Annotated in this window: 110 protein-coding genes and 1 pseudogene (2 of these 111 running past the window's edge); 60 read left to right on the top strand and 51 right to left on the bottom strand. The window is 59.4% G+C overall.

All coding sequences use genetic code 11. From position 1 onward, the window contains the following. Both PW789_RS00995 and PW789_RS00990 read left to right on the top strand, forming a co-directional pair. On the top strand, positions 1-373 hold the end of the coding sequence (locus tag PW789_RS00995; protein WP_299370338.1) for a LysR substrate-binding domain-containing protein. It extends 539 nt beyond the left edge of the window; only the last 373 of its 912 coding nucleotides appear in the window; the start codon falls outside the window, past its left edge; it ends in the stop codon at positions 371-373. A gap of 55 nt (positions 374-428) precedes the next feature. Further along, positions 429-1337, top strand: a complete 909-nt coding sequence (locus PW789_RS00990; RefSeq protein WP_299370336.1) for a M23 family metallopeptidase — start codon at positions 429-431, stop codon at positions 1335-1337. On the opposite strand, the gene PW789_RS00985 is transcribed toward PW789_RS00990, so the two are convergent. The 6 genes from PW789_RS00985 to PW789_RS00960 form a co-directional block, all read right to left on the bottom strand. After that, positions 1334-1969 carry a DUF4126 domain-containing protein gene (locus PW789_RS00985; protein ID WP_299370334.1) on the bottom strand — a complete coding sequence of 212 codons (636 nt, stop codon included), beginning with the start codon at positions 1967-1969 and terminating at the stop codon, positions 1334-1336. The two genes, PW789_RS00990 and PW789_RS00985, sit on opposite strands and share 4 nt — an antisense overlap. A gap of 68 nt (positions 1970-2037) precedes the next feature. Further along, a complete protein-coding gene (dgt, locus tag PW789_RS00980) occupies positions 2038-3180 on the bottom strand; it encodes a dGTP triphosphohydrolase (protein ID WP_299370332.1) in 1143 nt (380 codons plus the stop codon). Between the two features lie 93 nt (positions 3181-3273). Then, the gene (locus PW789_RS00975; RefSeq protein ID WP_299370330.1) at positions 3274-5343 is read right to left on the bottom strand and encodes a tetratricopeptide repeat protein; all 2070 of its coding nucleotides are present in this window, start codon (positions 5341-5343) and stop codon (positions 3274-3276) included. Between the two features lie 169 nt (positions 5344-5512). Continuing rightward, positions 5513-7129: a bifunctional phosphoribosylaminoimidazolecarboxamide formyltransferase/IMP cyclohydrolase gene (gene purH / locus PW789_RS00970; protein ID WP_299370328.1), complete on the bottom strand. Its 1617-nt coding sequence runs from the start codon at positions 7127-7129 to the stop codon at positions 5513-5515. Between the two features lie 23 nt (positions 7130-7152). Next, entirely contained in the window at positions 7153-8082 is a 930-nt protein-coding gene (locus PW789_RS00965; protein ID WP_299370326.1) for a dihydroorotate dehydrogenase, read from the bottom strand. After that, the gene (locus tag PW789_RS00960) at positions 8079-9767 is read right to left on the bottom strand and encodes an alkaline phosphatase family protein (RefSeq protein ID WP_299370324.1); all 1689 of its coding nucleotides are present in this window, start codon (positions 9765-9767) and stop codon (positions 8079-8081) included. The genes PW789_RS00965 and PW789_RS00960 overlap by 4 nt, the downstream gene beginning before the upstream one ends. Before the next feature lie 101 nt (positions 9768-9868). Here PW789_RS00960 and serS point away from each other — a divergent pair, with 101 nt between their 5' ends. The 3 genes from serS to PW789_RS00945 are packed head-to-tail and all read left to right on the top strand — an operon-like array spanning position 9869 to position 12310. After that, positions 9869-11194: a serine--tRNA ligase gene (gene serS / locus PW789_RS00955; protein WP_299370321.1), complete on the top strand. Its 1326-nt coding sequence runs from the start codon at positions 9869-9871 to the stop codon at positions 11192-11194. Positions 11195-11197: 3 nt separating this feature from the next. Continuing rightward, positions 11198-11590 (top strand): hypothetical protein, encoded by a 393-nt coding sequence (locus PW789_RS00950; RefSeq protein WP_299370319.1) that lies wholly within the window; start codon positions 11198-11200, stop codon positions 11588-11590. 54 nt (positions 11591-11644) lie between these two features. Beyond that, entirely contained in the window at positions 11645-12310 is a 666-nt protein-coding gene (locus PW789_RS00945; protein WP_299370316.1) for an outer membrane lipoprotein-sorting protein, read from the top strand. Positions 12311-12349: 39 nt separating this feature from the next. Here the strand turns inward: PW789_RS00945 and PW789_RS00940 are convergent, their stop codons facing one another. Both PW789_RS00940 and PW789_RS00935 read right to left on the bottom strand, forming a co-directional pair. After that, the gene (locus PW789_RS00940) at positions 12350-13729 is read right to left on the bottom strand and encodes an FAD-containing oxidoreductase (RefSeq protein ID WP_299370314.1); all 1380 of its coding nucleotides are present in this window, start codon (positions 13727-13729) and stop codon (positions 12350-12352) included. Positions 13730-13733: 4 nt separating this feature from the next. After that, a complete protein-coding gene (locus PW789_RS00935) occupies positions 13734-14075 on the bottom strand; it encodes a DUF4126 domain-containing protein (protein ID WP_299370312.1) in 342 nt (113 codons plus the stop codon). A 283-nt stretch (positions 14076-14358) separates the two neighbouring features. On the opposite strand from PW789_RS00935, the gene PW789_RS00930 reads away from it, so the two are divergent. Then, positions 14359-15318, top strand: coding sequence for a carbohydrate kinase family protein (locus PW789_RS00930; RefSeq protein WP_299370310.1), 960 nt, complete (start codon positions 14359-14361; stop codon positions 15316-15318). Positions 15319-15338: 20 nt separating this feature from the next. Here the strand turns inward: PW789_RS00930 and PW789_RS00925 are convergent, their stop codons facing one another. The 3 genes from PW789_RS00925 to pnp form a co-directional block, all read right to left on the bottom strand. Beyond that, on the bottom strand, positions 15339-15749 hold the full coding sequence (locus tag PW789_RS00925; protein WP_299370308.1) for a hypothetical protein: 411 nt from the start codon (positions 15747-15749) through the stop codon (positions 15339-15341). A gap of 40 nt (positions 15750-15789) precedes the next feature. Then, positions 15790-16449 carry a DMT family transporter gene (locus PW789_RS00920; RefSeq protein ID WP_299370306.1) on the bottom strand — a complete coding sequence of 220 codons (660 nt, stop codon included), beginning with the start codon at positions 16447-16449 and terminating at the stop codon, positions 15790-15792. A gap of 275 nt (positions 16450-16724) precedes the next feature. Then, positions 16725-19106 (bottom strand): polyribonucleotide nucleotidyltransferase, encoded by a 2382-nt coding sequence (pnp, locus tag PW789_RS00915; protein ID WP_299370304.1) that lies wholly within the window; start codon positions 19104-19106, stop codon positions 16725-16727. A gap of 35 nt (positions 19107-19141) precedes the next feature. Here pnp and PW789_RS00910 point away from each other — a divergent pair, with 35 nt between their 5' ends. Beyond that, positions 19142-19417, top strand: a complete 276-nt coding sequence (locus tag PW789_RS00910) for a hypothetical protein (RefSeq protein ID WP_299370302.1) — start codon at positions 19142-19144, stop codon at positions 19415-19417. A gap of 16 nt (positions 19418-19433) precedes the next feature. Here PW789_RS00910 and rpsO read toward each other — a convergent pair whose 3' ends face one another. The 3 genes from rpsO to PW789_RS00895 form a co-directional block, all read right to left on the bottom strand. Further along, positions 19434-19700 carry a 30S ribosomal protein S15 gene (gene rpsO / locus PW789_RS00905; protein ID WP_299370300.1) on the bottom strand — a complete coding sequence of 89 codons (267 nt, stop codon included), beginning with the start codon at positions 19698-19700 and terminating at the stop codon, positions 19434-19436. A 132-nt stretch (positions 19701-19832) separates the two neighbouring features. Then, the gene (locus PW789_RS00900) at positions 19833-20063 is read right to left on the bottom strand and encodes a hypothetical protein (protein ID WP_299370298.1); all 231 of its coding nucleotides are present in this window, start codon (positions 20061-20063) and stop codon (positions 19833-19835) included. 20 nt (positions 20064-20083) lie between these two features. Next, positions 20084-20494 carry a hypothetical protein gene (locus PW789_RS00895; RefSeq protein WP_299370296.1) on the bottom strand — a complete coding sequence of 137 codons (411 nt, stop codon included), beginning with the start codon at positions 20492-20494 and terminating at the stop codon, positions 20084-20086. A gap of 140 nt (positions 20495-20634) precedes the next feature. On the opposite strand from PW789_RS00895, the gene PW789_RS00890 reads away from it, so the two are divergent. The 3 genes from PW789_RS00890 to lysA all read left to right on the top strand — a co-directional run bounded on the left by PW789_RS00890 (position 20635) and on the right by lysA (position 23716). Beyond that, a complete protein-coding gene (locus PW789_RS00890; protein ID WP_299370294.1) occupies positions 20635-21879 on the top strand; it encodes a hypothetical protein in 1245 nt (414 codons plus the stop codon). Between the two features lie 171 nt (positions 21880-22050). Further along, entirely contained in the window at positions 22051-22359 is a 309-nt protein-coding gene (locus tag PW789_RS00885; RefSeq protein ID WP_299370292.1) for a PspC domain-containing protein, read from the top strand. 19 nt (positions 22360-22378) lie between these two features. Next, on the top strand, positions 22379-23716 hold the full coding sequence (lysA, locus tag PW789_RS00880) for a diaminopimelate decarboxylase (protein WP_299370290.1): 1338 nt from the start codon (positions 22379-22381) through the stop codon (positions 23714-23716). Positions 23717-23733: 17 nt separating this feature from the next. Here lysA and PW789_RS00875 read toward each other — a convergent pair whose 3' ends face one another. Next, positions 23734-24723 (bottom strand): hypothetical protein, encoded by a 990-nt coding sequence (locus PW789_RS00875; RefSeq protein ID WP_299370288.1) that lies wholly within the window; start codon positions 24721-24723, stop codon positions 23734-23736. Positions 24724-25079: 356 nt separating this feature from the next. On the opposite strand from PW789_RS00875, the gene PW789_RS00870 reads away from it, so the two are divergent. The 4 genes from PW789_RS00870 to PW789_RS00855 all read left to right on the top strand — a co-directional run bounded on the left by PW789_RS00870 (position 25080) and on the right by PW789_RS00855 (position 28679). Continuing rightward, positions 25080-25820, top strand: coding sequence for a YebC/PmpR family DNA-binding transcriptional regulator (locus PW789_RS00870; RefSeq protein WP_299370286.1), 741 nt, complete (start codon positions 25080-25082; stop codon positions 25818-25820). Positions 25821-25915: 95 nt separating this feature from the next. After that, the gene (locus PW789_RS00865; RefSeq protein ID WP_299370284.1) at positions 25916-26638 is read left to right on the top strand and encodes an acyloxyacyl hydrolase; all 723 of its coding nucleotides are present in this window, start codon (positions 25916-25918) and stop codon (positions 26636-26638) included. Positions 26639-26690: 52 nt separating this feature from the next. After that, entirely contained in the window at positions 26691-27611 is a 921-nt protein-coding gene (gene ftcD, locus PW789_RS00860) for a glutamate formimidoyltransferase (RefSeq protein ID WP_299370282.1), read from the top strand. 123 nt (positions 27612-27734) lie between these two features. Beyond that, the gene (locus PW789_RS00855) at positions 27735-28679 is read left to right on the top strand and encodes a hypothetical protein (protein ID WP_367182453.1); all 945 of its coding nucleotides are present in this window, start codon (positions 27735-27737) and stop codon (positions 28677-28679) included. Positions 28680-28763: 84 nt separating this feature from the next. Here PW789_RS00855 and PW789_RS00850 read toward each other — a convergent pair whose 3' ends face one another. Further along, positions 28764-29153, bottom strand: a complete 390-nt coding sequence (locus PW789_RS00850; protein WP_299370280.1) for a response regulator — start codon at positions 29151-29153, stop codon at positions 28764-28766. Between the two features lie 135 nt (positions 29154-29288). On the opposite strand from PW789_RS00850, the gene PW789_RS00845 reads away from it, so the two are divergent. From PW789_RS00845 to flgL, 9 genes are all read left to right on the top strand, one after another. Then, positions 29289-30044 carry a flagellar hook-basal body protein gene (locus PW789_RS00845; protein WP_299370278.1) on the top strand — a complete coding sequence of 252 codons (756 nt, stop codon included), beginning with the start codon at positions 29289-29291 and terminating at the stop codon, positions 30042-30044. Between the two features lie 29 nt (positions 30045-30073). Beyond that, entirely contained in the window at positions 30074-30862 is a 789-nt protein-coding gene (flgG, locus tag PW789_RS00840; protein WP_299370276.1) for a flagellar basal-body rod protein FlgG, read from the top strand. A gap of 33 nt (positions 30863-30895) precedes the next feature. Beyond that, a complete protein-coding gene (locus PW789_RS00835; protein ID WP_299370274.1) occupies positions 30896-31420 on the top strand; it encodes a flagella basal body P-ring formation protein FlgA in 525 nt (174 codons plus the stop codon). Next, the gene (locus PW789_RS00830; protein ID WP_299370272.1) at positions 31417-32229 is read left to right on the top strand and encodes a flagellar basal body L-ring protein FlgH; all 813 of its coding nucleotides are present in this window, start codon (positions 31417-31419) and stop codon (positions 32227-32229) included. Before PW789_RS00835 ends, PW789_RS00830 begins: the two co-directional genes overlap by 4 nt. A gap of 13 nt (positions 32230-32242) precedes the next feature. After that, a complete protein-coding gene (locus tag PW789_RS00825) occupies positions 32243-33379 on the top strand; it encodes a flagellar basal body P-ring protein FlgI (protein WP_299370270.1) in 1137 nt (378 codons plus the stop codon). Beyond that, the gene (locus PW789_RS00820; RefSeq protein ID WP_299370268.1) at positions 33376-33693 is read left to right on the top strand and encodes a hypothetical protein; all 318 of its coding nucleotides are present in this window, start codon (positions 33376-33378) and stop codon (positions 33691-33693) included. The genes PW789_RS00825 and PW789_RS00820 overlap by 4 nt, the downstream gene beginning before the upstream one ends. 40 nt (positions 33694-33733) lie before the next feature. Then, positions 33734-34042, top strand: coding sequence for a flagellar biosynthesis anti-sigma factor FlgM (flgM, locus tag PW789_RS00815; protein ID WP_299370266.1), 309 nt, complete (start codon positions 33734-33736; stop codon positions 34040-34042). A gap of 129 nt (positions 34043-34171) precedes the next feature. Further along, positions 34172-35581: a flagellar hook-associated protein FlgK gene (gene flgK, locus PW789_RS00810; protein ID WP_299370264.1), complete on the top strand. Its 1410-nt coding sequence runs from the start codon at positions 34172-34174 to the stop codon at positions 35579-35581. 32 nt (positions 35582-35613) lie between these two features. After that, positions 35614-36513: a flagellar hook-associated protein FlgL gene (gene flgL / locus PW789_RS00805; RefSeq protein ID WP_299370262.1), complete on the top strand. Its 900-nt coding sequence runs from the start codon at positions 35614-35616 to the stop codon at positions 36511-36513. A 38-nt stretch (positions 36514-36551) separates the two neighbouring features. On the opposite strand, the gene PW789_RS00800 is transcribed toward flgL, so the two are convergent. Then, positions 36552-36836, bottom strand: a complete 285-nt coding sequence (locus PW789_RS00800) for a tetratricopeptide repeat protein (protein WP_299371563.1) — start codon at positions 36834-36836, stop codon at positions 36552-36554. A gap of 657 nt (positions 36837-37493) precedes the next feature. Here PW789_RS00800 and PW789_RS00795 point away from each other — a divergent pair. From PW789_RS00795 to PW789_RS00775, 5 genes are read left to right on the top strand one after another with little or no spacing between them, the layout of a single operon-like run. After that, complete coding sequence (locus PW789_RS00795) at positions 37494-37955, top strand: SET domain-containing protein-lysine N-methyltransferase (RefSeq protein ID WP_299370260.1); 462 nt, start codon at positions 37494-37496, stop codon at positions 37953-37955. 54 nt (positions 37956-38009) lie between these two features. Beyond that, a complete protein-coding gene (dnaX, locus tag PW789_RS00790; RefSeq protein ID WP_299370258.1) occupies positions 38010-40013 on the top strand; it encodes a DNA polymerase III subunit gamma/tau in 2004 nt (667 codons plus the stop codon). Between the two features lie 26 nt (positions 40014-40039). Further along, positions 40040-40363, top strand: coding sequence for a YbaB/EbfC family nucleoid-associated protein (locus tag PW789_RS00785; RefSeq protein WP_299370256.1), 324 nt, complete (start codon positions 40040-40042; stop codon positions 40361-40363). A gap of 20 nt (positions 40364-40383) precedes the next feature. Next, on the top strand, positions 40384-40962 hold the full coding sequence (gene recR, locus PW789_RS00780; protein ID WP_299370253.1) for a recombination mediator RecR: 579 nt from the start codon (positions 40384-40386) through the stop codon (positions 40960-40962). A gap of 45 nt (positions 40963-41007) precedes the next feature. Next, complete coding sequence (locus PW789_RS00775) at positions 41008-42012, top strand: metallophosphoesterase (RefSeq protein ID WP_299370251.1); 1005 nt, start codon at positions 41008-41010, stop codon at positions 42010-42012. A 73-nt stretch (positions 42013-42085) separates the two neighbouring features. Here PW789_RS00775 and gpmI read toward each other — a convergent pair whose 3' ends face one another. From gpmI to eno, 4 genes are all read right to left on the bottom strand, one after another. Next, on the bottom strand, positions 42086-43702 hold the full coding sequence (gene gpmI, locus PW789_RS00770; protein WP_299370249.1) for a 2,3-bisphosphoglycerate-independent phosphoglycerate mutase: 1617 nt from the start codon (positions 43700-43702) through the stop codon (positions 42086-42088). Between the two features lie 39 nt (positions 43703-43741). Further along, a complete protein-coding gene (locus PW789_RS00765; RefSeq protein WP_299370247.1) occupies positions 43742-44452 on the bottom strand; it encodes an NAD-dependent deacylase in 711 nt (236 codons plus the stop codon). A gap of 8 nt (positions 44453-44460) precedes the next feature. Beyond that, a complete protein-coding gene (zwf, locus tag PW789_RS00760) occupies positions 44461-45909 on the bottom strand; it encodes a glucose-6-phosphate dehydrogenase (protein ID WP_299370245.1) in 1449 nt (482 codons plus the stop codon). A 156-nt stretch (positions 45910-46065) separates the two neighbouring features. Next, the gene (eno, locus tag PW789_RS00755; protein ID WP_299370243.1) at positions 46066-47358 is read right to left on the bottom strand and encodes a phosphopyruvate hydratase; all 1293 of its coding nucleotides are present in this window, start codon (positions 47356-47358) and stop codon (positions 46066-46068) included. Positions 47359-47403: 45 nt separating this feature from the next. On the opposite strand from eno, the gene PW789_RS00750 reads away from it, so the two are divergent. Next, positions 47404-47739 carry a hypothetical protein gene (locus PW789_RS00750; RefSeq protein ID WP_299370241.1) on the top strand — a complete coding sequence of 112 codons (336 nt, stop codon included), beginning with the start codon at positions 47404-47406 and terminating at the stop codon, positions 47737-47739. After that, positions 47736-48662 carry a hypothetical protein gene (locus tag PW789_RS00745; RefSeq protein WP_299370239.1) on the top strand — a complete coding sequence of 309 codons (927 nt, stop codon included), beginning with the start codon at positions 47736-47738 and terminating at the stop codon, positions 48660-48662. Before PW789_RS00750 ends, PW789_RS00745 begins: the two co-directional genes overlap by 4 nt. A 57-nt stretch (positions 48663-48719) precedes the next feature. On the opposite strand, the gene PW789_RS00740 is transcribed toward PW789_RS00745, so the two are convergent. The 3 genes from PW789_RS00740 to PW789_RS00730 form a co-directional block, all read right to left on the bottom strand. After that, positions 48720-51233, bottom strand: coding sequence for a protein kinase (locus PW789_RS00740; protein ID WP_367182452.1), 2514 nt, complete (start codon positions 51231-51233; stop codon positions 48720-48722). A gap of 250 nt (positions 51234-51483) precedes the next feature. After that, on the bottom strand, positions 51484-51732 hold the full coding sequence (locus PW789_RS00735) for a hypothetical protein (protein ID WP_299370237.1): 249 nt from the start codon (positions 51730-51732) through the stop codon (positions 51484-51486). A gap of 18 nt (positions 51733-51750) precedes the next feature. After that, the gene (locus tag PW789_RS00730; RefSeq protein ID WP_299370235.1) at positions 51751-53544 is read right to left on the bottom strand and encodes a sodium:solute symporter family protein; all 1794 of its coding nucleotides are present in this window, start codon (positions 53542-53544) and stop codon (positions 51751-51753) included. Between the two features lie 484 nt (positions 53545-54028). Here PW789_RS00730 and PW789_RS00725 point away from each other — a divergent pair, with 484 nt between their 5' ends. The 8 genes from PW789_RS00725 (at position 54029) to PW789_RS00690 (ending at position 60962) form a co-directional block, all read left to right on the top strand. Then, complete coding sequence (locus PW789_RS00725; RefSeq protein ID WP_299370233.1) at positions 54029-54463, top strand: response regulator; 435 nt, start codon at positions 54029-54031, stop codon at positions 54461-54463. A gap of 69 nt (positions 54464-54532) precedes the next feature. After that, complete coding sequence (locus tag PW789_RS00720) at positions 54533-56617, top strand: heme lyase CcmF/NrfE family subunit (RefSeq protein ID WP_299370231.1); 2085 nt, start codon at positions 54533-54535, stop codon at positions 56615-56617. Continuing rightward, entirely contained in the window at positions 56610-57095 is a 486-nt protein-coding gene (locus PW789_RS00715; RefSeq protein WP_299370229.1) for a cytochrome c-type biogenesis protein CcmH, read from the top strand. The genes PW789_RS00720 and PW789_RS00715 overlap by 8 nt, the downstream gene beginning before the upstream one ends. Further along, positions 57095-57388 (top strand): hypothetical protein, encoded by a 294-nt coding sequence (locus PW789_RS00710; RefSeq protein WP_299370227.1) that lies wholly within the window; start codon positions 57095-57097, stop codon positions 57386-57388. Before PW789_RS00715 ends, PW789_RS00710 begins: the two co-directional genes overlap by 1 nt. 42 nt (positions 57389-57430) lie before the next feature. Then, positions 57431-58738, top strand: coding sequence for a carboxypeptidase regulatory-like domain-containing protein (locus PW789_RS00705; RefSeq protein ID WP_299370225.1), 1308 nt, complete (start codon positions 57431-57433; stop codon positions 58736-58738). A gap of 35 nt (positions 58739-58773) precedes the next feature. Continuing rightward, positions 58774-59625, top strand: a complete 852-nt coding sequence (locus PW789_RS00700; protein ID WP_299370223.1) for a zinc metalloprotease HtpX — start codon at positions 58774-58776, stop codon at positions 59623-59625. Further along, positions 59625-60143, top strand: a complete 519-nt coding sequence (locus tag PW789_RS00695) for a DUF4149 domain-containing protein (protein ID WP_299370221.1) — start codon at positions 59625-59627, stop codon at positions 60141-60143. The genes PW789_RS00700 and PW789_RS00695 overlap by 1 nt, the downstream gene beginning before the upstream one ends. A gap of 90 nt (positions 60144-60233) precedes the next feature. Beyond that, positions 60234-60962, top strand: a complete 729-nt coding sequence (locus tag PW789_RS00690) for a ZIP family metal transporter (RefSeq protein WP_299370219.1) — start codon at positions 60234-60236, stop codon at positions 60960-60962. On the opposite strand, the gene PW789_RS00685 is transcribed toward PW789_RS00690, so the two are convergent. The 4 genes from PW789_RS00685 to PW789_RS00670 form a co-directional block, all read right to left on the bottom strand. Next, a complete protein-coding gene (locus PW789_RS00685; protein ID WP_299370217.1) occupies positions 60959-63331 on the bottom strand; it encodes an Ig-like domain repeat protein in 2373 nt (790 codons plus the stop codon). The genes PW789_RS00690 and PW789_RS00685 overlap by 4 nt on opposite strands. Before the next feature lie 123 nt (positions 63332-63454). Next, positions 63455-64300 (bottom strand): fumarylacetoacetate hydrolase family protein, encoded by an 846-nt coding sequence (locus PW789_RS00680; RefSeq protein ID WP_299370215.1) that lies wholly within the window; start codon positions 64298-64300, stop codon positions 63455-63457. Further along, positions 64297-65601: an L-fuconate dehydratase gene (locus tag PW789_RS00675; RefSeq protein ID WP_299370213.1), complete on the bottom strand. Its 1305-nt coding sequence runs from the start codon at positions 65599-65601 to the stop codon at positions 64297-64299. Before PW789_RS00675 ends, PW789_RS00680 begins: the two co-directional genes overlap by 4 nt. Positions 65602-65645: 44 nt before the next feature. After that, complete coding sequence (locus PW789_RS00670; protein ID WP_299370211.1) at positions 65646-66395, bottom strand: SDR family NAD(P)-dependent oxidoreductase; 750 nt, start codon at positions 66393-66395, stop codon at positions 65646-65648. A gap of 170 nt (positions 66396-66565) precedes the next feature. On the opposite strand from PW789_RS00670, the pseudogene PW789_RS00665 reads away from it, so the two are divergent. After that, positions 66566-68134 (top strand): annotated as a pseudogene (locus PW789_RS00665) (MFS transporter); the annotation flags it as partial. Between the two features lie 115 nt (positions 68135-68249). Next, the gene (locus PW789_RS00660) at positions 68250-68384 is read left to right on the top strand and encodes an MFS transporter (protein WP_299370209.1); all 135 of its coding nucleotides are present in this window, start codon (positions 68250-68252) and stop codon (positions 68382-68384) included. 169 nt (positions 68385-68553) lie between these two features. Here PW789_RS00660 and PW789_RS00655 read toward each other — a convergent pair whose 3' ends face one another. Continuing rightward, positions 68554-68760, bottom strand: a complete 207-nt coding sequence (locus tag PW789_RS00655) for a hypothetical protein (protein WP_299370207.1) — start codon at positions 68758-68760, stop codon at positions 68554-68556. Here PW789_RS00655 and PW789_RS00650 point away from each other — a divergent pair. Beyond that, a complete protein-coding gene (locus PW789_RS00650) occupies positions 68748-69284 on the top strand; it encodes a hypothetical protein (protein ID WP_299370205.1) in 537 nt (178 codons plus the stop codon). The genes PW789_RS00655 and PW789_RS00650 overlap by 13 nt on opposite strands. Positions 69285-69367: 83 nt before the next feature. After that, on the top strand, positions 69368-69979 hold the full coding sequence (gene yihA, locus PW789_RS00645) for a ribosome biogenesis GTP-binding protein YihA/YsxC (protein ID WP_299370203.1): 612 nt from the start codon (positions 69368-69370) through the stop codon (positions 69977-69979). Between the two features lie 16 nt (positions 69980-69995). Here the strand turns inward: yihA and PW789_RS00640 are convergent, their stop codons facing one another. Beyond that, positions 69996-70757, bottom strand: a complete 762-nt coding sequence (locus tag PW789_RS00640) for a hypothetical protein (RefSeq protein WP_299370201.1) — start codon at positions 70755-70757, stop codon at positions 69996-69998. Between the two features lie 82 nt (positions 70758-70839). Here PW789_RS00640 and pruA point away from each other — a divergent pair, with 82 nt between their 5' ends. After that, positions 70840-72441 (top strand): L-glutamate gamma-semialdehyde dehydrogenase, encoded by a 1602-nt coding sequence (gene pruA / locus PW789_RS00635; RefSeq protein ID WP_299370199.1) that lies wholly within the window; start codon positions 70840-70842, stop codon positions 72439-72441. A gap of 71 nt (positions 72442-72512) precedes the next feature. Here pruA and PW789_RS00630 read toward each other — a convergent pair whose 3' ends face one another. Continuing rightward, entirely contained in the window at positions 72513-73169 is a 657-nt protein-coding gene (locus PW789_RS00630) for a response regulator transcription factor (protein WP_299370197.1), read from the bottom strand. 276 nt (positions 73170-73445) lie between these two features. On the opposite strand from PW789_RS00630, the gene PW789_RS00625 reads away from it, so the two are divergent. The 4 genes from PW789_RS00625 (at position 73446) to PW789_RS00610 (ending at position 77503) form a co-directional block, all read left to right on the top strand. Next, complete coding sequence (locus tag PW789_RS00625; protein ID WP_299370195.1) at positions 73446-75092, top strand: response regulator; 1647 nt, start codon at positions 73446-73448, stop codon at positions 75090-75092. Between the two features lie 20 nt (positions 75093-75112). Further along, positions 75113-76570 carry an ATP-binding protein gene (locus tag PW789_RS00620; RefSeq protein ID WP_299370193.1) on the top strand — a complete coding sequence of 486 codons (1458 nt, stop codon included), beginning with the start codon at positions 75113-75115 and terminating at the stop codon, positions 76568-76570. 108 nt (positions 76571-76678) lie between these two features. Then, positions 76679-77008 (top strand): hypothetical protein, encoded by a 330-nt coding sequence (locus PW789_RS00615; RefSeq protein ID WP_299370191.1) that lies wholly within the window; start codon positions 76679-76681, stop codon positions 77006-77008. A 75-nt stretch (positions 77009-77083) separates the two neighbouring features. Then, positions 77084-77503 (top strand): VOC family protein, encoded by a 420-nt coding sequence (locus PW789_RS00610; RefSeq protein ID WP_299370189.1) that lies wholly within the window; start codon positions 77084-77086, stop codon positions 77501-77503. 3 nt (positions 77504-77506) lie between these two features. On the opposite strand, the gene PW789_RS00605 is transcribed toward PW789_RS00610, so the two are convergent. The 3 genes from PW789_RS00605 to gmd all read right to left on the bottom strand — a co-directional run bounded on the left by PW789_RS00605 (position 77507) and on the right by gmd (position 80637). Next, positions 77507-78277 (bottom strand): CAP domain-containing protein, encoded by a 771-nt coding sequence (locus tag PW789_RS00605; RefSeq protein WP_299370187.1) that lies wholly within the window; start codon positions 78275-78277, stop codon positions 77507-77509. Between the two features lie 304 nt (positions 78278-78581). Next, the gene (locus PW789_RS00600) at positions 78582-79550 is read right to left on the bottom strand and encodes a GDP-L-fucose synthase (RefSeq protein WP_299370185.1); all 969 of its coding nucleotides are present in this window, start codon (positions 79548-79550) and stop codon (positions 78582-78584) included. A gap of 1 nt (position 79551) precedes the next feature. Next, positions 79552-80637, bottom strand: a complete 1086-nt coding sequence (gene gmd / locus PW789_RS00595; RefSeq protein ID WP_299370183.1) for a GDP-mannose 4,6-dehydratase — start codon at positions 80635-80637, stop codon at positions 79552-79554. Positions 80638-81103: 466 nt separating this feature from the next. On the opposite strand from gmd, the gene PW789_RS00590 reads away from it, so the two are divergent. Next, positions 81104-81964, top strand: a complete 861-nt coding sequence (locus PW789_RS00590) for an ABC transporter permease (RefSeq protein ID WP_299371560.1) — start codon at positions 81104-81106, stop codon at positions 81962-81964. Positions 81965-81981: 17 nt separating this feature from the next. Next, a complete protein-coding gene (locus PW789_RS00585; RefSeq protein ID WP_299370181.1) occupies positions 81982-82440 on the top strand; it encodes a metallophosphoesterase family protein in 459 nt (152 codons plus the stop codon). On the opposite strand, the gene PW789_RS00580 is transcribed toward PW789_RS00585, so the two are convergent. The 6 genes from PW789_RS00580 to thrC all read right to left on the bottom strand — a co-directional run bounded on the left by PW789_RS00580 (position 82441) and on the right by thrC (position 88610). Then, positions 82441-83112, bottom strand: a complete 672-nt coding sequence (locus tag PW789_RS00580; RefSeq protein ID WP_299370179.1) for a hypothetical protein — start codon at positions 83110-83112, stop codon at positions 82441-82443. Positions 83113-83172: 60 nt separating this feature from the next. Next, entirely contained in the window at positions 83173-84123 is a 951-nt protein-coding gene (locus tag PW789_RS00575) for an ABC transporter permease (protein WP_299370177.1), read from the bottom strand. Then, entirely contained in the window at positions 84120-85526 is a 1407-nt protein-coding gene (locus PW789_RS00570) for a hemolysin family protein (RefSeq protein WP_299370175.1), read from the bottom strand. The genes PW789_RS00575 and PW789_RS00570 overlap by 4 nt, the downstream gene beginning before the upstream one ends. Before the next feature lie 120 nt (positions 85527-85646). Then, positions 85647-85979 (bottom strand): thioredoxin, encoded by a 333-nt coding sequence (gene trxA, locus PW789_RS00565; RefSeq protein ID WP_299370173.1) that lies wholly within the window; start codon positions 85977-85979, stop codon positions 85647-85649. Positions 85980-86283: 304 nt separating this feature from the next. Next, positions 86284-87219, bottom strand: coding sequence for a homoserine kinase (gene thrB / locus PW789_RS00560; protein ID WP_299370171.1), 936 nt, complete (start codon positions 87217-87219; stop codon positions 86284-86286). Then, positions 87216-88610 carry a threonine synthase gene (gene thrC / locus PW789_RS00555; protein ID WP_299370169.1) on the bottom strand — a complete coding sequence of 465 codons (1395 nt, stop codon included), beginning with the start codon at positions 88608-88610 and terminating at the stop codon, positions 87216-87218. The genes thrB and thrC overlap by 4 nt, the downstream gene beginning before the upstream one ends. Between thrC and modA the strand changes: the two genes are divergently transcribed. From modA to PW789_RS00540, 3 genes are read left to right on the top strand one after another with little or no spacing between them, the layout of a single operon-like run. Continuing rightward, a complete protein-coding gene (gene modA, locus PW789_RS00550; RefSeq protein WP_299370167.1) occupies positions 88595-89431 on the top strand; it encodes a molybdate ABC transporter substrate-binding protein in 837 nt (278 codons plus the stop codon). The two genes, thrC and modA, sit on opposite strands and share 16 nt — an antisense overlap. A gap of 33 nt (positions 89432-89464) precedes the next feature. Continuing rightward, positions 89465-90151, top strand: coding sequence for a molybdate ABC transporter permease subunit (gene modB, locus PW789_RS00545; RefSeq protein ID WP_299370165.1), 687 nt, complete (start codon positions 89465-89467; stop codon positions 90149-90151). Continuing rightward, positions 90141-90878 carry an ATP-binding cassette domain-containing protein gene (locus PW789_RS00540; RefSeq protein ID WP_299370163.1) on the top strand — a complete coding sequence of 246 codons (738 nt, stop codon included), beginning with the start codon at positions 90141-90143 and terminating at the stop codon, positions 90876-90878. The genes modB and PW789_RS00540 overlap by 11 nt, the downstream gene beginning before the upstream one ends. Here the strand turns inward: PW789_RS00540 and PW789_RS00535 are convergent. Then, positions 90875-91933, bottom strand: a complete 1059-nt coding sequence (locus PW789_RS00535) for a UDP-N-acetylmuramate dehydrogenase (RefSeq protein ID WP_299370161.1) — start codon at positions 91931-91933, stop codon at positions 90875-90877. The genes PW789_RS00540 and PW789_RS00535 overlap by 4 nt on opposite strands. Positions 91934-92110: 177 nt before the next feature. On the opposite strand from PW789_RS00535, the gene PW789_RS00530 reads away from it, so the two are divergent. The 5 genes from PW789_RS00530 to PW789_RS00510 all read left to right on the top strand — a co-directional run bounded on the left by PW789_RS00530 (position 92111) and on the right by PW789_RS00510 (position 97351). After that, complete coding sequence (locus PW789_RS00530) at positions 92111-92536, top strand: BrxA/BrxB family bacilliredoxin (RefSeq protein WP_299370159.1); 426 nt, start codon at positions 92111-92113, stop codon at positions 92534-92536. A 97-nt stretch (positions 92537-92633) separates the two neighbouring features. Beyond that, on the top strand, positions 92634-93656 hold the full coding sequence (locus PW789_RS00525) for a sigma 54-interacting transcriptional regulator (protein WP_299370157.1): 1023 nt from the start codon (positions 92634-92636) through the stop codon (positions 93654-93656). Between the two features lie 35 nt (positions 93657-93691). Continuing rightward, positions 93692-95497, top strand: coding sequence for a DUF885 family protein (locus PW789_RS00520; RefSeq protein ID WP_299370155.1), 1806 nt, complete (start codon positions 93692-93694; stop codon positions 95495-95497). Between the two features lie 27 nt (positions 95498-95524). Beyond that, positions 95525-96379: a pyrroline-5-carboxylate reductase gene (gene proC / locus PW789_RS00515; protein ID WP_299370153.1), complete on the top strand. Its 855-nt coding sequence runs from the start codon at positions 95525-95527 to the stop codon at positions 96377-96379. Between the two features lie 18 nt (positions 96380-96397). Next, on the top strand, positions 96398-97351 hold the full coding sequence (locus PW789_RS00510) for a COX15/CtaA family protein (RefSeq protein ID WP_299370151.1): 954 nt from the start codon (positions 96398-96400) through the stop codon (positions 97349-97351). A 59-nt stretch (positions 97352-97410) separates the two neighbouring features. Here PW789_RS00510 and PW789_RS00505 read toward each other — a convergent pair whose 3' ends face one another. From PW789_RS00505 to PW789_RS00490, 4 genes are all read right to left on the bottom strand, one after another. Beyond that, positions 97411-97794, bottom strand: coding sequence for a hypothetical protein (locus PW789_RS00505; RefSeq protein ID WP_299370149.1), 384 nt, complete (start codon positions 97792-97794; stop codon positions 97411-97413). A gap of 125 nt (positions 97795-97919) precedes the next feature. Beyond that, positions 97920-98093 carry a hypothetical protein gene (locus tag PW789_RS00500; protein WP_299370147.1) on the bottom strand — a complete coding sequence of 58 codons (174 nt, stop codon included), beginning with the start codon at positions 98091-98093 and terminating at the stop codon, positions 97920-97922. A 114-nt stretch (positions 98094-98207) separates the two neighbouring features. After that, positions 98208-98471, bottom strand: a complete 264-nt coding sequence (locus PW789_RS00495) for a hypothetical protein (protein WP_299370145.1) — start codon at positions 98469-98471, stop codon at positions 98208-98210. A 16-nt stretch (positions 98472-98487) separates the two neighbouring features. Continuing rightward, positions 98488-99060, bottom strand: a complete 573-nt coding sequence (locus tag PW789_RS00490) for a sigma-70 family RNA polymerase sigma factor (protein ID WP_299370143.1) — start codon at positions 99058-99060, stop codon at positions 98488-98490. Positions 99061-99193: 133 nt separating this feature from the next. Here PW789_RS00490 and ppk1 point away from each other — a divergent pair, with 133 nt between their 5' ends. Next, entirely contained in the window at positions 99194-101356 is a 2163-nt protein-coding gene (gene ppk1, locus PW789_RS00485; protein WP_299370141.1) for a polyphosphate kinase 1, read from the top strand. 20 nt (positions 101357-101376) lie between these two features. Here the strand turns inward: ppk1 and PW789_RS00480 are convergent, their stop codons facing one another. The 4 genes from PW789_RS00480 to PW789_RS00465 all read right to left on the bottom strand — a co-directional run bounded on the left by PW789_RS00480 (position 101377) and on the right by PW789_RS00465 (position 109755). After that, positions 101377-103947 (bottom strand): S53 family peptidase, encoded by a 2571-nt coding sequence (locus tag PW789_RS00480; protein ID WP_299370139.1) that lies wholly within the window; start codon positions 103945-103947, stop codon positions 101377-101379. A gap of 303 nt (positions 103948-104250) precedes the next feature. Further along, a complete protein-coding gene (locus PW789_RS00475; protein WP_299370137.1) occupies positions 104251-106056 on the bottom strand; it encodes an acyl-CoA dehydrogenase family protein in 1806 nt (601 codons plus the stop codon). Positions 106057-106071: 15 nt separating this feature from the next. After that, positions 106072-107253: an acetyl-CoA C-acyltransferase gene (locus PW789_RS00470; RefSeq protein WP_299370135.1), complete on the bottom strand. Its 1182-nt coding sequence runs from the start codon at positions 107251-107253 to the stop codon at positions 106072-106074. Positions 107254-107262: 9 nt separating this feature from the next. Beyond that, positions 107263-109755 carry a 3-hydroxyacyl-CoA dehydrogenase/enoyl-CoA hydratase family protein gene (locus tag PW789_RS00465; RefSeq protein ID WP_299370133.1) on the bottom strand — a complete coding sequence of 831 codons (2493 nt, stop codon included), beginning with the start codon at positions 109753-109755 and terminating at the stop codon, positions 107263-107265. A gap of 185 nt (positions 109756-109940) precedes the next feature. On the opposite strand from PW789_RS00465, the gene PW789_RS00460 reads away from it, so the two are divergent. Beyond that, a complete protein-coding gene (locus PW789_RS00460) occupies positions 109941-111128 on the top strand; it encodes an alginate lyase family protein (protein ID WP_299370131.1) in 1188 nt (395 codons plus the stop codon). A 62-nt stretch (positions 111129-111190) separates the two neighbouring features. Here the strand turns inward: PW789_RS00460 and PW789_RS00455 are convergent, their stop codons facing one another. Further along, positions 111191-112408, bottom strand: a complete 1218-nt coding sequence (locus tag PW789_RS00455) for a glycoside hydrolase family 88 protein (protein WP_299370129.1) — start codon at positions 112406-112408, stop codon at positions 111191-111193. A 16-nt stretch (positions 112409-112424) separates the two neighbouring features. Next, positions 112425-113600 carry an ROK family transcriptional regulator gene (locus PW789_RS00450; protein WP_299370127.1) on the bottom strand — a complete coding sequence of 392 codons (1176 nt, stop codon included), beginning with the start codon at positions 113598-113600 and terminating at the stop codon, positions 112425-112427. 286 nt (positions 113601-113886) lie between these two features. Here PW789_RS00450 and PW789_RS00445 point away from each other — a divergent pair, with 286 nt between their 5' ends. After that, a protein-coding gene (locus tag PW789_RS00445; protein ID WP_299370125.1) for a pitrilysin family protein crosses the window boundary here: on the top strand, positions 113887-115343 show its 5' portion. It continues 79 nt past the right edge of the window; only the first 1457 of its 1536 coding nucleotides appear in the window; its start codon is at positions 113887-113889; the stop codon falls past the right edge of the window.

Raw genomic sequence — 115343 nt, 5'->3', positions numbered from 1 at the left:
TGGCATCGTCGATCTTCTCGATCTGGCCGGAGAGTCCTTCGTCATCTCCTCACGAGAGATCTCGCCCGCGCTCTACGATAAAGTCATTGAACTCTGCTTCGAGGCCGGCTTCTCCCCTCGTATCGGAAGCATCTGCACCGTCTGGTCGACAGTCATCCTCATGGTTCAGGCGGGTGAAGGAGTGGCCCTCATGCCGCTCAATCGGCAACAGCATCGCACGCGAGAATTGATCTTCAGTCCACTCAAACAAAAAAATGCCTTCATCGAGTTCGTTATGGCCTGGTCCCCAAAGAACGATACGGCGCTCAGCCGCAGCTTTCGTGAGCTGGCCGTAACCATGGGGTCCTCGCCGCTGGATCTTTCGCCGGAGTGATCCCTGCAGTCACGCTATATTCGAGGCATCGGTTTTATACTCAGGAGCATTCTCCGTGCGCAGATGTCTCGCTTATTCAGCCATGCTCCCCCTGCTGTGGCTCTCACTCTGCTCGACGGCTCTTCGCGCGCAAGAGGTCTCCTGGCTGCCGGATTCCCTAAGTAACGGCTCCCCCTGCCTCTTCTCAGTCCATCTTCAAGGGGCGAATCATGTCACCGGCACATGGCAGGGGCATCCACTCACCTTCTTCCGCACCCACGACCCCGCCACTTGGGATGTGCTCGCCGGAATAGACGTCGCGGTCAAACCAGGAGTCTATCCACTACAAATCGAGGCAACCCTCGCGGATGGAACGACCCGGCACACCGAGCAATCAATCCGCATCGAAGAGGCTCCCTATCCCACAACGACACTCACCGTTCCCGAAAAATTCGTAGCTCCCTCGGCGGCTTCACTCAAGATCATCGCGGCAGACCGCGTCCTCAAAGAACAGGCGTTTGCAAAGACATCACCACAACCGCTCTGGTCCGGTCCATTCCGGCCACCCTTGGCCATCGCTCCGAAGACAGACTCCTTTGGAACCAGGCGCACATTCAACGGGACCCTTGCGAGCATCCATCGCGGCATGGACTATCGCGCAAAACCGCTGACACCAGTCAAAGCCGTGAATGCAGGCAGAGTGATTCTCGCCCACAAGCTTTATTACGAAGGCAACTGCGTCATCATCGATCATGGCCAGGGGCTGATGACGCTCTACATGCACCTTTCGCACTTCAGGGTCCGGCAGGGGGATAACGTCCGCCAAGGCCAACTGCTCGGTCTCAGTGGAGCCACAGGACGTGTCACCGGGCCACATCTTCATCTTGGAGTACGCTGGCAGGGCGCCTATCTCGACGCCTCCAAACTCTTCCAGATGGAACTCCCCGCAACGCCGACCGTACAAAAGGCAGTTCCGACTCCTTAGAGCAGAGGTCGCTTTCCTTCTATCGCCGGACTCTCTTCAGACTCGACACCAAAGAGCTTTCGAAGGAGACGCTGGATCGCACGCACCACCGCTCGAGCCGCAAGCAACGCGGCGATCAGCAGAACAATGGCGATCGTAGCGGCGATCATCGGATGGTGGGTGGCGAACCACGTCAGCCCAACCGCAAAGACATCTTCCGTAGTGCTCAACGCGATATTCGAGATCGGCTCCGGACTCGGAGTGACCGCTGCACGCACAGCGGTCTTCGAGCCATGTGCAATCATGGCGATCACGCCGCCGAGCCCAGCCGCGAAGATCTGCATCTGCGGCGAAAGCTGGGAACTTGCATGGTATGCAATCAGTCCAGCTACGGGGATGCGAACCACCGTCTGAAGCGCATTCCAGACCATGTCGAACCCGGGGATTTTGTCCGCGAAAAACTCCAGCACAAACAGCAGGCCGCAGGTAACCAGAACCCATGGGCTTCCGAGCCCGTCCAACCCGGGAGGAAGTGCAACCCAATGCGTTCGCGCGAGAAGCCCCAGCGTCAGCACTGTGGCATAGATGTTCAGACCGCCTGCGAAACTGGCAGCTACTATCAACGCCGCAATACTGGCAGGCGAAAAGCTCATCGTGGCGGAATTCTACTCCCTGTTCAACCAAGTGAGTGTTTCTTTTACTGGCCCGACGGCTAACGTCTCTATCGACGGACCGCGCGTTTGACCTGCGCGTACTGCTCAAGGATGAAGCTGTCTGTCATGCCCGCGATATAGTCCCCCACCACCCTCGCCAGCCCTTCCTGCTCAATTTCGCCGACATAGCTTGGGGGAAGCTCCTCTGGATACGCGATCCAGAAGTTGAACAGAGTCGTGACCACCTCTTCCGCTTTGTCGTGCTCCAGCTCCAGGGCATCGCAGGTGTACAGCGTGTCGTACAGATAACGTTTTTCTTCCAGACGCTCCGACTCCGCCTGCTCCGAGAAAACGGCCAGGCGTCGGCCGTGGCATCGGATATCCGCAAGCGTCTCTGCGCCCATCTCCCGCGTGTTCTTCAATGTATTGGCAATCAGGTCATCGGTCAGCGTGTTCTGCATCAACTGCAGCGCTTCATGAAAGAGGTACTTCTCCTCCACGCCGGCATGCTTCGCTTCGACCATGCGATAGCATCGGCCCAGGATCGTGACATGCTCCCGGATGTGCCCGATCTCAAGCAGACCCGACTCCACACCGTCATCAAGATCCGCCGTCAGATAGGCGATCTCATCCGCCAGATCAATCAGCTGAGCCTCGAGCGGCGGCCTCTCTGCCAGCAGGTATTCGGCTAACTCCGGGTGCTCCTCGGGACGATAGTCGCGCGAGTGCTTGATGATTCCCTCGCGAACGCCCAGCGTAAGATTCAGACCGCGATGAGCCGCATAGCGCTGCTCGAAGTGCTCCACGATTCGCAACGCATGGAGGTTATGGTCGAAGCTCCGGCCATGCTGGAGCAGGCAACGATCCAATGCACGCTCACCGGCATGCCCAAATGGAGGGTGGCCGATGTCATGTACCAGCGCCAGCGTCTCTGCCAGACTCTCATTGAGCCCCAGCGCCGTCGCCGCTGCGCGAGCGATCTCTCCAACCTCGATGGTATGGGTCAGCCGGCTGCGAAAGTGATCCGAAGAACGGCTGGTGAATACCTGAGTTTTTCCGGCGAGGCGACGAAAGGCACGCGACTGCACCACCCTCTCGCGATCGCGCTGAAATTCTGTTCTGCCAGACCGTGCCGGCGCCGGATAGACGCGCGCCGTCAGAGGATCATTGGAATCCCCAAGCACCGCACAGTAACTGAGATCGTTCCCCATCGCAAACCTGAGTGTAACGGATGCCTCTCTATGAAATAGCTGTGGCACGCCGTTTCTTAGCGGCGTGCCACAGTACCGTTCACGAAAGATTGTTTATTTCACCTGCGCCGCATTCAGCTTTGCCAGCTTCACCCGGGCCGTATCCAGCTTGTGCTGCACCTTCGCGACATCCTCCGGGTCAGCATCGGCAGGCAACGAGTTCGAGTATTCGGTCAGCGAACGCTCCCACTGCGTAACAGCCAGCTTCAGCTTGCCTGTCTTCTCATACACCTCGCCAAGATGATCGTGGATCGTCGGATCGCCGCTGTTCCGCTCATTGGCCTTGCGGATATTCTCCTCCGCAAGAGCGTACTGTCCCGTCTTGTAGTACGCCCACCCCAGCGAGTCCAGGTAAGCGTAGTTCTGCGGATCAAGCTCAACGGCCTTCTGAATCATGGTCAGAGCCTCGCTCAGACGAACACCGCGATCCGCGAGCATGTAGCCCAGGTAGTTCAGAATCGTTCCATTCTGTGGATCGATGGCCAACGCACGGCGGAATTGGGCCTCTGCTGCGTCGTACTGCTTCTGACGATCTGCCAGCGTCCCGCGCAGGAAGTAGACATACAGCTTCTCTTCCGGCTTCTCCGAAAGTGACTCGGCTGCGCCCAACTCGGCGTTCGCCTCCGCCCACTCCTTCATGCGAATGTAGATGTTCGCCATTGCCAGGTGGACCTCACGGTCGCCCTGCGCCTTGCCGCTCGACGACAGCTGCGACTTCGCCAGGGCAACCCCCTCTTTGACATTACCCGTATCCGCAAGCTGTCCCGCGTACATCAGAACCACACTCTGGTCCTTTGGCATCGCCTTCGCGGCATCGGCGGCAATCGCGGTCGCTTCCTTCCACATGTGAGCATCGCGGTAGCAGTCCACCTGCCCCTGGTAGCCGCTACGTGCAAAGTCGCCACCCATCAGCACCATCTGCTTGTAGACGTCCACGGCTTCTGTCGTCTTGTTCTGTTCCTTATAGATCAGGGCCATGCGCTCCAGAAAGATCGCGCGATTCCCCTTCTCTCCATCCGTATACTTGCCGTCAGTGTGAGCCGTACCCTCCAGCAGGTTACGCAGCGTCGCGATGGCTTCGTCGTACCGACCAAGCGTGTCGTAGATCAGCGCCTCGTTGTAATTCAGCTCAACGGAATCCTGGGCCAGCGGCTTGGCCTTCTCGATTGTTGCCAGTGCCTGATCGTAATGGCCCTGCTGGCGCTGGATATCCGCGATCTTGATCAAAGACTGCGCATCCTGCGGCTCTGCCGTCACAATCGTGTTGAACAGCTTGAGCGCCTCGTCCAGCTGGCCGTCCGACAACAGCGCATTTGCCAGTCCACGCTCGGTATCGACATTGTCTGGATCGTCATCGAGAGCGCGGCGATACGATGCAACGGCATCCTTCGGCTTGCGCAGCTGGTCGTACGTGGCGCCAAGCGCAAAATCAATCCGCGCGCTACGATCGTCTGCAGGAATCGACTTCAGAACATCGGCAGCACGCAGAAAATCGCCCTGCTCGGTGTAAAGGCGATACATGTTCAGAACGACATCTTCTGAACCCCCATCGATCTTCTGGGCCGCCTTGAACTCCGACTCTGCCTTCGCCGAATCGTGATTCAGCCCATACAGCTGACCGAGTAACAGGCGCGTCTCGACGTCATCCGGCTTCAACGCTGCGAGCTTCTCATATTCTGCGATTGCCATCTTCAGCATCTGCGTCGATTGCTGGCTCTGCATATCGCCAAGCGACCGCAGGTAGACCTTGCCTAGCAGCTCGTGGGCCGCGGTGTCATCCGGGTTCTTCTTCACTTGATCCTGAGCGGCACCCACCGCCTCGCGAATCCTGCCAATCTTGAAGTAAAGTTCCGCCAGACCGTCCTGCAACAGGCTCGACGTCGGATCCGCATCCAGCGCAAGCTTGTACTCCTCAACTGCCTGCGTCGCGAAGTCCGGCCGGCCTGCATTCACCGCCATGTCCTCGTACATGTGTGCGAGGCCGTAGTGGTAGTAAGCCGCTGACCGATCCACGGACTTTGTCGTATCCGCTGCAGGTGTGGTCTGAGCCGACACCTGAACCGCCGCCAGAAACGCTGCTGCGGGAATCAACCGGAGGATGGAGGCACGCATAAATGGGCTCATCGTCGATAACTTCCTGTGCCGCCTTGATTTGAGTGACTTCCACAAAACTACTGGGCCGCCGCCGTGGCGAATATGCCATTTAGACGGCGGCTCCATTCAATTGGCTGCAAACCGCCTTGCCGGAACCACAGCTATGGATGGCTTGGCGGTGATTATAACCATCTTTCCCTCACCCGTGCCGGAAATGGCGCGCCCCCGTAAAGACCATAGCGACCCCCAGACGGTTGGCCGCTGCAATCACGTCAGCATCCTTTACCGACCCGCCAGGCTGAATAACCGCAGTCGCTCCAGCGGCTGCAATCGTCTCCAAACCGTCCGGGAAGGGGAAGAAGGCATCCGACGCCGCGACCGTACCGGCCAGCGGCAGAACCGCCTTCATCGCACCAAATCGTGCTGCATCAACGCGACTCATCTGGCCAGCGCCGACTCCCACCGTCTGACCATGGCCGTCCGAATAACGCGCATACACAATGGCATTCGACTTCACATGCTTGCAGACGCGCCAGGAGAACAGCAGTGCACGCATCTCTTCCTGCGTCGGCGTCCGCTCCGTCACCACCTTCAGCTCGGCCTCGGTGATCCGCAGGCGATCGGCATCCTGCACCAGCAGACCACCCGAAACCTGCTTGATCACCCGCGGCGTCTCAGCCGGAACAATCTTCACCAGTCGAAGGTTCTTCTTTGCCGCAAACCGTTCAAGCGCCTCTTGTGTAAAGCCGGGGGCAACAATCGCCTCAACAAAAAGCTTGGCAATCTCCTCCGCCGCCGCACCGTCCACCTCTCGGTTGATTCCAATCACGCCACCAAACGCGGAGATCGGATCGGCCTCAAGAGCACGCTTGTACGCCTCGAGTACAGTCGCGCCAGTAGAAGCACCGCAGGGATTCGTATGCTTGATAATCGCGACGACGGCGTCTGCCGCCGCATCGAACTCACTGACCAGCTCCCAGCAGGCATCGAGGTCAACCAGGTTGTTGTAGCTCAACTCCTTGCCCTGCAACTGTTCGGCAGCTGCCACGCCCTTGCCACTACCATCTACGTAAAGAGCCGCCTTCTGGTGCGGATTCTCGCCGTAACGCAGCGTCTGGCTCCGACGATCGATAATCCGCAGCGTCTCCGGCAGTTCCATGGAAAAGGCTGCCGCGCCCAGAGGAGCCTCGATCGCCTCCAGGGCCGTCGCAATACCTGCGTCATACGCTGCCGTCACAGCAAACGCCTGCTTGGCCAGCCTCCAGCGTGTTGCACGCGAAAGACTTCCCTTCTGTGCCTCCAGCTCCTCCGACAACCGCAAATAGTCATCCACGGACGTGACAATCGCAACATCCTCGAAGTTCTTCGCCGCAGACCGCACCATCGACGGGCCGCCGATATCGATGTTCTCAATCACATCGGCAAAGTTGACGCCCGGCTTCTGCGCTGTCTTTTCAAAGGCATAGAGATTGACCACCACCATGTCGATCGGCTCGATGCCATGCGACTCCACCGCCGCCACATGCTCCGCATTGCCGCGCATGTGCAGGATGCCGCCATGAACCTTGGGGTGAAGCGTCTTTACCCGGCCGTCCAGCATCTCCGGAAATCCGGTCAACTCGCTGATGTCCTTGACCGTCAGGCCGGCGTCACGCAGCGCCTTGGCCGTACCGCCGGTCGAAACCAGCTCCACCCCATGGCTATCCAGCACACGGGCAAATTCAACAAGGCCGGTCTTATCCGTAACAGACAAAAGAGCACGGCGGACAGGACGAAGATCGACAGAGACAGAGGCTGGTGCACTATGAGAAGTCATCACCCTCTATTCTATGAGCCTTTTCAGGGCAGAACAATCGACCCCGTCAGCTCGCTCGCTCGCTCGACGCGATGCGCGCTGCACCACCGCAGCATTCCATTCGCAATGTTCTCTACCGCGCGCGGATCGGCATAGCTCGCCGTCCCCACCTGCACGGCGGTCGCTCCCGCCATCATGAACTCCACCGCATCCTCGGCACGCACGATTCCCCCCATCCCGACGACAGGAATCTTGACCGCCTTCCAGGCATCGTGAACCATGCGCACTGCAATCGGCTTGATCGCCGGCCCCGAGAGCCCTCCGGTTACGTTCGCGATCCGCGGCTTTCGCGTTTCAATATCGATTGCCAGCGACACGAAGGTATTCACCAGTGAAACTGCATCCGCCCCGGCTTCCTCGGCCACACGCGCCATGGCTGCCATACTCGTAACATTCGGCGAGAGCTTCACCATCAGCGGCCGCTTACACACGGCCTTCGTGCAGGACACCAGCTCCGTCAGCAGGCCAGGGTCCACGCCAAAGGCGATTCCTCCGTGGCTTGTATTCGGGCAACTCGCATTCAACTCGTACAGTGCGATGCCCTCCGCGTCGTTCAACACGCGGATCACCTCCAGGCAATCCTCCACCGTATAGCCGAAGATGTTGGCGATCACGACCGCGCCCTTCATCGCGCGAATCTTCGGGAGCTTCTCTTCGACAAAGGCTTTCACTCCCATATTCTGAAGCCCAATCGCGTTGATCATGCCCGACGCCGTCTCAATGATCCTCGGCGTCGGATTACCCTGCATCGGTTCGCGTGAAAGTCCCTTCGTGACAAAGGCTCCGATACGGTCGAAGGCAACGATCTCCTCAAACTCGACCCCATAGCCGAAGGTTCCGCTAGCTGCAATCACGGGTGACTGCAGCTCCACCCCGGCGATCTGGACACGCATGTCCGGCGCATTCGAGCTCATCGCTTGGCTGCCTTCCGCGACGTCGCGGGAACTAGTCCGGCACCCGTATCCGGCTTCATCACCTGCGTCAGCACATGGCCCTCAATACTCGAAGGCTGGTTCACCCGCAGAATCGAAGCGAAGGTCGCGGCGATATCCACCGGCGCAACCCGATCGTGATAGGTCCCCGGAATGAATCCCGCACCGTAAAAATCAAGTGGAACGTGACGATCGTAGGCATAGGACGAATAGTGCGTCGCGCCCATCTCGGAGCCTGGGAACTGGAAGGCGCTGAAGTTCACCCACAGTGCCCAGCCCACGTACGGCGAGTAGCTGTGCATGATGCGACGGCCCAGTTCCGTGTCCGGAATCTCGCCCAGACGCATCTTGGCGACCGGATAAACTGCTCCGATGCCAACCGGATCACTTACCCGGTCCGCAGGCATCGCCGCCTTCGAACTCTTGACCCCATACGCGGCGTCCTGAGCTGCCAATACGTCCTCCAGCGCCTCAGCCGCCGTACTCTCCGCTTCCATCTCGGAGACATGTGCCGCCTCAAAGGCCTTCTGGTTCAGCTGGATGTACGGATACTCTCCACCCAGAACGTACTTATCGCCCTTCTTCACCGGCCACTTCTTGTCCAGCGCCGCCTCCAGCGCCTTCAACACCGAACCGCTCTTGATCGCGACCGACGGCATCTGCACATCGTTGGCAGCGCGCATCGTGGGGGCCACGCCATGATCGCCGGTAAGCGCAATCACCACGTTCTGCAGACCGACCTGCTTATCCAGAAAGGTGAAGAAGTCGTTCAGCGATACGTCCACCGCATCGATCATCTTGCGCTGCTCCGGGGAATCCGGCCCAACGCGGTGGCCGAGGATGTCCGTGTTGCTGATCGAAAGCGTCAGCATATCTGTCACATCGCTATGCCCCAGGTTTTCGTTCTTCACCAGATCCTCGGTGAAGTCGATCAGATACTGCACCCCTGCCGGTGTGCCTCCCACACCTTCATAAAAGTTTCCGGTTGCAATCCCGGCAGCAGATCGCGCCTTCTTCCGCTCATCACTCGCGTTGAACGACTCGGCCCACGCCGGAAGCTTCGGCTCCCAGTAGCTCGAAGTAATAAAAGCTCCCGAATCGTGATCGGTCCAGTAAGCGCCCTTGGTGGAATGTCCCGAGGTCAGAATCGCTGCTCGGTCCTTGAACGACACGCCAAAGACCTTGGCGCGCCCCTGCGTCGCCAGTGTCAGCTCATCGCCCAGGGTCGAAGCCGCCTCGCGGTGAGGCGATGCTCCCGGCGACACCTCGCCTCCTTCGGGAACACCTACGAGCTTATAGCGCTTGTCGCTGACCGACGACACCAACTCGGGCTTGCCGTTCTCATCGTTCTGCCACCACTCGTTTATAGGGATCTTGTGCCCGTCCGTGTAGCTGCCTGTTCCAATCGTCGAATGCCCTGCCGCCGTCACCAGGTTGGCGTAATCGTAGTAGCAATCCGTGAAGTGAACGCCCTTCTTCAGAAACAGATTGAAGCCGTTAGGCGTCTTGAAGTCGTCGCGGTAGCGGTCCAGGTAGTCCCCACGAAACTGGTCGATTACCAGAACGACAACCAGCTTGGGAGTAGCGTGGTAAGCGTCAGCTCGCGCCGGAACAGCCCCGGGCAGAAGAAGAACAAGCAGGAGAAGGAAAGCAACAGCGTGGCGCATTGCATAAGATTACCGCGTCCGACTCTTACAAATCCTTACATTTGCACGCAGAAGACCCTCCCCCTGCCACAAGGCCGAAAGCTCGCTAAAATAGGAAAGAAATGATCGACTTAGCATTTGTCCGGGCCAATCTGCCCATCGTTGAAGAAAAACTTCGCTCTCGCGGGATGAATCCTGCAACCGCCCTGGGCGACTTCGCAGCCATCGATCGCGAGCGTCGCGAGGCGATCACCGAAGTGGAATCGCTGAAGGCGCGCCGCAACAAGCTCACCGAAGAGATCGCTCGCCTCCGTAAAGCCGGTGAAGACGCTACCTCGGCCACCGAAGAGACCCGTTCTCTGAAAGCCGATCTCGAGACCCTCGAAGCCCGTGCCACGGCCGCGGACGAACGACTCAGAACCATCCTTCAGACCATTCCCAATCTCCCCCAGGATGGGGTTCCCGTCGGCTCTGACGAACACGGCAACAGCATCGAGAAGCTCTGGGGCGAGAAGGCTCAGTTCCCTTTCACGCCAAAGCCACACTGGGAGATCGGCGAAGCGCTCAACATCCTCGACTTCAACCGCGCGGCGAAGGTCTCCGGCTCCCGCTTCGTCGTCCACTTCGGCGCCGGTGCCCGCCTTGAGCGAGCGCTCGCTAACTTCATGATCGACCTGCACACCCGCGAGCATGGCTACACCGAGGTGCTGCCGCCCTACATGGTCAACTCCAAGAGCCTCTTCGGCACCGGCCAGCTGCCCAAGTTCGCAGAAGATCTCTTCCACTGCGATGACAAGGGAGCCTACGTTGCCGGCGAGCTACAGGATGGCGATCACTGGCTCATTCCCACAGCCGAAGTCCCTGTCACCAATCTGCTGCGCGACGAAACCCTCGACGAGGCACAGCTCTCCGTCTCCTTCTGTGCCTACACCCCCTGCTTCCGCTCCGAGGCGGGCAGCTACGGCAAGGATGTCCGCGGCATGATCCGCCAGCACCAGTTCCAGAAGGTTGAGCTGGTCAAGTTCACCACGCCGGCCAAATCCAGTGAAGAACATGAAGCCCTCACCCGGCACGCAGAGACCGTACTCGAGCAACTCGGCCTTCCCTACCGCCGCATGCTCCTCTGCACCGGCGACATGGGCTTTGCCTCCTCGAAGACCTACGATTTGGAAGTATGGCTTCCCGGTCAGGGGCTCTATCGAGAGATCAGCTCCTGCTCCAACTTCCTCGACTTCCAGGCACGTCGCGCCAACATCCGCTATCGTCCCGCGGGAGCCAAGAAATCCGAATATCTCCACACGCTCAATGGGTCGGGCCTCGCCGTCGGCCGCACCTATCTTGCGGTCCTCGAAAACTATCAACAGGAGGACGGCTCCGTGCGCGTTCCCGATGTCCTCGTCCCATACATGAACGGTCAGACCGTCATCACCCGGCAGGAGCCCCTCTAACCCATGTTTAAACTCCTCCGTTCTTACTTCTGGTGGACCTACGAACGCGGTAGCATTCACTACGACGTCATGGTCTCGGTCATCCTGCTGTTCCTCTTCGTCGGTCCCCGCTTCATCGACTTCAAGGATCGTCCCGTCGAAACCGTCGCCATTCACTCCTCCGAAGTCCTCGTCAAAGAGGCTGGCATCAATGGCGACATCAGCCGCTTCATGTACCAGATCCGGGCCGACGACATCCAGAAGACCGCTGACGGCGACACCAGCGACTCCGCTCTGCGCAACGCCATCCTTCGCGTCATCGAGCCGATCGCCGGCGAAGTCAGCCTCGAACGCTATGAACCGGTCCGCGACGCCCAGGGCAACATCATCGCCTACGATGCCTGGATCACCCGCTGACCCAAACCAATTCGCCAAAGCTGCATCTAACATCGGCGGAGAGTGAAACGACGAATGAAGAAGATACTGATTGCCCTGCTCCTCGCCGCCGCCCCCATCGTCTCGTTCGCCCAGCCAAAACCCGGCGAACTGGATCAGGTGCTTCGCCAGATGGACACCGCGAGCACGAAGTTCAAGTCTGCAGAAGCAGACTTCCAGTGGGACTTCTACGAACGCGTTGTTAAGCAGACGACATCCGAGCACGGCAGCATTTACTTCAAGAAAAATGGCGCCAATCTCGAAATGGGAGCCAAGGTGAATCCTCCCGCCGCCAAGTTTCTCTCCTTCAAGGATGGCAAACTGGTGGTCTTCGATCCCAACACGAAAGACTTGAAGGTCTTCGCTTCAGGCAAGAACCGCGCTCAGTATGAGAGCTTCCTGACCCTCGGCTTCGGCGGCTCCGGCTCCGAACTCGCCAAGGCATGGACCGTCACCTATCTCGGAACCGAGCCGCTCTCAGATGGATCGTCAACCATCAATACCGCGAAGCTCGATCTCGTCTCCAAGGATGCCAATGTCCGCAACATGTTCACCCACATCACCATCTGGGTCGACACGAATCGCGGTATCTCGCTCAAGCAGCAGTTCTTCACGCCGTCAGAGGACTACCGCACGACGATCTACTCCAACATTCGCTATAACCAGCCCGTGAACACCAAGCCATTTGAGTACAAGAAATAAGCACGACGGTCCATCGTTGCGCACGGCGGACCGTCTTTCCTACTCCAGCGGCTTCAGCCCCTCAAATACCGTAGGGATCAGCTCCGACACCGTCGGATGGATGTGGACCGAATGCGTCAGCAGCGTATACGGCTGCTTTGCATACATTGCGGTCAGAATGCAGTGAACAGCCTCATCTCCGCCATTGCCCAGGATTGAGGCTCCAAGGATCATCTTCGACTCCGCATCGACCAGGACCTTCATAAATCCCTGGCTCTCGCCCTTCTCGACGGCACGATTCACCTTGGTCATCGGCCGTATTCCCATCAGGGCCGGTTTTCCGTTCTTACGAACTTCTTTTTCCGTCATCCCCACCTGACCAAGAGGAGGATCGATGTAGAGACCATGCACCTGGATGCGATCGCTCACCTTGCGCGGCTCATGATCAAGCAGGTTTGCAGCGACGATCTCGAAGTCGTTGTACGAAGTGTGCGTAAAGGCTCCCCTTCCGTTACAGTCACCCATCGCCCAGACTCCCGGAACGGCCGTCTCCAGAGTGTCGTTGACGGAGATAAAGCCATGCTTGTCCGTTGCGATTCCAATCGTCTCCAGCCCGAGATCGTCCGTATTTGGAATCCGCCCCATAGCCAGGAGAACGTGGCTCCCCACAACATCCCGGCTCTCCGAACCGCAGTCCATATGCACCACCGGCCTGCCGTCCCTGTTCTCCAGCCGGATGCAGTCCGAGCCTAACTCAACCCGCACCCCCTCCGCTTCGAGAATCTTCTTCACCTCATCGGCAACATCATCGTCCTCATGGCCCACCAGCCGCTGAGCACGCTCGACGACCGTCACCTCGGAGCCGAAGCGCCGGAACATCTGCGCAAACTCAAGGCCAACATAGCTCCCACCCACGACGATCAGGTGTTCCGGCAGAGTCTCCATCTCGAGAATCGTCGTACTCGTCAGGTAAGGCACCTCGTCGACCCCGGGCAGCTGAGGAATGAACGGTCTTGCGCCAACATTGAGAAAGATCTTCTCTGCCTTCAGAACATCGTCATTGACCTGCATCACTCCCGGGCCGGTAAACTTCGCGGTGCCGTGAAACACAGTGCAATTCTTCATACCGCCCAGCCAGCTCTCGAGACCGCTGCGTGACTTTTCCACGATCGCGTCCTTACGCTTCTTCACCTGGGCAAGGTCGATCGCGGCCAGTGTCTGCCCAGGCAGGCCATATTCCTTCGCGCGCTGAATCGTCCTTGCAGCGTACGCGCTGGCGACCATTGCCTTGGTGGGCGTACAGCCTGCATTCACGCAGGTCCCGCCAATCAGCTTGCGTTCCACCACTGCAACCGTCCACCCGGCATCGGTCAGGCGTCCCGCAAGCGAAGGCCCCGCCTGCCCGGCTCCAACAATAATCGCGTCAAACGTATGCTCCATCGCGCTATAACCTCGTGACGATAAGAATAGACAACACGATCGCCACAGCATCTTCGATCAACGCAGCGGGTAGATCGTTGCCCAGCGCCTTCGCCATCGCGCCACGCAGCGCCGATCCGCCAAGCGTTCCGGCCACAGCTCCAAGGGCGCCGATCAGAACACCCACCCAAAGCATCCCCGCCGAAGCGCCGATCGCACCGCCCGATAGAGCGCCTGTCACTACACGTGTAATGAACTGTGGGGGAATCTTGCGGCTCGGCGTATTGGGCAGCTTGTCGTTTACAAGTTCGCCCAATGCCAGCACGGTGAGGATATACGGCGTCGCAGCGTATCCGAGAAATGCCAAAGGCGTCCCCGCAAGCTTCAGGAACCCTAATCGAGCTGCCCAGCTCATCGCTGTTGGAGCCGTCAAGGCCCGCAGGCCGCTTACACAGCCAATCATAAAAGCAAGAACGAGAATCATCACCGAATCACCTCGCTGCATCAGGGCTATTAAATTTTGGACCGGGAGTAGCTGCTTCACTATAGCGGCTCCGGCGGCTTTTCCCTCCAGCCTTCGGGGTGATTCCTCTCCACCCAATTCGGGTTGAGTCCTCACATCGTGCCTCATCTTCAGTTACCATAAAGTTATGGCCAATACGTCGAAGGTCGATCTGGTCGGCGTAGGGTTGAATGCCACAGACACTGTCATTCCCCTTCCCCACTTTCCCGCCGCCGGCTCCAAGGTTGAGTTCGGCGAACTGAAGACCCTCCCCGGAGGTCAGGTCGCCTCTACCGTTGTGGCCTGCCAGACATGGGGTCTTTCGACCCGTTACATCGGCAAAATCGGCGACGATTCAGCTGCAGACCTGCATCGCGCTGCGTTTGAACAGGCTGGCGTCCAGGCCGAGCTGTTGACCGTCCCCCACTGTGCCAGCCAGCAGTCCATCATCCTCGTCGACCGCGATGGAGAGCGTACCGTCCTGCACCGTCATGATGATGCCCTCTCGCTGCACCCCAGTGAATTAAACCGCGAATGGATCGTCAACGCCCGCGCCCTGCACGTCGATGGATGGGACACCGAAGCAGCCACCCTCGCAGCCACCTGGGCCCGCGAAGCCGGTATCCCGGTCATTGCCGACCTCGATGAGCTCTATCCCGGTCTCGACCAGCTGCTACACAAGATCGATTACCTCATCGTCAGCCGTGACTTTCCCACCCGCCTGATGCAGGAGCCCGATCTCGAGACTGCTCTACGCCTGATGCAGAACCGCTACGGCGCGACCCTCACCGCCGCCACGCTCGGCCACGAAGGTGTGCTCGCATTCGATGGCACCACCATGCATCACTCCAATGCCTATCGAGTTCCCGCCGCCGACACGACAGGTGCAGGCGACATCTTCCATGCTGGATTTATCTACGGCCTTCTCAATAACTGGCCTCTGGACCGGCAACTCGACTTTGCCTGCGCCGCGGCAGCGCTGAATTGCACCGTCGTCGGAGCCCGTGGAGGCATCAAGCAGGTCGCAGAGATCGAGCGCCTCATCAACACCGGAACCCACTACCCTTCCGAGTTCGCAACTCGCACTGCCGGATCAGCTACCGTTTAGATCTCTGCTTTGGAAGGCGCTTAGCGCCAGCTGACCGCAAGGTGCCAGCGTAGCTTTCGGTCTTCCGTCTTCCTCAACACCCGGCGGTACTCCACAAGTTCGGAGAGCACCTGCTCACCGTCGGAGCCCAGTTGCTGAGGCTCATCTTCCAGGGCCGCCATCAGCGCCTCGACCGTAACCAAACCCTCTGACGGCGAGTACCACTGTGGCGGTGGAAGTCGCTGCATCAGCTCGCGGTTTCCCGCGCCTTCCTCGATCAGCAGCGACATCGAATTCTCATCCGCCGAAAAGAACTCGATCAGCGGCCTCACCTCCAGCCGCAGCGCCAGTTTTTCGACCGCATCTTCGTTTCTCGCCAACGCACGGCCATTTACGAAGATGTCGAATCCCGGGTCTTCCCCTTCGACCACGATGTACATGGAAGCAGCCATCGAAGGAAGTTTACCCCTCATCGCCTGTGCGAAAAAAGCCCTACCTTAGCGAAAGAACCTCATCGTCTACCTGTGTCTCGGCTCGCAATAGCCACACAGATGCCACCAGGAGCAGTCCAACTCCAGCGAAAAGCCTCCACGTAAGCTCCGGACGCACCAGCGCCAGCCCCTCAAGAATCGTTACCAGCGGGATCACAAAAAAACGAGTCGAGAACCGCACAACGTCCATCTCCCGCAACAGCCAGATCGTGAAGCCAATCCCGATTGCGCCTATAAACACAGCGGCCAGTAACCCCATGCTCCATCCATGCCAGACAAGCTCTCTCCGACTGCTGCCCCAGCCCAGTAAAACCAGCGCATTCACCGCACACGCGACGCCAAGAGTTATCGCCACGTCGACTCCCTGAAGCAGACGGTGCAACTGCACGCTTGCCACGCTAACGAAAAGCATCGCTACCGCAGCCTCCGCCAGAGCAACTCCACCGTGTACTGAAATCGGCGCTTCAAACGAAAGAAGGAGTAGCACTCCCGCCACCCCGGATAACGCTGGCACCAGCAGTCGCATCGTCACCGGCATATCGCTCGTCACGCCCCAGGCAAGAATCGTAACCACGGGAGCTAACGCGAACACAGTCGACGTATTCGTCTCGGAACCATACACGGCGGACAGCTCCAGCAGGATCGCCGGAGCCGCAAACATCAGCAGGCTCCACCACACTACTGGCCAGCATACCTTCGCATGACGTTTCCTTCTCAAGGCAATAGCACCCAAGCCTGTGGCAAGGAGTAGGAGTCCTCCCGACAGAGTTTCCATCACAGGAGACCCTTCAGGCATCGGCGGAATCAACCACCTGGAAGCCTGCCAGACACACAGCACCGCAAACCCGATCCATGCCTGCCAACGCATTCACACTCTCCGCCAAACAGAAAAGGGCCACGCGCTTGGCGTGACCCTCTCTGCTGTCTTGTTTCTGGTTACTGATTGCCCTGGCTATTACCGCCGCCCTGGGGCGAGCCGCTACCGGGGCGACGACCGCCGCGACGACGACGTCCACGCCGTGCAGCGCCGCCTGCCGGGCGAGGTGCCCCAGCCGCTGCCGGTGCGCCCTCTTCGCCGTTCGGTTCGTCCGTTCCTTCTTCCTCATCGCCGTCCTCGAAGTCATCATCCTCTTCGAAGTCGCCAGCGGGAGCAGGAGCAGCTGCCTGCGATCCGTGGTCATTGCCTTCACCTGCAGGTGCCGGAACCGGATCAGGCAGACCCAGCTTGGCGCGTTGCTCTCGCAGCACAGCCTTGCGGGAGAGCTTGATGCGGTTGCCCTCGATCGCCAGGACCTTCACCAGGATCTGATCGCCATCGCGAAGCTCGTCCTTCACTTCCTTCACGCGGTGTTCCGCGATCTCGGAGACGTGCAGCAGGCCATCGGTGCCGGGGAAGATTTCGACGAACGCGCCGAACTCAGCCAGACGAACCACCTTGCCCAGATACGTCTTGCCGACTTCAGGCACAGCCGTCAGATCGCTGATCATCTGGATCGCGCGTGCCAGACCATCGGCATCGCTCGAAGCCACATTCACGCGGCCCGAATCGTCCACATCGATCTTCACGCCCGTCGCATCGATAATGCCGCGGATCACCTTGCCGCCAGGTCCGATCAGGTCGCGGATCTTGTCCGTGGGAATCTGCAGGGTGTGGATGCGCGGAGCGAACTTCGACTTCTCTTCGTTCGCACCGGCAATCACAGCGTCCATCTTGTCCAGCAGCCACATGCGACCCTGGCGAGCCTGCTCCAGCGCCTCACGCATGATCTGCGGCGTGATGCCCATGATCTTGATGTCCATCTGCAGCGCGGTAATTCCGTTGCGGGTTCCGGCTACCTTGAAGTCCATATCGCCGTAGTGGTCTTCTGCGCCGGCGATATCGGTCAGGATGGCGTACTTGTCGCCCTCCTTCACCAGTCCCATCGCCACACCGGCAACCGCGCCCTTCAGCGGAATGCCAGCCTGCATCAGCGAGAGCGATGCGCCGCAAACCGTCGCCATCGACGACGATCCATTCGACTCCAGGATGTCCGACACCACGCGCAGCGTGTACGGCGACTCATCCTCAGCCGGAAGCACAGCCTCGATCGCACGCGATGCCAGAGCACCGTGGCCGATCTCGCGGCGGCCAACGCCCGTCATACGGCCAACCTCGCCCACCGAGAACGGCGGGAAGTTGTAGTGCAGCATGAAGCGACGCTTCTGCTCGCCCTCATAGGTCTCGATGCGCTGTGCATCGTCCGTCGTTCCCAGCGTCGCCGAGACCAGAGCCTGCGTCTCGCCACGGGTGAACAGAGCCGAACCGTGTACGCGCGGCAGAACGCCCACCTCGATCGAGATCGCACGGATCTCGTCGAACGCGCGGTGATCCGGACGGATGCGGTCATTCAGCACCTGCTCGCGGAAGATGCCCTCGCGCAGAAGCTCGAAGTACTTGCTCAGCTTCTTCGCCTCTGCGGCATCGCCCTCCGGCAGGTCCTTCTTCAGCTCGTCCTTGATCGCCTTCACCAGCGCGTAGCTCTCGAACTTGGGGTGCTTCTGCGTGTCCAGAGCATCGGCCAGCTTCGCGCCGATCTTGTTCTTCAGACCGTCCAGATACTCCGTGTCCAGCTCGGCCGCCGATACCAGGCGCTTCGTCTTGCCTGCACGCGAGACCAGGTCCTCGATCGCCGCACAGATCTTCTTGATCTCGCCGTGAGCGAACTCGATCGCGTCGACCACACGGCCTTCTTCAATCTGCTTCGCGCCCGACTCGATCATCACGATGCCGTCCTTGGTGCCGACGACCATGATGTTCAACGTGCTCTTCTCGCGCTCCGCGTAGGTCGGGTTCACGATGAACTGATCCTCGACGATACCGATACGCACCGCGCCCACCGGGCCGTGGAACGGGATATCGCTCAGGGCCAGCGCGCAGCTCGCGCCGTTGATGCCGAGCACGTCGGTGTCGTTTTCCTTGTCGGCCGAGTACACAAATGCAACCACCTGCGTCTCGTTGCGGAAGGTCTCCGGGAACAGAGGACGAATCGGGCGGTCGATCTGACGGCTGGTCAGAATCTCCTTCTCGCTCGGACGTCCTTCACGCTTGATGAAGCCGCCGGGAATGCGTCCGCCGGCATACGTAAATTCGCGATACTCAACCGTGAGCGGGAAGAAGTCGATTCCTTCCTTCGGATCGGGGGAGGCCACTGCGGTCGCCAGAACTGCGTTATCGCCGCTCGTCGTAAACGCGGCGCCGGAGGCCTGCTTGGCCATGCGTCCCGTCTCAAATTTGATCTGCTTGCCGCCGGCAAGCTCTACAGTCACATCCTGCTTCATAGTGTTCTCTCTCTTCTCTCGTCGTTGAAACTTGTATGCGCTTCATCCGCGGTGGCACTCAAAGCTGCGTGCGCGAAAAAGAGCGCAACTCTCCTGTAGGCCTGTACGTTCAGACCTGGAGAAGGTTGCGCTCTTGTGAAGCGTTCATGGAACAGCTCGGCACGGCCGGAGTCCGGCCCGAGATCATGGCAATCGTTTTGCTTGCCACGAGTGACCTCATCATCGGCTCCAGCCACAAGGCCATTTCAGACCCTGCATGGAACCTGCAGCCGGAATCATACGGCCCGAGCGTGCTTCCATGGTGTGAATGATGTCTCCGGGATTCGTTTACTTGCGGATACCCAGCTTACCGATGACCTCGCGATAGCGGTCGGCGTCGCACTTCTTCAGGTAATCCAGCAGACGACGGCGCTTGCTCACCAACATGAGCAGGCCGCGACGCGACCCATGATCCTTCTTGTGCGCCTTGAAGTGCTCGGTCAGTTCGCCGATACGCTCGCTCAGAATCGCGATCTGGACCTCAGGGCTGCCCGTGTCCGAGTCGTGGGTGCGAAATTTCGCAATGATGTCAGTCTTCTTTGCAGGTGCTAGCACAGCTTTCGTTTACTCCTGATTCGTTCAATCCACTTAGTGTTCCTAAAAGGATAGCATTGCTGCACGCAAGGGGCAATTTCCCGCACCAAACTTCATCGCGTGCAGACATCTGTTTCGGTTAGCCCGGAAATCTTAACGCCGAGGGCCATGCTCGGAGAGATCACGCATCTCGCCAACCCAGCGCAGAAAACGAAGAGCCTGCCATTTCTCTCCCCAGGCCAGCGCCCAGAAGTCTTTCAACGTCAATGACTCCGCCCATTTGCCGGAGTAGGTCTCCAGCCGCCAGCGCAGGTAAGGACTTCGCCAGGGCTGCAGACGATAGCCACGCGTGGCCTGCCAGAAAAATCGGATGGCTTCGATCACCTTTCCAGTGTAACCGCCACCTAGCCTTCTTCGGAGAGATCGTCCTCCACCCTCAGATAGCGGCGCATGTAGCGCAAAGGCTCCTCAGCCATCGCCAGCTCTCTCAGGTGATATCTCCAGGCGTCATCCCTCACGCTTCGCCGCGTATACGCTTTCCTGGTTACTGTTCCGATACTGCCGTCAGCCATGCGCCTCTTGAAGGTCTGTGTAGGAACCTCGAAGGTCATCCGCTCCCCGGGCTTCCAGAAGTGCGATGCAAACTCATGAGAAAAAAGCAGTGAGTAATAACGCCGTTCCACCGACAACATCTCGAGCGCCTGCCGGGAGTCTACCCACGGAAGCCCCAGCTTGCTCACATACCACTTCCGAAATGAAAAGCCGTTTGACCGTGCCTGGCCCACGAGCAACTGCAGCAACTCAAACCGTGTCATCGAAGTCCTTCAACCCAAGATGCATCAAGAACGCTGAAACTGGTTTGCTGCCGATCATCACCACAGGCCGGCCCCGAAGCTATAGTTCGACGCGGCCTGCGTCTAACATATGAGGAGTTATACACCGAACACCCTACGGAATGATGCTGACCAAAACCTGCGTTTCCCGAATTGCTCCTCTCCTGCGATCGACAGCACTCCTGCTGCTCGCTGCTCTCTTCTGCACCGAAGCTCTTTACGCGCAGGCGAATCTGCACACCGACCCGCTGAATCTCACGCCCGAGGTGCGTGAGGCCCACGTGTACTTCTACAACCTCGATTACGAAGGCGCTCTCTCACGCTTCGAGGCCATCCAGCGCGCCAATCCGCAGAATCCCATGGCGTCGAACTACATCCTGATGACCCTGATCTTTCGCGAGCTCTATCACCAGGACCTCCTCGACACCACCTACTATGCGCACGACTCCTTCCTCAGCTCCAAGCGTGATGTACCCGTCCCGCAGGCGACCCGCGACCGCATCGAGCAGCTCACCAATTCGGTTGTCAGCATGTGCGACAACCTCGTCAAGCAAAACCCCAGCAACGCGAACGCCTACTTCGCGCGGGGTTACGCCAGGGGCATGCACGCCGCCTTCATCACTCTCGCCGACCACAGCTTCGTCGGCGCTGCCCGCCAGGGTCTCTCCTCGCGACAGGACAGCGAAGAGGTCCTCCGCATCGATCCTGGCTATGCCGACGCCAAGATGGCCATGGGCATCCAGCAGTTCGCCGTCGCCTCGCTGCCCCGCATCCTGCGCATCATGATCGGCATCACCGGCGTCACCGGCAACAAAGAGAAGGGCCTCGACCTCCTCCGCCAATGTGCCGCTCAGGGCATCGTCAACCCCGTCGAATGCCGCACCGCCCTCTCGCTCTTTCTGCGCCACGACGGCCGCTACCCCGAGGCCCTAGCCGTGCAGCGCGGACTCGCCGAACAGTACCCCCACGACTATCTCTTCCGCCTCGAGGAGGCCAATCTCACCAAGGACAAAGGAGACGGTCCCGGCGCCATCGCCACCTACAAGCGCCTCCTCGACGACGCCCGCAAGCCCGGCTACTTTATTGACCCACGCCTGCAGATGACCTACTTCGGCCTGGCAGACACCCAGCGCGGCCAGAACATGATCGCCGACGCCGCCCAGGACTACCTCCACGCGGCCGAACAACCCAAATGCAGCGAGTGGCTCAAGCGCCGCGCCCAGCTCAACGCCGGAGAGATGTTCGATCTCCTCCATCAGCGCGACAAGGCCGTCGAGCTTTACAACATGGCCTCCGCCGGTGGTGGCGATCAGTCGCAGGCCGACGCCGCGAAGAAATACCTCAAAACGCCCTATACGGGAACCTAGACACCGCCTTCCGGCCAGCTCACCCGAACGATTTATCGAAATCGAGAGCACGCCTTTTGCCAGCAGGCCGGCATCTCAATTCCGATCAGGAACGATTCGCGGCTTTCTCGCGTATCTCCTGTAGATCGATTGCTCGGCTGTGTCAAAATAAGGTCTTCCGGAGAATCTCCTATGTTCTGTCCCCGTTGTGGAAAGCAGTTGGATCCCTCCTCCCGCTTCTGCGCTGCCTGTGGCGCTCCTGTCGGAGCAGCCCCACCGCCGCCACCACCATTTACGGCTTCAAAACTCTTTCGTCCGCGTCAGAACCGTATGATCGCCGGAGTCTGTGCCGCCTTCGCACAGGAATATGGCTGGGACCTCACCATCGTCCGAATCATTACCGCCATCGTCTGCCTCAGCGGTGCCGGAGCCTTTGCCTATCTGATCGCCTGGATCATCATCCCCGACGAGCCCTACACCGTGCCCAGCAACGGCCTCTGAAAGTGAGACGATTTTCGTTTTGAAGACCGCTGTATCGAAGAAATCCGCCGTGAAGCCCTCCGCCCGCAAGGGCACCGCCAGGAAGACGCCGGTTCCTCAGGCGCGCCCCTTCCAGTACAAAGGCCTCGATCTCTACTGCGATTCCGTCAGCCTCGCACCCCTCGCCGAGCAGTACGGCACGCCACTGTATGTCTACTCCGCCGATCAGATCAGCTCCCGCTTTCAGCTCTTCCAGAAGGCCTTCGCCGCAAGGCCTCACACCGTCTGCTACGCCGTAAAGGCCAACTCTTCTCTCTCCATCCTGCGCCTGCTCGGCAGTCAGGGCGCAGGCTTCGACATCGTCTCCGGCGGTGAACTCGAACGCGTTCGCAAGGCTCACAAACCCTCCCTCAGGCGTGTCGTCTTCTCCGGCGTCGGCAAGCAGGCATGGGAGATCGACGCCGCACTCAAGGCCGATATTCTTCAGTTCAACGTCGAGTCCGAGATGGAGCTTGACCTCCTCGCGCAGCGCGCAGAACAGCTCGGCATCAGAGCCCGTTTCGCTCTCCGCGTCAACCCCGACGTCTTCGCCGAGACCCATCCCTACATCTCGACCGGCCTCTCCGAACACAAATTCGGCATCGCCATCACCAAGGCCCGCGCCATCTACCGCAGCGCCGCAAAGTTCAAATGGCTTGAGCCCTATGGCGTCAGCGTCCACATCGGCTCGCAGATCCGCAAGGTCGATCCCTTTGCCGCGGCGCTCGAGCGCGTAGCCTCGCTTGTCCGCTATCTCCGCCGTGACGGCCACGACATCCGCGCCATCGACGCAGGTGGCGGTCTCGGCATCGACTACTCCGACGCCCCCTTCGACGCCGCCCACCAGGTAGAACGCTATGCCGCGGCACTCGAAAAAGGTCTTGGCGCAGAGTCCGCCCATCTGCTTCTCGAACCGGGACGTTTCCTTGTTGCGCAGGCTGGGGCCCTCGTCACGCGGGTACTCGTCGCCAAGAAGAACGGCTCGAAGAATTTCCTCATCACCGATGCCGCGATGAACGACCTCATCCGTCCCGCGCTCTATCACGCGCATCACGAGATCGTTCCCGTCCGCAAACCCTCCGGCAAGGCCACGCTCACTGCCGACATCGTCGGCCCCGTCTGCGAATCCGGCGACTTCTTCGCGCGTGATCGCGTCATCGCCCGCGTCAAGCCCGGCGACCTCGTCGCCCTGCTCGATGCCGGAGCCTACGGCATGACCCAGGCCTCCAACTACAACTCACGCGGCCGAGCCGCAGAGATCCTCGTCGAAGGTAGCCAGGCAAAGCTCATACGCCGCCGCGAGACCATGCGCGACCAGCTCGCCACCGAGATCCTGTAAGCACGAACCGGACACCGTCAGTTTTCATGCACGAGGCGGTGTCCGGTTCCAGCTACACGTCTCGTGATCGCCTCACGCACCTTCGCCAGTGGTGCCTTCGCATCAAACTCCACATCATCGCCAGACCTCCGCACCCCTAGCTGCCCCCAAAGAGCAGCCAGATCGACCGGCACCGGCTCCACACTCCACCGCTTGTACATCGTGCTCAAGACGTGCGTTCCCGTTGCCTGATCCCCAACAGCAAAGACTCGCTCCAGCGGCCACTCCTGGTCGATGCTTCCGCCCGCATCGACCACCGCGCGCAGCGCATCCTGTAGCCCTTTTCTGTTGTGTGTCTGCTTGCGAATCTCGGTGTCGGCTACCAGACAGAACAACCCGCCTCCCCAGTACGTCCGCCCCCACGTGTGCGTATGATCCAGCCCCTCATCACCTGGCTCAGGCTCACCCTTCGGCATCCCCTCCATCATGTCCCGCCATATCGTCTTCGCCTCCAGCTGTCCTGCCTGCACGCGAGCGATAGGCTCCACGTAGGTCGCCATTCCCTCCTCGATCCAGTGGTGCTCCTCGGCCACGTCGGGAAAAGCCATGTGCACCAGTTCATGCGTCATCATCCAGTCGTCCTTCAGTTCACCGGGAGTCACCTTTTCGCCTACCCGTATCCGCGTGAAACCCTGCATTCCCCCTCGGTGGCCCCACGTTGTTCCCTGGGAGACTCCTCCTCGTCCACCTTCGGGGAGAATCAATACTCTCGCCCTCGCCACCGGAAACCGGCCGAAGTATGTCGCCACCGCCTCCGCAGCACCCTCAACGTGACGCAGTATCACCTCATCGCCGACGTCGAATCGCCCTTCCCCGAAATCCACCTGAATCACCGTCCCAGGCAGCTCGATACTTCGGGTGAGGACAACCTTCGCCCGTTCGTGCCCACCCTGAAACGCGGCTCCTGTCCCCAGCGCCGAAAGGAACAGCGTAGCCGCGCTCACCATCAACATCTGCCTCACCGTCATGGCCATCCTCCGCCATCTCATTCGACGTATCTGTCGCACAATCATGCATCTCTGGAACATGCCGGAAAGACTGTCAACCGCACACAACCGTCAAGCCTTATCAATTCAAATACATAGCTTTGCCGATTTAGAGCCGGCGGATTGATACGATATATGGAGGCGAGCCCGTGGCCTGCAATCCTTGGCGTCAGAGGTAGACTCTGTGCATGGAACCACCTCAGCAAGCCATTTGTTTCGAAGACTTTGCGCAAAAAGTACGGGGGGAGGCCCCCTTCCTTCTGGCATGCTAAAATCTCAAGGTCGCATCAACCTGCGTTAGCTGCAGGCAAAGCAAATCAAAGAGACTGAGGTTGTAAATGTCCGGCCACTCAAAATGGGCGACTATCAAGCATAAGAAGGGCGCCCTCGACGCCAAGCGCGGCAAGATCTTCACCCGCCTGATCAAGGAAATTACCATCGCCGCCAAGCTCGGCGGAGGCGATCCGGACGGCAACCCTCGCCTCCGCAGCGCCATTGCTGCCGCCAAGGCCGAGAACATGCCCGCCGACAACATCAAGCGAGCCATTCAGCGCGGTACCGGCGAGCTCGAGGGCGTCAGCTACGAAGAGATCACCTACGAGGGCTACGGCCCCGGCGGCGTAGCCGTTATCGTGGACGTACTCACCGACAACAAGAATCGCGCCGTCAGCGAAATTCGCCATGCCTTTTCCAAGAATGGCGGCAATCTCGGTGCCGATGGCTCCGTCTCCTGGATGTTCACCACCAAGGGCGTGATTACCGTAGCCAAGTCGGACGTCAACGAGGAGAAGATCACCGAGATCGTCCTCGAAGCCGGAGCCGAAGACCTCTCCGAGCAGGGAGAAAATTGGGAGATCCTCACCGATCCCAAAGACTTTGAAGCTGTCACTGAAGCCATCAAAGCCGCCGGCCTCAAGACGGAGACAGCCGCGGTCACCAAGATTGCCTCCACCTACACCAAGCTCGAGGGAGCCCAGGCCAACGCCATGATCCGCCTCCTCGATACCATCGAAGACCTCGACGACACGCAGAACGTCTACTCGAACTTCGATATGGATGAGGCGCCCGTCGCTGGTTGAACCTGAGCGGTCCCTGTTATTTAAAGGCCGCCGACCAACGGCGGCCTTTCTTCTGTAATGCTGGAAAACTGGAAACAGACTGGAGCTGGAAAAGAGTGATCTCCTCAATACGTCGTTTCGCCTGGTTGGGCGCCCTGGCCCTCATCGTCTCCCCCATTGCAGGCAGCGCACAAGCAAAGCCGCCTGCTCCGACACCATTCGTCGGCGATAGCCACCCATTGGAGTTCGGCGTCCTGGCTCAGGGGGGGGTTGGCCTCACGGAGGATCGCAATAGCTTCAAGTTCCTGATGTTCGGCGGCCGCGCCGGCAAGGTCCTGATCTCCAACGTGGGACCGGGGCTTCTGCATGGAAACTTCGAGTATGGCATCGAGGTCTTCCCGTTCTGGCAGTCTTATACCCCAAAGTTTCAGCGGGAGATGTGTACCGACTCCGGCTGCTCCGCGCCTTACACCGTCGGCGGAACCTTCACGGGAGTCTCCATTACCCCCATCCAATTGCGCTGGAACTTTACCGGCTCCGGCCACCGCAAGATCGTTCCCTTCGTTCAGGGCGGGGGTGGTGTTATCTGGACGAATCACAAATATCCGGCCTTCGGCGGTCCGCCGTACAACACCACCAACGATGGAACGGCCGCCAATACCAGCGTCTGGAACTTCACACCGCAGTTTGGCGTTGGAGCCCACTACTTCGTTCGTCCGCACCAGTCACTCGATATCGGAGCCAACGCCATTCACATCTCTTCGTCCTCCCTTGGAGACAAGAATCCCGGAGTCAACGCCAGCGTTCAGTTTTCCATCGGTTACAGCTGGTGGAAATAACCGCCACCTCGTTTCCCTGCAGCACTGTCAGCTCATTGTTAGGTCAGACATCATGAAGAACGACGCCATCATCGAGTGTGTTCCCAACTTCTCTGAAGGAATAAACGCCGGTAAGGTCAACCAAATCGTTGCAGCTATGCAGGTCCCAGGTGTCAGTCTGCTCGACTGGTCGCTCGATGTGGCACATAACCGTTCCGTGGTGACCATCGCCGGGCCGCCCGAGGCCGTCGTTGAGTCGGCGGTCCGGGGCGTGGGCAAAGCCTCCGAGTTAATCAACCTAACCCTGCAGAACGGCGTCCATCCTCGAATCGGGTCGGCCGACGTCATCCCATTCATTCCGGTCAGTGGAGCCTCGGTAGCGGAGTGCGCCCTGCTGGCGCGACAAGCCGGCCTGCATATCTGGCACCGTTACAGCGTCCCCGTCTACTTCTACGGAGCCGCCGCGGCGCGCCCCGATCGCGTTCAGCTCGAAGATGTTCGCCGCGGCCAGTTTGAAGGTCTTCGCGACGCCGTTCGCAGGGACGCCTCGCGCCGTCCTGACATCGGAGGTCCGGAGCTGCACGACACCGCCGGCGCCTCCGCCGTTGGCGCGCGCAACTTTCTGATCGCCTACAACATTCATCTCAAACAGCCTGACATCACTGCGGCGCGCGCTATCGCCCGCGATATCCGCGCCTCCAACGGCGGGCTGCATGGGGTTAAGGCGCTCGGCGTCCTTGCAAACGACCGCGCCCAGGTCACGATGAACATCACCGATTACCAGTCAACTCCCATGACCAAGGTCTACGCCCGCGCTACCGAGCTGGCGCGCAGACATGGGGCCGAACTCGACGACAGCGAGCTGATCGGCCTGATCCCCCAGGCAGCTTACGATCCCGAAGCCGAATGGATTCAACGGATTCCTGGGTTTAACCCCGCACTCAAGGTCATTGAACGCAGGCTGGAACGCCCGCTCGAGTGGATCGCAGACTGAAATACTTACGAAACCTGCTGCCAGTACGTCCAACGTGGCAGGCAACGCCACTTGCCTGCCAGCGTTGAGTCACGAAAGAATAGAACTATTGGGCGCCGCAGTCGCGTTCAAGGAGCCACTCCATTGCAGATTCTCAAGTCAATCTTCCCCATCGCAACACTCGCCCTTTCAGCGACCCTGCTGCCCGCCGCTCAACTCTCAGGTGACGCCAAGGCCTCGATCCCGAAAGATATTCAGCAGCTCATCGTGGTGGACTATCGCGCGATGCAGAACTCATCTGCCGCGATGGATATGAAGGACCGCGTCCTTCCTCCTGAACTCAAGCGTCTTGAGACAGCGCTGAAGACCTCCGGTCTCAAAGTCGATCAGGATGCTGACATCCTCACCTTCGCTGCCTTCCGCGAGAGCGCCTCAAGCACGCGCATCGTTGGCATCGCACAGGGGCAGTTCCATACCCGTGAGATCATGGCGAACTTCGCCAAGAACAAGATCAAGCCAGTCGCCATGCGTAACAACAACATCTATCCGATGGGACAGAACGGCATGAGCGTTGTCTTCCTCAACCAGACCACGATGGTCTTTGGTGAGAAGGACGCAGTCAGGGCCGCTCTCGATGCGCGCGATGGCATCACACAGAACTTTCTCGCTAACAGCGACATGATGAATGAGATGGTTGCTGTCGATCAGAAGGCTGTCTGGAGCCTGCTCGACCAGAAGGGTACGCAGACCATGATGCGCTCGGTGCTCGGCGATGCCGCACAATTGGCCGATTACGACACCGTGCGCAATCGCATGAAGAGCTCGCGCTACACCATGGACTTCGAGAACGGAGTGAAGTTCGACATGGCAGTCGTAATGGGCGACACCATGACGGCGGCCACCTGCGCGACTCTACTCAAGGGTGTTTCGATTCTCAAGAAGACCCAGGGAACCTCGCTTGAGAAGTCTGCGCTCGATCAGACCACCATTGACTCCAACTCGGGAACACTGACCGTCTCCTACTCTTCGAGCGATGGTCAATTCGCCAGCCTGCTGAGCTCTCCGCTCTTCCAGTCTGTCGTTAAGTAAAACGTCGCCTCTCAACGCAATCGGCGGGCGTTCCCTCAGGGCGCCCGCCGATCTGCTTCTGCTTACAAACAATCTGGTGCGTCGTCAGGCTGCCTGTACCAGCGGAACGACGCGGGCCTTCACCTGATCCGCCGTAAACGGCTTGCAGATGTAGCCCTGTGCTCCGGCTGCAATAGCCCGCAGGACAAACGGCTCGCTGCCCTCCGTTGTGATCATGACGACCGGAACTCCAGGGGCAAGCTTCTGATCGCGGCGAGCCTCGAGAAACTGCAGGCCGTCCATCACCGGCATATTGATATCGCTGATGATCAGCCCGATCTTTGCCGGGCCAATGCCATCCTTGCGCAACGCTTCGAGGGCCTCTTCTCCGTTTGAGGCCTGCAGCACCTCGGTAAACTCCAGCCCCGCCTGTTTTAATGCTCGCTCGATCACCTTACGCATCACCGCCGAATCGTCAATAATTAGCGCTCGCACCAAACCTCCATAATCGTTAGCACTCTCACACAGACACTATCGGCAGATGGGAAAAAAGGTTGAGCGCCTCAAGCATAAGTTTCCTCTAAGCCATCGCTCCCCGTCTTTGGCACGCCACATGCTTCAGTAGCAGGCATGGACAGTGGACTCTACGCCGCCTACACCGGCCTGGCCGCCAGGACTCAGGCCCTCGATACCGCCGCCAACAACCTGGCCAACGCCGGCACCAATGGATTTCGTGCGCAACGCGACTACTTCCGCGGCGTGCTGGTCGAAGGACTCGGCCCCGCCTCAAATGCTCAGTCTCAGGTCGGCCAGACGGTGAACAGTTTCGGCATCCTTGGCGGCAACGCTCTCGATATGGGCCAGGGTTTAATGGCTACGACGGGCAATCCGCTCGACCTCGCCATCGAAGGCACAGGATTCTTCGCCATCCAGACTTCCAACGGTGTGCGCTATACGCGTGACGGGTCCTTTCGTCGTTCGTCGACCGGCATCCTCCAGACCAGCCAGGGCGAACCCGTGCTCAATACAAAAATGCAGCCCATCGCCATTCCCAGCGGCGATGTCCAGATCTCCCCAAATGGCAGCGTCTCCGTACGAACGCAGGACGGGAGTGCCCTGGTAAGCCAGGTTGGTGTCTTCAACTTTTCCGATCGCTATGCGCTTACGGCCGAAGGTGTTAACCGCTTCACCGCTGGCGACGCAAAGCCAACCACATCCGACGCGACCGTTCAGCAGGGCGCCCTCGAAGGCGCCAACCAGGATGCCATCCACGGCACGATGCAGATGGTTCTGGTGCAGCGTCAGGCCGAGATGATGCAGAGAGCCCTCACCGTCTTCAATAACGACTTTGATAAGACTGCGGCAGAAGACCTGCCGAAGGTTTAGCACACACGCTTTACGACAGGAGAACATCGATGATCCGAGCCTTATACACCGCGGCGAGCGGCATGAACGCACAGCAGGCCAATCTGGATACCGTGGCAAACAACCTCGCGAACTCTGCAACGACCGGCTTCCGCCGTCGCAGACTCCAGTTCGAAGACATGATCTACCAGAACATGATCACGCCCGGCTCGCCTGCGACCCAGCAGACGACCTCCGCAGGCCTGCAGATCGGTCTCGGAACACGCTCTGTCGCCACCGAGATGATCCAGACGCAGGGGGACTTCACCGAGACCGATAATCCCTATGACATTGCCATTCAGGGACAGGGTTTCTTTCAGATCACGCGGCCTGACGGCACGCTCGCCTATACCCGCTCGGGTAACTTCAATCTGAACAATCAGGGCCAGATCGTTACCGCAGACGGCGATCCCCTGCTTCCATCGATTACCATTCCCGCCAACGCCACCGACGTAACCATATCGCAGTACGGTGTCGTCTCCGCAACGCTACCCGGGCAAACGAATCCGCAGCAGCTCGGTACCCTCCAGCTCGCCACCTTCGCGAATCCGGGGGGACTGAACTCCATCGGCGGCAATCTCTTTACGCAGACACAGTCATCCGGCAATGTCATCACGGACGTTCCCGGCGGGACCAGCGGCGTTGGAACACTGCAGCAGCACTATCTGGAAAATTCGAACGTCGATGTTGTCAGCGAATTCGTGCAAATGATCCTCGCCCAGCGCGCCTACGAAAGCAACTCGAAGGTCATTCATGTGGCTGACGATATGTATTCGCAGATCAACAATATGGTTCGCTAACCCTGCGAGGGTGATGAGATGCTCCGACTCCCGATGCCGTTGATCCGAATCGCAACGATGGCCCTGTTCGTGCTTCCCTGCGCCGCAGGATTCGGATATGACGCGCCCTGCTATGCCACGCCGACTGAGGCTGCTGCAGTAGCCTCCAAGCAACAACCGACGAAGCAGCCACACGCCTCACAAGGCTATCGCATTGCCAGTATTCACCACGATCCTCTGCTCGGGGCGCCTTGGGCCGTCATCGTCTCCTGCGAACGTCCCGAGCTTGCGCCAATCATGGTGCCGCTGCCATCTACATTCACGCGAGCGACGGCATCAGGCGGTCCCTTCCCTCTCGTTCATACCGGAGATGTGGTTCACATCTTCAGCCACAACGAGATGCTCCATCTGGAGCTCACAGGAATCGCGGAAGGAAGCGGCACCGTCGGAGAACATATCCGCGTTCACATGCTTGGTGTGCGGATGCAGGCCGTGCAACATCCCCTCGGCTTCGGTGGACATCCCCTGCCGATGGTCGCCGTCATCCGTGGACCGAACGAAGTGGAGATCGATCAATGAGCGCCCCACACACACTGCCCCACTGCGGTCATCCATCCATCCTTAGCACCTCTGTGCTCTTCGCGCCTTTACCTCCCTCGCCGGAGAACCGGCTGCTCCGAGTCGCTGCCCTGTTGACAGTAGCCGTCCTGCTTCTCGTCCGCGCCATGCCATCGCATGCAGCGGATATCAAGAACCTTCTGAAGGAAAAGCCCAGTCCCGCAGCCACCTCAATGCAGTCCTATCTTGAGCGCGTGCGCGGGGAGAATACTGCTTCAGAGACTTCGGGCTCCATCTGGAACGACAGCGGCCGCCTCACCCGAATGATGACCGACGTCCGCGCCATGCGCCCGCACGATCTCATCTCCGTCGTGGTGGATGAAAACCTCGCGGCTTCGACAGACGGAACCGTGAAGAACTCCAGGGCATCGAACGCGAGCTCCCAGATATCCAGCCTCATCGGCGTCTTGCACGCCGGCAACGCGCTGCAGAATCTCATCAATCAAAGCTCCGCGGCAGCACTCGATGCCCAGGGAACGAGTGCGACAAACTCCAGCCTCAGCACCATCCTCGGTGGCCAGGTCATCGAGGTGCTGCCTAACGGCATGCTCGTGATCGAAGCCGCGCGCCAGGTCGAGTTCAGCCAGCAGACGCAGACGATCGTATTGCGCGGCATCGTTCGCCCCGAGGACATCTCACAGCAGAACCGGGTCCTTTCAACAGCCATCTCGAGCCTGGAGCTGGAGGTCCGTGGCAAGGGCATCGTGACTGACTACACCCATCGCCCCAACGCTCTGGTGCGGCTGCTCCAACACATCTTGATCTTCTAACCACGGGACACCTATGAACGTGAACGATCGGCAATACATCAGAAAGCTACCCTGGAGTGCCCTCGCGATCCTTCTTCTTACGACGCACCTTCATGGCACTGTTGGCGCTCCGACTATCCGTCAGGCACGTATCAAGGACATTGCAACAATTGAAGGCATTCGCGACAACCAGCTCGTAGGCTACGGAATCGTCGTCGGTCTGGCAGGCACAGGCGACAGCCAGCAGACAGCGTTTCCCCTCCAGACGCTTGCGTCGACTCTGCTGCGTATGGGAGTCAGCGTGCCGGCCGCATCCATACGGGTTCAGAATCTCGCCGCTGTCTTCGTTTCAGCTACCCTGCCGCCTTTCTCCAGGCCCGGCACCAAGCTGGACATCACCGTCTCCTCCGCTGGCGACGCACGCAGCCTGGACGGTGGGCTCCTATTGATGACGCCGCTGTTTGGCGCCGACGGCAACATCTACGCACAGGCTCAAGGTCCACTGATTCTTGGGGGCTACTCCATCTCCTCGAACGGAAATCTCAAGCAGGTCAATCACCCGAACACGGCACGCGTACCGTTCGGCGCCATCGTCGAACGGCCGGTCCCCATCGATATCCAAGGCCGCCACAAGTTCTCCCTGCTGCTGAACGATGCCGACTTCAAGAGCGCCGAAGGCATCGCTTCGAGCATCAACCAGGAGATGAGTCAGAATGCCGCTCACGTCATCGACAGCCGCAGGATCGACCTCACTCTTCCCGCAGGCGAAGAGGCCCCCAGCTTCCTCGCCCAGGTTGAATCCATTGAAGTGCCGATATACCCCCGCGCGAAAGTGGTGGTCAATGAACGCACGGGAACCGTTGTCATCGGTGGAACGGTTGTTCTTCAGCCAGTATCAATCCTGCACGGCGGGCTGGCAGTGAATGTTGTCAGCGAGTTTCAGGTCTCGCAGCCAAATGCCTTTGGCACGGGAGACACAAAGGTCGTCCAACAGACCAGCGTTGATGCCACCGACAAGCCTGTCAACCGCATCGAGCTCAAGCAGGGGGCTACCGTCGATGATCTGGTTCGCAACCTGCAAACCATTGGAGCCTCGGCTCGAGATGTCATCTCGATACTTCAAGCGATGAAATCCGCCGGTGCACTGGAAGCTGAGATTGAGGTTCTATGAACATATCTCTGGGTAGCTCTGCAGCAGACGGAACCGCTATGGACCCGACGAAGAAGGCCAAACTTGTTGAAGCGGCACAGCAGTTCGAAGGAATGCTCCTGCAGGAGCTTCTCAAGCCTCTTCGCAGTGGAGAGAACGATCTGAGTGGCGAACAGAGCGAAGACAGCTCCTTCGATACCATGTCGAGTTTCGGCACAGAGTCTGTCGCCAAGGCGATCTCGCAGAGCGGAGGCCTCGGCATCGCACGGCAGGTGATTCAGCAGGTCACAAGGAGTAACGACACCACAAAAAGCAGAAACATTACTAAAGTTTGATCGATCCCCGCCGATAGATTCAAGTAGTTGGAGGAAGACAATGAGTTTGGTGAACGGAGTTGGCGTCTCCAGTCAGACGCTTGATATACAGATTGCGGCGAACGAAGCACGGCCGCGAAACCAATCGATCTCTCCGAAAGATCCGGGGGCTGCTTCAACCAAGATCTCCGATGCAACGACAATCAGCTCTGCAAGCACACTTGTCTCGCAGGCGCTTGCAGGATCAGACGTTCAAACCGAGAAGGTCGAAGCGCTGCGCCAGGCAATCACCGCTGGAACGTATCACGTTCCCTCGACAGAGATCGCAGACAAGATCCTCAACACCATGACAGCCGAGTCCGGCAGCTAGTTCGAGCTCAATGTTGCCCAGGCCTCCTACAGCTTGAGGTCGTCGGAAATACGTGTCTCCTATCGCAGTCTGCAAGCAGATTTAAGCCGTAGAAAATTAGGCCGAAAGGCCGGAACGCGAGTATTCAAGATGGGTACAGTTAGCTCTCTGATCGATCTGGCGCGACAGACAATGATGGCCGATGAATTTGCTTTGAATGTTGTAGGGAACAACGTGGCCAACGTCAACACTCCGGGATATACGCGGGAGACCGTTGCCTGGGAGACACGGGACAGCGTCACCATTAATGGATCCATCGTCGGCCAGGGAGTCAGCGTAGGCACGGGAGGCGTCTCCCAGCGCGACCGCATCCTCGAACAGCGCGTTCATCAGCAGACACAGACCGTCGCGCAGAGCACCGCGCTCCAGACGGCGCTCTCCGAAGTGCAGGATGTCTTCGGACTCAGCGCCACCTCGACTTCTGCCAGCTCAACAGCATTGGGCTCCGCGATAGACAACTTCTTCGGAAGCCTTTCCACCCTGACAACAAACCCCTCGGACAGCGCAACTCGGCAGGCGGTAATAACTGCTGCCAATAATCTCGCCAATGCTTTCAACAATGCTTCGGGCCAACTCACGAGCATCTCCGCGGACCTGAACCAGCAGGTCAGCGACAGCGCCGATCAGGTCAACCATCTGACATCGACTATCGCATCCCTCAATCAGCAGATCACCAGTCTCTCTCCGGACGCCGATGCTGGCACACTCGAAGATCAACGGCAGCAAGCCATCGCCGAACTCTCGCAATACATCGGCCTCAACCAGATCACCAACGAGAGCAACGGCATGACGCTGACAACGACGAACGGGGCCGTCCTGGTGAGCGGATCGCAGTCGTATGACATGACGGCCTCGAGCGTCGATGGCGTGGTTCATCTCCTGGCAGGTCCCAATCAGACCGACATAACAGCAGGAGTAACCGGTGGCTCGCTTGGAGGCATCCTGGTAGCTCGAGATCAGATGATTCCTGAATACCAAAGTTCGCTCGACCAATTGGCCTACACGATGGCAACATCTATCAACCAGGCCAATGAGCAGGGTCTCGACGGCAGCGGCGCCGCAGGCCAGGCGATCTTTTCCATTCCCGGCACGGCCACAGGAGCTGCTTCACAGATTCAGCTGGCGACGACCGATCCCCAGGCAGTTGCAGCAGCAGCGATCGGCGAAGGCACTACCGGCACCGGCAATGCACTTGCCATGGCCGGACTCGCGTCGGATTCCATTGTTTCCGGACAAACACCAGTGGGCTTCTACGCATCGTTGCTGGCTCAGATCGGCGATGCGACGGCGGATGCAACTAACGACGTAACTGAACAGCAGGCCACCCTCGATCAGCTGACCACGCAACGCAACTCCATCTCCAGTGTCTCTCTTGACGAAGAGGCCTCCAATCTCGACACCTACCAGCGTTCGTATCAGGCAGCCGCGAAGGTCTTCTCCATCGCCGATCAGATCATGGCAAGCGCGCTGAATCTTGGCGTGGAGACATCCGTCTCCTAATCATCAAAAACGATTTCTAAAGGAGCTAGCCAGTGAGAGCGGATCCTACGTATATCAACAGCCTGACGCAGGCACTAAACAACACGGCGAACACGACCAACTCGCTCTCGAGTGAGCTATCGAGCGGACTGCGCGTCACTTCGTTGTCTGACGACCCAATCGTCGCAGCCGAAAGCATTCGCCTGGGAAGCACGATGTCAGGCATCGACACCTTCGTTGCAAATGCAGCAACGCAATCCTCGATGCTTCAGGTCACCGATTCCACCCTCGGCGATGTCGTCACACAGCTGACCTCGGCCTCGACGCTTGCCATCGAGGCAGCCAACGGGACGATGAACTCTTCCGACCTCAAAGCCCTCACCCAGCAGGTCATCGGCATCCGCGACCAGATCCTCGGCCTCGCCAACACCAGCTACCAGGGGCGGTATCTCTTCGCTGGCAGCCAGGGAACAACGCAGCCTTACTCCGTGGATGACACCACCGTCCCAGCAACGGCCGTGTATGCAGGTGACACCGTGACCCAATCCATTGAGACACCTGGCGGCCAGATGATCCAGATGAATCTTCCGGGATCATCAATCTTCGGATCAGGATCGACAGGCACGCTGGCGACACTGAATCAGCTTATCGCTGACCTGCAAAGCGGCGCAGACACCGACACGCTCTCCGCCGATAGTGCAGCACTCAACAATGCCCTGTCGAATGTCTCCACGCAGCGTTCCGTACTCGACGCCTCTCTCAGCACCCTGAAGGCGACCAGCACGTATGCGCAGACACAGAACGCAAATCTTCAGGCTATCCAATCGACGCTGGTGAGCGCCGACCCCGCAGCCATCGCCACGCAACTGAAGACCAACGAGACCCAATACGAGGCCTTGCTCGGCGTCATCAGCTCGATGAACTCAACCAATCTCTTCGATTATCTGAAGTAGAGGACCACCAGCCTAAAGGCTTTCACGCTTAGAGCCCTCTACGGCTGACCTAACTCGTTCAGCGCCTTCTGCGCCTGCTTGATATATTGGCCGTCCGGTTCCAGCTTGAGGTATGCGCTGTACTCCGCAACCGCCTCATCGTGCTTATTCATCTTTTGTGCAATACGGGCGAGTTCGTAGTGAATCTCCGAGTCGGTCGGCAAAGACTTCACCGCATCCTTTACGCGGAGATAGGCCGCATTCAGGTCACCCTTGTTTTCATAAAACTGGGCGACCTTCAAATCCTCGTCCACGCGATCTTCATCCGTCTGAAGCTTCTTCACCTTGGGCAAAAGACGGCGCCCTGAAGTCTTGGGAGCCTCCGGATTGTCATCCGCAGAATGCGATGGGGCATCACCTGACGCGGCCCCGTCGCTAGAGCTGGAGTATCCTCCAGTGCTACTTGAACTGCTCCCCTCCGAACCCGGCATCGGGGGCGCACTTCCCGGGAACGGATGCTCTTCTGCCGCAGACGGAGGATGACCCGAGGCAGGGGGTGCGTCAGGCGGCGTCTGAGAGCCCGGCATGGCGGGAGCGGATGACGACCCCGGAAATGGAAACTTCTGGGAAGCCGAAGGCTCCTTCGCAGGAGTGCATGGAGCATCCGCCGAAGAATCTTGAGGATTTTTCTTATTGTCCTTTGTCGCGGAACTGTCGGTAGTCTTCGTCTGATCCGAGGAGGGACAGGACGGAGCCGCCTGGGTCGGTGTCTGAGCGTAGCTATATCCAGCCAGAAGCACCGCCGCTACCGTGATCGCACGCACACGCATCATACCTACCCCTAGACTACGCTCCTGTCTGCTGACGAAATACACATTGTTTTGACTTATCCAAACTGCCGTTTGTTATAGTCAGCTTGCGACAGGGTGGCCGAGACGCCAGCGATCCGTTCCAGAACGCTTCCCGTAAGTCGCTAATTCCTTCATTCTGAGTCATCTTCCATGGTCTCTGGCCTCGTCATCCGTTCCTCGTCCATCCATGCTGCCGGCTGCTACACCACGCAGCCCATTAAAAAAGGTTCATCCATTGTGGAATACGACGGCCCACGCTTCAGCAAAGGAGAGGCCGACGAGCGTTACCGCGATCGCTTCGTGACCTATCTCTTCAGTACCGGCAATAAAGGCGAGGTCATTGACGGCTTCGGAGCAGCGATGTTCATCAATCATTGCTGCGAGCCAAACTGCGAGACGGAAAACCTCGACGGCAGAATCTGGATCGTTGCGACACGCGACATCTCCGCTGGCGAAGAACTGACCTACGAATACAACCTCCACGACTCCGACGATGACGAAGCCGACTGCTACTGCGGCACGCCCAAATGCCGTGGAACCATGTTCTCGGATGAAGAGGTCAAGCGGCGCGCCAGGAGGCAACGCCGGAAGGCTATTGCCGGAAAACGCTAGGCACCTCTCAGCGGCTACAATAATTGAGACGCGGAACTCCGCCGCAGCAGGCGAATGGCATACCAGGTTTTAGCAAGAAAATATCGTCCACAACGCTTCGCTGATGTCGCCGGGCAGGATCATGTCACGGTCACGCTGATGAATGCGCTGACTCAGGGACGCATCGCTCACGGCTATATCTTCAGCGGTCACCGAGGAATCGGCAAAACGACCATCGCCCGCATTCTGGCGATGGCGCTCAACTGCCGGAATACCATCGGAAGCGAGGCTCGTCCCACGGCAGAGCCCTGTGAAGTCTGCGAGTCCTGCACGGAGATCCGCTCCGGCACAGCCGTTGATGTCATCGAGATCGACGCCGCGACCAACCGTGGCATCGACGAGATTCGCGAGCTGCGCGACGCCGCACGCTATCGTCCCGCACGAGATCGCTACAAGATCTACATCCTCGACGAGGCGCATCAAATTACCGATGCCGCCTTCAATGCCCTTCTGAAGACGCTGGAGGAGCCCCCGGACCACATCGTCTTCATGATGGCGACGACGCAGCCCGAAGACATTCCGCAGACGGTTCGTTCCCGCTGCCAGCACTTCAGCTTTCATGCCGTAAAGCTGGTCGACATTCTCGCTCAGATCCGCGCGATCGCCGACCATGAAGGCGTTGAAGCCGACGATGCCGCCCTCGCCTTGCTGGCAGAGGCAGGCGACGGCTCGATGCGCGATGCCCTCTCCATCATGGACCAGGCAATAGCCTCGGCACCTGTAGAGGACGGCAAACCGCGACTCGACGCCGCCCAGATCCGCGAACTGATGGGCACCGTCCCCAGCGCCGTCTTTGAGCGCGTGCTTGAAGCTGTCGACGCGAACCGGAGCGCGGACGTCATCACCATCGCCAACGAGCTGCTGGACGCCGGAAACAGCCCGGCGCAGCTAGCGCGGCAGTGTGTTCGCTATCTGCGCAACTGCCTCATCGCGAAGATCGCCGGCATCGGCGCAGATGGCACCGGATTGGATGGCAACACCACGGAGCTTCTGCAGATCTCGTCCGACGAACAGCGCCGTGCCGGTCGTTCAGCTTCGCTCTTCACGGAAGAGGAACTGACTCGCTTTCTCCAGGTGATGCTGCGCACCTTCGATGAGCTGGGCTACCGGCAGGAGCAGCGTTTTCACTTTGAGCTCGGGCTTCTGAAGCTGGTGCACCTGCGGCGGCTGCTTCCCGTAGAAGAGATTCTCAGCCGCTTCCCCACCTCCGGCAGTTCAGGCAGTGGCGCAGAAGCTCCGCGAACGCGGACAGCTGCAACAGCACCACAGTCAACTCCAAGGCCCGCTCCTGTGCCGAGCGTGGCGCCATCAGCTCCCGCAAAGCCGGCATTCTCGCCCTTTGGCGGAGACAGCAGCCGCCGCGTCGTCCCCGCTCCGCCACAGCCAGCGGCACCGAAGCCCGTCAGCGAGACACCGAAAATCGTCCGCGAACCGGCAAAGCAGTCGGCTCCTGTCGCCGTTCTTGAGCCGGAAGAGCCGAAAGGCGTCTCTGCACTCGAAATCGCCACAGATCTTGTAGGAATGGGTGCCATTTCTGTTCCCGATCCTGAGGTCTACGTAGCTCCCGCAGTTGAAGATCCAACTCCGCCGCCACCTGTCGCCCCCACGCAGGAATCGGCAGGCCAGTCGGCAGATGATCTGCAAAGAACTGTCGTCGAGGCGCTCTCGAGCGCGAAGAGCCAGGGCTCTGCCGCCGACGCGATGGGCGACGCTGAGTGGCTGATCGAAGGAGGAGAGATCCGGGTGCAGACCAATCTCTCCAAGACCATGCTGTCCATGGTCATCAATCCTGATGCAGACCGTATCATTCGAGCCACGCTGCGGACCGTGGGTACCGGCTCTCTGAAGCTGACGCTGTTGCCGGGCGCGGCAGGGGCCAGCAGCGCTCCCAAGAAGGCCAAGGCCGCACGCTCAGGCAGCGCGCAGGCAAAGGCACTCGACCATCCGGTCGTGCAGCAGGCACAGCGGCTCTTCAATGCGGAGATTCGCAACGTCATCGACCTTAGCGACAACGACTAACCCAATCTCTCCGAGGTACCGTAACGATGAATCTTTCTGATCTCTCCAAGATGAAAGAGATGATGGGGCAGGCGCGCCAGATGCAGGAGCAGATGGAACAGAAGCTGCAGGAGACCATCGTCGAAGCCTCAACCGGCGGCGGCATGGTCACCGTTCGTATGAACGGCAAGAAAGAAGTGCTGCGCCTCAAAATCGAACCGACGGCTATTGGCAGCGCAGGCAGCGACCTGGAGCTGCTCGAGGATCTGATTACCGCGGCAGTCAACGAAGCCGGTCGACGCGCGGACGATGCCATGAAGTCGAGCCTCTCCGGCATGATGGGCGGACTCGATATTCCGGGGCTAACCTAGTGGCTCGGTTTGCAGAACCTATGACGCGGCTTATCGAAGAGCTGCGAAAGCTACCCGGCATCGGCACCAAAAGCGCTCAGCGTCTTGCTTTCCACGTCCTGCGCTCTTCGCCCGACGATGCGGAGCAGCTGGCCAGCGCCATTCGCACGCTGAAGGCAAGCCTTCGCCTGTGCTCCATCTGCAACAACATCACCGACGTCGATCCCTGCAGTTACTGCACAAGTCCCGCACGAGATCAGCACCTGGTCTGCGTTGTGGAAGAGCCTACCAACATCGCCACCATTGAAAAGACTCGCAGCTATGCCGGGGTCTACCATGTTCTGCACGGTACGCTCTCTCCCATTGGCGGTGTCGGACCGGAGCAACTGCGGATCGCCAACCTGCTGACCCGCCTGCCTGAGATCGACGAACTGATCCTCGCCACCTCCCCGACGACAGAAGGCGAGGCCACAGCACGCTATCTGGTTGAGGAAGTCCATCGCGTAGAACCTCGCGTCCGCGTCACACGGATCGCTACTGGAGTTCCTGCGGGCAGCGATATCGAATACGCCGACGAGGTGACGATGACCCGTGCACTCGAAGGTCGCCGCGAACTGTAGCATCTTCTTCATCGTTCGTTCATCCCCTCTTGATACAACTACTGCATGAACGACTCTCTCAGCCGCCGCAGGTTTCTTCGCCAGAGCTTTGCCTTCAGTGCCGCAGCCGCGCTCGGGCGCCTTCCTTTATCTGCCGCACCTATGCAACGTACCGATGGCAGCAACTGGTTGATGATCGGCGACTGGGGATACGAGCGCTTTGAGGCACAGAAGCAGGTCGCAGCCGCGATGCAGCAGTATGTCGCAGTGAATCGTGTGAAGACCGATGCCCTGATCATGCTGGGTGACAACTGGTACGGAGATATGACCGGTGGCGTCGACTCTCCGCGCTGGAAGACTCAGTTCGAAGAGATGTACCCGGAGTCGACCTTCAACTGCAAGGCCTACGCCATGCTGGGCAATCACGACTACCAGCGCATGCCGGAGAGCAAGGTCGACATGCAGCTCGCCTACGCCAGGCGCGGCAACACGCGCTGGACTATGCCAGCGCGCTGGTACAGCTTTCAGTTCCCCGCCACCAAACCTCTTGCGACCGTCATCGTTCTCGACAGCAACGTTCAGAAGCCCCGTGCCACGAAGGCAACCGGTGCAAACTTTCAGATGTCGCTTGAAGATCAGGCCGAGCAGTTACGCTGGCTCAAACTGGAGCTAGCAAAGCCGCGAACGACCCCTTACCTGCTGGTCATGGCGCACCATCCCATCTACTCCAACGGACCGCATGGAGATCACGAGGTCCTTATCGCAGAGTGGCTGCCGCTACTGGAACAACACAAGGCCCACCTCTACTTTGCCGGTCACGACCACGACATGCAGCATCTGGAGTTTGAGGGGCATCCCACTTCGTTTGTGCTCTCAGGAGGAGGAGGCGCTGACCTGTACAACCTGACGATTCCACAGAGTCAGCGTGGCCCCTCTGCTGAAAAAGTTCACGGCTTCACGCATCTCGAGATGACCGCCGAGCACCTAACCGTAAAACACTTCGATGAGCAGTGCCATCTCATCCACGCCTTCACCAAGACACCGGCAGGCGATGTGCGGATTCTCAGCTAAACGCAGCTCACGCTTAAAAACAGATCCCACAGTCGTCGCTCCTCTCTTGAAGAGAACGGCTGTGGGATCTTTCCTACTGTGCGAGGTCTTCGCCCGTCATCTCCAGCGGCTTCTGCAGTCCCAGAAGCTTAAGGATGGTAGGAGAGATATCGCGGAGACTGCCGCCCGGCCTCAGGATCGAGTGGTGGCTCGTATCCACCTCATCGCTGATCATGATGAACGGTACAGGGTTCGTCGTATGCGCCGTGTGCGGGCCGCCGGTCACCGGGTCGATGAGCATCTCGGCGTTGCCGTGGTCGGCCGTGACGAGCAAGGCTCCGCCACGTTGCTTCACTGCCCGGTAGATGCGACCTAACTGCGTATCCACCGTCTCGACAGCTCGCACTGTCGGCTCCATCTTGCCCGAGTGCCCAACCATATCCGCATTGGCAAAGTTGACGATCACCACATCAAATGCGGTGTCGTTGACCGCCTTCACCACAGCATCGGCGATCCCTTCCGCCGACATCTCAGGAGCAAGATCATACGTCGCTACCTTCTGCGATGGAATCAACGCGCGGTCTTCTCCCGGAAATGGCTTCTCGATACCGCCATTGAAGAAGTACGTCACATGAGCGTACTTTTCCGTCTCCGCAACGCGCAGATTGCGAATATTTGCATCGGCCAATACATTCGCCAACAGATTATCCATCGACTCCGGCGGGATGACGACCGGCACGGTAAAGTTCTTGTCGTAGTTCGTCATGGTCACGAAATGAATGTTCTTCGGAGCCTGCGCGCGCGGAATCTCCGTGTCCAGCTCCGCAGCCTTGGGAAGATCCAGCGCATTACCCGCCGTGAGGCCTCCAGGCATATCGCAGTTGCGCGCAAGAACCCGGGTGATCTGCCTCACGCGATCGGCGCGATAGTTGAAGCAGATGCAAACATCGTTGTCGCGAATCGGCCCGACCGGCGCGCCACTTGCATCCACAACCGTAAACGGCGGGACGAACTCGTCGGTGATTTCATTGTTGTAAAGCTCACGAATACGCGCCAGCGGATCGGTATAGGCGCCGCCCTGCGGTGAGCCCGTCACGATGGCATCGAACGCCTGGCGCTCCTTCTCCCAGCGCAGGTCGCGGTCCATGGCGAAGTAACGGCCCGACACCGAAGCAATAGCTCCAACGCCGATCTCACGAATCTGCTGTTGCAGCGCCTCCAGGTATCCGAGGCCGCTCGTCGGCATCGTATCGCGCCCATCCATAAACGCATGGATGTAAACACGGCTCAACTTATGCTGCGCGGCAAGCCTCAGGAGCGCATAAAGGTGTCGCTGCTGGGAGTGAACCCCTCCATCTGAGACAAGCCCCAGCAGGTGCAGCGCCCGCCCATCCGTTGCAGCCAGCTGCATCGCGCGGACCAGCGTTGGATCGCTGAAGAAGTTTCCACTCACAATCGCTTCATCGATACGCGAGATATCCATACGCACGATGCGTCCAGCACCGAGGTTGAGATGACCAACCTCCGAGTTACCCATCTGGCCATCGGGAAGGCCGACGAAGTGATCGCTCGCGCGAATCAGCGTATTGGGGTAAGTCGCCAGCAGCTTGTCGTAGATCGGTTTACGAGCATGCGCGATAGCGTTGCCGTGAGTCTCGGGGCGGTAGCCCCAGCCGTCGAGGATGGTGAGGACAATCGGTTTCTTAGGCATTTCTGGATTCAGAATATCAAGTTTCGACCGCACCAAATATTACGCCCCTCGCACATCGATCGTCGGAAGGATCTCCGTTGCCGTACCCAGCAGCACCTCATCGAAGACATCCGCGTTCAGCGGCTCCTCTGGACCGGCATAGATCGTACGAATTCCTCGCTGGTGCGCGACTTGGACAAAGCCCGCCGCTGGATACACCGATCCCGAAGTCCCCGCCACAAGCAGCACCGTCGCACGATCCAGCTCTGCATAGATACGCTCCATATCCAGAGGCACCTCACCGAACCAGACGATGTGCGGACGAACCGCTGCCCCACATATTGCGCAGAGCGGCAGATCATCCACCAGCTCATAGCCTCCGTCGTCGTAGAACGGCTCCTCGCATCGCACGCAACGCGACTGAAAGAGAGAGCCATGCATATGGTGAACACGGTGTGAACCTGCCCGCTCATGCAAATCATCGACATTCTGCGTGCAAAGATAGAACCTGCTGCCCATCTGCTCTTCCAGCCGGACCAACGCGAGATGCCCGGCGTTCGGAGCCGCAGCCGCCGCATCTCTTCTGCGCATGGAGTAAAACCGCCAGACCAGCAACGGGTCAGCCGCCCAGGCCTCCGGCGTCGCAACCTGATCCAAACGATGGCCGTTCCAGAGACCGCCGGAACCGCGGAAGGTGGCAAGGCCACTCTCCGCAGACACCCCGGCTCCAGTCAGTACAAACAGGCGGTCATCCGGAAGGAGCTGCACCACGGATCGGTCTACCTCGATGTATCCGGCGGCACAACATGGTAGCTATCGGTATCGTCGGAGATGGGGTGCCACCCACCTGGGGGCGTCACATTCTTCTGCAACGGCTCCGGCGCTCCCGCCGGCCCCCACGTCTGCGGCGCATAGGGATAGACGGCTGTATTCGCCTTCAGCACGGGATCGACGATACGCCATGCTTCTTCAACATAGTCCTGCCGCGCGAACAGCGTCGCATCGCCAGCCATTGCATCCGTCAGAACGCGCTCGTAGGCCTCCATCTCGTCCGGCTCAGGGTGACGGCAGGCCTCAAGCTCGACCAGGGAGCGCAGCCCGTTTTCATCTTGCTTCGACACCGAAACCGCCAGGGCGATCGTCATCTCAGGACTGATCCGAAAACGCATGTAGTTTCCTGGCGCAGGATCTGTCATGTACGTCTGCGGCGGCTTCCTGAGCTTCGCAACGACCTCGGTACAAGTCGCCGGCAGATTCTTTCCGGCACGAATATAAAACGGCACACCGTCCCATCGCCAGGACTTAATCTCCAGCTGCAATGCAGCAAAGGTCTCCACCGTCGATCCGGCGGCCACGCCTTTCTCCGACTGATATCCCTCAAACTGACCGCGCAGAAGGTTGCAGCTCTCAATGGGAGGAATCGCTCGCAGCACCTTGACCTTCTCGTCCCGGACAGCCTCGCTGTCGCGCCGCGCCGGGCACTCCATGGCGATGTTGCACATGACCTGGAAGATGTGGTTCTGCACCACATCGCGAATCGCCCCGGTCTGGTCATAGAAGGAGCCCCGGCCTTGCACGCCAAAGTTCTCCGACATCGTAATCTGCATACTTTCGATGTAATCGCGATGCCAGAGCGGCTCCAGAAAGGCGTTGGAGAAGCGGAACGAGACCATGTTATGAACCGGCCCCTTCGCCAGGTAGTGATCGATGCGAAAGATCGACGACTCTGGAAACGCGCTGAGCAGAATCCGGTTGAGCTCCTTCGCCGAGGCAAGGTCATGGCCGAAGGGCTTCTCTACGATCATGCGCGCACCCCGCGCCGATCCGGAGTTAACCAACTGTTCAATTACCGTCTCAAAAAGAGAGGGTGGAATCGCTAGATAGTGTGCTGGATGTTGTGCGCCGCCAAGCTGCTTACGGACCTCAACGAAGGTCGCCTTGTCACTGTAATCGCCATCAACATAGCGCAGCAGTGAGGAGAGCTTCTTCCAGGCCTCCGCGTCCACGCCTCCGTGCTTTTCGAGCGAATCCTGCGCCCGCGCCTTCAGCTGATCAAGATTCCACCCAGCCTTCGCGACACCGATCACCGGCACATCGAGACTGCCGCGCTTGATCATAGCCTGCAAGGCAGGAAAGATCTTTTTGTAGGCCAGATCTCCCGTCGCGCCAAAAAAGACGAGAGCATCGGAGTGAACAGCAGCGGGAGGGACGGTATTCGGCTCAGCCAAGGCAGCTCCTTTAGATCGAATCTGAGGGTACACTCAAAATCCGTTTGTAGGCATCAGTGTACCTATCTGGTTGGATGCAGGGATTAAACAGAAAGCCGCACCCATGGCAGGTGCGGCTTCCATACTTCCGGCGGCCATATTTCCAGGTGGCGTAACTTATTCGCCGAAGTTCACGCTTTCAATCCCAAGAAACGTAGCCGACTGGCCCAGCTCCTCTTCGATGCGAAGCAGCTGGTTGTACTTCGCAATACGATCGGTACGTGAGGCCGAACCCGTCTTGATCTGTCCTGCGCCCGTCGCTACGGCGAGGTCAGCGATGAACGTGTCCTCTGTCTCACCCGAACGGTGGCTGATGATCGAGGTATAGCCGTAGCGGCGCGCAAGTTCAATCGCTTCCAGCGTCTCCGATACTGTGCCGATCTGGTTGACTTTGATCAGGATCGAGTTACCGACCTTCTGCTCAATGCCCTGCTGCAGACGCTCCGTGTTGGTTACGAAGAGATCGTCGCCAACCAGCTGCACAAAATCTCCGACCTGCTTGGTCAGCAGCTTCCAACCATCCCAGTCGTCTTCCGCAAGGCCGTCCTCGATTGAGACGATAGGATACTGGCGAACCCAGCTCTCCCAGAACGCCGCCATCTCAGCTGAGCTCTTCTCGCTCTTATCCGATTTCTTGAAGATGTATTTGCCGCTGGCCTTGTCGTAAAACTCACTCGACGCCGGATCCAGAGCAATCGCGATATCCTCACCAGCCTTGTAGCCAGCCAGCTCAATCGCCTCGAGAATCAGCTCAATCGCCTCGGCGTTCGACTTCAGATTCGGGGCGAAGCCGCCCTCGTCGCCGACAGCGGTGTTGTAGCCCTTCTTCTTCAGCACACCCTTCAACGTGTGGAAGGTCTCCGTTCCCCAGCGCAGGGCATCCGAAAACGTCTCCGCTCCAACCGGCATCACCATGAACTCCTGGAAATCCACGTTCGAGTCGGCGTGCGAACCACCATTGATGATGTTCATCATCGGGGTGGGCAGAATCGAAGCGTTGACGCCGCCAAGGTAGCGATAGAGTGGCAGCTTCAGTGCCTCGGCCGAGGCGCGCGCCGCTGCCATTGAGACAGCAAGGATCGCATTTGCGCCCAGCTTGCCCTTATTTTCGGTTCCATCCAGCGCAATCATGGTGGCGTCGATCATGCGCTGGTTCGAGGCGTCCATGCCGACCAGCTCAGGGGCCAGGATCGACTCGACATTCTCCACCGCCTTCAGAACGCCCTTGCCGAGGTAATGGTCCTTGTCGCCGTCGCGAAGCTCTACGGCCTCGTGCTCGCCGGTCGAGGCTCCGCTCGGAACGGCAGCGCGGCCACGGGCTCCGCCCGAGAGTACAACGTCGGCTTCAACAGTGGGGTTTCCGCGGGAATCAAGAATTTCGCGGGCGTGGATAGAAACGATCTCAGTCATGTTGCTCCTGTCACTGGAAGATTCAGTCATTTGCCGGATAACGCGATGCTGCAGACGTTCGTTCAGCTTTGGGCGACGGTCGACGGGAACAGAGTTCCCGGCAACGGTGACGATAGTTTGAACGAAATGGGGTCCAGAGCTGGCGCCGGAGGATTTCACCATTTGAATTTTAGCAAAGCCAGTACAAGCACCGAATCACCAACGGGTAAATACGTCGCCTGTCATGTGCAACTTTCCTCACAGGTGTCGCAAGATGTAGTAGCAGGTTCGATTCCCTATCCTCGAAAAACTCCGCATCCCCCATCAGGGTTATTAGCCTTTCTCCAGGGCTTTTTGTCTCTTCCCAGAGATGCCGTAGCCCTGGAGGATCGCAAGCCATGAAGACACCGCTGACCACAGTTGCCGCCCTGGCCCTGATCACCCTGCCCCTGGCAGCTCATGCCCAGACAACAGGCGTCTCCAACCCGGACCCGGTCACCATCGACGCGAACAATAACGATGCCCAGCCGGCTCCGCCTCCCGCAGCGCCAGCCAAGCCCTCCGCCGCAAAGCCTGCGACCGAAGAGGCCTACGGCGCCTATGTGCCCTATAACGGTCCTGCCGTCCCTGGCGCAGCTGTTGTTACGGCACCGAAAACTGTTGTGCCGGATGTAGACGCACAGATCGTCACAAGTGTTCCCGAGCGGGATGGGGAGATCAACGAAGGCACGCTCCTGCACGTCAGAATGCGCGAACAGCTATCGACCGCCAGCACCGAGCTTGGTTCAAAGTTTAGCGCTGAGGTGATGGAGCCGGTCATGAACCAGGGACGTGTCATCATCCCCATCGGCTCACTGCTCGAAGGCACCGTCACCGAGGTTCACAGCGGACACCGCATCTCGGGCGCGGCGGCCCTTCATCTGGAGCCACGCAGCATTACCCTGCCTGACGGCACGCTGTACATGGTTCATGCACAGCTCATCGATACCACATTGAACAACTTCAATGTGGATCGGGAGGGCACCTTGAAGCGCCGCGACCGTGCCAAGGAGACACTCGCCGTTGCCGCCCTTACCACCGGAGGTGGTGCCGTAGCCGGTGCCCTGATCGGCGGCGGAGTCGGCGCGCTCGTTGGAGCAGGAGTCGGCGCAGGCGCAAGCACCGTAATGTGGCTCAAGCAGGAACGCCAGGCAACGCTCAAGGAAGACTCACGACTGGTCTTCAGCCTGACCACCCCGCTCATGCTGAAGCCGGTTGCCGCGGCTTCTGTAGAACCTGCGGCAACCGGTGCCGGCCCAGCCCTGCGGATGATGCCCGCCAACTAAGTTGCTTTTTGAGCATGCATGAAAGACGGGCCTTCGGGCCCGTCTTTCATTTAGTTCCTAACCTGGATTTAGTTCCGGACCTGCGCCAGAAGGCGCTTCCAGTTCTTCTGGTTCCGTCCGGTAGCTCTTCTTAAGGTCTTCCAGGATGCGCTCGAAGTCGCTGTGCCCGGCGAGGCGCTTCCATGCCGGATTCTTCGAGAACCACGGATAATTCTCGTTCCCTAGATAGATCGAGCGCCTCAGCCAGTGCAGCGCCTCGCTCTCATCGCCGTCTACGGCGAAGTAAGTGGCAAGCCGATACGCCATCTCGCTGTCCGCCTCCGCAGCAGCCAGCGTCTCGTCGATGATGAACGTCGCAGCTTTCTTGCGGTCGCCGAGTTGCACATAGCAGAGGGCGATTGTCGGAAAGACGATGCGAAGCGACTTCTCATTGCGGATCACGTCTTCCAGCGTCTCAACCGCCGCCGGCAGATCGCCGGTGCGCATCTGCTGATACCCCAGCGAGATGCGCAGCAGTGGCTGGCGCGGCTCCAGCGTCAGCCCTTTTTCGATCTCATCGGACGCAAGATCCAGTTGGTTCTGGTACTGATAGACGCGGGCGCGATGGTTATAGATCATCGCGGCGTTGGAAGGGTTCATGCGCAGCGAAGCGTTGAATTGCTCCAGCGCCTCCTCGTACATGCCGTCGATTCGCAGCGTCAGACCAGCGACCATCCGCACATTCCAGTCGTTGCCCGCGGTCTGCAGCAGGTGCTCGATCCCGTGACGCGCTGATTCCTTTTCACCGCGCGAGAGGAGCATGTACACGCGGTACAAATTGGCTTCGACCGACCCCGGATCAAGCTCCAGCGCACGGTCAAAGGCTCGCCTCGCCTCCAGAACATGCATCTGGCCACCAAGGCCATGGCGCGTGTACTGAAGATGGGTGATTCCCAATCCCGACCAGCCCGGAGGATACGTTGGGTTGCCTTGCGTGACCGACTCAAACAGCTCACGCGCCCGATCCAGGTCATCCCGGTTTCCAGTGCGCGTCATAAACGAGGACAACAGCGCTCGCGCCTGCAGGTACTCTTCCGAGACGTCATCGGTCAGCGACGTCGGACGGTTCCCTTCCTTCAGATTCCGCAGTCGCCCAATGCCCTGCAGCGCGCTGAAGACTTCATTGCAGATCTCCGCCTGCACACTAACCAGATCGAAGGAGGCCACATTGATCGAGCCGCCCGCCCGCACGCTCTGTCCGGATACATCCAGCAGCTGCCAGTTGAGATCGAAGCCCTTCTCAGAACGCATGAAGTTACCGGCAAGCACGAAGTCCGCCAACAGCTTCTTCCCAACGCTCAAGGGGTCGAGCTGCTGCGTCGGCAGCGTCATCAACGCGCTCGAAGGCCGCACCACCAGCGACGACATGCGTGTCAGTCGAGTCGCAATGGCATCCGCCAGGGCATAGCCATAGAGGGGAGCAACATCTGCCGGGCCAAAGTTGACAAAGGGCAACACGACAATGCTGCTCGTCGTCTGTTTGGCTGGCGAGTTATTGTTGCCGGACTCGCGAAAACGCTCCGCCAGCATCGAGAGGATTCCTGTGGCGCGCTTCTCTTCTTCCGGCGTGTCGATCGCTATCCGTCCCTGCGCCGGATAGCGCGAAAACGCATCTCCGCCCGTCATCAGCGCAGCGTCCAGCTGCATCGAACGCATGATCGTCTTCAATGACTCGCGAACATCGGCGGCAGAGGCAAAACGCGCGGCAGGCTGCTTCTCCAGGCAGCGCAGAATGACACTCTCCAGTTCGACCGGCAGCTGGGGCGCAATCTCGCGGATCGATGGCGGATCGGCAAACTGGATCGCCCGAATCGACTGAAAATCAGGTGCATCGGGACGATGGAAAGGATGCCTTCCCGTGGCCAGTTCAAACAGGATCAGACCAAATGCGAAGATATCCGATTGCACGCTCGACTGCCCGGTCACAAACTGTTCCGGTGCCATGTAGGCGATCGTGCCCCCTCGAGCGGTATAGGTTGCTCCAAGCGGAGGTAGATTCTGCTTGTCCGCAGGCCCCGAAGGATCAAAGTCCGTCTTGTCCAGTGCCAGTCGGCGCGCCAGGCCAAAATCGAGAATCTTGATCAGGCCGCCATCCGTCAGCATGACATTGGCAGGCTTCAGATCGCGATGGAAGATGCCCAGAGAGTGCGCAGCCGAAAGACCATCGGAGATCTGGATTCCCGCCGAAAGAACCAGCTCCAGGCTCGACGCCCCTTCGGAGATGATCTTGTCGAGCGACTTGCCAGGAACGTACTGCATGACGATGTAGGCCTCGGAGCCATCGCCCGATTCGGACGGAGCCTCTCCCACGTCGTAGATCGCGCAGACGTTCGGATGATCGATCGCGGAGGCCAGGCGCGCCTCCCGGAGCTGGGTGGCGCGCATCTGCTCCGTCGTCAGATTTCCCCGTTTGAGCAGCTTGAGAACAACCGGCCGTTGCAAGAGAGTGTCGTTGGCCAGAAACACAACGCCGGAGCCACCGGCCCCGATCTTACGAACGAGCTCATATTGCTCGATAACACGGCGCTTCATATTCCTCCATTATTGCAGTCAGACTGCATGTGGAAGGCTTCTTCGTCGTGAACTGTTGCTTCAGCGGTTCCCAAATGAGATCAGACTTCCAGGATACTTATCGATGGACGACGTAAAACACCCCTGCGATAGCAGATGTGCACCGATGAAATTCCCTGGACCGGCCGTCCTCTCAAAGAGGACAAGTCTAGAAAATCGCCAGACCACTGCCGATCTGACGGTTTTTCATAATCGATTCTGTCATCCCGAACTAGTGCTGTCCGCCACCGCGCTCCCAGGGCCGCGGATTGACCGGGTCATCCTGCCACTTCTGGCGTCGGCCGACGAGAAACATCACCAGCCCGAAGACAAACATCAGAAGTCCCCAGCCAATATTCAGGTTTACCCCCAGCGACCTCTCGTAGATCGCCGAATGCCGCGTTATGAGACCGTAGATGCTCATAATGCCGCCGTTGATCAAAAAGAGCAGGCCGAGCGGAATGCGAATATCGAGACCCATGCTGTAAACCCTTTCTGCCTAAGCAAAGACCAGGTTGAGAATGACGAGCAGGCCGAGCACACCCCAGGCCAGCGTCGTCGGCTTCTGATACCAGCTCAAATGATGCTCAACCGGCTTCGGCGTCAGCGAATACACCAACCCCACAAGCTCCGACTCCGGACGTGGCGTCGTCACCAGGCTGACGGCGACCGTAACGATCAGGTTCGCCGAGAAAGCAAAGATCGCCGTCCAGAAGTTCTGAGCCATGTCGCTCGGATAGTGATGAACGATCGCAATCCAACCGCCATGAATTCCGGGCAGCGCATCGGTCGGAATCGTCAGACCGTGGTGCAGCAACGCGGCCAGGGTCCCGGCGATCAGGCCGCTGAATGCGCCATGGCCGGTCGTCCGCTTCCAGAACATGCCCAGCAGGAACGTTGCAAACAGTGGCGCATTCACGAATGAAAACACCAACTGCAACGCATCCATGATGTTGTTGAAGTTGGTCGCAGCGTAGGCAGCGCCGATTGAGAGCACGATTCCGCCTATCGTCGCCATCCTTCCCATCCACAGATAATGGGCGTCGGTCGCTCGTTTGTTGATGTACGCCTGGTAGATATCGTAGGTCCAGACCGTATTGAAGGCCGTCACATTTCCCGCCATGCCCGACATAAAGCTGGCCAGCAGCGCCGTCAGACCCAATCCAAGAATGCCGGTAGGAAAGTAGTGCAGCAGCATGACGGGGATCGCGAGGTCATAGTTGTAGACCGGCTCTCCCTTGCTGTCCACGATGGGACTTCCATTCAGCGGGTTCGTCTTCTGCGGAATAATGCCATGTGGATGCTCATCGACCAGCGGAGCCGTGCTCGAGGCTCCGGCAACCATCGCGGGCTGCGTAGAGACTGCGTGCGGCGTGATACTGACCGCAATCAGGCCGGGCAGAATCACTAGAAATGGAAAGAACATCTTCGGAATCGCCGCAATCAGCGGAACGCGCCGAGCCGACTCCTCCGAGTCTGCGGCCATCGCGCGCTGAACCACCAGAAAGTCCGTGCACCAGTATCCGAACGACAGCACAAAGCCGAGTCCCATCGCCATGCCGAACCACTCCACGCCCAGCGTGTTCGTATTCGCATGCGCCATACCCCGCCAGGAGTGCGTCATCGACGCCGGCAGCGTATGGCGGATTCCCTGCCACCCACCCACATTCTTCAGGCCGATCCAGACCAGGGGAGCAAAGCCCGCTACGATCAGGAAGAACTGAAGCACCTCGTTGTAGATCGCACTCGTCAGGCCGCCGAGGAAGATATAGCCCAGCACGATCACAGCCGATAGCAGCACCGAGACATGGAAGATGTAATTGTCCGGGATGATGCCATGAAACAGGCCCAGCGTCTGGATCAACAGCGCCATCGCATACATCGAGATGCCCGATGACATCACTGTCATGATGGCGAAGGAGAAGGCATTCACCGCACGCGTCTTCTCGTCAAAACGCATCCGGAGGTACTCCGGCACCGACCTCGCCTTCGAGCCGTAATAGAACGGCATCATGAAGATTCCGACGAAAATCATGGCCGGAACAGCGCCGATCCAATAGAAATGGCTGGTGTTGATACCATATTTGGCGCCCGACGCGCCCATGCCGATGACTTCCTGAGCGCCCAGGTTCGCCGAAATAAAGGCCAGGCCGCAGACCCAGGCCGGGATAGAACGGCCCGCGAGAAAAAAGTCGTTCGAGGTGCGCATATAGCGCTTGAGAGCAAACCCTATCCCCAGAACGAAAATGAAATAGACCAGCATAATCAGCCAGTCGACAATGGAGAGATTCACGGTTTCCCTTCAAGCAAATGATTCGAAACGTTCTTCGGCCAAATGTAAATTGTTTACCCGCCATCGTCTAGGACGCTGGTGTCACTTCTTGCATCGGGCCGCCTCTATTATGCTAACTCGCTGTCCCACCATAAGATCCACCGCAGGGCTGGGTGGAAATGACCGGAATCGGGTCAAAACCTCTCTCCGACCGGCCATTTTTACCCTATAAAGAAAACTCTGTGAACTCACTGTGCATCACAATTTAAAGTTAGGGTGGGACACAGAACCAAAACTATACCTCCACCCAGGCAACACCGGATTCAGAGAGTAACCGCTGACGTACTTGGGGCTTGGCAAACCGACTTCCAAAGTTAGGGTGCCAGCCTATAAAACCGGGGATTTTGTTCTTTGCGGACCAGCTTTTCTCCGTCATGGAATCACGGTATCGGACGATATTTCTGGAGAAACCGGAAGATGCAGCATGTCTTCTGCGGAGAAGCTGATGGCCTTAGATAGAACGATTCTTCTGGTTGACGATAATGCAGTCCAGGCTGGAATCAGACAGACCATCCTAAGACGAGCTGGCTACTACGTCTTTACTGCGCTGAACCCGGTGCGCGCGCTGGAGCAGATGAAGGAAAACACACTTCCCGCTGACGTGAACCTTGTTATCACCGACCACGTCATGCCGGGCATGAGCGGAACCCAGTTCGTCTCCGAACTTCGTCGTTTTCAGCCAAAGCTCCCCATACTCGTCATCAGCGGCATGGAAGAGGCCTCCGATCTCTACGACGGCCTGGACGTCGAGTTCCGCGTTAAGCCACTTCCTCCCGACCATCTGCTGGATTGCGTTCGCAATCTCCTGTTGGAAGGCACCTCCGCGAAGCCGCTTAGCAACACACCTTCAGTAGAACAGGCCTTTCCGGTTGCGCGATAAACGAATCATTTTCTCCATCTCATTGCTGATTCGCCTCCACCATTGAGAAAATGATGGGTGAGGATTCCCATGCAAAGTCACCCTATGCCTGAGTTCGGGAGTTTTGCGCTGCTCCTGGCCCTGGTGCTGAGCGCGTACACTCTGATCTTTGGCGGCATCGCCCTTTGGAAATCACGCGGCACCAGCGGCTACACGTCAGGCGGTCAAGGCAGCGGAAGGCTGGGGGAGACGGCGCGTAGAGCCGGAATCGCGAGCTTCCTCGCTCTCAGCTGTGCCGCCTTTGCTCTGGTTTGGGCGTCGTTCACCAACGACTATTCCGTCTCGTACATCCTTCACCACACCAATCGGGATCTCAACACCGCCTACAAGTTCTCCGCTCTCTGGAGCGGACAGGAGGGTTCCCTCCTCCTCTGGGCATGGCTCCTCAGTTGCTACGGCTTTGTCCTCCGTATGCGTCATAAGGTTGACGTCCGCCTCTCCGCGTTTGCTTCGACCATTCTCGCGGGCATACAGGTCTTCTTCCTCCTGCTGCTGAACTTCGCCGCTCCGCCGTTTGCGATTCAGCCCGGCCCCATTCCGCAGGACGGCTTCGGCCTCAATCCCCTGCTCCAATATCCGGAGATGGTGATTCATCCGCCGATGCTCTACCTCGGCTACGTTGGCTTCTCCGTTCCCTTTGCCTTTGCCCTTGGCGCCCTGATGATGCGCTATCCCGGAGAGAAGTGGATTCACATCACTCGCCGCTGGACCATGGTCACCTGGCTCTTTCTCACCTGCGGCATCATCCTCGGCGCGCACTGGGCATACAGCGTTCTCGGTTGGGGCGGCTACTGGGGATGGGACCCCGTCGAAAACGCCTCGCTGATGCCCTGGCTCACCGGCACCGCTTTTCTTCACTCCGTCATGATGCAAGAGAAGCGCGGCATGATGAAGACCTGGAACGTCTGGCTCATCTTCTCGACCTTCCTGCTCACCATCCTCGGCACGCTGCTCACACGATCCGGTATCGTCTCCAGCGTGCACGCCTTCGCGCAGTCCTCCATCGGGGGCTGGTTCTACGGCTTCATCCTCGTCGTCTTCGCTGTCTGTCTGTTTACCTTCTTCAAGCAGAAGGACCATCTCAAGAGCGAGAACAAGCTGGAATCACTCGTCAGCCGCGAGTCCAGCTTCCTCTTCAACAACCTCATCCTGCTCACCGCCTGCTTCACGGTTCTCTGGGGAACCCTCTTCCCCGTGTTGAGCGAGTACGTGCAGGGCTCCAAGGTCACGGTTGGCGCGCCCTTCTACAACCGCGTCAATCTTCCCATCGGCCTCTTCCTGCTCTTCCTTACCGGTATTGGGCCGCTGCTGGCATGGCGTTCCACTTCGCTGCGCTCCATCCGGCGTAACTTCGTTCTCCCGTGCATCGCGATGGCCGTCTCCTTCACGGTCTGCGTCATCGCCGGCGTCCGCCCCTGGAGCGCTGGCGATGACGCACAGGCGCAGACCTTCTCGCTGATCACCTTCACCCTCGCAGCCGGCGTCATCACCGCCATCTTTGCCGAGTTCCTTCGCGGCGCTGGCGTCGTTCGCACCCAGACCGGCAAGAACCTCTTCGGCGCCACCATTCTTCTGGTGCGTCGCAACACTCGCCGCTACGGCGGTTATGTCGTCCACTTCGGCATCGTGGTCATGTTCATCGGCATTGCGGGAGGTGCGTTCAACCAGTCCCGCGAGCAGGAGATGGGCTTCGGCGACACCATGCAACTCGGCGGCTATAAGATCGTCTGCCAGAGCTTTACCCAGGACTCCAACCCCAACTTCGAGACCGAGTATTCCCTGCTGGACGTCTACCGCAATGGAAAGAAGCTGACGCAGCTCGCTCCGGAGCGCCGCTTCTATGTCGCCAGCCAGACCACCTCCACCATGGTGGCACTGCGCTCCACGCTCGTCGAAGATCTCTATGTCATCTACGAGGGCAAGAACCCCGACACCGACAAACCCATCATTAAGGTCTTCATCAATCCCCTGGTCAACTGGATCTGGATCGGAGTGATGATCGTTGTATTCGGAACCTTCCTCGCGCTGGTACCCAACCTGAATCCGTCGGCTGCGCGCATTGCCGCAGCCGTTCCATCACCCGCCATCGGCGAGCCCGAGGTGCACCATGCTTAGCCGTATGACCACCCGCCGCTGGTGGCAGAGCGCAGCTGTCTGCCTTCTCGCTGTCCTTATGCTCGGAGCCTCCGATGCCAGCTCACGCTTCGGCCGTCTCGGCCACGAGATGGTCTGTGTCTGCGGCTGCGGTCAGATCCTTCTTGAGTGCAATCACGTCGGCTGCCCCGACTCCGATCGCATGATCGGCGAGCTTCGCCAGCAGGTCGCCGGCGGGGGCCCCGACACCGCGGTTCTTAACTGGTTCGCGGCCAAATACGGTCCCACGGTCCTTGCTGCGCCCATCCGGGGCGGCTTCGACAACGCCGCATGGATCATGCCGGTGGTTGTCTTCCTGCTCGCCACGGTCGGCACTGGAATTCTGATTACCCTCTGGCGCAAGCGCACCCGCACCGGCCCCGCATTGGCCGGAATTCCAACCCACTCGGTTCACGACGATGAGCTACGCGAACGCATTCGACGGGAGACACAGTACTAATGGGAACCATCGCCGGACTAACCCTCACCGTTCTGCTCTTCGCCTTCGTCTTCTGGCCGGAGCGCAATCCCTTCTATGAAGCCGACAAGACCCGCGCCGATTATCTGAACGAACGCAAGGAGGTCATCTATGACAACCTTCGCGATCTTAACTTTGAGTATCAAGCCGGCAAATACCCCGAGCAGGACTACATCGAACAGCGCACCGCGCTCGAAGACGAAGCCGCCCAGGTGATCGCGGAGATGGAATCGCTCGATCGGCGCTCCAGCTCGCTCTCCCGCAACCACGCCTGATCCAGTTCTTTTTTGACATAAACTTAAAGGGTGATCCGTATCATGTTCTCTTCTCGCCGACTGGCTGCGGCAGCAGCCGTCCTTGCCGCACTTAGCATCGCGGCCCACGCCGACACCATCACCGGAACGGTCACCAATAAGACGAACAACAAGCCCGCAGCCGGTGACGAGGTCACCCTCATTCGTCTCGCGCAGGGTATGCAGGAATCGACGCACGCCACAACGGATTCCAAGGGCAACTACACCCTCAACGTCCCCGATCCCGGCATGCACCTGATCCGCGTCACTCACCAGAAGGCGAACTATTTTCGCCCTGCACCTCCAGGAGCCCAGTCGGTGGATATCGACGTCTATGACGTCGCAACCAAGGTCGCCGGGGTCGTCAGCGAAGCCGATGTCATGCGCGTTCAGACCGACGAAAGCGGCAAGAACCTTCGCATCGTCGAGAACTTCTTCCTCAAGAACGATTCAAACCCTCCCAAGACGCAGTTTGGCGATCGTCCATTTGAGTTTTACCTCCCCGCCGGAGCCGTCGTCGAAGGTTCAGCCGCACTCGCTCCCGGAGGCATGCCCGTCCAGGCTGCGCCCATGCCGCTCGGCGATCCCAATCACTACGCCTTTGTCTTTCCCATTCGGCCCGGCGAGACGCGTTTTCAGATCACGTATCACATTCCCTATAGTGGGAGCATCAACCTCGGCCCGAAGCCATCTCTGGCAACCGACACGGTCGCCATCATGATGCCGAAGAGCATGACCTTCAAGGCTGGGGCCTCTTCGCCCTACTCTCCCGTTACCGAAGAGATGTCGGCGCAAACTTTCGTGGCGCGCAACGTCTCCAGCTCGTCGCCACTCGCCTTCACCATCTCCGGCGCCGGTCAGCTTCCGCGTGATTCTCAGGCAGCTGCCGGACCGGGCGGCGGTCCCGGGCAGACTGACCAGTCTGCCGCCGGAACACAGCCCAGCGCCTCCACAGGCTCTGCGGCCACCGACACCCGCCCGGGAGGCGGTCTCGGCACCCCAATCGATCCCGAAGGCAACAACGACCCCTGGGCCAAGTACAAGTGGTGGATCCTTGGCGGATTGGGCCTGGCGATGGCCGCTGGCGCCGGTGTCCTGCTGAAGAGCGGTGGCCAGCAGCCCGCAATAGCAGCCGCCTCGCCCGGCGCACCGATTCCCTCCGCACCCAGCAGCTCCGGCGTGTTGGGCAGTCTCAAAGACGAGCTCTTTGCCCTCGAAACTGACCGGCTCGAAGGCAGGATGAACGAAGCGGAGTATGCTGAGCAGAAGGCCGCCATCGAGACCGTTTTGAAGCGTGCCTTGCAGCGAAAGGGACAGGACATCACAAGCTAACCCCGGGCCCCGTTTCCCTACGAGAGGCACCTGAGATGAATACGTTCAAGTCGACGCTTCTGCTGGTACTTCTGACCGTCTTCCTGATCTTTCTCGGCGGCATGTTTGGCGGACGGAATGGCATGGTGATGGCCTTCGTGCTCTCCATTGCCTTCAATTTTGCCGCCTACTTCTTCTCCGACAGGATCGCCCTCTCCGCCTACCGGGCGCAGCCTGTCACGCGGGAAGATCTCCCGCGCGCCTATAACGTCGTTGAGCGCCTGGCGGCCAAACAGGGACTGCCGATGCCGAAGATCTACGTCATCCCCAGCCAGAGCCCTAACGCCTTTGCGACGGGACGCAATCCAAAGCACGCGTCGGTGGCCGTAACCCACGGCATTCTCGATCTCCTCGACGATGAAGAGCTCGAGGGCGTTCTCGCACATGAGCTGGGGCATGTGAAGAACCGCGATATCCTCACCAGCTCTATTGCCGCAACCCTGGCCGGAGCAATTACGATGGTGGCGCGCATGGGATATTGGGCATCACTCTTCGGAGGTTCCGGTGATCGTGACGGACGCAGTCGTGGCGGCGGCTTCAGCGGCCTCTTCATGATCATCCTCGCGCCGATTGCTGCGACTCTGATCCAGCTCGCCATCTCGCGTTCCCGTGAGTACGAGGCCGATGCAACAGGAGCGAAGGAGACAGGCAACCCCTACGCCCTCGCTCGTGCTCTCCAGAAGCTGGATGCCTATTCGCGGCGGATTCCTATGCAGGCCTCGCCAACGACGGCTCATCTGTTTATCGTTGCCCCGCTCCTAGGATCTGGCGGCATTGCAAATTTATTTTCGACGCATCCCCCCATTCCGGAGAGGATCCGTCGACTGATCGGAAGGGACTTGATCTAGTGTTTGAAACCGTTCTACGGGCTGTACGTTTGCTTTCGATGGTTGCCTGGGTTGGCGGCCTCATCTTCTTCGCCTTCGTCGTCGCTCCCACGGCGTTTCATCTGTTGCCCAGCGCACACGAGGCTGGCCTCGTCGTCGGAGGCACCCTCCGCACCCTTCACGGCATCGGCCTGATCGGTGGCGCAGCCTTCGTGCTGTCGACCGCGATCCTCTGGTTCCGTGCCGAGGTTCCGGCCAGGGTCGGCTTTGCCATCTGCATCTCGCTCACCGCCATCATGATCGCCATCACGGCCTACTCGCAGTACGTCATCCTCCCCAGCATGGAGAACGACCGCGTCGCCGCAGGTGGCGCGGTCGAAACAGCCGACATCGAAAATCCGGGACGTGTGGACTTCGAACGGCTGCACGTTATCTCCGAACGCCTCGAAGGCCTCGTCCTGCTATGCGGTCTCGGAGTCGTGCTTGTACTATCCCGCGAGTCACAGTGGCCCGAGACAGGTAAAATTAGACAGATATGAACGCCGTACCCAAAACGAACGGAGTCTGCAGCTCCGACGGCTATCTTGCGAAAGATGGCGGTCAGCACTCGCTCGTCCGAAACGGGTAACATGTCCAAGCTCTGGTTAAGTCTTACTCTGGGCGTCGCTGCGGCCCTTGCGGATTATCTCGGCGGCGTCCTCCTGGTCCGCCGCTCGCCCACCGCGCGCTCTCTACGATACTTCGTGGCCCTGGGCGCCGGATTCATGCTTGGCGCTGCGGTCCTCGAGATGGCTCCCGAGGCCATCACCCTCAATCCCCGCTGGGCGCCTCTACTCATCCTCGCCGGATACTGCATCGTCCATCTGCTTGAGCACACCCTCGTGCCACACTTCCACTTCGGAGAAGAGACGCATCACGATGAGATGCTCTCCAAACGCACCAGCTACTCCGTCCTCCTCGGGCTCGGCGTGCATACCTTCTTCGACGGAATTGCCATCGGCTCCGGTTTCGTCCTGTCTTCCTGGCTCGGCTGGGTCATCTTCATCGCCGTCTTTCTGCATAAGCTTCCGGAAGGCTTCACCGTCGCCAGCGTCATGCTCGCGAGTGGTCGAGGACGCAGCGCCGCTCTCAACTCCGCCATGCTTCTCGGCGCGATGACCCTGGCGGGTGTACTCGCCATCAGCCTCCAGCCCAGCTGGGTTCGCGAGGGGCTCCCACTTTCTGCCGGCGTCACCATTTACGTTGCCGCGACAGATCTCGTCCCCGAGGTCAACCGTGAACCCGGCATCCGCATGGCACTCGTCTTCTTCGCCGGGGTCGCCATCTTCTTTCTCCTCAAGCTTCTCAGCCCAATCTAGCTCGTGGATACCACCGTCAGCGTGAACGTCGCGCTGTGCTGAATCGCCGCGCCGCCACTTCCGGTTGCAGTTCCAGTGACCGTAATGGTGTAGCTCTTGGAGCTTTGATTTGCGGCCGTGCTGTAAACGCGATCTCCACATCCAGCGATCATCATCATCGGCAGAAGCAGCAATGCTCCCCGCCAGCGTCGACGCCAGGGCAGAACAAGACCAAATAGCAAAGCCACGCAGACGCTCCGTGCACCGAGCCAGGTTGTTTGAGCCGTCTGCGGCGCCGATACGGTCAGCGTCACAGTTGCAGCCCCATCTCCCGGTGGAACGGTTGCAGGATTAAAACTCGCGCTCAACGATCCCGGCAGCCCACTCGCAGCCAGCGTGATGGGGCTAGCCAGGCCCTTTTGGGGCTGAACAGTAAAGGTGAAGTTTGCACTTCCACCAGCAAGAATTGTCTGCGAGGATGCACCGCTTACAGAGACGCTAAAATCGCCGCCGCCGCTGGGAGCACCCGCGATCGTATAAAGAGCTGGAGCCGACGCGCTCGCAAGAAAGTTATGATCTCCCCCATAAGCCGCTGTCAGCGTATGCGGGCCCGCAGTCATACCAGTTAGGTTGACGACCGCATCTCCGCCAGAATCAACCGCTGCACCACCGAGGAGCGTGCCTCCCTCAACAAGGCTGATCGTCCCACTTGGTACACCGCTGGTGGAGCTGGCCACATGCGCCTGTAACGACACCGGCTGTCCTGCGTCCGCGATAACTCCCGACGACAGCAGCGTAATCATTGTCGGTGCCTGCGAGATCGTCAGATTTGGATTCGCGGCCAATACATAGTTCCCCGCTGCTGTCCCTTGCAACGTGACCGTCACGGGGTAAACACCTGCGGCAGACAGTTGCGTCGCCGTCGTAGCAAGCTGTGTCGTAAGACTGCCCGCATCGCGGTCCAGGACTCCCAGTAGTGACGCGGACAACGGAGGAATTGGGGCACCATACAAGACGCTCGGCGGACTGACCGTGGCGCTCAACGCGACAGGAAGAACATGCAGCAAAAACGTCGTACTCTGCGCGGCCGTATGCGCCTGGTCTCCCATGTAAGTTGCCGCTAGCAAATGATCTCCGGCGCTGAAGCCGGAGGCATCCAGAACAGCTCCGCTCGACTGTATTGGTCTCGTAAGCAGCTGCTGCGACACACCGTTTTTGATCTCATAAAAGGTGACGCTGCCCGTCGCGCCTGCGCTCGAAAGAGTGGCGACCACCTGCCCCGAGCCATAACGCACGCTCGACGCCCCAGAGAGGGACACCACGATGGGAATATCAGCAGCTCCGGCTCCTGCAATGGTCTGTATTGTCGGGCCGGGAACTATCTCGCGAATGCGCGCATTCCCGCTGTCCGCAATAACTACCGCTCCTGTATCGGTTGCAATCACCGATGCCGGACGGTCCAGATTCGCAATCAGCGGCGACCCGCCATCCCCCGCAAATCCCTGGACACCGGTTCCCGCGACCGTCGTGATCGTACCTGTCAGAGCATCGATACGCCGCACCCGGGCGTTCTCCCGGTCCGCGACATAAAGATTGCCCTGCGCATCCACGGACAGGCCTCTTGGAAGCCGCAGCTTCGCCACCGTGGCGGCCTGCGCATCTCCGCTCGAACCCGCATCGCCCGTTCCCGCAATCGTCGTCACGATTCCCGTCGCGCCATCGACCCGCCGTATCCGCTGATTATGCGAATCGGCGACGTAGAGATTGCCTGAAGCATCGACGGCAAGTCCTCCAGGCGAATCGAACAATGCCGCCGATGCCGCTCCTGTATCTCCACTGAAGCCTTGTGTCCCCGTTCCCGCAACCGTCGTTATCACGCCGGACACCGCGACCCGGCGCACACGATGCGCACGAACATCCGCGATATACAAAACCCCCGCAACATCGAGCGCCAACGATGCAGGAAGATCGAGCGCCGCCAACGCAGCCTGTCCACCATCACCCGCAGAGCCCACCATCGCTCCGCCAGCAAAAGTCGTCATCACGCCGCTCGTAAGATCGACGCGCCGCACACGATGGTTATGACTGTCCGCGATGTAAAGAACCCCGGCCCCCACTGCCAGTCCCAGAGGCGAGTCCAGCAATGCAGCTGTCGCCTGGCCACCATCGCCATCGAACCCCTGAACGCCGGTGCCAGCCATAATCGTGAGCTGCCCTTGCACGTCGAGGCGATGGACAACATGTCGTCCCGTCTCGGCGATATAAAGATTGCCCGCCGCATCGGCGGCAATGTTGGTTGGAAGCAGAAGCGGCATCGCGTTCGACTGCGCTCTACTCTCGACCGTGCCAAAGCAGGTGAGCAGCGCAACGAACCAGACACACGACTTCACAAAAAATTGTTGGGAGAAAGTGCTCTGCAGTCCCATGGGAAGTTATCGCAGAGATTACATGATCTTTATGAACAGGAGAAGGTAAAAGACGTGGCGGTTGCCCCGTCTTTTACCCCCTAACGACTATTCCGCTACCGTGCGATTGCGAAGACTGCCCAGTCCCTCAATGGTCACGATCATCTCCTCGTTCGGCTTGAGCCACCGCTGCGGAGTCCGTCCCATACCAACGCCTTCTGGCGTTCCCGTGCTGATCACATCTCCCGCCTGAAGTGGCGTCAGGCTCGACAGGTATTCGATCAGCGCCGGAATCTTGAAGATCAGGTCACTGGTGTTCGACGACTGCAGCGTCTCGCCATCAATCGTCAGTGAAATCGGCAGGGCATGCGGATCGGCAATCTCATCAGCCGTCACCACCGCAGGCCCAATCGGCGTAAACGTTGGGAACGACTTGCCCAGCGTCCACTGCGACGTCGCCAGCTGAATATCACGCGCACTGACATCGTTTACGATCGTGTAGCCGAAGATATGCTCCTTCCAATCCGATGCAGGAATCTGGTAGCCACCCTTGCCAACGACCACACCAAACTCGGCTTCGTAATCAGGCTGCAAGCTGATCTTCGGCAGAATCACCGGAGTATCTGGCCCTACCACCGAGCTGGTCAGCTTCATAAAGACCGTCGGAACCTTCTGCACCGCCATCTTCGATTCGGCAGCATGGCGCGCATAGTTCAGGCCAATGCCGAACACACGCGGCGGACGCACCGGGGCATCCAGCTGCACCTCGGCAAGAGGCACACGCGGCGCCTTCTCCAGTCCTGCAATCACCGCTGCCAGAGCCTTATCGCCACCCTCAATGATCGCGAGCACGCTGGCAAATCCCAGCGCTGAGAGATTGGCGACGTCCTGTCCCACCAGAGCGCCCGGAAATTTCTCCGCCGCTCCCTTCTTCGAAAACGTAACTAGCTTCATGCTTTCTTGCTCCAGACCTCTCCATCAGGATATGCGAACCGCTCCAATGATTCTTCGCGGATCTCGATACTGTAACCCGGCTCAAGCGGCAACTGGTAGCGACCTTTGTGAATATGTACCGGTGTAACAAAGTGCTCATGCAGATGATCGACGAACTCGATCACACGATTCTGCATCGTCGCCGACACGGAGAGGAAGTCAAACATCGAGAGATGCTGCACGTATTCGCACAACCCCACGCCGCCCGCATGAGGACAGACCGGCTTGTTGAACTTCGCCGCCATCAGCAGAATGGCAAGATTCTCATTCACGCCGCCCACGCGGCAGCTGTCGATCTGCACAACGTCAATCGCCTCGGCCTGCAGCAGTTGTTTGAACATCACGCGATTGTGACAGTGCTCGCCGGTCGCTATCCTCACTGAAGGAACCTCGCGGCGAATCCTCGCGTGCCCCAGGATATCGTCCGGGCTCGTTGGCTCTTCCATCCACCACGGCTTCAACTCCGCCAGTTGGCTTGTGCGATCGATCGCTTCCAGCACACCCCATTTCTGGTTAGCATCCACCATCAGCTTGTTCTCCCAGCCGATCTCATCACGCACGATGTGGCCTCGGCGCAGATCGTCCACGGGGTCACCACCCACCTTCAACTTGAAATGCGTCCAGCCTTCGGCCAGCGCCTCCTTTGAAAGGCGGCGAATCTTTTCCTCCGAGTATCCAAACCATCCCACGGAGGTCGTGTAGGCGAGATAACCAGACCCGCGCAGCTGAGCCAAACGCTCGGCCTTGCCGCTCTGCGCCTTCTCCAGGATCGCCAACGCCTCTGCCGGCGGCAGTGCATCATCGATATAGCGAAAGTCGATAGCCTTCAAAAGCTGATTAGGCTCCATGTCGGAGAGCAACTGCCACAGTGGCTTCTTCTCCGCCCGAGCATAGAGATCCCACACAGCATTGATCAGCGCACCGGTGGCGAGGTGGATGACACCCTTCTCCGGCCCAAGCCAACGGAACTGCGAGTCGTCAGTGAGCTGACGCGAGAAGGCGCACATATCCTCCGTCAGCGAGCTGAGAGAACGATTCACCACGTAGCGGGTCAGGTACCGCAGCGCCTCAGCCACCAGATCCGTGCCCCGACCCAGCGTAAAAGTCAGGCCATGGCCTTGCAGATCGCTGTTCGTCTCCAGGATGCAGTAGGCAGCGGAGTAATCAGGGTCTTTATTAACTGCATCCGAACCGATGTGCTCCAGCGACGTTGGGAACCGCAGGTCGATAACGCGGGCACCAGTGATGACGATCTCGTTCAAGTTTTGCAACCTCTTCCCTCAAAATTACTCACAACTCACGGCTCTTAGGCCGCCGTCCAACCACCGTCGATCGGGATCACCGCCCCATTGATAAACTCGGATTCCTTCGAACAGAGAAAACGCGTCAGCGCCGCGATGTCCTCTGGAGTTCCCAGCCGGCCGATCGGCTGTCGCGCCACCAGCTCGGCACGAATCTTGTCTTTCTCCTGCGAGTGGTACTTCTCCAGGTAGCCCTCCACAAACGGCGACTGCACCGTCCCCGGCGCAATGCAGTTGATGCGTAGTTCTTTTGGATAATCCACCGCAATTTGCCGCGTCATTGCCTGAACGGCGCCCTTACTCGCACAGTAGGCGAAGCGTTGCTTGACGCCAACGGATCCCGCCACCGAACCGATGTTCACAATGCTGCCGCGCGAGGCGAGCAACAACGGAAGCGCCGCTTTGGTCACCAGGAAGATGCTGTTGACGTTCACGCGCATCACCCGTTCGAAGTCCTCTTCCGCGGTCTTCGAGATGTCGCCCACGAGCCCGATTCCCGCACAATTTACGAGAATGTCCAGCTGCGGTACCTGCTCTAACGCTTTCTCAATAGACTGAGAGCTGGTCACGTCCATCGCCACAGCAATCGCGTTCTGCAGTTCAGCGGCTACCTTCTGTCCTGCATCCAGGTTCAGATCCGCAACAACAACGCGAGCTCCTGCACGCGACAGCTCCCGCGCAATTGCTGCACCAATGCCACTGGCAGCTCCCGTCACCAGGGCAACTTTATTTTCCAGGTAAAAAGCTTCCGTCATAGGTAGAAACAACTCCCAGAAAAGCATACTCCGATTCTTCGCGACCGGCACCAGCCTTTTCTTGCGATGTGAGACTGGCCGTAAATCCCTTCCACCGAAAGGATGCGTTGCCCTGCCACAGACTGTTATTGTTTCCTTACACACTGAAACAACTGACAGATAAGAGACCTATGCCCTACATCCCAGCCGATGCTTCGTCACAGTCCAGTTCCTCTCTTGAAACGCAGCGCAATCGCTTTCTACTTCTGGTTGCCGGACTGGGAGGCCTGCTCTATGGCGTCGACGTAGGCATCATCGGCGGAGCGCTGCCATATCTGGAAGCGACCTCGGGGCTCAACGCAGGGCAACTCTCCATCATCGTGGCGGCTGTTTTGCTGGGCAGCGTGATTTCCACCCTCTTCGCCGGTCTACTCGCCGATCTCATGGGTCGCCGTCTGCTCATGATCATCAGCGGCGTCACCTTCGTCCTCAGCATTCCCATGATTGCCCTCGCTCATGGCTATGGCCCTCTCTTCTTCGGCCGTCTCCTTCAGGGCATCAGTGGTGGACTGATCGGTGTCGTCGTCCCGCTCTATCTCGCTGAGTGCCTCTCAGCTGCCCATCGCGGAAAGGGCACCGCCGTCTTCCAATGGCTGCTCACCCTCGGCATCTGCTCCGCCGCAGTCATCGGCATCTATTACAGCTACCGCGTCGAAGCCGTGGCAAAGGTCGCCGATGCCGCTACCCTTTTTGCGTTCAAAGACCAGGCATGGCGGCGCATCTTCTGGGTCTCTGTCCCCCCCGGACTTCTCTTCGTCATCGGCTCCATCTTCGTCGCCGAATCTCCCCGCTGGCTCTATCTGCGCGGGAAAAAAGAGCAGGCTCTTGCATCTCTGAAGCGACTGCGCTCTCCTGAGCAGGCCGAGATCGAGTTCAAAGAGATGGAACAGCTCGCCCAGGCTGACAGCTCAACCTCGAAGACCGCTGCAGCCAAGGACTCCATCCTGCGCCGCAAATACATCATCCCCTTCCTGCTCGCCTGCACCATCCTCTTCTGCAACACCGCTACCGGCGTCAACTCCATCATCGGGTACAACACCAGCATCCTGCTGCAGAGCGGCCTCTCCGACCTGCAATCTCACTGGGGCTATGTCCTCTTCACCTTCCTCAACTTCCTGTTGACACTGGCGGGCATGCAGCTGGTCGACCGTAAGGGCCGCAAATTCCTCCTCATTCTGGGGACGTCCGGAATCACCGCCTCGCTCATCTTTGTCGCACTGCTCTTCCATACAACCGAAAAGCTGAATCGCGAGTGCCGTACCGCCGTTCAGGCTCTTGTCGCCCCCGACCAGACCCTTTCACTCCCCTTCAGCGCCGACAAAGCCCGGGAGCTGCTGCAAGCCTCAGGCGACAACCCGGCCGACATCCAGACCGATCGCTCTTCCCTGGCCGTCATTTACTCTTACGGCGACTTCACTGCGGCTACCAGCTTCGTCCGCTCCGACGATCCCACGGCGCTGCCCATCAAGATCACGCGCGACAGCGCCATCCCGTCCAACAAAGTCGAGGCCTTCTTCAAGAACCCCTTCGGCAACCTTGAAGCCTCCCGCACCGCTCCTCTTAAAATTGAACGCGCCATGGTCGGCCAGGTTCCAGAATCCAGCCACGGCTGGCTCGTCGCCATCGGTCTCTATCTCTTCATGTCGTTTTATGCCGTCGGTCCGGGCGTCTGCGTCTGGCTCGCGCTCTCCGAGCTGATGCCGACGCGCATCCGATCCAATGGCATGAGCATCGCCCTCGTCATCAACCAGCTAGTCTCCACCGACGCTTGCGGGGATCTTCTTACCCTTCGTCAGCAAGTACGGCTACTCCAGCATGTTCTTCCTCTTCGCCGGATTCACCCTCATCTACTTCTCGGTCGCTGTCTTTTTCCTGCCCGAGACCAAAGGCAAGACCCTCGAAGAGATCGAGCAATACTTCGAAGGCAAGCAAGCACAGCAAGCTAGGTAATTGAAAACGAACCTTTTTCCCGCATACGGACAACACTTCATATGACGAATGGAGTCTTATCCGGAGTATAGTGACGTACATCTTTCCTACTGAGTTATTTGGAGACTTCTCATGCGCGTAAATCGAATCCACCTGGCGGCAACCCTCGTCATCGCGTCGTCCCTGACGTTCACTGGTTGCAAGAGTTCCACTCCTCCTGCGAACGAGGCTGCCGCCCCAGCTGCGCCGGCACCAGCGCCTGCCACGGCTCCGGCGACTGATGCAGCAGCTGCACCGGCGCCTGCACCCGCTGCGGCTGCTGCCGCTCCTGCCCCAGCACCTGCACCAGCACCAGCGGCAACGCCTGAGCCTGCACCCGCTCCAGTGGCTGCAGCACCCGCAGCACCGCCGGCTCCACGCATCATTACAGCTCCTGCCGGCGCAACCGTCTCTGTGACCATCAATCAGCAGTTGAGCGCCAGCAAGAACAACGTCGGCGACGGCTTCTCCGGCGAGCTTGCAGGCCCCCTCAAGTCTTCCGGCGGTGCAACCGTCTTCCCGCGCGGCACCAGTGTCTCCGGCACCGTTGTCGCCGCCAAGGGCCGCGGCAAGTTCAAGGGCGCAGGCGATCTGGGAATCTCCGTAACTGAGATCGGAGGCCATCACGTCAGCACCAGCACCTACGAAAAGTCGGAGAAGGGCAAAGGCAAGCGCACTACTGCTGTCATCGGCGGCGGAGCTGGCCTCGGAGCTCTCATCGGCGGCCTCGCCGGCGGTGGTAAGGGTGCTCTCATCGGCGGCCTTGCTGGCGGCGGCGCAGGTACTGCGGGCGCAGCCTACACCGGCAATAAGGATGTTGTGATTCCGGCAGAGTCGGTGATCAACTTCCGCCTTTCGAACTCCGTGAGCGTTACAAAGTAACCGTCCCTCCGGATACGCCGCATAGCGGGCATCTGCTTCCAGCAGGTGCCCGTTTTTCTTGACGGAGAAGATAAACTCGAACCATGCGGTTGAATCCTGTCTTCTTACTCTCTGCCACCGATGCCTCCCACTTTCCTACCGAGGCAAAGACCTTCGGCGCGCCAGAGATCGCCTTTCTCGGCCGCTCCAACGTGGGCAAATCCTCGTTGATCAATGCCCTCCTCGGCTCAAAGGAGGCTCGTGTCTCCTCGACTCCGGGCCGCACTCGTGCCATCAACTTCTTCGCCCTGCATGAGGTCTCCGGCGGAAGGCAGAAGGCCATCCCCACGCTCATCTTCGCCGACCTCCCGGGTTACGGCTACGCCAAGATCTCCAAGTCCATCTCTGCCGAGTGGCCAAAGTTCATCGAACCCTACCTGGCCGAGCGAGCACCTCTGGCCCTCTCCATCTGCCTCGTCGACACCAACATCCCACCACAGGCGAATGACCACCAGCTGATCACTTACCTCAAGCAGGAACAGCGGCCCTTCCTCGTCGTCGGCACCAAGGCCGATCGCCTCTCCAACAATGTCCTATCCAAAAATCTCGCCGCTCTCAAGCGCGAGCACGAGCTCACCGAGCTTCTTCCCGTCTCCGCCAAAACCAACGCTGGCATAAAGGCGCTCTGGCAGGCCATCATGCAAACTACCGAATAACAATAGCTTGCAGAAATCACTCAAAGCTGAGGTTGAACTGATCCAGGGCTGCTGATTCTTCCTTGGTCACCCACAGCCAACGTTGCGGCGGCCGAATGCTCTGAAACAGGCTCGGCGCCCCCTCCAGCCACCTTCTCCGCAGCCGATCCTCCTCCGGTAGAAGTCGGAGCGACTCCTCATCGAAACGGCGGAGCTCCGCCGCCGCCCCGCATGTCGCATGCGCCATCTTCCACTGTTCACCGCTAACCAGCGGAGCCAGCAGGCGATGACTGCTCAATGTCGTTCCACACCGCTGCAAGCTAATGTCTCCGCCCATATCGAAGTCCACTACCGCAGCACCGAGAGAAACAAAATAATCGCAGGCCCGCTCCGTCAGGTGCCCAGGCAAGGCCCCACCAAAGCTCGTAAACAGGCTCGGCGCCATACCGCGCGCCAGAATCTCCTCCAGAGCCTTCCCCATATCGGCTTTCAGCGCAACTGATAGGGGCGCCCCTTTGCGCACCTCGTTCTTGATCGCCCGAATCGCCTCATCGAGCGTATTGACGACGAAATCCGCAGCACCGGAACGAACCACGACACGCAGCCTGTCCGGGTCATCGTCGATGGCCAACGAGACCGCTCCGGCGATATGGCAGGCCATCGAAAACGCGGCACCCTCCTCCCCCAGCCCCAACGAAAGCACCAGCCGGCCCGCCCACGACGGACGAAGCTGCATCAGAACGGTAAATTGCCGCAGGGCATGGCGTTGCAGCTGCGAGGAGACGGGTGAGGAAGACATGCGTGATCGATCCTATCCCAGCGCTCTTCTGAACCCTACAGAACCAGTGAATCTGAAGGAAAAGGACTAGAATCGAAGTGTTATGGCGACCGCTGAGATCACTCCAACCACCGTCCGTACTGCCGACACCCCCTTCACCAACGAGCCCTTCGTCGACTTCACCACGGCGAAAAATCGCGAAGCAATGCTTGATGCCATCGCGACGGTACGAGGTCAGCTTGGTCAGGAGTATGACAACGTCATCGGCGGCAACCGCCTGAAGACCAGTGGCAAGATTACCTCCGTCAATCCGGCCAGGCCCTCCGAGATCATCGGCGTCCATCAGCGCGCCGAAGCCGATCTCGCCGAGCAGGCCGTCCAGGCCGCCCTCGCTGCGTTCCCGACATGGAGCCGCACCTCCGTCGCGGAACGTGCCACCTATCTCTTCCGAGTCGCCGATCTCATCCGCGAGCGCAAGTTCGAGTTCTGCGCATGGCTCACCCTCGAGGTCGGGAAAAACTGGGGCGAGGCTGACGCTGATGTCGGCGAGACCATCGACTTCCTCGAGTTCTACGGCCGCGAGGCGCTCCGTCTCGACGCCGTTACCACGCCTATCCAATACCCCGGCGAGCGCAACCAGCTGCGCTACATGCCCCTCGGCGTCGGAGCAGTCATCCCACCCTGGAACTTCCCCTTCGCCATCATGGCCGGAATGACCGCCGCCGCCATCGTCACCGGCAACACCGTCATCCTCAAGCCATCGGTCGATGCGCCTACCATCGCGGCACGATTCTTTGCCCTGCTGGAAGAGGTTGGCCTTCCGGCAGGCGTCGTTAATCTCTGCCAGGGAGAGGGTCCCGGCTTCGGATCGGCCGTCGTCGCCCATCCTAAAACCCGCTTCATCGCCTTCACCGGCTCTAAGGTCGTCGGCCTCGAGATCCACGAGAGCGCCGCGAAGACGCAGCCTGGCCAGATCTTCATCAAGCGCACCATCCTTGAGATGGGCGGCAAGGACTCGATCATCGTGGCCGACGATGCTGACCTCGACGCTGCGGTCGAAGGCGTCGCCATCAGTGCCTTCGGTTTCAACGGCCAGAAGTGCTCTGCCTGCTCTCGCGCCATCGTCGACGCCAGTCTCTACGACGCCTTCTGTGAGAAGCTGCAGGCCCGCGTTGCCGCCATCAAGACTGGCGATCCAGCTGAAAACTTCTACTCTGGCCCGGTCATCAGCCCGAAGTCCTATAACAAGGTCCTCAGCTACCTCGAGATCGGTAAGACCGAAGGCCGCCTCCTCAACGGGGGCCATGCCATCGAGACCACAGAAGGCGGCTACTATATCGCGCCTACCGTCTTCGCCGACATCAGCCCCAACGCCCGCATCGCCCAGGAAGAGGTCTTCGGCCCTGTGCTCGCAGTGATCAAGGCAAACGGCTTCGACGACGCCCTCTCCATCGCCAACAACACGGAATACGGCCTGACCGGTGCCCTCTACTCCACCTCGGTCGCCAAGCTCGACCGCGCTCGCGAGGAGTTCCAGGTCGGCAATCTCTACTTCAACCGCAAGTGCACCGGGGCCATGGTTGGGGCACATCCCTTCGGCGGCTTCAATATGAGCGGAACCGACTCCAAAGCGGGCGGTCCGGACTACCTGCTCCTCTTCACGCAGGCTAAGAGCATCGCCGAAAAGCTTGGCACCACAAAGTAGCGCAACCGAGAAAGCAGAGAGGCCCGCATCATCGCGGGCCTCTCTGCTTTTCCCTCTTCTCCGGCTGTGGTTCAGGCCGACTTCATCTCGATCAGCGTCCCGGCCTTCGCCGCGGCCTCGGCCAGTACGCGGTGATGAATCGTGAACAGCGCCAGCTCTAGGCGATCCGAGACCCCGGTTTTGTCATAAATCCCGCGCAGGTAGTTCTTGATGACCTGCTCCTTGGTTCCCAGCTGCAGCGCGATCTCCTTGTTCTTACAACCTTGGACGATCAGCGCCACAATCTGCATCTCCTTCGGCGTCAGCCGATCACGCACCCGGGCGCCCACCGTGTCGTTCGAATGAATTGCCGTGACATGAGCGCGCTGGACATAACGCTGTCCGCGTGCGACCCGCCGGATGCAGTCCACCAAGTCTATTCCGCCAATATTGCGCGAGACGATTCCGTCCACCAGCTCCGCCTGTCCCTCCTCCACCGTCTCGTGGTTTTCTGCGATCAGGATCAGACGGCCACCGGCGTTGCGAATCTGTGGCGAAAGTTCCATCACTGCGGGATGCAGGCTGGAGGCCGCAAGGACCACTGCTGCTCCCGCGTTCTCCACTGCCCCCTTCAGCTTCGCCAGATCGTCGCACTGGGCGATGATACGCATATCATCTTCCAGCGCTAGGATACGGGCAGCTCCTGCCCGGAAGATCGCCTGGTTATCGGCGAGAATTATGCGGTTCATCGTATCGTCACCTACTTCTGCGGGGTCTGGGGTGGGCCCGCAATGGTCTCATCGGCGAGAGCGCGTTCTGATTGGCGCATGTCTTCTATTCGGACAAGGCCGTCTTAGAGACCGAAAACATTTCCTGTGAGACTACAGCCTATGTAACTGAATCGTAATCCCCCATTCGAGGACCACGCCACTGCACACCATTTTTTGCACCTCCAATAGCACGAGTTCCATCCAATTTACGTGAGTGGTGTGCGCCGGTCCCGGTCGGCGAAGTATAACTGAACTATGCCGAAGCCAATCTTGCTTGCCATCGACGATGACACCAGTGTTCTGGAAGCGGTAGTCCAGGATCTGCGCCGTCACTATGGCCAGGACTACCGCATTGTTCGAGCCGCCTCCGGTGCCGCAGCGTTGGACATCTGCCGCCAGCTCAAGGAACGCAAAGACGTCGTCGCCCTCTTCCTGTCCGACCAGCGCATGCCCGGCATGACCGGCGTGGATTTTCTGCAGCAGGCGCTGACCATTTATCCCGACGCAAAGCGTGTTCTTCTAACAGCTTATGCGGACACCGAGGCTGCCATCCGGGCCATTAACTCGGCTAAAATCCACTATTACCTCAACAAGCCCTGGGATCCTCCCGAGGAGAAGCTCTACCCGGTGCTGGACGATCTGCTCGAAGCCTGGAAGCAGGGCTACAAGCCCCCTTTCGAGGGCATTCGCGTCGTCGGCATGCGCTGGTCGCAGAAGGATCACGCCGTGCGTGACTTTCTCTCCCGCAATCGCATTCCCTACCTCTGGATGAGCCCCGAGCAATCTCCCGAGGCTGTCGCCCTGTTGAAAGAAAAAGGGATCGACGACTCGCACCTGCCAGTAGTCGTCTTCGGTGACGGAACCGCTCTGATTCAGCCGACCTCCACCGATCTTGCCACCAAGCTCGGGATGCCCACGCAGGCTCAGCAGAAGTTTTACGACATCGTCGTCGTTGGCGCCGGTCCCGCCGGACTTGCCGCAGGCGTCTACGGAGCCTCAGAAGGCCTTAGAACCCTCATTGTGGAGCCCAATGCCCCAGGCGGACAGGCTGGATCGAGCTCCAAGATCGAGAACTATCTTGGCTTCCCCTCCGGACTAAGCGGTGAAGAGCTGGCCAAGCGTGCCTACCTTCAGGCTACCCGTCTCGGGGCCGAGTTTCTTCTGCAGAAGGTCAACTGCATCCGCTCTGAGAATCAGTACCAGATCGTCACGATGAGCGACGGGCAGGAGATCACCTGCCACACCTGCCTCATCGCCACCGGCGTCTCCTACTGCATGCTCGACGTGCCCGGTGCCGACCAGTTCACCGGCGCAGGCGTCTATTATGGCGCTGCTCTCAGTGAAGCGATGGGCTGCGCGAACGAGACCGTCTACATCGTCGGCGGAGCCAACTCGGCCGGACAGGCAGCCATGCACTTCTCCCGCTATGCCAATAAGGTCCACATGCTCATCCGCGGCGAGTCCCTGACCAAAAGCATGTCGAAGTACCTCATCGACCAGATCGCTGCCACTCCCAACATTGAGGTGGAGACCGGCACCGAGGTCACCGGCATGTCGGGCAACGGCCATCTTGAATGCCTGAAGCTGAAGACGCCCAAGGGCGAAGAGAATCGCCCCACCAGCTCCCTCTTCATCTTCATCGGTGCAGCCCCCAAGACAGATTGGCTGCCATCCAGCGTTACCTGCGACCCCAAGGGCTTCATCCTCTCCGGTCCGGATCTGAAGTCGAAGGCTCCGGAGAACTGGAAGCTCAACCGTGAGCCGTACCTGCTCGAAACTAGCATGCCCGGAATCTTCGTCGCTGGGGATGTGCGCTACAACTCAGTCAAACGCTGTGCCTCCGCCGTCGGTGAAGGCTCCATCGCCATCCAGTTCGTCCATCAGTACCTCGCTACTCTCTGAAAGGCATAAGACCTGCACCAATGAGCAAACTCTCCCAGGCCGTTCCCGAAGCACCTGCTGAATCGATCAACGACGATCTCTTCGCGCAGCTGCGAAAAACGGAGATCTTCTCCTCCCTGTCCGACGACGACCTTCGCTGCCTGACAGGGATGGAGGAGCGGACCCTGGAACCGAACGAGATCCTTGCGCGACAGGGAGAGGTCGCGCACTACTTCTGGGTCGTGCTCAGCGGCGATATCCGTGTCATCCATACGAATGCGAATGGTGCCGAGATAAAGATCTCGGAGATTCCTTCCGGGACAGCGTTCGGCGAAGTACCACTTCTGGCGAATATGCCCAACGCCGCTACGCTCACGGCTGAAAACGTTTGCCGCCTGGTACAGCTCAACGAGCAGGCCTTCTGGAACCTGATGACAACCTGCCCCGACGTGCGGCAGATGATCCTCGGCAACATGGCCAAACGCCTTCAAAAGGTCCAGTCGGTAACCATTCAGCAGGAGAAGATGGCCTCGCTCGGTACACTGGCAGCCGGCCTGATGCACGAGCTCAACAACCCCGGAGCCGCAGCCCGCAGAGCAGCCTCCCAGCTTCGCGCCAACCTCGTCCGAATGCATGAGCTCACGGCAAAGTTCAGCAAATCCGAGCTCAACATGGAGCAGAAAGAGTGCATGTACGAGCTTCAGGAGCAGGCACTCTCCACGAAACACCCGATTGTGATGAACTCCATCGAGCAGAGCGACGCCGAAGAGGCCCTCGCTGAATGGATGGAAGAGGCCAACATCGAGAACTCGTGGAAGATGGCCCCCACATTAGTCTCAATCGGAATGAAAGCCGACGATCTGCTATGCGCTCGCGCGGCCTTTCCTGGCTCCACACTCTCTGATGCCTTGAACTGGCTCGAAGCGATGGTCTCCAGCATGCAACTGGTAGGCACCATCGAAGAGAGCATCGGACGCGTCACCGATCTCGTCATGGCAGTCAAAACTTACGCCTACGAAGGCAAGGGACTTAAGCAATCCCTCGACGTCAATAAGAGCCTTCACGCAACTCTGGTCATCTTGAACCACAAAATGCGCGAGAAGGAGATCGTCGTCAGCAAGAACTTTGCCACCGACCTTCCCCTTCTCCAGAGCGAATGCAGCGGCCTCAACCAGATCTGGACCAATCTGCTTGATAACTCCATCGACGCCGTCGGCCCCAATGGCAAGATTGAAGTCTCCACCTGGGCTGAGATCTCGGCCGTCGATCACAAGCACACCGACCTCTGCATCCGCATCGCCGACAACGGAAGCGGAATCCCCCTCGACAGCCAGTCTCAGATCTTCGACACCTTTTACACCACCAAGCCTGTTGGAGTAGGGACCGGGCTGGGTCTCGGCATTGTGCATCGCATCGTTGAACAGTATGGCGGAAACATTCATTTCTCGTCTGTGCCGGGTGCTACAGAGTTCATCGTGAAGCTGCCGAGTACGCGCTAACCTTCTACGTTTTACACCGCAACTTTTTCGTTCAAAACATTTCTTCCGGACCTGCGTTCGAGTGAATATCCACTGCCTGCATTCCAGGCGTGAGCCACTGAGAGGTCCATGATGAAGAAGCAGATCCTGACCGTAGTTCTTTCCACCGCCACGCTCTTTGCGGTGACCGGTTGCGCACAGCGCACCTACTACGCTCCCCCTCCTCCCCAGCATTTCGCTCCGCCTCTCGCACAGGAGGCCAGCAATAACGGATTCCGCATGGGAATGGATGCAGGCCACCGTGATGCCTACAACGGCTTCGGCTATCACCCCAAACGTGACCGGGCCTTCCACGACACGCCGGGTTACGATCCCCGCCTCGGACCCTACGGCCCATACCAGAACGCCTTTCGCGGAGCGTACCTGCAGGGTTACGAAAATGGCTTTTACCACCGCTAGATTGACAGCACCATGGCGTGATCGCTGCAGACCGGGGCGGTCACGCTATGATGCAACAGAGGAGATCTTTAGCCGATGCCTTCCCCGTTTCATATCGCATTTCCAGTGAATGATCTTGCAGCGGCACGCCGCTTCTATGGTGAGACGCTCGGTTGCCCCGAGGGAAGAAGCTCCGACCAGTGGATCGACTTCAATCTCTATGGACACCAGATCGTCGCGCACCTCAAGCCGGCCTCAGACTCCGCCAACGTGCATCACAATCCGGTCGACGGCCACGACGTACCCGTCCCTCACTTCGGTGTCGTTCTTCCCATGGAGACATGGGAGGCTCTCGCCGAGCGCCTGAAGCAGGCAAAGATCAACTTCGTCATCGAACCCTACATCCGCTTCAAGGGTGAAACCGGCGAGCAGGCGACCATGTTCTTCCTCGATCCCTCCGGAAACGCCCTCGAGTTCAAGGCCTTCGCCGATCTCGGTCAGCTCTTCGCCAAATAGTCTTTAGGGATAGAGCAGAACGGCAATGTTGTAGTCGGTGAAGGCTCCTGATCCCGCATCGGTGCAGGCTCCGACGACTGCCTTATGGAACTTCCCGCTCTCGATGCGCTTTGTCAGCACTCCAGGCAGCTGATCGAGATGATCGGCCGTGTAGCGCACAATGTACATCGGCTTGTTCTGCGATCCGGCGAATCCCGAATCCAGGCCACAGGTGCGCCGTGCCTCATCGGTCGTCGACGTTATATTGCTCGATCCAACCCGCAGGCCAGCCTGAGCCAGCGTCATCGCCACGGTCTGCTCCTGCTCGTCGAAGCTCAGCGACTCGACCGTCGAGGCGAAGTCTTCCACCGCGTAGTAACGGCCTCCACGCGAGACGATCGCAATGCCAATCGAGTTCACCTCTGGGTCCAGCAAATTCTCCCGGTGGCCCGGAGAGCGCATCCAGAGATCATGCAGGATAGACGAGTCGGGCGAATCCGCTACGTTCTCGGTAATTAGGGAAAACTTCACTCCTGCCTGTGCGCCCCGCTGCATCAGATCCGGCTCGCCCTGGAACTGGTGGGAGATGTCGCGGTGCTCCGCCATCTGCAGTGCGTGATACTTGGCTGCCTGGGCGAGCGTCGCGTCATAGTGCAGAGGAGACAGCCCACGAGCAGCTCTCGCACGGTTGGCGGCCGTCAGCAGATACTGCTCAGCAGCACTTGAGGAAGGAGGCGGTGTCATCGCAGTGGGGGTGCCAGCCGCCGCGCCTGCTGCAAAGCCGGTTGCCGGCATGACAATAATGGCCAGGAGAAAAAGAGCAAGAGCCAGAAAACGGAGTCGTCCGCTTACAACTCTGTTCGAATCGTTAAAACGGAGCCCTGTGATATACGTGTTGCTCATCTGCGTCATCTGGAGGTCCTGCCGAAGGGTCTTAAGGCCCTTTCAGCTTTGTCTTCCATGATGGTAGGGAGCATCTACAAAGTTACTAATCCCACGGACGTCGTAGGGCGGTAGTTACTAATGGGGGATAAAGAAGCCATAAAAAAGCGGCCTTTGCGGCCGCTTCAACAAAATCAATAAGTTACCGATGGTTACCTTATGGTATCGAAGGTAGCTGGAGCCGTACCTGCTCCCAGGTTTTTTTGATTCCCTCTTCCAGAGAGGTCGTATGGTGCCAACCCAGAGCATGGAGCTTGTCCACGTTCATCAGCTTTCGCGGGGTCCCATCCGGCTTGGAACTATCAAACTCCAGCGAGCCTGCATATCCCAGCACCCTGGAGACCGTCTCCGCCAGCTCACGGATCGTGACATCTTCGCCCGTGCCGATGTTGATCAGCGGCGGTTCGGTCTCCGTAAACAGCGAATCGTACAGCGCTTCCTCCAGGTTCATCAGAAAGACGCATCCCTGCGCCAGATCGTCGGAGTACAGCAGCTCGCGCTTAGGCGTCCCCGTTCCCCATACGGTCACGGTGGGAGCCCCAGCCTGCATCGCATCCGCCGTCTTCCGGATCAGCGCCGGAAGCACATGCGAGTTGGCCAGGTCGTAGTTGTCGCCCGGACCGTAGAGGTTCGTCGGCATCGCCGCCAGATACTTCGTGCCGTACTGACGGTTGTAGCTCCAGCACATCTCGATCCCGGCGATCTTTGCCAGGGCATACGGACGGTTAGTCGGCTCCAGCGGTCCGGTCAGCAGACTGCTCTCCGGCATCGGCTGTGGCGCCAGCTTGGGATAGATACACGACGAGCCCAGGAAAAGCAGGCGCTCCACTTTGCTGTGATAGGAGGCGTCGATGATGTTTGTTTGCAGAATCGTATTGTCGCGAATGAAGTCGGCCGGATATGTGTTATTCGCCAGGATGCCGCCTACCTTCGCGGCGGCCAGGAAGACGTACTCCGGCTTCTCCTTCGCGAAGAAATCGTTCACTGCCGCGGTATCCAGCAGGTCAAGCTCCTGCCGCGTCCTGGTGAGAATGTTCGTATACCCTAACCGATCCAGCTCTCGTTGGATCGCAGACCCAACGAGGCCGCGGTGGCCGGCGATAAAGATGCGGGCGTCTTTCTTCATCCTAGGTCTCCCGCACGTTGTACGCTTCGAAGCCATGCTCGCGCACCAGGGCATCGCGCTGCGCAGCCTTCAGATCAGCTTCAATCATCTCGTCCACCAGCTGCTCGAAGGTGGTGCGAGGGGTCCAGCCAAGCTCTCGCTGGGCCTTCGACGGATCTCCAAGCAGAGTCTCCACCTCGGTCGGCCGGAAGTAGCGAGGATCGACCGCAACCACCAGCTTGCCGTTCTTGTCATGGGCCTTCTCATCGATGCCGCTTCCCGACCACGTCAGCTCCAGGTCAAGCTTCTTCGCGCAACGCTGCACAAACGAGCGCACGCTATGCTGATGTCCAGTCGCGATCACGAAGTCCTGGGGCTTGTCCTGCTGCAGCATCAGCCATTGCATCTCTACATAGTCGCGGGCATGGCCCCAGTCGCGCTTCGCATCCATGTTGCCGAGGTACAACGTATCCTGCAAACCCACTTTGATACGAGCCAAGGCTCGGGTAATCTTGCGAGTCACAAATGTCTCACCGCGCAGCGGCGACTCGTGGTTAAACAGGATGCCGTTGCAGGCGAATATGCCGTACGCCTCGCGATAGTTCACGCAGATCCAGAAGGCGTACATCTTGGCGACCGCATAGGGCGAACGCGGATAGAACGGCGTCGTCTCCCGCTGCGGAATCTCCTGCACCAGGCCATAGAGCTCCGAGGTTGACGCCTGGTAGAACTTCGTCTTCTTCTCCAGACCAAGAATGCGGATCGCCTCCAGCAGACGCAGCGGTCCGATTGCATCCGTGTCGGCCGTATACTCCGGCTGCTCAAACGACACCTGAACATGCGACTGCGCGCCCAGGTTATAGATCTCGTCCGGCTGAACCTTCTGGACGATGTGAATCAGTGAAGACGAATCGGTCAAATCACCGTAATGAAGAAAGAAATGAGGCTTGGTAGAGTGGGGATCTTCGTAGATATGATCGATGCGATTCGTATTGAACAGCGACGAACGGCGCTTTATACCGTGGACTTCATAACCTTTAGCAAGTAAAAACTCGGCGAGATAGGCTCCGTCCTGGCCGGTTACTCCTGTGATGAGGGCTTTCTTCAAACGATGACTCTCCTTGCTGATTAGGTCGGCAGACCCAATTTATCTGAAGCTTACAGGATCTCTTACAGGACATTAAACTACGCCAATGGCTCATAAAATTTCTAGTGGTTCCCATTGACAGGAAAGGACTTGTCCCGCCCTACCTATTCCAATTGGCCGCGGCGCGTCGTGCATCGGGTTTTCTCGATAACACCGCATCCGTTATGCACAGTATCGTCGTCAACTATATGGCTAATCTATCTGTGTCCGGATCGGCTGTAGCCCACACGACCCGTTCTCTGACAGCATGCGGTTAGCCGAGCAGATCACTCCGCGGTATTCTGACAGCCCTCAGAGAGCCACGTCTGTTTCAGGGGATTCCTCGATTTTGCAAAACACTAAGTCATTCGGATCCGTTTAAACTAATTACCTGCAACGCCTGCGGTTGCATTTCCTGCGCCAGGAAGCGATGCTGGATCATCTCTATATGACCTATGGTACCAAGTTAGGGTTGCTCAATCGTTTCTCGACTCAGCCTCTCGCAGCAATCGGTATGGTTCTTCTGATTATCTTCACCGTTTGCGCGATATTTGCTCCCTGGCTGGCTCCGCAAGATCCAGCCACGCTCAATCTTGCAGGCCGCCTCTCCGGCCCTACAGCGTCCCACTGGTTCGGCACCGACGAACTGGGCCGCGACACGCTCTCCCGCACCATCTATGGCGCACGCATCTCGCTGATTGTCGCTGTCAGCGTCGTCGGCCTCTCGCTTGCGACCGGGCTCGTCGCTGGATGTCTCGCTGGCTTTTATGGCGGGCTGCTCGACACCATCATCAACGTCTACCTCACCAACGCCTTTCTCGCACTGCCGGGCATTTTGCTGGCAATCGCCGTCGTCGCCTTCATGGGACCAGGCCTGGTCAACGTCGTCCTTGCCCTCGCCATCACGGGATGGGTCGGATATGCACGCCTGGTACGAGGACAGGTCATGGCCATCAAGGAGCGCGAGTTCATCGAAGCCGCGCGAGCGCTCGGAGCCTCCGACCTTCGAATTCTCGCCCGACACATCCTTCCCAACATCGTTCAGCCGCTCATCGTGCAGGCGGCCATCGGCATGGCGACCGCCGTCATGGCTGAGGCCACGCTCAGCTTCCTGGGACTCGGCGTTCCTCCTCCAGCCGCCAGCTGGGGTTCCATGCTCAACGACGCACGCTCACACCTCTTCGACTCGCCCCATCTCGTCTTCTTCCCCGCGATTGCCGTGATGCTCTGCGTGCTTTCCTTCAACTTTCTTGGCGATGCTCTGCGTGACCTAATGGACCCCCGCACTCACCTCGAAACCGGCGTCTAAGCCAACAAGGACCGCCCATGCTTATCGGCATCATCTCCGACACCCACGGCCTGCTTCGGCCCGAAGCCCTCGTTGCTCTCGCCGAGGCCGAGCACATCCTTCACGCAGGAGACGTCGGCGAGTTCGCCATCCTCGATGCACTCGCCGCCATCGCTCCCGTCACCGCCATTCGCGGTAACGTCGATACACATGGTCCCTGTGCCGCGCTGCCGCCCATCGAGGTCATCGAACTGGGCGGCCGGCATCTCTTCATGCTGCACTCTCTCCACGACCTTGACCTCAACCCAAAGGTTGCAGGCTTCTCCGTCGTCGTGAGCGGCCACTCCCATCGTCCCTCTGTCCAGCGACATGATGGAGTTCTCTTTCTCAATCCGGGCAGCGCAGGCCCAAGACGCTTTCGCCTCCCCATCACTGTGGCGCTGCTGACCATCTCCGCGAGCAGCGTCGACGCCCGTATCGTCGAGCTGATCTCCTAGCTATTTGCCGTCGAAGCTCACCGTTGCAAGAATGGACTGCAGTCGCTGCCGCACCGCGTCCAGCTCACTCGGCGATATCTCGCGCACCCCGCTGACCTCACCGCCACAGAACGTATTAATCACCAGGTCGAAGCGGTAACAAGCGTTCTTCCTGAACGACGTATAGATCTCATCGCGCGACTCTGTACAGATCGTTCCATGCTCGTCGTAGCCATGCCGGAACGGCACACCGCCAATCGTCGCCGTCGTCACGGTTCTCGGAGCCTGCACCGAAGCCTCCTGACTGCATTCCGATTCCGACGAGTGAGGCACCACGCTGAAGTAAAACAGCGCGCCAGAAAACGTTGACCTCGGATGTGGATTGAACGAGATCGTCGCCAGCGCTCGCATACGGCTCGATGCAGGCGCTGTCCGAACGTCATAGGCGAGCGTGCTCAACTCTGCGTCCCGCTTCGTCAGCGTCCATGCCGTCGGCACCTCGAACGACACGCCGTAGGTCGTGTCATGAAAGTGGCTTGCCGCCGGAGCTGTGGGATCGGGAACAGGCGTCGCCGCTCCGCCAAGGCGCGGCGATGTGGCCTGCGCATCATGACTGCTGCTGGGAGCCACGCACAACAGGCCTGCCAGCAGCACCCTCGCCATTCTTTGCAACAGGACTGTCTTGAACATCATGACTCCTAAGCCAGCACGGCTCCCGTCACCGGCCTTCAGCATAGCAGCGCACTTCTGTCGCTACGCTCGGCGCATGCGTGGATTAACGATGGTGTAGGCAATATCCGTCAGCAAATTGACCGCGACATACGTCAGCCCGATGGCAAGAATGCAGCCCTGCACCAGTGCATAATCGCGATTCGAGATCGCAGACAGTGTCAACCGCCCCAGACCGGGCCAGCTGAAGATCGTCTCCGTCACAATCGCCCCCGACAGAAGCGAACCAAACTGCAGCCCCATAACGGTCAGAATCGGAATTAAAGCGTTACGTAGTGCATGGCGATAAACGACTTGATTCTCCGTAAGCCCCTTGGCCCGCGCCGTGCGAATGTAGTCCTGCCCCAACTCCTCCAGCATCGCCGTGCGCACCATCCGCGTGAGCACCGCCGCCAGCGAGAGCCCCAACGTCAGCCCCGGCAGCACCAGGTGCAGCAGAAAATCACCGCCGCCGCCATTGCCCGCCGTCGAAACCGGCAACCAACCCAAAGCAATTGAAAAGACTAGGATCAGGATCGGACCAAGAGCAAAATTTGGAAACGACAGACCGATCAGCGACACGACTCCCAGCGTACGATCTTGCCACCGATTGCGATGCAATGCCGACAATACGCCCGCAGGAAGAGAGACGGCCACGCCGATCACCATCGCCGCCAGCGTCAGCGCCAGTGTATACGGATAGCGTTGCAACACCAGGTGCATCACGCTATCGTGCATCCGCAGCGAGCTTCCCAGGTCCAGATGCATGATCCCTCGCCAATAATGGAGATACTGATCCCCCAGCGGTGCATCCAGTCCATACGCATGACGAAGAGCACCGATATCTGATGCCGTCGCCCCCTCTCCAAGCATCTGTACGACCGGGTCTCCCGGCACCAGGTGAATCAGGAAAAACACTACCGAAACCACCACCCACAGCACCGGCAACGTGACCAGTACGCGGCGCACCGGCCGCCAGAATGCAGCACTCTTCATTGCGTGGCTTCCCTGCTCTCTTCCTCATAGGGAGCGTAATCAATTGGCGTCTCGACCGGTTCGACGTTCACGCGGCTGATGCGATGCCCGGCCATCTCCGCGATCGTAAACCTGCGCCCGTCGTACTCCAGGCTCTCGCCGTTTGTCGGAATATGACCAAGCTGAGCCAGAAGAAATCCTGCCAACGTCTCCACCGCTGCCTCGCGCGGAAACTCCCAGTGCAACTGCGTTCTCAGATCGCGCAGGCTCGTCGAACCATCCAGCGACATTACCCCGGTCGCGCTAGGCAGAGCAGATCTGGTGACATCGAACTCATCGTCCACCTCACCCACCAGTTGCTCCAGGATGTCCTCTGCGGTCACGAGGCCCGCCGTCGAACCAAACTCATCCACCACAATCGCAATCTGGCGACGGTGCAGTTGGAACTCCTGCAACAGCTCCATCGCCAGCTTGGTCTCCGGCACCACCGTCGGTGGTCGCATCACGTGACGCAGCGTCAATCCCGACTGCCCACGGCCACCCAGCGCCAGCGCCACTGACCGCAGGTGCATAAACCGCGACACATCCTTCGAGTAGACGATGCCCGCGATGTTGTCGATCCCTGAGCCCTCTGCCGACGCATCGTAAACCGGAACTCGCGAGTGCTGCTCATCCACAATCCGTGCGCTGGCCTGCTCCATGGGAAGATCCGCCGGCAATGAAAAGATCTTGCCCCGGGGAGTCATAATCTCGCGCACCACCACGTGATTCAGTTCGATCGCGCGATGGATGATCTCTTCCTGAAAGACCGGCAACAGCCCCATGCGTCGCGTCGCCGTGGCAATCAGCTTCAGCTCCTCCGGAGAGTGCACTGCCCCCTCGCCATGCAGCGGTGCGCGGAACAGCCGCAGAACCACGGTCGCGGACCCGTTCATCAGCTTCACCACCGGCCGCGTCATGCGGATAAAGGCATCCATCGGCCCGGCAACCGCCAGCGCGATCCGTTCAGTCCGCTGCAACGCCAGCGACTTCGGCACCAGCTCGCCCAGCAACACCTCGAAGTAGGTGATGATGGCAAAGGCCAGCATGACCGCAACGCTATGGGCGTAGATATCTGCGTGGGCTGGCAGGGCGTGCAGCCAGCTTGCCGTAGAACGCAGAATCATATCCGCCACGGCAGGCTCGCCGATCCAGCCCAGAGCCAGCGAAGCCAGCGTCACACCCAGTTGCACGGCTGGAAGAAATTCGTCGATGGAGTGCTTCAGCTTGAGCGCCGTGCGCGCCCCCGGCCTGCCCAGTGTGATCAGCTGCTGAATGCGGGTTTCGCGTACGCTCACCAAGGCAAACTCGGCTGCGACGAAGAAGCTGGTGGCCAGGATGAAGAACGCTACCAGAATCACGCGGAACAGGATCCACTCAAGCATGCATCGAGTGTAACGTCAGGCCGTCGTATCTTCCTCATACAGCGCGAACTTCACCAGCCGCAAAAAGCAAAAAGGCCTGCGACTGAAGCCGCAGGCCTTTGCGTGAAATTCAAGGTCAATTTATGCGAGAACCTTCGTCACCGACTTGTCGATGGTGTCCTTCGGCACGTAGCCCACAATCTGCTCCGCAACCTTTCCATCCTTGAAGATCAGAAGCGCGGGGATGCCACGGATTCCGTAACGCATGGGGGTCGCCGTGTTCGCGTCCACGTCCATCTTCATGACCTTCAGCTGGCCCTGATAATGGCTTGCCACTTCATCGACGACGGGAGCGAGCGCACGACAGGGACCGCACCAGGCCGCCCAGAAGTCCACCAGAACCGGCTGATCCGACTGAAGGACGTCCTTCTCAAAATTTGCATCGTTGACTTCTGTTACGAACTGTCCTGCCATGTACTTCCCTCCCAAGATGCTCTCGATTACCCACCCAGAATCTGTCCGAGCGACCTTCACCATAATAGATGCAATCAAAGACGTACAGTTTCAAATCTAGGAATGGCTTGAGATTCGCATCCCGGAAGAATATTCAAATCTGCACGTTGAGCCGAACCCGGCTTAAAGAGGAAACGCCCGGACCTCTCGTAAGAGAGGTCAACGGGCGGCGTAGCAGCCCTCCCCAGAACTGCCCACAGCCAAACAGTACGAAGTTTTGCCTCAAAAATAAAGGAATCTTAGGTAACTCAAAGAAAGATTACTTTTATGTAATAACGATGGAGATTGAATCTGCGCCGGAAGATACTTTTGTTTCAACAACTTCCAGCTCAGGGGCGCTAGCCGCTGAACGAATCCGGGCTCGCAGAGCCGAAGAATCCTCGTTCGCTTCAGCAATCACCAGCACCGATGGCCCTGCACCACTTAGAGCAACGCCAAGCACTCCCCACGATCCTGCCAGGGGCAACAGCATCGGCAACAGAGGGCAAGCCTGCATACGGTAGGGCTGATGGATGCGGTCTTGCATCGCCGCACTCAACAGATCGCCGCGCTTCAGCGCAAAGGCCGACACCAGCAACGCTGTCGCCTGAACGTTCGCCACGGCATCCGCCTTCGAATAATTCTCCGGTAGCAGCGCCCTGGCTTTGCTCGTCGACAGGCTGGACGACGGCATGGCAACCATCAACTTCCAGTCGATATTATCGATATAAGTTGCAGTAATAACACGACCTTGGTGCATGCCGGACACCGTCATCCCCCCAAGAAGGCACGCAGCCACGTTATCCGGATGCCCCTCCCGGCGGCACGCCTCAGCTAGAACCTGCTCCGGCGTCCACCCCATCTCGCCGAAGTGATTCGCCAACATGACACCCGCGACCAGCGCGGCTGCGCTCGAGCCACATCCCATGCCAAGCGGAATCTCGTTATCCAGCTGCAGGGATAGTCGCGGCGCAATCTTCCCCGCATTCGCGAGTACGTCCATGTATGTCGTCAGGATGAGGTTGTTCTCAACCTGTGAACACATCTCCGCATTGCGGCCTGTCGCATCGATGCTGAAGGCTCCCGTCTCAGAAACCCTCGCCTCGATGGTCAGGTAGAGCGACATCGCCAGCCCGAGTGAATCAAAACCTGGCCCCAGATTGGCCGAGGTGGCCGGGAGGCGCAACCTCACCGGTCCTGGCGAAGAGACGGCCGTACTCATGCGTGGACCAGCTTCATCTGTGTCTCAAGCGCGCGAAACACCGTGTCTGTATCGGGGTCAAGTACGATTGGCGGCTTGCGCAATGCCTCGTGCAGCGCCTGATCCGCGGAGGAGATCTCTGCGTTCTCCTCTGCTGTCAGCAACTCGCCACGATGATAGTCGATCGTGTAGTTCGAGTCCTTAAGCGTATGGCCCGTCAGGACCAGAACAACACGCTCTTCCCTCGTAATCCTGCCTTGTGCAACCAGCTTCTTCAGTCCAGCCAGCGTCACGGCCGAAGCGGGCTCGCAGCCGATGCCTTCCGCGCCGATCTGCGCCTTGGCCAGTGCGATCTCCTGCTCAGTCACCTGCTCGCACCAGCCGCCGGTCGTACGCAGCGCGCGCAGCGCCTTGCGCCACGAAGCCGGGTTGCCGATGCGGATCGCGGTTGCGCGAGTATTGGCCTTTACCGGGATCAACTCCTCGCCACCGTTCTCCTGCAGCGAACGATACAGCGGATTGGCGCCCTCCGCCTGGATGATGCTGATCTTCGGAATCCGCGAGATCAGACCGAGGCGATGCATCTCGCTGAAGCCCTTGGCCAGCGCTGAACCGTTGGCGAGATTCCCTCCGGGCACGATCACATGCTCCGGAACCTGCCACTCCATCTGCTCCACAATCTCGAAGGCGGGTGTCTTCTGGCCCTCCAGACGATAGGGGTTCACTGAGTTCAGCAGCATGATCGGGAAACGGTTCACCAGATCGGTCAGTACGTTCACGCAGCCATCGAAGTCCGTCTTCAGCTGGATGGTGAGTGCGCCGTAGTCCATCGACTGCGACAGCTTGCCCCAGGCAATCTTACCCTCAGGGATAAACACGATCGAGCGCATTCCAGCCCGCGCCGCATAGGCAGCCATCGCTGCTGAGGTGTTACCCGTCGAAGCGCAGGCGACCCACTCGAAACCACGCTCTTTGGCGACCGAAAGCGCCGCCGTCATGCCTGTGTCTTTGAACGAGCCGGTAGGATTCATGCCCTGATGCTTCGCGAACACCCAGTCCAGGCCAACCGCCTTCGAGATACGCGGCAGCTCATAGAGCGGCGTATTGCCCTCGCGCAACGTGACAACATTGGCGTCATCCACAATCGGAAACAAGTCGCGGAAGCGCCAGACACCCGACTGGTCGATCGACAGCGTCGAGGTGCGGCGCTCCTTCCAGAGCCAGCGCAACGCGCTCTCGTTCGGCGGATTGCTGGCGACAGGCGTCGCGGCTTCGCCGGGAATGGACGACCAGGGATAGATGACGTCATACAGGCCATTGCAATTCGGGCAGCGGAATATGCTATTGACAGCGTTGCCGGCAATTCTGGCGCCGCACTCAGTGCATCGGAGTTCGTGTGTCGCAACTTTCATGGGTTCTTCTAGGTTATCGCAAAGCCGGCACTCGCCCCAAGGCGAAGCGGCTGCACATGTTGATTCTGACGGCATTTTTCCTGCTTTTCTTGGCCGCTTCGGCGCCATCACAGGCGCAGCAAATCAGGGAGATTCGGGTCGCCGCCGCAGCGGACCTGCAGCCCGTGCTTCCGGTGCTGGCAGCCGACTATGAAAAAGCCACCGGCGTAAAGATTGCCATCAGCTTCGGCTCTTCCGGCACCCTCGCCACGCAGATCATCAACGGCGCCCCCATCGACCTGTTCCTCGGAGCTGACTTCGTCTTCCCGGAGAAGATCGTAGCGGCGGGACTCGCCGACTCCAGCGCACCGACGCAGTATGCCAAGGGCACGCTCGTCCTGTGGGCACGCAAGGACTCTCCTCTCCAGCCAATTACGCTAGACACCCTCGTCGATAAGCGTGTCACCTCCGTCGCCATCGCCAACGACCAGCGAGCGCCCTACGGACGCGCCGCCGTCATGGCCCTCCAGCGCATGAAGATGTACGACACGGTGAAACCGCACCTCGTCATCGGCGAAAACATCTCCCAGGCGGCCCAGTTCGTTCAATCGGGCAATGCGCAGCTCGGATTCATCTCGCTAACTGCGGCCAGCACCCCACAGTTCAAAGACTCCGGCACCTACGTCCTCGTCCCCAAACAGACCTACGCCCCGATCCTGCAGTGCGCCGTGGTCATGGCGAAATCCGAGCAGAAGGCCGCGGCCCATGCGTTTCTCGACTGGATACTGTCACCCGCCGTCCAGGCGCGCCTGCCGCAGATGGGACTCGGCCCGGTCCGGTGATCCCGGACCTTTGATGTGTAGACTGGCGCTTGTATGGACCATCAGGCGCTGTGGCTCACCCTGAAGCTTGCAATCAGTACGACGGCAATCCTGCTCGCCGTCGCGCTGCCGCTGGCGTGGTGGATCGCGAGCGGCAGCGGTATCGGACGCGCCGCCGCGCAGGCCATCGTGGCGCTTCCTCTTGTGCTCCCGCCGACCGTGCTGGGCTACTATCTGCTGATTGCGCTGGGGCCTCTTACTGCACCCGGAAGATTTCTCACCAGGGTCTTCGGCCATCCGCTCGCCTTCAGCTTCACAGGATTGCTCATCGGCTCGGTGCTTTACAGCCTTCCATTTGCGGTGCAGCCCATCGTCGCAGGCTTCAAGTCGGTCGACCAGGGATATCTTGAGGCAGCCGCCGGACTGGGAGCTTCGCCCTTCCGCATCCTGCATACCGTCATACTGCCTCTCGCACGCAACTCCCTGCTGACAGGCGCAGTGCTGGCCTTCACGCACACCGTCGGCGAATTCGGCGTCGTACTGATGCTCGGAGGCAACATCCCGGGAACGACACGAACGCTGTCGATCTCTCTCTTCGACCAGGTACAGGACTTCGATTACGCCTCGGCCAACCGCACGGCGCTTGTGCTGCTCTCCTTCTCATTGGCTACTCTGCTCGCGGTCTATCTCACGCCCGCATGGAACCAGCGCAACGAAAGGCAGGCCGACGTTGTCCGATAGCCTGCTGACCGTCAGCATTCGTCACGCGGTGGGGACCGTTGCACTCGACATCAGCTTTCGTCTCACGCAGCCCTGGACCGTTCTCTTTGGCCCTTCGGGCAGCGGTAAAACGACAGTTCTTCGCTCCATCGGTGGCTTTCTTCGACCAGATAACGGACGCATCGCGTCGGGCGACGACGTGTTCCTCGACACCGCGGAGAAGATCTTCGTTCCACCCTTCCGCCGGCGGGTTCGCAGCTCCGGGCAGATGGAGCGGCTCTTTCCAAACATGACCGTGATGCAGAACATCCTCTACGGCAGCGGCGACGCGCCGCACAACAAGGCGGAAAGTATTGCCCGCGAGGTGATGGCATCGTTTCTCATCGACCATCTGGAAAAACGGCGGCCACAGGAGTTGAGCGGAGGAGAGCGCCAGAGGACCGCCGTCGCTCGCGCTCTGGTTGCCGCCATCAGCCTGCAGGGCGAGCATCGGCCGCTGCTTCTGCTCGACGAGCCGCTCTCCGGCCTCGACCTGAAGGTGCGGGATCTGACTCTTACGGCGTTGCGCAAATGGACCTCCAAATGCGCGATTCCGGTACTCTCGGTCACCCATTCCCTGGGAGAAGCGTTTCAGCTGGAGGCTGAGATTTTGCGTCTCGCCGATGGCAGGATCGTGCAGCAGGGCCCTGCTGTCACCGTGCTCGAAGAAGAGCGGCAGCACCTGATGCGGCAGCTTGGAGCGCGCTAGCCGCCCAGCTGCACCGGCTCCTGCTCCAGCTCGATACCGAAGATTGACTTCACCTTGGCGCGGATCGTATCGCGCAAAGCAAAGACGTCGGCGGCAGAGGCCTCTCCGCGATTGATTAGCGCAAGGGTGTGGCGAGAGGAGATTCCTACGTTGCCCAGAACATATCCTTTGACGAAGCCCGCACGCTCCAGCAGCCAGGCCGCCGGAAGCTTAACCATGTCCTCTCCTGCCGGGTATCGCGGAATGGACTCTGGCTCGATGTTCAGCTCCGAGGCGATCCGATCCAGCGTTCCACGTGGAACAGTCGGATTCTTAAAAAAGGAGCCCGCGCTGCGGGAGTCGGGATCGTCCCCGTCGATCAGCATGCCTTTGCTGCGGCGAATCTCACGAACGGCGCGGTAGACCTCAATAGGAGCAGGCTGCTTTTTTTCAAAGTAATGCTTTAGATCTGCATATGTAAGTTGCACTTTCTTTAGGAAATTGAACCTAAAGCAAACCGCCGTAACAATATACCGCCCGCGAGACGTCGTATTGAAGATGCTCCTGCGATAACCAAAGCCGCAATCTGCACGAGGGATGTCCACAAAGTGGCCGGAGTGGAGGTCGAAGGCCCGAACCTCTTCGATGGTGTCCGCGACCTCCTGCCCGTAGGCTCCGACGTTCTGTACCGGGGTTCCCCCGACGGAGCCGGGGATGCCGGCGAGGCACTCGATGCCGCTCAGCTCCTGCTTTGCTGACGAGAGGACGACGGCGTTCCACTCCACTCCTGCAGGAACGGTGTAGAGGATGCTGTCCTGCTCGACCGTGATGTCGATGGGGCCGTCAATCGCGATGTGGATGACGAGACCGTCGAATCCAGCGTCTGAGACCAGGAGATTGCTGCCCCCCCCGAGGACGAAGAGCGGCAATTTGCGCTCACGGGCGAAGGCTATGGCCTCGACCAGTTCACTCTCCGTCGTGACGCGGGCGAAGAAACGCGCCGGGCCACCAATTCGCAGGGTGGTGAAAGGGGCAAGCGGGACGTTCTGCTGAATATCGAGGGCTGTAGGTGCCACGAAGTAGAGGGTAAATCAGTCTGCGCGACCCTCGCGGCCCCCGATACAACAGGAACCTGCCGCTGCACCGGGAGGGAGCCGGGTAGCGTTCCGGGACTACCCTCGGTACAATCGAAACAGGCCAGAGTTAGATATCGATGAAACTATCTCTGGAGTGTTTCTGAAGGGGGAGAGGGTATGTATCCAGAGATTATGGTAATTCCGATGCGCGAAGAGCTGACCCGCGCCGGTGTAGGCGAGGCCCGCAGTGCGGCCGATGTGGATGCGGCCCTGGCACAATCGGGTACGACGATGGTTGTGGTCAACTCGATCTGCGGTTGCGCGGCAGGCAAGATGCGTCCTGGCGTCCGGATGGCGATGCAGCACACGACCAAGCCCGACCACTCTGTAACGGTCTTCGCCGGTCAGGACCGAGACGCGACGGATCGTGCACGCAGCTACTTCGGCGGCCATCCTCCGACCTCGCCTGCGATTGCAATCCTTCGTGACGGACAGCTGGTATACCTGATGCAGCGTTCGGCGATCGAGACCTCGACGGCCCCCGCGATTGCGCAGGAACTGGCACGCGCGTTCGATACATACTGCGCACCCACAACTGCTTAATCGTTCGATAGATCTGAGCCGGGAGCGGTGCCCTTAAGGCCACTCCCGGCTTTTCCATTTAAGGCCATGGGCCCTCCTGCCGATACAGGTTTTAACCATGGCGACTCCCGTTTCCTCATTCGACAGGGTCTCTCCTTCCTGCGTCCCGTTACCAGGCAACGAAGCGAGCAGCACTTTCTCTGGAATAACTCCCTTCCTGGAACTCGTCGGGGAGAGCCCCTCGACCCGGCGGCTCCGCGTACAGATCGAACGGATCGGCCCTCACTTCCGCACTCTGCTGCTGCAGGGCGAGATGGGCACCGGCAAGGAGATGGTGGCGCGCGCGCTCCACGCGCAGACACGAGATGGCGGAAGCACATTTTCAACCTGCCACGGTGCCGCACTGGCTGAGGAGATTGAGTCGAGCCGAATTCCCGGGTCGGCGGGATCGTGTTGGGAGCCCGTTCTTCAAGGAACGCAGGGGACGATCTTCCTCGACGGCGTGGACGATATGACGTTGCGGGCGCAGGCTCACCTGCTGGATGCCGTCAGTGGATGGACACGGCGACGAACGCAGCCAAGGCTGGTTGCGGCATCGAGGCAAGACCTGCGCCGCATGCTGGGCGGGGGACGCTTTCGCCCCGATCTCTACCATCGGCTTGCGGCGATTGAACTCGTCATCGAACCCTTGCGGCGACGGCGGGAAGACATTCCTTGGCTGGCGACGCGGTTCCTGGAGGAGTTCGCTTCCCTCTATGCCAGAGGTGTGACATCAATCAGCCACGAGGCGATGCGGCGAATCGAGGAGTATGACTGGCCGGGCAATGTCCGCGAGTTGGAGAACGTGATGCGCAACGCGGTGCTCACCTGCGATGGCCACGCCCTCGAACCTCAGGATTTTGATCTGCTTCGGACACTGGGCCATGCCGCGGCAGCGGATGCCATCCCGAGTGGGGAGCCTGTTCCGCATGAGGTGATGGGAAGCCTTGAGAGCGTGGTCACCCGGCATGTGCTGCGCGTGCTTCACCTGTGCGGAGGGAACAAGGTGCGTGCGGCAGAGTCGCTGGGCATCAGCCGCTCGACGCTGTATCGCATGCTGGATGGCACGGAAGTGACGGATGGGAGGGTCGTTCAGGCCTGAGACGGTAAACTGACAGATGTAGTTTCGAGGTGTTTGTGAAGAAGAATCTGTCGGTCGTCTCGCTTGTTCTCACCGGGTGCCTCAGCGCAGCCAGCCCACTCGCCAGCCCGCTGTTTGCACAGCAGCAGACTGTGGCCGCGACCCCCTCGGTGGCGGAGCGCAGCAAGCAGCTTTCATCGCTGCTGAACGAGATCTGGCAAGACCAGCTGAAGCACCAGCCGGAGTATGCTTCGTCGCTCGGAGACAAGCGCTATAACGATCAGCTCTCGGACTACTCGGTGGAGGCGGTCAATGCCTCGCTGGCGAGGGGACGGGTCTTCCTGGAGAAGCTGGCGCAGATCGACACGACAGGTTTGACGAAGCAGGAGGTGCTGTCGCGCGACCTGATGGTGAGGAATCTCTCTGACGACCAGGAGGCGGCCCGCTTCAAGGAATGGGAGATGCCGGTGAACCAGTTCGGCGGATTTCACACGGGGCTGCCACAACTGGTCGACGACCTTTCGTTCGAAACGGTGAAAGACTATGACGACTGGATCGCACGCCTTCAGAAGGTTCCCACTGTGTTCTCGCAGAACATGACGAATATGCAGCTTGGCATGGACGAGCATCGTGTGCCGCCTGCCTACCTGCTGGAGAAGGTGGTTGCGCAGACGGAGGCAATTGCGTCGCAGAAGCCAGCGGACACCCCCTTCGCGCGTCCGCTGAAGAAGTTTCCGGCATCGATCAGCGCGGCGGACCAGAAGCGCATCACGAGCGACATGCTGGAGGCGATCCAGACGAATGTGCTGCCTTACTACCAGCGTTTCGGACGTTTTTTGAAGGCGCAGTATGTTCCAGCGGGACGCAAAGAGCCCGGCGTGTGGGCGCTGCCGGACGGTGATGAATACTACGCTTTCCGGGTTCGTCAAAGCACCACGATGAACAAGACACCGGAGGAGATTCACCAGATCGGTCTCGACGAGGTGAAGCGCGATGAGACCGAGATGCTGGAGATTGTGAAGAAGCTTGGCTTCTCCGATATCAAGAGCTTCAGTGCGGCGCTGAAGGCCAATCCGAAGGAGCACCCAGCCTCCGCTGAGGCCTTACTAAGCGCCTACAAGGGCTATATCGCGGCGATGCAGCCCAAGCTGCCGAGCCTGTTCGGCACGCTGCCGAAGGCGAAGCTTGAGGTCGTGCCGGTGCCGGACTATATAGCAAAGGACCAGGCAGCGGCTTACTACAACCCCGGAAGTCTCGACGGAAAGCGTCCCGGGCGTGTGTATGTCAACACATACAACGTGACAGAGCGGTCGCTGGCTCCGGTCGAAGCGGTCTCGTATCACGAGGGAATTCCGGGGCATCATCTGCAGATTGCTATTTCTCAGGAGCTGACCGGGCTGCCGGAGTTCCGCAAGAATTCGTACTACACGGCGTATACCGAGGGCTGGGGCCTGTACAGCGAGCGGTTGGGCAAGGAGATCGGCTTCTACCAGGATCCTTATAGCGACTACGGCAGGCTTGAGGCCGATATCTGGCGTGCGATCCGACTGGTCGTGGATACGGGCGTACACTCCAAGCACTGGACCCGCCAGCAGATGGTGGACTACTTCCATGAACATTCGGCGATCGACGAGACGAATATTCAGTCGGAGGTCGATCGTTATATCGCGTGGCCGGGGCAGGCGCTGGGCTACAAGATGGGGCAACTGAAGATTTTGGAGCTGCGCAAGAAGGCAGAGACAGAGTTGGGGCCGAAGTTCGATCTGAAGGGCTTCCATGACACGGTGCTGGACTCGGGCGCGCTGCCGATGGATGTACTGGAGCAACAGGTGGATGCGTGGATTGCCGCGCAGAAGAAATAGTACGGTGCAGTCTGGTAGCCTTTTGAGATGAACGAGGAGACATTCGATATCGTTGTCCCGGCGCCGTCGCTGCCCCAGGTGCGCGTGGCGATTCTCGGCACGGGCAAGATGGGCGGCATTCTGCTGCAGGCTTTCCTGAAGAACAACCTGCTGGGTGCGGACCAGCTGTTTGCGACGGTGCACCACCCTGAGCGCGCGCAGGCGCTGTCTGCGCAGTTCGGCATCGAGGTGACGACGAACAACCTGACGGCAGCGCAGCAGGCCGATGTGGTTGTGCTGGGCGTGAAACCCGTGCAGGTGCCTGCTTTGATGGAGGAAATCAAGCCGGCGCTGTCGCCGTCGACGTTGGTGATCTCGATTGCGGCTTCGGTGAAGACGCGCAGCATCGAAGATGCGGCAGGGCATGATCTTGCGGTGATTCGCGCGATGCCCAATACGCCTGCGACGCTGGCGGCGGGCATGACGGCTCTGTGCGCGGGACGGTTTGTCTCGAGCGAGCAGATGGCCATCGCGCAAAAGATCTTCCAGACGGTGGGCCGCTCGGTTGTAGTCGATGAGAAGCACATGGACGCGGTAACGGGACTTTCGGGCTCTGGGCCTGCGTTCATCTACATCATCATCGAGGCTCTGGCGGAGGCTGGCGTGAACGTCGGTCTGCCGCGCGATGTGGCGACACTACTGGCGGCGCAGACGACGCTGGGCTCGGCACGGATGGTGCTGGAGACCGGCTATCACCCGGCACTGCTGAAGGATGCGGTGACGACTCCGGCGGGCTGCACGGTAGATGGCATCCTGGAGCTCGAAGAGGGTGGCCTTCGCGTGACACTGATTAAGGCCGTTAAACGCGCAACACTGCGGGCAAAAGAGCTCGCCAGTGGCTGAGGATCGTAGAATAAGGCCATGACAACGACGACGATCTCTCCGGTAAGGCGAGCCACGAAAGGATTAGAGCTCTTTGCCTGGATTGTCGTCGCCTACAACACGCTGGTAGTGCTGTGGGGTGCGCTGGTGCGCGCGACGGGATCGGGCGCAGGTTGCGGCAATCACTGGCCGCTTTGCAATGGGCAGGTCATTCCTTTAGCACCACGTGTCGACACGATCATCGAATTTACGCACCGCATGATGACGGGCGGCGCGGGTTTTATTGTGCTGGCGCTGCTGATCTGGGTCTTTCGCGCGATGGCAAAGGGATATGCTGCACGCCCGGCAGCCGTGATCTCTGGCATTCTGCTGCTGAATGAAGCTCTGCTGGGTGCTCTGCTGGTGAAGCTTGGCTACGTCACGGGAAATCAGTCGGTGGGCCGCGTCATCATGCTCTCGATTCATCTAAGTAATACGCTGTTTCTGGTGGGTGCGCTGGTCCTGACTGCTGTTCTGATTGGAACCGGCCAGAAGACACATGAGATCTCGATGCGCGGAGCGAAGGCTGTCTGGGCGATCGTCGGGCTGGCCGCCACGGTAGTTGTCGGCGTCAGCGGATCGCTGGCGGCGCTTGGCGATACGCTCTTCCCTGCATCGTCGCTGCGTGCTTCGCTGGAACAGGATCTCTCTTCGTCTTCACCGGTATTGCTGCGGCTACGTGGCGTGCATCCGGTGAGCGCCATCATTGCAGCGGCATTTGTAATCTGGCTGGTGGCCCAGGCGCGGCACGCCGGAGCAGGAAAGCTGGCTAACGCGGTCGTCGCGCTGCTGGCGATTCAATTTGGCCTGGGGCTGCTGGATGTTGCACTGCTAGCGCCGACCTGGATGCAGATTCTTCACCTGCTGGGCGCCGACCTCTACTGGATCGTCCTGCTGATGCTCGCGGCGAGGCTGGTATGGCCGCCGGAAAAGACTACGCTGCAAAACGCCTGAGCCGACGAAAAGGCCCTCATCGCTGAGGGCCTTTCTGCAATCGACTTGCTATCTGAGTTTTACTTTCCGTCTACCTTATCGACTGCCTTCTTCGTGCCGTCCGCGGTCTTGTCATAGGCCTTCTTGGTGCCGTCAGCCGTAGCATCTGCGGCCTTCTTCGTGCCTGATGCGGTCTTGTGATAGGCCGTCTTGGTACCGTCCGCAGTCTTGTCGGCAGCCTTCTCGGTTCCCGATGCAGTCTTGTGGTACACCTTTTTGGTCCCCGAGGCGGTCTTGTCGTAGGCCTTCTCGCTGCCATGGGCGATGGCGCGACCGGTGTCCTTGGTCGCGGTCTTGGTATCATGGCCAACCTTGTCCGCATCCGTCTTGACGTCCTGCGCCATGACGCCCATGGTCAGCGATGCGAACAGAACAGCGGTTCCAATTTTTGCAGTAATCATCATTCGTCTCCTTGTTCGGCATCCTCATATGCGACATAAGCCGATTCAGATGAAGAATATCAGTGTGCAGGACCTTGCGGCCAGAGTGAGGCCTCAGAGGCATTCCGAAATGCAGCGGTCACTGCACGCTAAACCACGGCAGTATCGAGTTTATGTTCGCGACGCAGCTCCTGGTTCTTGAGCAGCAGTTCGGCAACCAGGCGCTGAAGTCGCGCGTTCTCGATCTCCAGGTCCATCAGACGGCTTTTCTGCGCTTCGCCAGCGAGGTCGTAGACGCGGTGCGGATGTATTCCCGGTTTCATGCAATCTATCCTTTGCCCTGCAATAGAGTTGTGGAGGCAATTGATTACGACTGGACGGTTCGTCCGAAGGGCCGCCCGCCATGACGCATGGCCTCGGAGAACTTCTCGCGCTCTTCAGGCGTCATGGCCTCCAAACGTTCTCTCATCCGACCCCTTCCAACCGCGGCAGCCGTTGCTCGAATGGCGATGGAAGCCACCGAAGAGCAGCTTCGTCAACACCAGCAGGCCAAGCGATTGCCAGAAGGTCAGTGTTCTCAGACCGAAGATCTCCGGCATCAGGACATTCCACAGGCCACGCACGACCAGGGCCGCAACCGTGGCAGCGACGACCACACACAGAACAACCTTCAATACTTTCTTCACTCGAAATCGTTTCATAGCGTTCCTCATATTTTTAGAAGTCCAGATCCCAGATGTCCTGCAGGCGCGCACGGAGAAAGAGCACGGCGTAGCGTTTTCGCGAGAGCAGGGTGTTCACGCCGACCCCGGTCATCGCAGAGAGTTCTTTGAAGCTGATCCCCTCGAGTTCATGGGCCAGGAAGACCTCGCGCTGCTCGACGGGCAGATCGCCGATGGCGTCCTCGAGGGCTTTGAGCAGGATAGTGCGCGCATAGGCGGCCTCGGGCCCTGCATCGGCTGAGGGCAGAAGATCGGCGAGGCTCAGCGATTCGTCTTCGACGAAGGCCGGAGTGTCGAGCGAGTCGGCCTGAGGACTCCGGAAGAGATCGACGATACGATTGCGGGCGACCCGGAATAGCCAGCCGGTGACGTGCTCGATCGGCTTCATCAACCGATAGGCCTGGATGAGCTCGTAGAAGACATCCTGCAGAATGTCCTCGACTTGTCCGGTGTCCCCGACCTGGCGGCGGATGAAGCTTCGCAGCCGCGACTCATTGTGCTGCAACGCGTCATGCAGCATCTGGTCCTGCTGTGGAACCGTGAGCCCGTCGATGGAGACTGGAGTCATTTACAGATGAAGACGGAGAAGATGGCCGGATATTGTGCCGCCGCCAAGAAAAATTTTGCAGACAGGCGCCCTATTTCTGTTAGCTGCCATTAACACTTGGCAGCACCTGTATAGGATAAGCTCGTATTCCTGCATGGATACCAAACCGACACACGCGACGAAGACGGGAAAGAGCAGCAAGCACAAGACCGCTACCTCTCCTGAGATTGCGACAGCCAATCGTTTTTTTAATCGCGACGAATCCTGGCTGAGGTTCAACCGGCGGGTGCTGGAAGAGGCCCAGGATGATCAGAACCCTTTGATGGAGAGGGTAAAATTCCTGGCTATCACGGCGAGCAATCTGGACGAGTTTGTCGAGATCCGGATCGCGGGAACGCTGCAGCGTATTGAGGACGGAGACAATCAGCCGCAGCCCGTCGACGAAGGCGGCATGACGCCGCAGGAGAGGCTGGACCGACTCAGCATCCAGCTTGCGGCTTTTGTGAAGGCTCAGTATGAGTGCTGGAACCAGGGACTGATTCCGGCGATGCTGAAGGAAAATATCCGCGTCCTGCGCTGGGACGAACTGAGCGCAAAGGCGCGCGCGCATGCGCTGGAGTTCTACACCGATGAGGTCGATCCCTTGCTGACCCCGGTGACGATCGATCCGTCGCACCCGTTTCCCCGAGTCCTCAATAAGGCGCTCTGCCTTGCGCTTCTGCTGCGTCGCAAGGGCAGACAGCCCGGACTTAAGACCGTGCCGGTGGCTTTGGGCGTGGTCACGGTTCCGCGATCGCTCCCCCGCCTGATTCCGCTGCCGGGAAACGATGGCTGGAACGACTTCATCATGCTGCATGAGCTGATCGAGGCACAGGTTGAGAAGATGTTCCGGGGTTACGAGATTCTTTCCCGCGCGGCGTTTCGCGTTACACGAAACAGCAATCTTTACATGCAGGAAGAGGAGTCGCGGTCGGTGCTTGAAAGCGTGCGGACCGAGCTCCATAATCGCCGCAAGGGCGATGCCGTACGGCTTGAGATTGAGGGCAATGCGACCGAGGAGATCACGGAGCGGCTGCGAGTCAACTTCGAGCTCGATCCTTGGCAAGTCTTCAAGACAGACGGACCGGTTAATCTCTCCCGCTTAATGAACCTGTACGCCGAGGTCAAGAATCCCGCGCTGAAGTTCAAAGCCTTCAGCGGACTGGAACTGCGTCTGAGCAAGAAGTCGGCGGATATTTTCGAGGAGCTGCGCGGCCAGGACATCATGCTGCACCACCCGTTCGACTCCTACAAGGCGGTGGAAGGCTTCATTGAGGCGGCGGCGGCAGATCCGACGGTGATCTCGATCAAGCAGACGCTCTACCGGACCAGCAAGGATTCGCCGATCTTCCGCTCGCTGATTGAGGCGGCGCAGAGCAAGGATGTGACGGTCGTTGTCGAGCTGATGGCACGGTTCGATGAAGACTCGAATATCCGCTGGGCGCGGGAGCTGGAAGACGCGGGCGTGGGAGTGTTTCATGGTATCTACGGCCTGAAGACACATTGCAAGCTGGCGCTGCTGGTGCGGCGCGATCCGGATGGCGTGGTGCGACGGTACGCTCACCTTGGCACGGGTAACTACAATCCGGTGACGGCGCGGTTCTATACCGATATCAGCCTGCTGACCTCGCGCCCGGATATCACGGCCGCGGTGCAGAAGGTCTTTAACTACTTGACGGCAGAGACTGATTCGGAGAAGTACGACCCACTGCTGGTTGCGCCGTTGACCCTGGTGGACGGGCTCCAGTCGCTGATTCATCGCGAGATCGAACATGCCCGCGCAGGAAAACCGGCGAGGATCATCGCCAAGATGAACGGGTTGATCGACCGGCAGACGGTAGAGGTTCTGTATGAGGCTTCGCAGGCGGGTGTCTCGATTGACCTGATCGTGCGCGGTATGTGTTCGCTGCGCCCAGGAGTAAAGGGGATGAGCGACAATATTCGCGTACGGAGCATCGTGGGGCGCTTTCTGGAGCACAGCAGAATCTTTGCCTTCGCCAACGCTGGCGAAGAGGAGATCTACTGCGGAAGTCCGGACTGGATGCCACGGAACCTGATCGAGCGCTGTGAGGTGGTCTTTCCCGTGACGGCACCGGAGCTGAAGAAGCGCCTTCGCGAGGAGATCCTGGAGTCGTATCTGAAGGACAACGTCAAGGCGCGTGTGCTGCAGGCCGATGGCGAATACCTTCGGGCACCCAAGGCGGGGGCGGCCTTCAGCGCGCAGGATTACCTGATGGAAAAATCGGCCGCGCGCCACGAAGGCGTTACGGCCGATTAACTCTGCATCCAGCGGATCGGCTAGTTGGTTACGGTCAGGGTTACGGGGACTGACTGTGTGACAGCTGGGGCCACTCCAGTGGATGTGGCCGTTACAGTAATGTTGTACGTTCCGACAGCTGGTCCGGCCGTTGTAGTTGTAGTTGATGTTGAGGTCGTGGTTGTCGATGTAGACGTTGACGTTGTGCTTGTCGATGCGGAGCTTCCACCGCATCCTGAAGTGGTGAATGCTGCGACCGAAAGGACTACCGCAAACAGTGCACCCCAGCGCCTACGACGAGGGCAGACAAACAGCAGCGAGCATGCCAGAACAACGCCTGAACCTGCGCCGTACCACCTATGGGAATCAGGAGTGTGCTCGGTCTTTGCAACAACGGTTTGAGAGTGCGGCGAGTGCAACAGGAGAGCGCTCGCCTGACTGGCTGCAATGGTCAAATTCACGGTAACAGGGTCATTTGACGTGATGGTGATGGGAGTGGTCGGCGAGAAGCTCAATAATGTTGAGCTGAGCGTCTGACTGGACAGTGCGGATAGGATTACTTTGCCGGTGTATCCATTCGGAGTGATGGTGAGTGTGACACTTGTGCTTCCAGTGGTTGTCATCGTTGCCGTGGAGGATCCCGCAGTCAGCTGAAAGCTGCCTGTAGGTGCAGGTGTAGTTGTACTCACTCCTACAGGAGATACGAGGCTCCACTTGGTCACGAAGTTGTAGGCATCAATGCTGCCCCATCCGGTCGCCTGATCATATCCGGTGCCAGCGGTGAAGCCGATGCTTCCACCGGATGGGCAATTCGTCGATCCGGTGGTGCAAGGGCTGTCGTTGTTTCCAGACGTGATGTCATGAAAGACCGTGCCGTAGTAGGTACTGTTGGCCAGACCGTAGATCATCGGGTTGACGTTGCCTAGACCACCAGTGGCAGTCCCTGTGGTAGTCCCTACAGTTTGTTCCAGCAGGGCTAGAATTCCAGCGAAGGACGGAGTCGAGACGGAGGTTCCGCCTACGACGTTCAGGTTGTTGCTGGCGTCGCGGTATCCGTTGGTGCACGATCCCTGCGAGCAGAACAGGTAACCATCGTGGGAGGCGGCTGCGTTCAGAGAGATGTCCGGAACATCACGAACCTGGTCACTGGGAACGCCGGTACCGATCTGCCAGGTTGGCTTGGCGAAGTACTTGCTAGCGCCACCGCCGCCTGCTGACAGCTCACCCGCGACGCTGGTCTCGTTCCAGACTGTTTCGGGGATGTAGCTGGTCGCAGAACCAGAGTAACTTCCGTTGGTGGTGCCCCAGTAGCTGCCGGAGCCCTCATTGAACATCGTTCCACCTACCCCGGTCGCGTACGCCGAGCTGGCCGGGTAGTCGACCGCCAGGCCTTGCTTTGCGGTGGTGACATTGTAGTCGCAGTCGGTCGCGCCGGAGTCGCCGGACGGACCGACGATGGTGATTCCCTGAGCATTGGCCTGCTGAAAGTAAGCGTCGTAGGCATTGAGAGAGGACTGCCCCCAGCTGGACTCGCAGGCACCGTAGCTGGTCGAGATGATCGGTGCCGAGTTATTGGTGATGGCGTAGACGACAGCATCCATAACAGATGCTGTCTTGCTGGCGCCGACGGTGACGTACTTGATCGTGGCAGCAGGTGCGACGGCGCCGGACCACTCCACGTCGAGCTGCGCCTCGTCGATGTCGGCCTTCGTGGTTCCGGCCGTATAGCCCGTAGCCTGAATGATCGTGGGCAGATTTGCAGCGAGGCCGGACGCGGTCCGAAAGGCTGCAACATCGGTGGTGCTGATATCGGTTTGGCCAGCGATAGCGATGCTCATGCCCGTTCCAGTAATCGAGTTCTGGAGCAACGGAGTGACATCGTAGATGGTGTAAAAGTCGCCGGGAGCGATGTAATGGCTGCCACTAATGGAAGAGGTGTACTTCGCGCTGACCGTGGTGTCTCGGACATGTGAGACCTTCGCACGCGACATGGGCTTGAAGTCGTTGAGACCGGTGATGCCGGTAACGACGCTTGCCATTGCAGCCGGAAGGCTGGGGTCGGTGAGATTGCTGATGTGCGAGACGCCATCCGCGCCCGTCATCGCATGGATGGAGGTACCAAAGGCGGCATCGATCTGCGCAACTGTACCGCTGACGCTGACATTGTTGCTGCTGGGCGCGACGGCCGTGACGGTGAGCCCCTGGGACTGAAGCCACGCCTTAACTTTGGTCAGGTCGCCGCTCGACATCCCGAATCGAGCGCCAAACTGGGTGGGCGTCAGCCACTGGTGATACAGCGCTGAAGACGGATTCTGCTGATTAGCCAGCAGCTGCTTCAGGTCGGCCTGCTGGGCGTCCGACATGTTGAAGTGCAGGGTGACACCGGTGAGCGCCTCGGTTCCTGCGAGCGTTCCTGCATCGGTTGCCGTGCGGGCTCGAGCGGGAACCGAATCGTTGATGGCTACACGCGTGCCGCCTGACTCGACGGGTGCCGCGATGCGGTTTGGCGTAGCAGCGCGCAGAACTGGGATACCGGTACCGGCAAACAGAACCAGAACCATGGTGCGGCAGACGTAACGATTGAAGATGGCCATCTTTTTTAAGTCAAACACCCGAGGGGTCCTTGGCAAATCGCCTGAGATGATTTTGCCCGGCGCCTGACTGTCTGAAGACGGAGAGCTGCAACCGGGGGATTACTCGATTAGACCAGAGATGAAGGAAAAGGTTTCGGTAAAATACCCTGCGCCGACACCTCAACTCTCAACGCTGTTTTGAGGGTATAGACGCAGTTTTGGTGTGCCGAGACGCAGCTGAACACATGAAATTATCAAAGCCCCGGAGAGCCGGAGATGACGGCGAGGCACATGACAGCAGCAGCCGACAGCATCCATTTCGGGAATGGTTGCCGACAGGAGCTAAAGGGTGTATTTCCCTGCCGCGGTCAGATGACGGGCGACGGTGCGCCGCAGAGCGATGGTGTCGATCAGTTCATACTTTGCCAGTCTGCGCAGGATGGCTGAGTGAGTGCGCAGCATATCTCCTTCGGCGACAGCGGCCACGATCCGGCGACCGGCCAGCTCGATCTTTTCCATGGCGGCGGAGGTGTAAAGCCGAGCCATGGCGATGGGAATCTCGGCGGTAGTTCTGGCCGACATCTTCGACGCGCGCAGGATCGCCGATTCCATAGCGAAGAGTTCGATCGCCATGTCGGCGATGGAGCCCATGATCTCCTGCTGCTCGGCGAGTTGTTGCTGGTAACGCTGCGAGGCGACGCCCGCGGCAAAGAGCGTTAGCTTCCGGGCCTTGCCGAGGATGGCGAATTCAGCGGCAAGCGGGCCGTCCTGCTCCTCTTCCGGAACGGGGCCTTCCATGACCTCATCCATTAACTGTTTGATTGCGGGCATCAGCGCGAGGCGGCCGGAGAGAGCCGCCTTCATCAGCCAGCCGGTGATGATGAGGCGGTTGATCTCGTTGGTGCCTTCGAAGATGCGATTGACTCGGGAGTCGCGATAGGCGCGCTCGGCCGGGTATTCCTCGACATAGCCATAGCCGCCGTAGATCTGCACGACATCGTCGACAACGTGATCGAGCATCTCGGAGGTCCAGACCTTCACGATAGAGCATTCGACAGCATAGTCCTCGATCGCCTTCTGGATTGCCGCAGGGTCGTGCCGATCGACGGTGGCGAGTGCAGCGTCGATCATGCCGACGACGCGGTAGCTGAGAGCTTCGCCGACGAAGACTCCAACGGCACAGTCGGCCAGCTTCTCCTGGATGAGGCCGAAGTCGGCGATGGATTTGCCGAAGGCCTTGCGCTCGAGCGCATAGCGAATGCCGTGGCCGATCGTAGTGCGCGCCGCCCCCACCGCGGCGTTCCCCAGCTTGTAGCGGCCGACGTTGAGGATGTTGAAGGCGATGTGGTGGCCTTTGCCGACTTCGCCGAGGAGGTTCTGCGCAGGGATTCTGCAGTCGGCGAAGATCAGCGGGCAGGTAGAGCTGCCGCGGATGCCGAGCTTATGCTCCTCCTTACCGATAGTGAAGCCGGGCGTGCCGCGCTCGACGAGGAAGGCCGTCAGCCTCTCTTTGCCGGCGTCTTTGCCTTCGGGAACGCGGCAGCGAGCGAAGATGGTGAAGAGGTCGGCGAATCCGGCGTTGCTGATCCACATCTTTTCGCCGTTGAGGATGTAGGAGCTTCCATCATCGGAGAGAACGGCACGGGTGCGGGCGCTGAGGGCGTCGGAGCCGGAGGTCGACTCGGAGAGAGCGTAGGCGGCGATCCATGCGCCGCTGGCGAGACGGGGAAGATAACTTTTTTTCTGGTCTTCGGTGCCATACCAGACGATGGGCAGCGTGCCGATGCCGGTGTGCGCGGAGAAGGCAACGGAGAAGCTGCCCTGCTTGGCGATATTGTCGGCGATGATCGCGGAGGCCATCTTGTCCATCTCGAGGCCGCCGTACTCCTCCGGGATATCGACCGAGGTAAGTCCGAGTTCGCTGGCCTTGCGGATCAGGCGGCGCGTGACGTCGAACTCCTTGGCTTCGATGCGGTCAGACAGAGGCACCACTTCGTTGGTGGCGAAGTCGGAGGCGGTGCGCGCAATCTGGCGATGCTCTTCGGTGAAATCTTCGGGGAAGAAGCAGTCTGCGGATTCGGCTGCAGCGATAAGAAAGCTGCCGCCGGGTACGATTCTGTTGCTGGTTGAAACGGTCGCCGTTGCCATACGTGTTGCCTCGCTTTAGTCGATTGCCTCGAAGATTCCTGCCGCTCCCATGCCCCCACCGACACACATGGTCACCATGCCGTAACGAGCCTTGCGACGGGGCATTTCACGCAGGATCGTGGCGGTCAGCTTGGCGCCGGTACAGCCGAGGGGATGGCCAAGAGCGATGGCTCCGCCGTTTACGTTCACCTTCGCAGGATCGAGGCCAAGGACTTTGATTACAGCCAGTGACTGCGCGGCAAAGGCCTCATTGAGTTCAATAAGATCGATCTGATCAAGCGTAAGACCGGCCATGGCAAGCACTTTGGGAATGGCATGGATGGGACCTATGCCCATCTCCTCGGGATCGCATCCGGCATAGGCGAAGGCGACGAACTTTGCCAGGGGGTGAATGCCAAGCTGGGCAGCACGTTCGGCGGACATGATGACGGCGGCAGCTGCGCCGTCGGAGGTCTGCGACGAGTTCCCTGCCGTCACGGTTCCCTTCGCATGAAAGACGGGCTTCAGTTTGTTGAGAGCCTCGATGGAGGTGTCGGCGCGCGGGCCTTCATCCATTTGGAAGATCTTGTCGATTGTCTGCGCCTTGTTCTTTGTGTCGAGAGTGGTTCCGAAGACGTGGACAGGGACGATCTCGTCCGCGAAGCGGCCTGCGGCGATGGCGGCGATGGCCTTCCGGTGGCTTGCGAGCGCAAAGGCGTCCATGGCTTCGCGCTCGATGCCGTAATGCGTGGCGACTCGCTCCGCGGTAAGCCCCATGGACATATACGAGCCGGGATAGTGATCGACCAGCCATGGATTCACTGAGATCTTGTTGCCGCCGAAGGGGACGTAGGACATGCTCTCCGTGCCACCTGCGAGGATGACCTCGGCAGAGCCTGCGCGAATGCGATCGGCGGCAAGGGCAATCGACTGCAATCCGGAGGCGCAGTAGCGGTTGATGGTCATGGCAGAGGCTGTCACGGGGAGACCGGCGCGAAAGCTGGCGACGCGAGCAACGTTCATTCCCTGCTCTGCTTCGGGCATGGCGCAGCCTAGGATGACATCCTCGATCTCTGAGCGGTCCAGCTGCGGGAGACGTTCGAGAACTCCACGGATGGCGGTTGCCGCGAGATCATCGGGCCGCGTGGTACGCAGGGTGCCTCGGGGCGCTTTTCCGACCGGAGTTCGAACAGCGGATGCAATGACGACGTCTCGCATGGGATTCCTCTAGTTCCGTAACGGCTTGCCCGTCTTCAGGGTGAAGGCAATGCGCTCCTGCGTCTTGCGCTCGCCACAGAGGGAGAGGAATGCCTCCCGCTCCAGATCGAGGAGATACTGTTCCGTGATTGGGGTTCCGGGGGCGACGACTCCTCCGGCGAGAACGTGGGCGATCCAGTTGGCAACTTTGGCGTCATGCTCGGAGATGTAACCGCCTTCATACATCGTCCAGACTGCGAGCTTCAGGGTGGCTCGCACCGACTCGCCGGGCGCAGGCAGGTCGCGGCGCGGCGTAGGAACAACGTATCCTGCGTCCGCCAGTGCCAACGCCTGCCGTTTGGCATCCAGCAGAAGACGGTCGCGGTTGATCGTGATTCCGTCGGCAGGGCGCAGAAAACCGAGTCGCTTCGCATCCTGCGCGCTGGTGGAGACAATGGCTTTTGCGAGGGTCTCGAAGTTCTTCTTGATGGCTTCGAAGATCTCGACGCTCTCTCCTCGGGCATCGGGCCGGATGCTGGTTCCTGATTCGATGGAACGCAGGAGCATCTCCTTGCAGCCGCCACCACCGGGGATGAGCCCTACGCCAGCCTCGACCAGCCCCATGTACAGCTCGGCATGAGCCTGACGCGCGGCGGCGTGGAGGCTGATTTCGACGCCGCCACCGAGGCACATGCCATAGGGCGCTACTACGACGGGCCGCGTCGAAAACTTTATGGCCTGGGTCATGTTCTGGAACGATCGCACCATCAGGTCGACTTCGTCCCACTCACCATCCTGCACCGCCAGCAGCAACTGCATGAGATTGGCGCCAACAGAGAAGTTTCCAGAGTCGCCGGTGATGACAAACGCCGCAAACGAGGCTGACTGCTCGCTGGAGGGCTTGAGCGTCTGCGTGATCAGGGAGACGATATCTCCTCCCAGAGCATTCATCTTCGAGTGCAGTTCGATGGCAGCGACTCCGTCTCCGATGTCGACGACGGAGGCACCGGAGTTCTTCTTCACAACGCCATTGGACTTTTTATACTGCGCAACGGATGCCGTCCCGGCGGGAGTTGAAACGGGGCGATATCCGTTGCTTTGGGGATCGAAGTAGAGGAGATTGCCCGGCAACGAGGGGTCATCCTTGTACCAGCATGGCTCGGGCTCACGGTTAGCATCGCCCCAAGCGAGGAGTCTTTCGACGTTGGACGCTATGGGAAGACCAACGGCCCGCATCTTCTCAGTCACGGGACGAACACCGACGGCATCGAAGATCTCGAATGGGCCGAGCTCCCAGTTGAAGCCGGCCCGCATGGCGCGGTCGATCTCAACGATACTTGCTGCAGGTTCGCTGGCCTGCCCGGAGACACGATTGGCCGCGTAGGTGAAGAGTTCGGTCAGCAGAGGCCAGTAAAATGCAGCAACACGGTCGCTACGGTGGTCTGCCTGAAGCAGTTGTGCGATGCGGGACGAAGTACTATCGATGGTCTTTGCCATCTCCAGAGATGGGAACTTCGGCCGGGTGGCAGGACGGTATTCCGTGGTCTGCCAGTCGAGCGCCTGACGGAGATCGCGACCGTCGGCGTCACGACCCTCTTTTTTATAGAAGCCCTGACCAGTCTTGTCGCCGAGCCATTTGCGTTCAAGCATCGTGTCGAGAAAAGACGGCAGGCGGAGGTCGGAACGCTCGTCGCCGATGGACTCGGCTTTGGCCTCGAAGTTACGCGCCACGTGGACCAATACGTCGATGCCGACCATATCCGCCAGACGGAAGGTGCCGGTCTTTGGCCAGCCCAAGGCAGAGCCGGTGAGGACGTCGACCTCTTCGACGGTGAGCCCTTGCAATTGCATCAGGCGGATCGCATTTGCGATGGAGAATGTACCGATGCGGTTGGCGATGAAGTTTGGCGTGTCGCGAGACGTGACGACGGTCTTGCCCAGACGCCGGTCACAGAAGTCGGAGACGGCAGCTACGGCCTCGGTGCTGGTCTCGGCGAGCGGGATGATCTCGACCAGCCGCATATAGCGGGGTGGATTGAAGAAGTGCGTGCCGAAGAAGCTTGCCCGCTCTGCCGCTGGAAGGGCAGACGCCAGAGAGGTGATGGGCAGACCGCTGGTATTGCTGGTGAGGATAGAGCCGGGCCGCTTCTGTACCAGCAGCCGGCCGTAGAGAGCGTGTTTTACCGCCAGATCTTCGGAGACAGCTTCGATGATCCAGTCGCAATCCGCGATCAGAGCTATGTCATCGTCGAAGTTTCCAGGTGTCAGCAACCGTGCGGCATCGATGGAGTAGAACGCTGGCGGCTTCGTATTTTTCAGGGCTTCAATGGCCGCGATGGCGAATCGGGAGCGATCACGCAGAGGAGCGTCGGCGGCAAGACCCGGCGGAACGATATCGAGGAGAATCACCGGCAAGCCGGCGTTCGCGATGTGCGCCGCGATGCGTGACCCCATGGTTCCCGCGCCGAGGACTGCCACTTTGCGGATGTCCGGACGAGCGGGAGAGCTGCCCCCTTGCTTCATGACGATCGCGTCCTCCGACAGCGAAGCTCAACCGTGCGCAAGCATACTGAATGATCATTCATTTCGTCAACGCTGCTTATTAATTTCTGGCGAGATATGTCCAGCTCTATCCAAGGTATGGCCGCAGTATGATGGCCGTCACTGCCAAATTGACGGCGGACGGCGGTATAGAAGGGATGTTACTGATGCGGCGGTTCTCTCGAAGACAGTTCTGCTGGTATGCAGCTGGCCTGGCATCATGTAGTACCGCCGGTACGGTCTTCGGCGAGAGCATGCGGGGGGAATACCCGCTGGTGGCAGCGACGGACCACGAGCGGATTTTACGAGCAGCCGACCATTATCTTGGCGAGCCGCCGGCGACCATAACCGCCATGCACAGCGATCGCAGCCCGGGTGGCGTGCATGACTTCTATTCGGAAGGCGACTACTGGTGGCCCGACCCGAAGAATCCGCAGGGACCATACGTACGCCGAGACGGCTTTTCGAATCCGGCGAACTTCAATGCACACCGAGAGGCGATGATCCGGTTGAGCCAGATTGTGCCTGCTCTGACGGCGGCGTGGCTGCTGACGCACCAGAAGAAGTATGCGGATCATGCCGGGAAGCATCTGGACGCATGGTTCGTTACCGCAGCAACACGGATGAATCCGAACCTGGAGTATGCGCAGGCGATCTTTGGGGTGAGTAAAGGGCGAGGCATCGGGATTATCGACACGCTGCACCTGGTCGAGGTAGCGCGAGCTGCAACACTGCTGGCAAATGCCAGTGCTTTGAATAACAGCCGTGAGGTCCGACGTTGGTTTGCGGATTACCTGGAGTGGATGCGGACCTCAAAGAATGGCCAGGAGGAGCGCGATGCAGAGAACAACCACGGCACCTGCTGGGTACTGCAGGCGGCGGAGTTCGCCCGCTTTACCGGCAGTGACGAGGTGGTGCAGTGGTGCCGGGAGAGATTTCGCACGGTGCTGGTTCCAAAGCAGATTGCCCCGGACGGAAGCCTGCCACTGGAGCTGGCGCGGACGAAGCCGTACAGCTATTCCCTCTTCGATATGGATGTGTTGTGCGCGATTGCGCAGAGCACCGCGACTCGCGGGGACAGCTTGTGGAGCTTCTCCACTCCAGATGGCCGTGGACTGCGCAAGATGATGGAGTTCATGACGCCGTTTATCGCGGACAAGGAGAGATGGCCTTACGCGCATGATGTCGAGCACTGGGAGGATCTTCCGGTGCGTAATCCGGCGTTGCTGTTTGCGGGGATAGCCTACGATCAGGCGGGCTACCTGGAATTGTGGAAGCGCCTGAATCCCGACCCAGCTGTACCGGAGGTGATTCGCAACTTCCCTATCCGGCAGCCTCTTCTATGGATCAGCTAAAGACAAAAGCGCTGCCTGTCATGGCAGGCAGCGCTTTTGTGTAAGGATCGTGCAGCGGCGAGTTACTTTTTGCCGCCAGCGAGGCGGTTCAGCTCGTAGCCGGCCATCAGGAAGCCGCCAACGCCATAGACATGGCTGGAGGAGGGCTTGAACTTGCCGGGTTGACCGTCGACTGGCTGAATGGAGCCTAGGCGTCCGTCGGCATAGATGTGCTTCAGCATCCCTGCCCAGGACTTCTCGATGACGGGGAGATAGGTTTTGCGGTCGAGGATGTGTTCGTTGATGCCGTAGGCGATGGCATATGTAAAGAATGCCGAACCTGAGACCTCAGGCAGATCGTAGGCACCGGGATCGAGAAGCCCCGAGCGCCATAGGCCGTCTTCGCCCTGAATGGACTTCACCTCTTCAGCCATCTGCTTGAACTGCTCCACATACTTTGCGCGGGCAGGATAGTTTTTGGGCATGATCTCAAGGACCTTGACCAGGCCTCCAAGCACCCATCCGTTGCCGCGCGACCAGTAGAGATTTTTGCCGTTGTCCTGCTTCTGGGTCAGGTAGCGTGCATCCCGAAAATAGAGATGGTCCTGCTTGTTATAGAGGAGATCAGAGGTCTGCCACCACTCGTGGTCCATGTAGTCGAGATACTTCTTATCGCCGGTGGCGAGATACATCCTCGACAGCACAGGGGGAGCCATATAGAGCGCATCGCACCACCACCAGAGCAACTTCTGAGGATCGTCTGGGCGAACGACGAGGCGGTCCATCGTCTCCTTGGTATCGGCCATGCGCTCCGGCTTACGTGAGCTCTTAGGATCGGAGAGGTAGAGATCCATGTAAGCCTTGCCTAGTGCCTGGTCGTCGGCGTGCGGAAAGCGGTCCTGAATGAGTTGCCACTTCTCCTGCTCCGAGAACTTCTGTACGGCATTACTGTAGACGGGGTCACCAGTCGTCTTGGACGCGGCGATCAGACCATCGTAGAGCGCAGCGTAGGTCCAGAGGCGATTAAAGTGCGATTCACCAACCTTGATCTGCCAGTCGCCCACTTTTTTTACTACGGCCTGGATGGCTTTGGGCTTCAGTGCGGGTGAGAGATCCGTTGCCAGCGGGCCAGGATCGTCCGGAGAATCACCGGAGGACTTAGAATCGATCGGGACTGCGGCGGGCTTTGTCTGAGCCACTGCAGTCGATAGAAAGCCTGTCGTGGTTGCCAGCGCAATGACGCCGATCGCTCCTGCGCGAAAGAGTCCGGAGCGCAAATCGTAAGAGTGCTTCAATGACATTCTGTATTCCTTTCCTTCAAGCCAGACCTTGATTCATGACCAGGGCGACTGCGCTGCGCAGACGCGAGGTATTCCCGTCAAAGGAAGGGCGCAGACGCGGCGCCTTTCCGATTGCGTTACGCCTGAGCTCTTCTTCGATTCGAGGACCGAAGAGATGCCAGGCACTTGTAATGTCTCCTACGATAACGATCTCGTTGGGCGCGAGAGCAGAGACTATCATGCGCAGACCGCGACCGAGGTGGAGAGACATGCGGTCCAGAGCCTCGACGGCGAAGCGATCATCATTTTGAGCCATCTTGAGGAGGGCGGCGAAGCTGGCCGGGGGGCGTTTACCGCTGATCTCCTGGTAGTAGCGCAGGCCTGCGCTGTTGGAGGCGACGGTTTCCCAGCATCCGCGGCCGCCGCAGCCGCAGGGCAGGCCGTCGTGCACCATCTCGATATGCCCGAACTCTCCAGCCATGCCATTGGCCCCGCGCAGTAGACGGCCATTGGAGAAGATGCCGGTTCCGATGCCCTCGGAGACGTTGACGACGACGAGATCTTCGAGTCCGTCGCTGTCGCCGAACCAGACCTCAGAGAGGGCGCAGGCGTTGGCGACGTTGTCCATCTCGACGCGCAGGCCGGTGGCGCGATGAATGCGGGACTGGATGCTTTGCACAGGCCAGTTGAGGTTGGGTGCAAAGATGGCACGCTGATGCTGCGGGTCGGCACGCCCGGGAAGGCTGATTCCGATGCCATCGAAGGACTTGTCGGAATGGGTCGCGATCACCTTGCGGATGGCGGTGACAATCTGTCCGATTGCCTTGTTGGGGTCGTCGGTGAGGGCAACGACATTCTGTGCGACGATCCTGCCGCCGAGATCCGTTACAGCGATGGTGGTCTGGGCGGGATGGATGTCGAGCGCGATGACGGCACGTTGGTGGTTGAGCTCCAGAAACGTCGGGTGACGGCCGCGGGGGAGCTTGCCGGTGGCGCCATCCAGCACCCATCGCTCCTTGATGAGATCTTCGACGATGAGCGATATGGTGCTGCGCTGCAAGCCTGAGATACGCGCAAGGTCTGCGCGAGAGACGGGCTGGCGGGTACGAATGAGATTGAAGACGAGGTTGCGATTGATCTGGCGAGGTGTCTTATTCGACGCGCTGAGCTTTCGCGTAAACGTGAATGGATGCATCGTTGCTGGTGTTGGCATTGTTTTCTTCCAACGAGCGCAGACGCCTTACCCCGGACATCCTTGCTATCTCTTCTCCGATAGGAATCAAGCAATTACTTACTTCTAATGAGGCAGACTTTATATCACCCCGGATCAACTCTTTGTAGTGGCTTTGAATTAAATCGCTTTGGGTTGGTGCGATCGCGGGTCGGAGTCAGGAATTTGCCCTCATGCCGTTTGGCCGCGGGCTGCGTCGAACAGGAAACACACGGCCGGCTCCGGTATAGTAAGGCTTCCGGCAGTTGTGCCTTTGGAGGTAGTCCTTTTGCGCGCTCGACGTGTGCTGACTGCAACTCTCGCTCTCGGCTTCGCACTCTGTGCCATCGCACCGGCACAGGACCTTGCGAGCTTTGAAAAACGCACCCACGTCAAGATCCTCCCGAATGGCCTTACGCTGATCGTCTGCGAGCGGCCGGAGGCTCCGGTCTTCAGCTTCTACACGCTGGTCGATGCCGGTTCGGCGGACGATCCCCAGGGCGACAGCGGCCTGGCCCACATGTTTGAGCACATGGCCTTCAAGGGCTCGCATGAGATCGGCACGACAAACTATCCGGCGGAGAAAATTGCCCTCGCGAAGGTCGAACAGGCTTACGCCGCCTACGATGATGAGTTTCGCAAGCGCGTCGGCCAGGACCCACAGAAGCTTGCCGCTCTTAAGAAAGCCTTCGAGGATGCCCAGGAGGCTGCCGAGAAGTATGTGATTCCGAACCAGTTTTCCGAGATCGCCGAGCAAAACGGTGCGGTCGGCATCAATGCTTCCACCGGCGAAGACTCGACGCAGTACTTCTGGTCGATGCCGTCGAATCGACTGGAGCTGTGGGCCTACCTGGAGAGCCAGCGAATCGGCCAGCCGGTGCAGCGTGAGTTCTACAAAGAGCGCGATGTGGTGCAGGAAGAGCGCCGCATGCGGATCGACTCCAACCCGATCGGCCGCATGGTTGAGCAATTCCTGGCGACAGCTTACGTCGCCCATCCCTACGGGCGCTCTGGCGTCGGCTGGGAGAGCGAGATCTCTCAAGTATCAGCAACCGAGGCCGAGGCGTTTCACAAGAAGTACTATGTGCCCTCGAACATGGTGATCGCCGTCGTCGGCGACCTGAAGGCTTCCGAGACGATGCCGGTGCTGGAGAAGTACTTCTCGAAGATTCCGGCCGGACCGAAGCCCGCACCGATGACGACAGTTGAGCCGCCGCAGTTTGCGGAGAAGTCGGTGACCATCAAGGAGGCGACTCAGCCCTTCTATATTGAGGGCTATCATCGGCCGGACTATCGCGATCCAGACGACTCGGTTTATGACGCGATCACCGATATCTTCTCCAATGGCCGCACGGCGCGGTTGTACCGCTCACTGGTACGCGATCAGCGCATCGCTGCGACAGCGGAAGGGTTCTCCGGCTTTCCCGGCTATAAATATCCGGGGCTGTTTGCCTTTTACGCCGTTCCCCTGCCGGGGCATACACCGGATGAGATTCGCGACTCGATCCACAAGGAGCTGGACAAGCTGAAGACCCAGGACGTGACGGACGAGGAGCTGGAGCGCTTCAAGACCCGTGCCCGTGCTGACCTGCTTCGCGGTCTTGCGGATAACGACGGACTGGCGCATCAGCTGGCCGAGTACCAGACACGCTACGGCGACTGGAGGCAGCTATTCCGCGATCTCGACAAGATCAACGCGGTGACAAAGACGGATATCCGCCGCGTCGCCAACAAAGTTTTCGTCGA

Origin of the sequence: Edaphobacter sp., from assembly GCF_028283685.1 — a bacterium.
In the GTDB taxonomy this organism is placed as follows: domain Bacteria; phylum Acidobacteriota; class Terriglobia; order Terriglobales; family Acidobacteriaceae; genus Edaphobacter.
The sequence above is the reverse complement of the archived record's forward strand: the minus strand, read 5'-3'. Positions and strand labels throughout refer to the sequence as shown.

Bases quoted from the DNA above. Each gene is read 5' to 3' on its own strand.
- PW789_RS00985 (WP_299370334.1), bottom strand. From the start codon at position 1,969: ATGAGCTTTTCGCCTGCCAGTATTGCGGCGTTGATAGTAGCTGCCAGT.
- dgt (WP_299370332.1), bottom strand. From the start codon at position 3,180: ATGGGGAACGATCTCAGTTACTGTGCGGTGCTTGGGGATTCCAATGAT.
- PW789_RS00975 (WP_299370330.1), bottom strand. From the start codon at position 5,343: ATGAGCCCATTTATGCGTGCCTCCATCCTCCGGTTGATTCCCGCAGCA.
- purH (WP_299370328.1), bottom strand. From the start codon at position 7,129: ATGACTTCTCATAGTGCACCAGCCTCTGTCTCTGTCGATCTTCGTCCT.
- PW789_RS00965 (WP_299370326.1), bottom strand. From the start codon at position 8,082: ATGAGCTCGAATGCGCCGGACATGCGTGTCCAGATCGCCGGGGTGGAG.
- PW789_RS00960 (WP_299370324.1), bottom strand. From the start codon at position 9,767: ATGCGCCACGCTGTTGCTTTCCTTCTCCTGCTTGTTCTTCTTCTGCCC.
- serS (WP_299370321.1), top strand. From the start codon at position 9,869: ATGATCGACTTAGCATTTGTCCGGGCCAATCTGCCCATCGTTGAAGAA.
- PW789_RS00950 (WP_299370319.1), top strand. From the start codon at position 11,198: ATGTTTAAACTCCTCCGTTCTTACTTCTGGTGGACCTACGAACGCGGT.
- PW789_RS00945 (WP_299370316.1), top strand. From the start codon at position 11,645: ATGAAGAAGATACTGATTGCCCTGCTCCTCGCCGCCGCCCCCATCGTC.
- PW789_RS00940 (WP_299370314.1), bottom strand. From the start codon at position 13,729: ATGGAGCATACGTTTGACGCGATTATTGTTGGAGCCGGGCAGGCGGGG.
- PW789_RS00930 (WP_299370310.1), top strand. From the start codon at position 14,359: ATGGCCAATACGTCGAAGGTCGATCTGGTCGGCGTAGGGTTGAATGCC.
- PW789_RS00925 (WP_299370308.1), bottom strand. From the start codon at position 15,749: ATGGCTGCTTCCATGTACATCGTGGTCGAAGGGGAAGACCCGGGATTC.
- PW789_RS00920 (WP_299370306.1), bottom strand. From the start codon at position 16,449: ATGTTTGCGGCTCCGGCGATCCTGCTGGAGCTGTCCGCCGTGTATGGT.
- pnp (WP_299370304.1), bottom strand. From the start codon at position 19,106: ATGAAGCAGGATGTGACTGTAGAGCTTGCCGGCGGCAAGCAGATCAAA.
- PW789_RS00910 (WP_299370302.1), top strand. From the start codon at position 19,142: ATGCGCTTCATCCGCGGTGGCACTCAAAGCTGCGTGCGCGAAAAAGAG.
- PW789_RS00895 (WP_299370296.1), bottom strand. From the start codon at position 20,494: ATGACACGGTTTGAGTTGCTGCAGTTGCTCGTGGGCCAGGCACGGTCA.
- PW789_RS00890 (WP_299370294.1), top strand. From the start codon at position 20,635: ATGATGCTGACCAAAACCTGCGTTTCCCGAATTGCTCCTCTCCTGCGA.
- PW789_RS00885 (WP_299370292.1), top strand. From the start codon at position 22,051: ATGTTCTGTCCCCGTTGTGGAAAGCAGTTGGATCCCTCCTCCCGCTTC.
- PW789_RS00875 (WP_299370288.1), bottom strand. From the start codon at position 24,723: ATGACGGTGAGGCAGATGTTGATGGTGAGCGCGGCTACGCTGTTCCTT.
- PW789_RS00870 (WP_299370286.1), top strand. From the start codon at position 25,080: ATGTCCGGCCACTCAAAATGGGCGACTATCAAGCATAAGAAGGGCGCC.
- ftcD (WP_299370282.1), top strand. From the start codon at position 26,691: ATGAAGAACGACGCCATCATCGAGTGTGTTCCCAACTTCTCTGAAGGA.
- PW789_RS00845 (WP_299370278.1), top strand. From the start codon at position 29,289: ATGGACAGTGGACTCTACGCCGCCTACACCGGCCTGGCCGCCAGGACT.
- flgG (WP_299370276.1), top strand. From the start codon at position 30,074: ATGATCCGAGCCTTATACACCGCGGCGAGCGGCATGAACGCACAGCAG.
- PW789_RS00835 (WP_299370274.1), top strand. From the start codon at position 30,896: ATGCCGTTGATCCGAATCGCAACGATGGCCCTGTTCGTGCTTCCCTGC.
- PW789_RS00830 (WP_299370272.1), top strand. From the start codon at position 31,417: ATGAGCGCCCCACACACACTGCCCCACTGCGGTCATCCATCCATCCTT.
- PW789_RS00825 (WP_299370270.1), top strand. From the start codon at position 32,243: ATGAACGTGAACGATCGGCAATACATCAGAAAGCTACCCTGGAGTGCC.
- PW789_RS00820 (WP_299370268.1), top strand. From the start codon at position 33,376: ATGAACATATCTCTGGGTAGCTCTGCAGCAGACGGAACCGCTATGGAC.
- flgM (WP_299370266.1), top strand. From the start codon at position 33,734: ATGAGTTTGGTGAACGGAGTTGGCGTCTCCAGTCAGACGCTTGATATA.
- flgK (WP_299370264.1), top strand. From the start codon at position 34,172: ATGGGTACAGTTAGCTCTCTGATCGATCTGGCGCGACAGACAATGATG.
- PW789_RS00795 (WP_299370260.1), top strand. From the start codon at position 37,494: ATGGTCTCTGGCCTCGTCATCCGTTCCTCGTCCATCCATGCTGCCGGC.
- dnaX (WP_299370258.1), top strand. From the start codon at position 38,010: ATGGCATACCAGGTTTTAGCAAGAAAATATCGTCCACAACGCTTCGCT.
- PW789_RS00785 (WP_299370256.1), top strand. From the start codon at position 40,040: ATGAATCTTTCTGATCTCTCCAAGATGAAAGAGATGATGGGGCAGGCG.
- recR (WP_299370253.1), top strand. From the start codon at position 40,384: ATGACGCGGCTTATCGAAGAGCTGCGAAAGCTACCCGGCATCGGCACC.
- PW789_RS00775 (WP_299370251.1), top strand. From the start codon at position 41,008: ATGAACGACTCTCTCAGCCGCCGCAGGTTTCTTCGCCAGAGCTTTGCC.
- gpmI (WP_299370249.1), bottom strand. From the start codon at position 43,702: ATGCCTAAGAAACCGATTGTCCTCACCATCCTCGACGGCTGGGGCTAC.
- eno (WP_299370243.1), bottom strand. From the start codon at position 47,358: ATGACTGAGATCGTTTCTATCCACGCCCGCGAAATTCTTGATTCCCGC.
- PW789_RS00750 (WP_299370241.1), top strand. From the start codon at position 47,404: ATGCTGCAGACGTTCGTTCAGCTTTGGGCGACGGTCGACGGGAACAGA.
- PW789_RS00745 (WP_299370239.1), top strand. From the start codon at position 47,736: ATGAAGACACCGCTGACCACAGTTGCCGCCCTGGCCCTGATCACCCTG.
- PW789_RS00740 (WP_367182452.1), bottom strand. From the start codon at position 51,233: ATGAAGCGCCGTGTTATCGAGCAATATGAGCTCGTTCGTAAGATCGGG.
- PW789_RS00735 (WP_299370237.1), bottom strand. From the start codon at position 51,732: ATGGGTCTCGATATTCGCATTCCGCTCGGCCTGCTCTTTTTGATCAAC.
- PW789_RS00725 (WP_299370233.1), top strand. From the start codon at position 54,029: ATGGCCTTAGATAGAACGATTCTTCTGGTTGACGATAATGCAGTCCAG.
- PW789_RS00720 (WP_299370231.1), top strand. From the start codon at position 54,533: ATGCAAAGTCACCCTATGCCTGAGTTCGGGAGTTTTGCGCTGCTCCTG.
- PW789_RS00715 (WP_299370229.1), top strand. From the start codon at position 56,610: ATGCTTAGCCGTATGACCACCCGCCGCTGGTGGCAGAGCGCAGCTGTC.
- PW789_RS00710 (WP_299370227.1), top strand. From the start codon at position 57,095: ATGGGAACCATCGCCGGACTAACCCTCACCGTTCTGCTCTTCGCCTTC.
- PW789_RS00705 (WP_299370225.1), top strand. From the start codon at position 57,431: ATGTTCTCTTCTCGCCGACTGGCTGCGGCAGCAGCCGTCCTTGCCGCA.
- PW789_RS00700 (WP_299370223.1), top strand. From the start codon at position 58,774: ATGAATACGTTCAAGTCGACGCTTCTGCTGGTACTTCTGACCGTCTTC.
- PW789_RS00690 (WP_299370219.1), top strand. From the start codon at position 60,234: ATGTCCAAGCTCTGGTTAAGTCTTACTCTGGGCGTCGCTGCGGCCCTT.
- PW789_RS00680 (WP_299370215.1), bottom strand. From the start codon at position 64,300: ATGAAGCTAGTTACGTTTTCGAAGAAGGGAGCGGCGGAGAAATTTCCG.
- PW789_RS00670 (WP_299370211.1), bottom strand. From the start codon at position 66,395: ATGACGGAAGCTTTTTACCTGGAAAATAAAGTTGCCCTGGTGACGGGA.
- PW789_RS00660 (WP_299370209.1), top strand. From the start codon at position 68,250: ATGTTCTTCCTCTTCGCCGGATTCACCCTCATCTACTTCTCGGTCGCT.
- yihA (WP_299370203.1), top strand. From the start codon at position 69,368: ATGCGGTTGAATCCTGTCTTCTTACTCTCTGCCACCGATGCCTCCCAC.
- PW789_RS00640 (WP_299370201.1), bottom strand. From the start codon at position 70,757: ATGTCTTCCTCACCCGTCTCCTCGCAGCTGCAACGCCATGCCCTGCGG.
- pruA (WP_299370199.1), top strand. From the start codon at position 70,840: ATGGCGACCGCTGAGATCACTCCAACCACCGTCCGTACTGCCGACACC.
- PW789_RS00630 (WP_299370197.1), bottom strand. From the start codon at position 73,169: ATGAACCGCATAATTCTCGCCGATAACCAGGCGATCTTCCGGGCAGGA.
- PW789_RS00625 (WP_299370195.1), top strand. From the start codon at position 73,446: ATGCCGAAGCCAATCTTGCTTGCCATCGACGATGACACCAGTGTTCTG.
- PW789_RS00620 (WP_299370193.1), top strand. From the start codon at position 75,113: ATGAGCAAACTCTCCCAGGCCGTTCCCGAAGCACCTGCTGAATCGATC.
- PW789_RS00615 (WP_299370191.1), top strand. From the start codon at position 76,679: ATGATGAAGAAGCAGATCCTGACCGTAGTTCTTTCCACCGCCACGCTC.
- PW789_RS00610 (WP_299370189.1), top strand. From the start codon at position 77,084: ATGCCTTCCCCGTTTCATATCGCATTTCCAGTGAATGATCTTGCAGCG.
- PW789_RS00605 (WP_299370187.1), bottom strand. From the start codon at position 78,277: ATGCCGGCAACCGGCTTTGCAGCAGGCGCGGCGGCTGGCACCCCCACT.
- PW789_RS00600 (WP_299370185.1), bottom strand. From the start codon at position 79,550: ATGAAGAAAGACGCCCGCATCTTTATCGCCGGCCACCGCGGCCTCGTT.
- PW789_RS00590 (WP_299371560.1), top strand. From the start codon at position 81,104: ATGACCTATGGTACCAAGTTAGGGTTGCTCAATCGTTTCTCGACTCAG.
- PW789_RS00585 (WP_299370181.1), top strand. From the start codon at position 81,982: ATGCTTATCGGCATCATCTCCGACACCCACGGCCTGCTTCGGCCCGAA.
- PW789_RS00580 (WP_299370179.1), bottom strand. From the start codon at position 83,112: ATGATGTTCAAGACAGTCCTGTTGCAAAGAATGGCGAGGGTGCTGCTG.
- PW789_RS00575 (WP_299370177.1), bottom strand. From the start codon at position 84,123: ATGAAGAGTGCTGCATTCTGGCGGCCGGTGCGCCGCGTACTGGTCACG.
- PW789_RS00570 (WP_299370175.1), bottom strand. From the start codon at position 85,526: ATGCTTGAGTGGATCCTGTTCCGCGTGATTCTGGTAGCGTTCTTCATC.
- trxA (WP_299370173.1), bottom strand. From the start codon at position 85,979: ATGGCAGGACAGTTCGTAACAGAAGTCAACGATGCAAATTTTGAGAAG.
- thrB (WP_299370171.1), bottom strand. From the start codon at position 87,219: ATGAGTACGGCCGTCTCTTCGCCAGGACCGGTGAGGTTGCGCCTCCCG.
- thrC (WP_299370169.1), bottom strand. From the start codon at position 88,610: ATGAAAGTTGCGACACACGAACTCCGATGCACTGAGTGCGGCGCCAGA.
- modB (WP_299370165.1), top strand. From the start codon at position 89,465: ATGGACCATCAGGCGCTGTGGCTCACCCTGAAGCTTGCAATCAGTACG.
- PW789_RS00530 (WP_299370159.1), top strand. From the start codon at position 92,111: ATGTATCCAGAGATTATGGTAATTCCGATGCGCGAAGAGCTGACCCGC.
- PW789_RS00525 (WP_299370157.1), top strand. From the start codon at position 92,634: ATGGCGACTCCCGTTTCCTCATTCGACAGGGTCTCTCCTTCCTGCGTC.
- proC (WP_299370153.1), top strand. From the start codon at position 95,525: ATGAACGAGGAGACATTCGATATCGTTGTCCCGGCGCCGTCGCTGCCC.
- PW789_RS00510 (WP_299370151.1), top strand. From the start codon at position 96,398: ATGACAACGACGACGATCTCTCCGGTAAGGCGAGCCACGAAAGGATTA.
- PW789_RS00505 (WP_299370149.1), bottom strand. From the start codon at position 97,794: ATGATGATTACTGCAAAAATTGGAACCGCTGTTCTGTTCGCATCGCTG.
- PW789_RS00500 (WP_299370147.1), bottom strand. From the start codon at position 98,093: ATGAAACCGGGAATACATCCGCACCGCGTCTACGACCTCGCTGGCGAA.
- PW789_RS00495 (WP_299370145.1), bottom strand. From the start codon at position 98,471: ATGAAACGATTTCGAGTGAAGAAAGTATTGAAGGTTGTTCTGTGTGTG.
- PW789_RS00490 (WP_299370143.1), bottom strand. From the start codon at position 99,060: ATGACTCCAGTCTCCATCGACGGGCTCACGGTTCCACAGCAGGACCAG.
- ppk1 (WP_299370141.1), top strand. From the start codon at position 99,194: ATGGATACCAAACCGACACACGCGACGAAGACGGGAAAGAGCAGCAAG.
- PW789_RS00475 (WP_299370137.1), bottom strand. From the start codon at position 106,056: ATGGCAACGGCGACCGTTTCAACCAGCAACAGAATCGTACCCGGCGGC.
- PW789_RS00470 (WP_299370135.1), bottom strand. From the start codon at position 107,253: ATGCGAGACGTCGTCATTGCATCCGCTGTTCGAACTCCGGTCGGAAAA.
- PW789_RS00465 (WP_299370133.1), bottom strand. From the start codon at position 109,755: ATGAAGCAAGGGGGCAGCTCTCCCGCTCGTCCGGACATCCGCAAAGTG.
- PW789_RS00460 (WP_299370131.1), top strand. From the start codon at position 109,941: ATGCGGCGGTTCTCTCGAAGACAGTTCTGCTGGTATGCAGCTGGCCTG.
- PW789_RS00455 (WP_299370129.1), bottom strand. From the start codon at position 112,408: ATGTCATTGAAGCACTCTTACGATTTGCGCTCCGGACTCTTTCGCGCA.
- PW789_RS00450 (WP_299370127.1), bottom strand. From the start codon at position 113,600: ATGCCAACACCAGCAACGATGCATCCATTCACGTTTACGCGAAAGCTC.